At 48.0% G+C, this 99,785-nt stretch carries 85 protein-coding genes and 4 tRNA genes; 58 read left to right on the plus strand and 31 right to left on the minus strand.

Annotated elements, in window-relative coordinates; genetic code table 11:
• From EXT46_RS17760 to EXT46_RS17810, 11 genes are all read left to right on the plus strand, one after another.
• Window positions 1-77 (plus strand) — tRNA-Arg (locus EXT46_RS17760).
• Between the two features lie 784 nt (window positions 78-861).
• Window positions 862-1,602: an NYN domain-containing protein gene (locus EXT46_RS17765; RefSeq protein WP_022943326.1), complete on the plus strand. Its 741-nt coding sequence runs from the start codon at window positions 862-864 to the stop codon at window positions 1,600-1,602.
• Between the two features lie 22 nt (window positions 1,603-1,624).
• Window positions 1,625-2,263 carry a hypothetical protein gene (locus EXT46_RS17770; RefSeq protein WP_022943325.1) on the plus strand — a complete coding sequence of 213 codons (639 nt, stop codon included), beginning with the start codon at window positions 1,625-1,627 and terminating at the stop codon, window positions 2,261-2,263.
• 678 nt (window positions 2,264-2,941) lie between these two features.
• Entirely contained in the window at window positions 2,942-4,372 is a 1,431-nt protein-coding gene (locus EXT46_RS17775) for an SH3 domain-containing protein (protein WP_130148911.1), read from the plus strand.
• On the plus strand, window positions 4,369-5,478 hold the full coding sequence (locus EXT46_RS17780) for a dipeptide epimerase (protein WP_130148913.1): 1,110 nt from the start codon (window positions 4,369-4,371) through the stop codon (window positions 5,476-5,478). The genes EXT46_RS17775 and EXT46_RS17780 overlap by 4 nt, the downstream gene beginning before the upstream one ends.
• Window positions 5,475-6,230: a L,D-transpeptidase family protein gene (locus EXT46_RS17785; protein ID WP_240701162.1), complete on the plus strand. Its 756-nt coding sequence runs from the start codon at window positions 5,475-5,477 to the stop codon at window positions 6,228-6,230. Before EXT46_RS17780 ends, EXT46_RS17785 begins: the two co-directional genes overlap by 4 nt.
• Window positions 6,231-6,242: 12 nt before the next feature.
• Window positions 6,243-7,814, plus strand: a complete 1,572-nt coding sequence (locus tag EXT46_RS17790; protein WP_130148917.1) for a sodium:solute symporter — start codon at window positions 6,243-6,245, stop codon at window positions 7,812-7,814.
• On the plus strand, window positions 7,807-8,676 hold the full coding sequence (locus EXT46_RS17795) for a BadF/BadG/BcrA/BcrD ATPase family protein (protein WP_130148919.1): 870 nt from the start codon (window positions 7,807-7,809) through the stop codon (window positions 8,674-8,676). The genes EXT46_RS17790 and EXT46_RS17795 overlap by 8 nt, the downstream gene beginning before the upstream one ends.
• Window positions 8,677-8,680: 4 nt before the next feature.
• Window positions 8,681-9,622 carry an N-acetylmuramic acid 6-phosphate etherase gene (gene murQ / locus EXT46_RS17800; RefSeq protein ID WP_130148921.1) on the plus strand — a complete coding sequence of 314 codons (942 nt, stop codon included), beginning with the start codon at window positions 8,681-8,683 and terminating at the stop codon, window positions 9,620-9,622.
• A 37-nt stretch (window positions 9,623-9,659) separates the two neighbouring features.
• On the plus strand, window positions 9,660-10,784 hold the full coding sequence (locus tag EXT46_RS17805) for a DUF1343 domain-containing protein (protein WP_240701168.1): 1,125 nt from the start codon (window positions 9,660-9,662) through the stop codon (window positions 10,782-10,784).
• A gap of 87 nt (window positions 10,785-10,871) precedes the next feature.
• Window positions 10,872-11,645 carry a delta-class carbonic anhydrase gene (locus tag EXT46_RS17810; RefSeq protein WP_130148925.1) on the plus strand — a complete coding sequence of 258 codons (774 nt, stop codon included), beginning with the start codon at window positions 10,872-10,874 and terminating at the stop codon, window positions 11,643-11,645.
• On the opposite strand, the gene EXT46_RS17815 is transcribed toward EXT46_RS17810, so the two are convergent.
• Window positions 11,642-12,487, minus strand: coding sequence for an SIS domain-containing protein (locus EXT46_RS17815; RefSeq protein WP_022946440.1), 846 nt, complete (start codon window positions 12,485-12,487; stop codon window positions 11,642-11,644). The genes EXT46_RS17810 and EXT46_RS17815 overlap by 4 nt on opposite strands.
• 409 nt (window positions 12,488-12,896) lie before the next feature.
• On the opposite strand from EXT46_RS17815, the gene pbp4b reads away from it, so the two are divergent.
• The 3 genes from pbp4b (at window position 12,897) to EXT46_RS17830 (ending at window position 16,907) form a co-directional block, all read left to right on the plus strand.
• Window positions 12,897-15,251 (plus strand): penicillin binding protein PBP4B, encoded by a 2,355-nt coding sequence (gene pbp4b / locus EXT46_RS17820; protein WP_240701163.1) that lies wholly within the window; start codon window positions 12,897-12,899, stop codon window positions 15,249-15,251.
• A gap of 232 nt (window positions 15,252-15,483) precedes the next feature.
• Entirely contained in the window at window positions 15,484-15,930 is a 447-nt protein-coding gene (locus EXT46_RS17825; RefSeq protein ID WP_130148929.1) for an FAD-binding oxidoreductase, read from the plus strand.
• Window positions 15,927-16,907, plus strand: a complete 981-nt coding sequence (locus EXT46_RS17830) for a hypothetical protein (RefSeq protein ID WP_130148931.1) — start codon at window positions 15,927-15,929, stop codon at window positions 16,905-16,907. The genes EXT46_RS17825 and EXT46_RS17830 overlap by 4 nt, the downstream gene beginning before the upstream one ends.
• Window positions 16,908-16,951: 44 nt before the next feature.
• Here the strand turns inward: EXT46_RS17830 and EXT46_RS17835 are convergent, their stop codons facing one another.
• Window positions 16,952-19,975, minus strand: coding sequence for a carboxypeptidase regulatory-like domain-containing protein (locus EXT46_RS17835; protein ID WP_130148933.1), 3,024 nt, complete (start codon window positions 19,973-19,975; stop codon window positions 16,952-16,954).
• A gap of 267 nt (window positions 19,976-20,242) precedes the next feature.
• The gene (gene lysA, locus EXT46_RS17840) at window positions 20,243-21,466 is read right to left on the minus strand and encodes a diaminopimelate decarboxylase (protein ID WP_240701164.1); all 1,224 of its coding nucleotides are present in this window, start codon (window positions 21,464-21,466) and stop codon (window positions 20,243-20,245) included.
• 130 nt (window positions 21,467-21,596) lie between these two features.
• Between lysA and EXT46_RS17845 the strand changes: the two genes are divergently transcribed.
• Together EXT46_RS17845 and EXT46_RS17850 are read left to right on the plus strand one after the other, a co-directional pair.
• The gene (locus EXT46_RS17845; RefSeq protein WP_045978496.1) at window positions 21,597-22,970 is read left to right on the plus strand and encodes a Na+/H+ antiporter NhaC family protein; all 1,374 of its coding nucleotides are present in this window, start codon (window positions 21,597-21,599) and stop codon (window positions 22,968-22,970) included.
• 110 nt (window positions 22,971-23,080) lie between these two features.
• Window positions 23,081-23,587, plus strand: coding sequence for a DUF3087 domain-containing protein (locus EXT46_RS17850; RefSeq protein WP_130148937.1), 507 nt, complete (start codon window positions 23,081-23,083; stop codon window positions 23,585-23,587).
• A gap of 6 nt (window positions 23,588-23,593) precedes the next feature.
• Here EXT46_RS17850 and EXT46_RS17855 read toward each other — a convergent pair whose 3' ends face one another.
• The 6 genes from EXT46_RS17855 to EXT46_RS17880 form a co-directional block, all read right to left on the minus strand.
• A complete protein-coding gene (locus EXT46_RS17855) occupies window positions 23,594-24,292 on the minus strand; it encodes a manganese efflux pump (RefSeq protein ID WP_130148939.1) in 699 nt (232 codons plus the stop codon).
• Window positions 24,292-25,995, minus strand: a complete 1,704-nt coding sequence (locus EXT46_RS17860) for a hypothetical protein (RefSeq protein WP_130149009.1) — start codon at window positions 25,993-25,995, stop codon at window positions 24,292-24,294. Before EXT46_RS17860 ends, EXT46_RS17855 begins: the two co-directional genes overlap by 1 nt.
• Window positions 25,996-26,061: 66 nt before the next feature.
• Window positions 26,062-27,921 (minus strand): alkaline phosphatase PhoX, encoded by a 1,860-nt coding sequence (locus EXT46_RS17865; protein WP_130148941.1) that lies wholly within the window; start codon window positions 27,919-27,921, stop codon window positions 26,062-26,064.
• Between the two features lie 241 nt (window positions 27,922-28,162).
• A complete protein-coding gene (locus tag EXT46_RS17870; RefSeq protein WP_130148943.1) occupies window positions 28,163-29,713 on the minus strand; it encodes a sensor domain-containing diguanylate cyclase in 1,551 nt (516 codons plus the stop codon).
• The gene (locus EXT46_RS17875; RefSeq protein WP_130148945.1) at window positions 29,703-30,131 is read right to left on the minus strand and encodes a hypothetical protein; all 429 of its coding nucleotides are present in this window, start codon (window positions 30,129-30,131) and stop codon (window positions 29,703-29,705) included. Before EXT46_RS17875 ends, EXT46_RS17870 begins: the two co-directional genes overlap by 11 nt.
• Before the next feature lies 1 nt (window position 30,132).
• On the minus strand, window positions 30,133-31,356 hold the full coding sequence (locus EXT46_RS17880) for a porin (RefSeq protein ID WP_130148947.1): 1,224 nt from the start codon (window positions 31,354-31,356) through the stop codon (window positions 30,133-30,135).
• A gap of 221 nt (window positions 31,357-31,577) precedes the next feature.
• On the opposite strand from EXT46_RS17880, the gene EXT46_RS17885 reads away from it, so the two are divergent.
• Window positions 31,578-32,819, plus strand: coding sequence for a divalent metal cation transporter (locus tag EXT46_RS17885; RefSeq protein ID WP_240701165.1), 1,242 nt, complete (start codon window positions 31,578-31,580; stop codon window positions 32,817-32,819).
• Window positions 32,820-32,823: 4 nt separating this feature from the next.
• Here EXT46_RS17885 and EXT46_RS17890 read toward each other — a convergent pair whose 3' ends face one another.
• From EXT46_RS17890 to EXT46_RS17900, 3 genes are all read right to left on the minus strand, one after another.
• Window positions 32,824-33,366 carry a hypothetical protein gene (locus tag EXT46_RS17890; RefSeq protein ID WP_130148949.1) on the minus strand — a complete coding sequence of 181 codons (543 nt, stop codon included), beginning with the start codon at window positions 33,364-33,366 and terminating at the stop codon, window positions 32,824-32,826.
• 151 nt (window positions 33,367-33,517) lie between these two features.
• Window positions 33,518-34,717, minus strand: a complete 1,200-nt coding sequence (locus tag EXT46_RS17895; RefSeq protein ID WP_130148951.1) for a VWA domain-containing protein — start codon at window positions 34,715-34,717, stop codon at window positions 33,518-33,520.
• Window positions 34,717-35,562: a MoxR family ATPase gene (locus EXT46_RS17900; protein WP_130148953.1), complete on the minus strand. Its 846-nt coding sequence runs from the start codon at window positions 35,560-35,562 to the stop codon at window positions 34,717-34,719. Before EXT46_RS17900 ends, EXT46_RS17895 begins: the two co-directional genes overlap by 1 nt.
• A gap of 143 nt (window positions 35,563-35,705) precedes the next feature.
• Here EXT46_RS17900 and EXT46_RS17905 point away from each other — a divergent pair, with 143 nt between their 5' ends.
• From EXT46_RS17905 to EXT46_RS17960, 12 genes are all read left to right on the plus strand, one after another.
• A complete protein-coding gene (locus EXT46_RS17905) occupies window positions 35,706-36,182 on the plus strand; it encodes a DUF2947 family protein (protein ID WP_045978503.1) in 477 nt (158 codons plus the stop codon).
• A 91-nt stretch (window positions 36,183-36,273) separates the two neighbouring features.
• A complete protein-coding gene (locus EXT46_RS17910) occupies window positions 36,274-36,927 on the plus strand; it encodes a hypothetical protein (RefSeq protein WP_045978504.1) in 654 nt (217 codons plus the stop codon).
• Window positions 36,927-37,220 (plus strand): cell division protein FtsB, encoded by a 294-nt coding sequence (ftsB, locus tag EXT46_RS17915; RefSeq protein WP_022946460.1) that lies wholly within the window; start codon window positions 36,927-36,929, stop codon window positions 37,218-37,220. Before EXT46_RS17910 ends, ftsB begins: the two co-directional genes overlap by 1 nt.
• 16 nt (window positions 37,221-37,236) lie before the next feature.
• Window positions 37,237-37,977, plus strand: a complete 741-nt coding sequence (gene ispD / locus EXT46_RS17920) for a 2-C-methyl-D-erythritol 4-phosphate cytidylyltransferase (RefSeq protein ID WP_130148955.1) — start codon at window positions 37,237-37,239, stop codon at window positions 37,975-37,977.
• Window positions 37,974-38,453 carry a 2-C-methyl-D-erythritol 2,4-cyclodiphosphate synthase gene (gene ispF, locus EXT46_RS17925; protein ID WP_053910677.1) on the plus strand — a complete coding sequence of 160 codons (480 nt, stop codon included), beginning with the start codon at window positions 37,974-37,976 and terminating at the stop codon, window positions 38,451-38,453. Before ispD ends, ispF begins: the two co-directional genes overlap by 4 nt.
• Entirely contained in the window at window positions 38,450-39,523 is a 1,074-nt protein-coding gene (locus EXT46_RS17930) for a tRNA pseudouridine(13) synthase TruD (RefSeq protein WP_053910678.1), read from the plus strand. The genes ispF and EXT46_RS17930 overlap by 4 nt, the downstream gene beginning before the upstream one ends.
• Window positions 39,504-40,262, plus strand: coding sequence for a 5'/3'-nucleotidase SurE (gene surE / locus EXT46_RS17935; RefSeq protein ID WP_053910679.1), 759 nt, complete (start codon window positions 39,504-39,506; stop codon window positions 40,260-40,262). The genes EXT46_RS17930 and surE overlap by 20 nt, the downstream gene beginning before the upstream one ends.
• On the plus strand, window positions 40,252-40,890 hold the full coding sequence (locus tag EXT46_RS17940) for a protein-L-isoaspartate(D-aspartate) O-methyltransferase (RefSeq protein ID WP_130148957.1): 639 nt from the start codon (window positions 40,252-40,254) through the stop codon (window positions 40,888-40,890). Before surE ends, EXT46_RS17940 begins: the two co-directional genes overlap by 11 nt.
• A gap of 10 nt (window positions 40,891-40,900) precedes the next feature.
• Window positions 40,901-41,479, plus strand: a complete 579-nt coding sequence (locus EXT46_RS17945) for a YqaA family protein (RefSeq protein ID WP_130148959.1) — start codon at window positions 40,901-40,903, stop codon at window positions 41,477-41,479.
• Between the two features lie 3 nt (window positions 41,480-41,482).
• Window positions 41,483-42,331 (plus strand): peptidoglycan DD-metalloendopeptidase family protein, encoded by an 849-nt coding sequence (locus tag EXT46_RS17950; protein ID WP_130148961.1) that lies wholly within the window; start codon window positions 41,483-41,485, stop codon window positions 42,329-42,331.
• A 67-nt stretch (window positions 42,332-42,398) separates the two neighbouring features.
• Entirely contained in the window at window positions 42,399-43,379 is a 981-nt protein-coding gene (gene rpoS / locus EXT46_RS17955; protein ID WP_022946468.1) for an RNA polymerase sigma factor RpoS, read from the plus strand.
• A gap of 284 nt (window positions 43,380-43,663) precedes the next feature.
• Complete coding sequence (locus EXT46_RS17960; RefSeq protein WP_130148963.1) at window positions 43,664-46,213, plus strand: Ig-like domain-containing protein; 2,550 nt, start codon at window positions 43,664-43,666, stop codon at window positions 46,211-46,213.
• A 45-nt stretch (window positions 46,214-46,258) separates the two neighbouring features.
• Here EXT46_RS17960 and mutS read toward each other — a convergent pair whose 3' ends face one another.
• Window positions 46,259-48,838: a DNA mismatch repair protein MutS gene (mutS, locus tag EXT46_RS17965; protein ID WP_130148965.1), complete on the minus strand. Its 2,580-nt coding sequence runs from the start codon at window positions 48,836-48,838 to the stop codon at window positions 46,259-46,261.
• Between the two features lie 24 nt (window positions 48,839-48,862).
• On the opposite strand from mutS, the gene EXT46_RS17970 reads away from it, so the two are divergent.
• Together EXT46_RS17970 and recA are read left to right on the plus strand one after the other, a co-directional pair.
• Window positions 48,863-49,369, plus strand: a complete 507-nt coding sequence (locus tag EXT46_RS17970) for a CinA family protein (RefSeq protein WP_130148967.1) — start codon at window positions 48,863-48,865, stop codon at window positions 49,367-49,369.
• Window positions 49,370-49,441: 72 nt separating this feature from the next.
• A complete protein-coding gene (gene recA, locus EXT46_RS17975; protein WP_130148969.1) occupies window positions 49,442-50,491 on the plus strand; it encodes a recombinase RecA in 1,050 nt (349 codons plus the stop codon).
• Between the two features lie 170 nt (window positions 50,492-50,661).
• On the opposite strand, the gene EXT46_RS17980 is transcribed toward recA, so the two are convergent.
• Together EXT46_RS17980 and EXT46_RS17985 are read right to left on the minus strand one after the other, a co-directional pair.
• Window positions 50,662-52,800, minus strand: coding sequence for a TonB-dependent siderophore receptor (locus EXT46_RS17980; protein ID WP_130148971.1), 2,139 nt, complete (start codon window positions 52,798-52,800; stop codon window positions 50,662-50,664).
• A 163-nt stretch (window positions 52,801-52,963) separates the two neighbouring features.
• A complete protein-coding gene (locus tag EXT46_RS17985; RefSeq protein WP_022946951.1) occupies window positions 52,964-54,094 on the minus strand; it encodes a DcaP family trimeric outer membrane transporter in 1,131 nt (376 codons plus the stop codon).
• Window positions 54,095-54,372: 278 nt separating this feature from the next.
• Between EXT46_RS17985 and acs the strand changes: the two genes are divergently transcribed.
• The 3 genes from acs (at window position 54,373) to EXT46_RS18000 (ending at window position 57,484) form a co-directional block, all read left to right on the plus strand.
• On the plus strand, window positions 54,373-56,313 hold the full coding sequence (gene acs, locus EXT46_RS17990; protein WP_130148973.1) for an acetate--CoA ligase: 1,941 nt from the start codon (window positions 54,373-54,375) through the stop codon (window positions 56,311-56,313).
• A gap of 92 nt (window positions 56,314-56,405) precedes the next feature.
• Window positions 56,406-57,062, plus strand: coding sequence for a response regulator transcription factor (locus EXT46_RS17995; RefSeq protein ID WP_045978517.1), 657 nt, complete (start codon window positions 56,406-56,408; stop codon window positions 57,060-57,062).
• 17 nt (window positions 57,063-57,079) lie between these two features.
• On the plus strand, window positions 57,080-57,484 hold the full coding sequence (locus EXT46_RS18000; protein WP_022946948.1) for an ACT domain-containing protein: 405 nt from the start codon (window positions 57,080-57,082) through the stop codon (window positions 57,482-57,484).
• A 3-nt stretch (window positions 57,485-57,487) separates the two neighbouring features.
• On the opposite strand, the gene purU is transcribed toward EXT46_RS18000, so the two are convergent.
• Entirely contained in the window at window positions 57,488-58,321 is an 834-nt protein-coding gene (gene purU, locus EXT46_RS18005; RefSeq protein ID WP_022946947.1) for a formyltetrahydrofolate deformylase, read from the minus strand.
• 39 nt (window positions 58,322-58,360) lie between these two features.
• The gene (locus EXT46_RS18010; RefSeq protein WP_130148975.1) at window positions 58,361-61,789 is read right to left on the minus strand and encodes a PAS domain-containing hybrid sensor histidine kinase/response regulator; all 3,429 of its coding nucleotides are present in this window, start codon (window positions 61,787-61,789) and stop codon (window positions 58,361-58,363) included.
• A 334-nt stretch (window positions 61,790-62,123) separates the two neighbouring features.
• On the opposite strand from EXT46_RS18010, the gene EXT46_RS18015 reads away from it, so the two are divergent.
• The 4 genes from EXT46_RS18015 (at window position 62,124) to EXT46_RS18030 (ending at window position 66,780) form a co-directional block, all read left to right on the plus strand.
• Window positions 62,124-62,387, plus strand: a complete 264-nt coding sequence (locus EXT46_RS18015) for a DUF4212 domain-containing protein (RefSeq protein ID WP_022946945.1) — start codon at window positions 62,124-62,126, stop codon at window positions 62,385-62,387.
• A gap of 11 nt (window positions 62,388-62,398) precedes the next feature.
• Window positions 62,399-64,123, plus strand: coding sequence for a sodium:solute symporter family protein (locus EXT46_RS18020; RefSeq protein ID WP_022946944.1), 1,725 nt, complete (start codon window positions 62,399-62,401; stop codon window positions 64,121-64,123).
• A 165-nt stretch (window positions 64,124-64,288) separates the two neighbouring features.
• On the plus strand, window positions 64,289-66,133 hold the full coding sequence (locus EXT46_RS18025) for a DUF294 nucleotidyltransferase-like domain-containing protein (protein WP_130148977.1): 1,845 nt from the start codon (window positions 64,289-64,291) through the stop codon (window positions 66,131-66,133).
• Between the two features lie 2 nt (window positions 66,134-66,135).
• Window positions 66,136-66,780 carry a 3'-5' exonuclease gene (locus EXT46_RS18030; RefSeq protein ID WP_130148979.1) on the plus strand — a complete coding sequence of 215 codons (645 nt, stop codon included), beginning with the start codon at window positions 66,136-66,138 and terminating at the stop codon, window positions 66,778-66,780.
• On the opposite strand, the gene EXT46_RS18035 is transcribed toward EXT46_RS18030, so the two are convergent.
• On the minus strand, window positions 66,767-67,183 hold the full coding sequence (locus EXT46_RS18035; RefSeq protein WP_053910692.1) for a rhodanese-like domain-containing protein: 417 nt from the start codon (window positions 67,181-67,183) through the stop codon (window positions 66,767-66,769). The genes EXT46_RS18030 and EXT46_RS18035 overlap by 14 nt on opposite strands.
• A 332-nt stretch (window positions 67,184-67,515) precedes the next feature.
• Between EXT46_RS18035 and ribA the strand changes: the two genes are divergently transcribed.
• The 6 genes from ribA to csrA all read left to right on the plus strand — a co-directional run bounded on the left by ribA (window position 67,516) and on the right by csrA (window position 73,570).
• Window positions 67,516-68,139, plus strand: a complete 624-nt coding sequence (gene ribA / locus EXT46_RS18040; RefSeq protein ID WP_022946939.1) for a GTP cyclohydrolase II — start codon at window positions 67,516-67,518, stop codon at window positions 68,137-68,139.
• A gap of 34 nt (window positions 68,140-68,173) precedes the next feature.
• On the plus strand, window positions 68,174-68,974 hold the full coding sequence (locus EXT46_RS18045) for a BPSS1780 family membrane protein (RefSeq protein WP_053910693.1): 801 nt from the start codon (window positions 68,174-68,176) through the stop codon (window positions 68,972-68,974).
• Complete coding sequence (locus EXT46_RS18050) at window positions 68,974-69,438, plus strand: regulatory protein RecX (protein ID WP_022946937.1); 465 nt, start codon at window positions 68,974-68,976, stop codon at window positions 69,436-69,438. Before EXT46_RS18045 ends, EXT46_RS18050 begins: the two co-directional genes overlap by 1 nt.
• Window positions 69,439-69,448: 10 nt before the next feature.
• Complete coding sequence (gene alaS, locus EXT46_RS18055) at window positions 69,449-72,049, plus strand: alanine--tRNA ligase (RefSeq protein ID WP_045978616.1); 2,601 nt, start codon at window positions 69,449-69,451, stop codon at window positions 72,047-72,049.
• A 21-nt stretch (window positions 72,050-72,070) separates the two neighbouring features.
• On the plus strand, window positions 72,071-73,285 hold the full coding sequence (locus EXT46_RS18060) for an aspartate kinase (RefSeq protein ID WP_130148981.1): 1,215 nt from the start codon (window positions 72,071-72,073) through the stop codon (window positions 73,283-73,285).
• 93 nt (window positions 73,286-73,378) lie between these two features.
• On the plus strand, window positions 73,379-73,570 hold the full coding sequence (gene csrA, locus EXT46_RS18065) for a carbon storage regulator CsrA (RefSeq protein WP_022946934.1): 192 nt from the start codon (window positions 73,379-73,381) through the stop codon (window positions 73,568-73,570).
• A gap of 25 nt (window positions 73,571-73,595) precedes the next feature.
• Here csrA and EXT46_RS18070 read toward each other — a convergent pair whose 3' ends face one another.
• A complete protein-coding gene (locus EXT46_RS18070) occupies window positions 73,596-74,069 on the minus strand; it encodes a YcxB family protein (protein ID WP_130148983.1) in 474 nt (157 codons plus the stop codon).
• A 39-nt stretch (window positions 74,070-74,108) separates the two neighbouring features.
• On the opposite strand from EXT46_RS18070, the gene EXT46_RS18075 reads away from it, so the two are divergent.
• A complete protein-coding gene (locus tag EXT46_RS18075; protein ID WP_130148985.1) occupies window positions 74,109-75,050 on the plus strand; it encodes a hypothetical protein in 942 nt (313 codons plus the stop codon).
• 61 nt (window positions 75,051-75,111) lie between these two features.
• Here the strand turns inward: EXT46_RS18075 and EXT46_RS18080 are convergent, their stop codons facing one another.
• Together EXT46_RS18080 and EXT46_RS19065 are read right to left on the minus strand one after the other, a co-directional pair.
• Complete coding sequence (locus tag EXT46_RS18080) at window positions 75,112-77,787, minus strand: TonB-dependent receptor (protein WP_240701166.1); 2,676 nt, start codon at window positions 77,785-77,787, stop codon at window positions 75,112-75,114.
• Window positions 77,784-78,089: a hypothetical protein gene (locus EXT46_RS19065; protein ID WP_240701167.1), complete on the minus strand. Its 306-nt coding sequence runs from the start codon at window positions 78,087-78,089 to the stop codon at window positions 77,784-77,786. The genes EXT46_RS18080 and EXT46_RS19065 overlap by 4 nt, the downstream gene beginning before the upstream one ends.
• A 440-nt stretch (window positions 78,090-78,529) precedes the next feature.
• On the opposite strand from EXT46_RS19065, the gene EXT46_RS18085 reads away from it, so the two are divergent.
• The 4 genes from EXT46_RS18085 (at window position 78,530) to EXT46_RS18920 (ending at window position 82,075) form a co-directional block, all read left to right on the plus strand.
• The gene (locus EXT46_RS18085; RefSeq protein ID WP_053910697.1) at window positions 78,530-78,766 is read left to right on the plus strand and encodes an OadG family transporter subunit; all 237 of its coding nucleotides are present in this window, start codon (window positions 78,530-78,532) and stop codon (window positions 78,764-78,766) included.
• A gap of 12 nt (window positions 78,767-78,778) precedes the next feature.
• A complete protein-coding gene (gene oadA / locus EXT46_RS18090; RefSeq protein WP_130148987.1) occupies window positions 78,779-80,560 on the plus strand; it encodes a sodium-extruding oxaloacetate decarboxylase subunit alpha in 1,782 nt (593 codons plus the stop codon).
• An 8-nt stretch (window positions 80,561-80,568) separates the two neighbouring features.
• Window positions 80,569-81,699 carry a sodium ion-translocating decarboxylase subunit beta gene (locus tag EXT46_RS18095; RefSeq protein WP_022946928.1) on the plus strand — a complete coding sequence of 377 codons (1,131 nt, stop codon included), beginning with the start codon at window positions 80,569-80,571 and terminating at the stop codon, window positions 81,697-81,699.
• A 199-nt stretch (window positions 81,700-81,898) separates the two neighbouring features.
• Window positions 81,899-82,075 (plus strand): hypothetical protein, encoded by a 177-nt coding sequence (locus tag EXT46_RS18920; protein ID WP_022946927.1) that lies wholly within the window; start codon window positions 81,899-81,901, stop codon window positions 82,073-82,075.
• Between the two features lie 60 nt (window positions 82,076-82,135).
• On the opposite strand, the gene EXT46_RS18100 is transcribed toward EXT46_RS18920, so the two are convergent.
• Complete coding sequence (locus tag EXT46_RS18100; protein WP_022944145.1) at window positions 82,136-83,449, minus strand: peptidoglycan DD-metalloendopeptidase family protein; 1,314 nt, start codon at window positions 83,447-83,449, stop codon at window positions 82,136-82,138.
• Between the two features lie 153 nt (window positions 83,450-83,602).
• Between EXT46_RS18100 and tyrS the strand changes: the two genes are divergently transcribed.
• A complete protein-coding gene (tyrS, locus tag EXT46_RS18105; protein WP_045978528.1) occupies window positions 83,603-84,805 on the plus strand; it encodes a tyrosine--tRNA ligase in 1,203 nt (400 codons plus the stop codon).
• A gap of 41 nt (window positions 84,806-84,846) precedes the next feature.
• On the opposite strand, the gene EXT46_RS18110 is transcribed toward tyrS, so the two are convergent.
• From EXT46_RS18110 to folE2, 4 genes are all read right to left on the minus strand, one after another.
• On the minus strand, window positions 84,847-85,788 hold the full coding sequence (locus EXT46_RS18110; protein ID WP_130148989.1) for a cobalamin biosynthesis protein: 942 nt from the start codon (window positions 85,786-85,788) through the stop codon (window positions 84,847-84,849).
• Window positions 85,789-86,496, minus strand: coding sequence for a 5'-methylthioadenosine/S-adenosylhomocysteine nucleosidase (gene mtnN, locus EXT46_RS18115; RefSeq protein WP_130148991.1), 708 nt, complete (start codon window positions 86,494-86,496; stop codon window positions 85,789-85,791).
• Between the two features lie 71 nt (window positions 86,497-86,567).
• Window positions 86,568-87,185: a DUF2726 domain-containing protein gene (locus tag EXT46_RS18120; RefSeq protein ID WP_022944141.1), complete on the minus strand. Its 618-nt coding sequence runs from the start codon at window positions 87,183-87,185 to the stop codon at window positions 86,568-86,570.
• Window positions 87,186-87,253: 68 nt separating this feature from the next.
• Window positions 87,254-88,177 (minus strand): GTP cyclohydrolase FolE2, encoded by a 924-nt coding sequence (gene folE2 / locus EXT46_RS18125; protein WP_130148993.1) that lies wholly within the window; start codon window positions 88,175-88,177, stop codon window positions 87,254-87,256.
• 237 nt (window positions 88,178-88,414) lie between these two features.
• Here folE2 and EXT46_RS18130 point away from each other — a divergent pair, with 237 nt between their 5' ends.
• On the plus strand, window positions 88,415-90,205 hold the full coding sequence (locus EXT46_RS18130) for a hypothetical protein (RefSeq protein WP_130148995.1): 1,791 nt from the start codon (window positions 88,415-88,417) through the stop codon (window positions 90,203-90,205).
• Window positions 90,206-90,247: 42 nt separating this feature from the next.
• On the plus strand, window positions 90,248-92,578 hold the full coding sequence (gene arcB, locus EXT46_RS18135; protein ID WP_130148997.1) for an aerobic respiration two-component sensor histidine kinase ArcB: 2,331 nt from the start codon (window positions 90,248-90,250) through the stop codon (window positions 92,576-92,578).
• On the opposite strand, the gene arcA is transcribed toward arcB, so the two are convergent.
• From arcA to EXT46_RS18150, 3 genes are all read right to left on the minus strand, one after another.
• Window positions 92,579-93,301: a two-component system response regulator ArcA gene (gene arcA / locus EXT46_RS18140; RefSeq protein WP_022944137.1), complete on the minus strand. Its 723-nt coding sequence runs from the start codon at window positions 93,299-93,301 to the stop codon at window positions 92,579-92,581. It lies immediately after the preceding gene.
• Window positions 93,302-93,408: 107 nt separating this feature from the next.
• Window positions 93,409-93,921, minus strand: a complete 513-nt coding sequence (locus tag EXT46_RS18145) for a YfiR family protein (protein ID WP_130148999.1) — start codon at window positions 93,919-93,921, stop codon at window positions 93,409-93,411.
• A 1-nt stretch (window position 93,922) separates the two neighbouring features.
• The gene (locus tag EXT46_RS18150) at window positions 93,923-95,542 is read right to left on the minus strand and encodes an ATP-binding protein (RefSeq protein WP_130149001.1); all 1,620 of its coding nucleotides are present in this window, start codon (window positions 95,540-95,542) and stop codon (window positions 93,923-93,925) included.
• 69 nt (window positions 95,543-95,611) lie between these two features.
• On the opposite strand from EXT46_RS18150, the gene EXT46_RS18155 reads away from it, so the two are divergent.
• Window positions 95,612-96,106 carry a DUF3293 domain-containing protein gene (locus EXT46_RS18155; RefSeq protein WP_130149003.1) on the plus strand — a complete coding sequence of 165 codons (495 nt, stop codon included), beginning with the start codon at window positions 95,612-95,614 and terminating at the stop codon, window positions 96,104-96,106.
• Here the strand turns inward: EXT46_RS18155 and EXT46_RS18160 are convergent.
• Together EXT46_RS18160 and trmB are read right to left on the minus strand one after the other, a co-directional pair.
• Window positions 96,069-97,115 (minus strand): methyltransferase, encoded by a 1,047-nt coding sequence (locus EXT46_RS18160; protein ID WP_130149005.1) that lies wholly within the window; start codon window positions 97,113-97,115, stop codon window positions 96,069-96,071. The genes EXT46_RS18155 and EXT46_RS18160 overlap by 38 nt on opposite strands.
• 1 nt (window position 97,116) lies before the next feature.
• Window positions 97,117-97,842 carry a tRNA (guanosine(46)-N7)-methyltransferase TrmB gene (gene trmB, locus EXT46_RS18165; protein WP_022944132.1) on the minus strand — a complete coding sequence of 242 codons (726 nt, stop codon included), beginning with the start codon at window positions 97,840-97,842 and terminating at the stop codon, window positions 97,117-97,119.
• 109 nt (window positions 97,843-97,951) lie between these two features.
• Here trmB and mutY point away from each other — a divergent pair, with 109 nt between their 5' ends.
• From mutY to EXT46_RS18190, 5 genes are all read left to right on the plus strand, one after another.
• A complete protein-coding gene (gene mutY, locus EXT46_RS18170; RefSeq protein ID WP_130149007.1) occupies window positions 97,952-99,049 on the plus strand; it encodes an A/G-specific adenine glycosylase in 1,098 nt (365 codons plus the stop codon).
• Between the two features lie 56 nt (window positions 99,050-99,105).
• Complete coding sequence (locus EXT46_RS18175) at window positions 99,106-99,378, plus strand: oxidative damage protection protein (RefSeq protein WP_022944130.1); 273 nt, start codon at window positions 99,106-99,108, stop codon at window positions 99,376-99,378.
• 117 nt (window positions 99,379-99,495) lie between these two features.
• Window positions 99,496-99,571 (plus strand) — tRNA-Phe (locus EXT46_RS18180).
• A 57-nt stretch (window positions 99,572-99,628) separates the two neighbouring features.
• Window positions 99,629-99,704: transfer RNA gene (locus EXT46_RS18185), tRNA-Thr, on the plus strand.
• 7 nt (window positions 99,705-99,711) lie between these two features.
• Window positions 99,712-99,784: transfer RNA gene (locus EXT46_RS18190), tRNA-Phe, on the plus strand.
• Window position 99,785 lies beyond the last annotated feature (1 nt).

Raw genomic sequence — 99,785 nt, forward strand, 5'->3', positions numbered from 1 at the left:
GGACGCATAGCTCAGCTGGATAGAGTACCTGGCTACGAACCAGGCGGTCGGAGGTTCGAATCCTCCTGCGTCCGCCACTTCCTTTAGAGAGAAGTGATAACAAACCAACGAAAGTTGGTTTTTTTATGTCTGAAATTTGATGTAAGCATACGGATGCGAACCTCTGAGGTTCGTTGATTACCAATTCTGGCCTGCACCCGCCACTTCCTTTAAAGAGAAGTGATAATAAACCAGCGAAAGTTGGTTTTTTTGTGCCTGAAATATAACCCTCTACTCTCTATTTGATAGTTAAACCGCTCAGCTATTTATCCATCGGTTTATCTCACGTTGTAGGTCAGACTTCAGTCTGAGGATTTCATCGTCTTGCACCCGCCACTTCCTTTAAAGAGAAGTGATAACAAACCAACGATAAGTTGGTTTTTTATGCCCGCAATATAACCCTCTACTCTTTAGTTGATAGTTAAGCCGCTCAGCTATTTATCCATCGGTTTATCTTACGTTTTAGGTCAGACTTCAGTCTGACTACTTCGTCGTCCTGCAGCCGCCACTTCCTTTAAAGAGAAGTGATAACAAACCAACGCAAGTTGGCTTTTTTATGCCTGAGGTATAACCTCTACTCTTTTTTGGATCCGAGAATCCAGCCATTTTTTAGTATGCATGTTATGGCCTACTTTTGTTTACAAAAAAACTTGCCCCCACACCAGCTATAAACTTGATAGCAAAATAGCCTTTATAACTAAATACCGTGTCATCAATTGCTAGCCATAGGAATGATTGATAACTTATTGATTGAGTATATAGAAATATTTAGTAGATAGTTATAGCCTCTAGCTGAACTGATACTAAGGCAAGGAGGCATTCTTGAACAATAAAGAAAAAATAGCGGTGTTCATTGATGCTGATAACGCACCGGCGAAAAAGATAAACAAAATTCTCTCCGAGTTAGCGCGTTACGGTGTTGTAAATATTCGCAAAGCTTACGGTAACTGGAAGAGCCAAAACCTAAAAGCATGGGAAGACGTTCTTCATGAATTTGCTATACAGCCAATTCAGCAGTTTGACTTAACTAAAGGTAAGAACGCAACTGACATGGCATTAGTTGTTGATGTTATGGATGTTTTATATACGAAGGATATTGATATTATTTGCCTAGTATCTTCAGATTGTGATTTTACGCCACTGGTTACGAGGGCGCTTGCTGATGGTAAGTTTTTAATCGGTTTTGGAGAGCGCAAGGCTCCGCTAGCATTTGTGAATAGTTGTTCTCGCTTTCTCTACTTAGATGGTGATAACGAAAAAGAAACTCCCGTTCAAAAACAGAAAAAAAATATTAAGAGCGATACAAAGCTAATCAATCTATTAAGGCAAGCAATAGAGGCCGTAGAAGAAGATAATGGTTGGGCTATGCTAGGGCCGATAGGAACTCACATATCAAATCATGCTTCTTTTGATCAAAGAAACTATGGTTTTTCAAAGCTAAGTGACTTATTTATGGCCATAGACCTGTTTGAAATGAAAAAGACAAATGGCTCAGTACTTTGGGTTAGAGATAAAAAAAGAGCGAAGCAAGTCAGCAAGTTACTGAAAGCGACTACAAGCTAAAGTGAGAATAGGAGGATATTTGATGCCCCTGCAAAATAAAGTAGATCCATGGGGAAACTTGGTGGCGGTTAAAGCTAGAGGGGAGTATTTGGGGAATCGAGGAATATTGCATGATAAAGAAAAGAATATTCTAAAGCCTTGGGCGCATAAAAAGTGGGTAATATGCGAACTTAGCTTTAAGGGTATTAAAAGACGTTTATTTAGCGATAACAAGTATTCCGAATTATTCTTTTTAGATGAAGCGACTGCTCTAGCGGCAGGGCATAAACCTTGTGCTCATTGCCGGAGAGCTCGTTACTCTGAATTTAAGAAATTTTGGCGGCAGGCCAATGGTTTAAGCGAGCTTGAATCACTCTCATCTGAACAAATGGATAGTCAGTTACATAAAGAAAGAGTCAGTTCAGAGCGAACAAAGAAGACATTTGAAGCGAGCTATGGAAGTCTCCCTGATGGGACATTTATCGAGTTGAATAACGGAGCACACCTTGTCTGGGAAAATAATATCTATAGATGGTCGTATCAGGGCTACTCCCGAGTAGAAGACAGCATAGCTAAGAATCAGTTAGTAAAAGTTATCACCCCAAAAACAATTGTTCGCATGTATTCATCTGGTTTTAAACCTTTCGTACATAAATCAATACGTGATGTACAGTTAGGTTAATTTTTTTGACTTTTGAATCGCAGTGGTGCGCTTGGTATCTGAGTACACTTAGACCTGCTACTGCTTATTCTTGAGATATAATCGGCAGAATGAAAAGTGACCTTTCAAGTGCTAGTGACAGAAGAAAACCTTACCTAGAAGAAAGGAGCTTTCGCACACTGAATTTAAGGAGGTGTACACTTTTGCTTGGAGGTCTGCATCTCCTTCACTTCTTTTGAAGAGGAGGTCATATGAAGTCACTTAGAATTCTAGATTGTACTTGCTTCTCTTTACTTAATAGTTAAACCGCTCAGCTATTTATCTATCGGCTTATCTCACGATGTAGGTCAGACTTCAGTCTGACAATTTCGCCGTCCTGCACTGTTTTCTTCCTTTATCTACCTTTTGTCTCAATGCGAAAATGGCGCGTCAGGTGGGATTGTGCTCTTGCTTGTTTGTCACCTACCTATGTCAATAAACTAAAGCTTCGATCCAAAGTTATTGCCTAGAGCAGGTTACAGCTCGTTAAGGCTAAATTGAAATCATGACCCATCGACGATGTATTGTTAAAAAGGAATAAAGTATTCCTTTTTGTTGTTTGTTTTTATAATATTTTGATAGGATGAATTTAAGCCATTTATTTAACCTGTGACGGTTGCGCCCAATCGGCGCGCTATCAAGGTGATGCGGAGCATAACAATGACAAAAACCCCGGTATCGATAGTGTGTGCGTTAGTTTTAGGTTGTACATTAGGTGCAGGGCACAGTGTTGCCCAGCAAAGTGTTGCCCAACAAAGCAATTACGCCCCTTTTGTAAGTGATGTGCCTTTAGTTCAGCAACCTATGCTTAATCCTGAATTTTGGTTGCAACGCCAAAGTGACAGTAAACCGCTGATGTCGCAGTCGCAAATCCAAGCCTTCAATCGCAGCCTCATCAATAATAACCCTTACATTATCGACCCCCTAGCAATGCCTGATACGCTCTCTGCTAAGGCGTTACGCAGTTATATCCGTAACACCAGTAGTACGCCTTCAAGTCCTCGCTTTTATGTTGATGGCAAGCAACTTGATCGGGCCGATTTTGCGCGTTATCACGCCAATACCAATATTGATGCTGTGACTGATAGTAACCCGGTGCGCTTTGGACTGATTGTTGAGCGCACCTCATTGCGTACCTTCCCAACCGCCGACAGGGTGTTAAACAGTGAAATGGATGCCGACTTAGATCGCTTTCAAGAAACCGGGGCGTTTCCGGCGGAGCCTGTCGCTGTATTGCATGAAAGTGCTGATGGTCAGTGGTATTTGGTGGCAGCCTATAACTATACCGCTTGGGTCAAGCGCTCCGCAGTGGCGGTAGGTGATAAGAACCGCATCCGTACCTTCACTCAAGCTGATGACTTTATTGTAGTGACCGGTGATAAAGTAGAAACCACCTATGTTCCTAATGAGCCGCGTGTTTCCGAGGTACAATTGGATATGGGTGTACGCTTGCCGCTAGCCCCAAAAGAGCAGGTTAAGCACCTAACTCATGGGCAAAATAGCTTTGCCAGTTATATTGTGACATTGCCTGTGCGCAATGACGATGGCACCTTGAGCTTTGCTCAAGGCTTAATACCGCGCAGTGCCGATGTGCATTTAGGTTATTTGCCGCTCACTGCGCACCATTTAATAGCCCAAGGGTTTAAGTTTTTAGGCGAGCGCTACGGCTGGGGACATGACTATAATGCCCGTGACTGTACCGGCTTTGTCGGTGAAATTTATAAGGCCTTTGGCGTGTGGATGCCGCGTAATTCATCGTGGCAGGGTAAAACCGATTACGGCTACAACTGGCGCTTTGATAAAGACAGTACTGAGGCACAAAAGCGCGAGGTTATCGCGCAAATGCAGGTGGGCGACCTTATTTACATCCCTGGCCATGTAATGATGTATATAGGTTCATACCAAGGCCAACCTTATGTCATTCACGATGTGAAAGGTCTAGGTTATATCAAGCAAAATGGCGAGTTTTACGATGGCGAGCTCAATGGCGTGTCGGTAACGCCCCTATTACCCTTGCACCTAAATAGCACCACTTCTTACCTTGAGCGCACCTATGCGATTAAGCGCATTGCTCAAGGAGCAGAGCAATGATCATTCAGTCTGTGCGTTTTGCACGCTTATCGGTGCCCTTGCATACGCCATTTAAAACGGCGCTGCGCACGGTGACGCATATTGATGACCTAGTGCTGATTATTGACACTCGATGTGGCCGCCGAGGTTATGGTAGTGCACCCTCAACGCCTGTTATCACCGGCGACACTCATCAATCGATACTAAGTGTTATCGAGCAGGTCCTTCAACATCAGCTTATTGGCCAGCACATACAAGATATCAATCGCTTATGTGATGACCTAGCGGCGGCAGTGGTGGGTAATTATTCCGCCAAAGCGGCGTGTGAAATCGCCCTCTATGATTTATGGAGCCAAAGTTTAGGTGTGCCGCTTTATCAGGCTCTGGGAGGGCACCAAAGTGAACTGAAAACCGATGTCACCATCAGCGTAGATAGCATAGATAAAATGCTCAGCGACTGTGATAAGGCACTGAGTAACGGTTTTGATGTGCTTAAAATTAAAATTGGCAACGAGCTTGAGCAAGACATTAAGCGGGTGCAGGCCATCGCTGCTCATGTCGATAGCAAAGCGTCTTTACGTTTAGATGTGAATCAAGGCTGGGATGCCAAGCAAAGCGTGCGTGCACTGCAAGCAATTGAAAGCCAAGGTATTGTACTGGAATTGGTTGAGCAACCCGTGCCAGCTCATGATATTGATGGCCTGTGCTACATCAGTGAGCGCGTGCAATCGAAGATTATGGCCGACGAAAGCGCCTTTTCTGCTAAACAAGTGCTTACCCTATTGGCGCGCGGTGCCGTTGATATCATTAATATTAAATTGATGAAAAGTGGCGGTTTAAGCCGTGCAATTCGCATTGGTGAGGTTGCGGCAACTTATGACTGCCCGTGCATGATTGGCTGCATGCTAGAGGGCAGTATTGCGGTATCGGCAGCGGCTCACCTGGCTGCAGCAAAGACACGGCAAATTAGTCTCATTGATTTAGATGGTCCGGCTCTGGGGCAATATGACCCCATCCAGGGTGGCACGAGGTTTTCGGGCCCTGTGATCAGCCTTAATCAAACCGCCGGGCTTGGTATAGCGGCGATAGACGGCCTTATCGAACTAGCTGATGGAGTATGGCAATGAATAACACATTATTAAGCTTGCTACTGCTAATAAGTATCTTAATGAGCGGTGGCGCCGCATCTAAGCCACAACCCATTACCCTGAACAACCAGCAATTGGTGGTGGTGGTAACTGACTCATGGACCGATATACAAGGCGACATGCTCTTATTTGAGCGCAGCGAACAAAAGCGCTGGCAGAGGGTGGGCGAGCCCAGTGCCGTGGTCATTGGTCGTACTGGATTAGCATGGGGCCTGGGTTTGCACCCCGCACAACCAGGTCAACAAAAAGTCGAAGGCGATGGTAAAGCACCCGCCGGGATATTTGCTTTAGGTGAGGCCTTTGGTTACTTACCGTCGCTGAAAACCGGGCTTGAATACCAGGCCATGGATGCCGGCGATTACTGTATAGACGTTAAAGGCTCGCCCTATTATAACCAGATGGTCAATACGCGGGAGGTGGGGAGCCAGGCCGTTGAAGGCTCATCTGAAGCCATGCGTCGAGATATACACAGCCAAGATGAGCTATACAAAAAAGGCGTTATCGTCGCGCATAACCCTGACAATATAGATGGTGCCGGCAGTTGTATCTTTATGCATTTATGGCGTGCCGCAGATAAGCCCACAGCAGGGTGCACGGCAATGGACGAGGCGAATATGGACCGTTTACTAGCCTGGCTCGATCAACGCAAACATCCGCTGATGGTGATTCTACCGCGTGTGGAATATGCTCTCAAACGTGCACACTGGCAGCTGCCAGCACTGCCACGATAGGCGTATACGGTTATGAATGCGCATTATCAACCTCTGGATTGGCTGGTCTTTGCCGCCTATGCCTTACTTATCGGCGCCACCGCTTGGTGGTTTAACCGCAAAAAAGCCACCACTAGCTCAGAGTATTTCCTCGGTGGTAATGCGATGCCCACGTGGATGGTGGCTGTCTCGGTGTTGGCCACCTCGCAGTCGGCGGCGACCTTTATCGGCGGTCCAGACCAAGGTTATCAGGGGGATTTATCTTATTTAGCGACCAACATTGGCGCCTTTATCGCCGCTATCATTGTTGCCAAGGTGCTGATCCCGCGCTTTTATCGCTACCGAGTGTACACCGTGTACGAGTTGCTGGAGCAGCAAATTGGCCCCAAAGCCAAACGCAGTGCGGGCTTAATGTATTTATTTGGGCGCGTGTTTGCCAGTGGCGCGCGGCTGTATATGGCGGCCATTGCCGTGGCGATGATTCTTTATGGCAATATTGCCGCTAGCAGTGTGATCATGGCCACCTTAGTGCTGGTTTTGGTGGGCTTGCTATACACAGTGTTTGGCGGCATCCGTACAGTGATCTACTCAGATGTGATCCAATGTGCCGTTTACACCGGCGCTGCCCTATGCGTCATTGTGAGTTTATGGCTGGCGATCCCAGCCGACTTCAGCACCGTGATTGAAGCGTTGCAAAACCCCGCCCCCGGGCAGCCTTCGAAGCTAGCACTGCTAAAGTTTGAACTCGATTTTAGTGCCAGCGGGGTATTTAATATATGGTCGGTGTTTACTGGCTTTGTGCTGCTCAATATTGCCGCCTTTGGTCTTGACCAAGATATGACCCAGCGGGTGCTCACCTGTAAAGACGCTAAATCAGGTAGCCGTGCGATGCTATTATCCATCGCCTTAGTAATCCCGGTGATGTTGCTGTTTATTATTATTGGTTTGCTGTTGTTTGTTTTCTACCAACGTCCAGACATTATGGCGCAAGGGGGGGCTAGCCAAGGCGTGGGGCAGTTCCAAGGTGAGAAAATCACGGTGTTTATGCACTATGTACTTAACGAGATCCCCGCAGGTGTGAGGGGGTTGGTTACCATAGGTATTATTGCGGCGGCTATTTCTACGTTGAACTCTGGGCTAAGCTCAATGGCATCGGTATTAGTGCAAGATTTATATAAACCTTGGCGGCAAAAACGCAAACCAGATCAACACGATAGTCACTATGTGGTGGCCGGACGCTGGGCCATGTTAGTGGTGTCTCTGGCGCTGGGAGGGATGGCGGTTATTTGCTATTTTTGGCAGCAATACTCGCAAATGCCGTTATTAAAATTTGCCCTCAGCGTCATGGTGTTCTCTTATTCCGGATTATTAGGGGTGTACATTAATTCGGTGTTTTTCCATCGCGGCAGCGAGTCATCGGTGTTAGCGGCACTGGTTATTGGCTTTGTCGCCACCTTATTGATGCAGCCTTATGTGCAAGCGGCGCTTTTGCCAAGCGCTTGGCACTTTAACCTCGGATTTACTTGGCAGTTGTGTTTAGGCACCTTACTTGCCACGTTAGTCTGTGCCTTGGGTCGCCCCAATAGGCGGAGCAGCCATGAATAATTATGTGTTAGCCGTTGATGGCGGCGGCAGTAAAACCGCCCTAGCAGTATTTAATCGCAATGGCGAAATGATTGCTTCTGAACAAGGTGCAGGGAGCTCATTGAGTTACGATTTACAGTTGAGCTGTGAGCGGATGACGCAGCAAGTGGCAAGCATTATGAACACTACAGCCATACCGGCGCACCATACCCAGTGTATAATAGGTGTTGCTGGCGCTGGGAATCCGTATAATCGAGCCGCATTGCTGCAGCGTTTAGAGACATTCGCTTTTGCTGATACCCGTGTGACCTCGGATGCCGTGACCGCTGCCCTGGGCGCTAATTTAGGTGCGCCGGTGGCTTGCGTGGCATTAGGGACCGGCTCGGTGGGCGCGCGTTTAGATAGCCATGGCCAGTTACAGCTCGTCGGCGGCTGGGGATTTACACTGGGCGATGGTGGCAGCGGAGCGCGATTAGGGGCCATGGCGGTACAAGCACTGATGCAGGCAGTAGACAGGCAGCAGCCGCTACATGGGCTGATAGCCACTATAGCTAAAGAGGTGGGGGAGACCCGGGCCGATATCAGTGCCTGGGTGCGCCAAGCCACAGCCAAGGAGTTTGCCACGCTCAGCGAGCGAGTATGGCCGCACGCTAATCATTGCTCCATTGCTACCCAGATCCTTGCTCGGCATAAAAGCGCGGTGCTGCAGCTTATTGCTGATACTCGCCAAGATACTGATCTTCCGGTGATGTTACTGGGTGGACTGGCAGACAAAAGCAAGCAGTTACTAAGCGACAGCGAACAACGAATTATTATGCCAGCACGCGGCAATGCCTTAGATGGCGCCTGGGTGCTGGCAACACAGAATATACAAGTGGAATAACTACATGAGTTTACTGGATGATCAACGATCGAAATTATTACATGAGCTAAATAGCATCGTGTCGGAAGGGCAAAACCCTGAGACCCTCGATATCGATTTATTAGCGACAGACGATATCTTGTATAAGCTCAATGATGAAGACCACAAGGTTGCTCCAGCAGTACGCGCCATTATCCCGGATATTGCTAAAGCCGTGGATGCGATTGTGCATGCCTTTAGCAAAGGGGCGCGGCTGATCTACATTGGTGCGGGCACCAGCGGTCGGTTAGGTATTCTTGATGCATCCGAATGTCCGCCGACATTCAGTGTTGACCCCAGCCAAGTGGTGGGCATTATTGCCGGTGGCGCTAAAGCGATTCAAACCGCTGTCGAAGGAGCTGAGGATAATGCCGAACAAGCTATCGCCGACCTTAAAGCGCATAACCTGTGCGCCGACGATGTGTTAGTGGGTATTGCCGCCAGTGGCCGTACCCCCTATGTGGTATCAGCACTGAATTATGCCCGGCAATTAGGGTGTGTGACAGCGGGGATCAGCTGCTCGCCCAATGCCCCAGTCCTGGAAGCCGCACAGATCCCATTGGGGGCAATCGTAGGCCCAGAAGCGCTTGCCGGTTCGACTCGATTGAAATCAGGCTCGGCCCAAAAGCTTATTCTTAACATGTTAACGACAGCAAGTATGATCCGCAGCGGCAAGGTGTATCGCAACCTAATGGTCGATGTTAATGCCAGTAATGACAAGCTTAAAGCGCGCGCGGTACGCATTGTCATGCAGGCGACAGAGTGCACCGCAGAGCAGGCGGCTGAAGCCTTGATGCGCAGCGAGCACAGCGCCAAACTCGCGATTTTGATGCTACTCAGCGGCGTTGATGCGCGCCAGGGTAAAAGCATGCTAGCCAAGCAACAAGGCTTTTTACGTGCCGCCGTACAAGGTAAAGATCATGATTAGAGCGTTGGCGCTGATACTGGCCTGTACCGTCGCGCTTATGGGCTGTGCGCAGACACACAAGGAGGACGGCGCAATTCGCGTGGGCGCTGAACAATTCGGCAAATATGCTCCCTTACTTGCAGGCAAGCGTGTTGGCCTGGTGGTGAATCAAACCTCGCGGGTACAAGGTAGCCACTTGGTTGACTTTTTGCTGGCGCAGCAGGTGAATGTAACCACTATTTTTGCGCCTGAGCACGGCTTTCGTGGCGATCATGATGCCGGAGCCCATGTTCAATCTGGCGTAGATGCACGCACCGGTATCCCCATCGTTTCCATTTATGGCGCCAACAAGCAGCCTGCTGCGCAAGAGATGGCAGACATCGATGTGGTGGTGTTTGATATTCAAGATGTCGGGGTGCGATTCTACACCTATATCAGCTCCATGCACTATATGATGCAGGCCAGTGCTGATGCGGGGGCTGAGTTTATTGTTTTAGACCGGCCGAATCCGAATATTGCCTATGTTGATGGGCCCATTCTCGACCCTGACTTTCGCTCCTTTGTAGGTATGCATCCCATTCCCATCTTACATGGTATGACTGTGGGCGAGTTGGCACAGATGATTTTAGGAGAGGGCTGGCTTAATAGTGATGCGCAGCTACAGCTTAGTGTGGTGCCGGTGGCGCACTATAATCGCACTATGAAGTATTCGTTGCCCCTCAAGCCGAGTCCTAATTTGCCTAACGACCAAGCCGTTGGTTTGTATCCATCATTGTGTTTTTTCGAGGCGACCCCGGTGAGCATCGGCCGAGGCACTGACCTCCCATTTCAAGTGATGGGCCATGACAGTGTCGCATTAGGCGATTTTGCTTTTCGCCCCCGCAGCATTGTTGGCGCAGCGGCATCACCGAAGTTACAGGGCAAGCTGGTCAAAGGAGTCGACTTGCGACAAAGCTCTGTGCGTGGTTTGGATTTGACGTGGTTGATTAGCGCTCAGCGGCAATTTGCGCAAGCGCAGCAGGTGCTATTTACCCGCCCTGACTTTATGGACAAACTTGCCGGTACCGATAAGTTACGTCAGGCCATTACTGAGGGGCACAGTAACGAACAAATAAAGCAAAGTTGGCAGCAACCCTTGCAGCAGTTTAAACGCCAGCGTGCTCCATACCTACTTTATCCTTGAATTTATTGCATATTCGCTGAGTTCTTGTACCTTTTTTAGGTTGGGCATGATACACAGTTGTTGGCAAACAATAACAAGGGATCAATCATGCCTAAACGCTTTCTATTGTCCATGGCCGCCGTTACCACGGCGCCCGTGTTCGCGGCGCAATGTGATTTGGCTGGGCCGCAGTCACCGCGCGATATTAACCTTCGCGAGGGGAGTAATCCGGTGCATTTTGCATCAGCTCCTAACTATAATGAGCTCAACCTTTGTAATATCCATTTCCATAAAAATGCTGAGCATCGCGCCGCAGCCTTTTCGGTGACCGCTCACTCCAGCCCAGCGAACACTGGCTATCAGTGCCAATTGAGTAAAGCGCTTGCTGAGCACGAAAAAAAGCCATTGCTTACGCCGGCCTGTGATAATCTACAAAGTGGCGATACCATTGAGGTGCATTGGGTGTATAGTTCGGCGCGGGTTTCACCAGGGCCAGGCTTGGGTAGTTGCGTCAGTACCGCTAGCGCGAACCCCGATTTGCGCGTTGAAGCCCAAGTATTCACCCTGGTGAATGACACCGGCGCCTTAAACTTTACCGAGATGACGCGCATCGTCCAGTGTCACGGCCGTTACCAGAGCAATGAAATTCCACACGACAGTGGCGAGCCGGTGCGCTACCTCGGGTCCACCACTGGGCCCAGTTATTCGCAACATCAATGCTCGCCTTATCAAGTAAGTTGGTCGGTGCGTCCGCATTGTCGCAAGCTTGATATTCATAGCTTGGCTAAGTGGTGTGAGGGCAACCCCTTTAACGAGCATCAGGCGCACGGGGTGCGCCAATTAGTGATTGATAGGCAGCAGTTATCAACGATTGATGATTAACTTTCGCGGAACGCTTTAACCACATCGTTAGAGTGTTCCAGCAACTTACGCCCTGGACGTGTGGCTTGCGTCAACGCGATAAAGACAATGTCGATGACAAAGTCTTGCGCGGTACGCGCCAAAATCGACGATAAGCGAATAGACTCTTCCTCAGCGACGGAGTAAAGATTAACGGTGGCGCAATCGGCCACTGGGTTGGCGCCAAACTTAGTGACGGCGATCACTGGGCAGCCATTGGCTTTGGCCTGACTGGCTGCTTCTGCCACTTCGCGGGTTTTCCCGGACTCACTGATAGCGACGACTAAATCGTCTTTGCCTAGGGTTGATACGTAGGCCAGCTGAGCATGACCATCGGCATCGGCGATAGCGGCAATGCCGAGCTTTTGCAATTTAAAAGCAAAGTCTTTGGCCACCAATGCCGAGCCACCGAGGCCACATAAAGCCACACGCTTCGCGTTTTTTAACAAGCTGACCGCTTGTTCAACCGCTTCAGCCTCATTGAGGTTTTTAGTTTCACTCAGGACCGCCATTTTACTGCTGAGCAGCTTTTCTGCTATTTGCTCTAGGCTATCATTTAAGGTGATTTTACCGTGCAGCTTAGGTGCGGGTGTCTCGGTGTTTAGGGCATCAATTACCGCGAGCTTAAAGGCCGGAAAGCCTTTATAGCCGAGCTTTTGAGCAAACTTCACAACGCTGGATTGGCTAACACCAACCACCTTGGCCAGCTCAATAGAGGAGAGGTCGCGAATGGCATTAGCAGAATTAAGGGTGAAGTCCGCTAATTTTGCTTCACTGCTAGAAAACGATTTACGCAGTGCTTTGATTTTTACAAATGTCGACATAAGAAGGTACTTTATTGTTAGATTATATTGGTGCTAATGAGCGCTTATGGGCTCATCGAATGCACACTTACAACGACGTTAATTACAGTGTAACCCGATATTCCTACACAAAGGAATAAATAATTTGATATACACTAGTACCTATATCTTTACTTTGGCAACCGTACAAACGGCCATAACCGAACATAATTTAAATCAATGAATATTGTTTTCGTCTATTTTTAATTGAGTGAAATAAAATATTATTATACTGTGGTCATTATTTGTATTAACCCAGTGCCTAGGAACAGGCGGGCAGCAAAACATAATGTAGGCTGATATGAATTTTCCATACTTTGATACGCCAATGCGAACGTGCTTAGTGCTGCTAATGTGCATGGCTTCCCTTAGTTGCGTTAACCACTACCCCATGAAGCCGTCACACAATTATTCAAAACGCATTAAGTTTTTGGTGATGCATTATACCGCCATTGATTATCAAAAGTCGGAGCGGGTATTGGTTGATGAAGGTGGGCTCAGTGCCCATTATCTGGTGCCACAAAGTGGCGATGCGAGTTATCAGCGCAGCGAGCTTGAGGTGGTGCAATTGGTGGCTGAGCAAGATAGAGCTTGGCATGCTGGTAACAGTTTTTGGCAAGGTCGCAGCGATTTAAACGATCATTCCATTGGTATTGAAGTGGTGAATGTACCGCGCTGTACTGCGGCTGAGCGCACCGCCAAGGCCGCAGCAGGGCAAGAGCAAAAGCTGTGCATGTACCCCGATTACGACCCACAACAGGTGCAGTTATTGATTGCCCTGAGCCAAGATATTCTTTCCCGTAACCCGGATATTGGACCAACACAAGTTGTCGGTCACTCCGATATTGCGCCTGGGCGCAAAAGCGATCCAGGCCCGCGCTTCCCTTGGTATCAATTATATAAAGCCGGCGTCGGCGCTTGGTACAAACAAGCGGATGTCGAGCATTATTGGCAGCACTTCAGTACCGCAGCGCCGACGACCGCCTTGATGCAGCAAGCACTGCGTGATTATGGCTATGGTGTTGACGTTAGCGGCCAGCTAGATAGAAAAACGGTAGCAGTTATCAAAGCCTTCCAGGCTCACTTTCTGCCGTGGCAGGTGCATGGCCAAGCAGATGGCAAAACGGCAGCGGTGCTGTTCGCCTTATTACACCGCTATAAGCCGGATAAAGCCCAAGCACGTTTTCGTGACTATCAGGCCTTGAATACAGCGCAGCCAGCAGCCAGTAAACGTTTGGGTCATGAGCAGCTGTTGGCGAGCTATCCCGCAAAGGCGCTGAGCTCGCGAAAAGATGTCAACAACAAGTACCGCTTTAAGGCGTACCAAGGCCGTGGCGAGATCATTATTGATAACGTGAATGCCGTTGCTGCTGAGCTTGTCGTCAATGGCCAAACTCTGAATATCGCAAAGCCACTAACGGCGGATACCCAATACCGTTATTCGCTTAGTAAGCGCACCCGCACCGGGGTGAATAGTTTGCATATTAAGTCGGTAACACCAGAAGATGCGCAACTGCATATTCGTATTCCTGCGCCGGTGTTAACGCAGCGCTCAACACCTAAACGTTTCGAACAGGTTGATGCGCTGATTAATGCTGAAATTGAGCAAGGGTTTCCCGGAGCCGTGTTGGCGGTCGTGCACCAAGGGGAATTGGTTAAGCTTTCGGCTTATGGTGATGCGCGTAAATATCATGATGGCGGCGAGATGATGGCCACACCGCAGCCCATGCAAACCGATACCTTGTTTGATATTGCCTCGAACACGAAAATGTTTGCCACCAACCTGGCGTTGATGCATTTGGTATCGCAAGGGCGCTTGGATGTCTCATTGCCGGTGAGTTTTTATTTGCCCGAATATCGCGGTCAAGGGCGGGAGTTACGGCTAGTCAGTGATTTACTCGAACACAGCGCTGGCTACCCTGCTGTGGTGGACTTTCATCGTCGTGATAACCAGCTTGGTGAGCAATTCTATTCCATTAGTAGCGACTGGACCAAGCAGCTTATTGTCCAAGGAGTGCCTTTTACGGCGATGCGCAAGCAACGCCACCTGTACAGTGATATTGACTATATGTTGTTAGGGTTGCTGGTGGAGCGCATCAGCGGTATGCCCTTAGATGCATATGTTGAAAGCCGGCTCTATGCGCCCCTTGGGATCACCTCAATGATGTTTAACCCGCTGCAAAAAGGGGTGTTAGCACAGCAAATTGCAGCCACCGAAATTCAGGGAAATACGCGGGGTGGGCGGGTGCACTTCGAGGGCGTGCGCGATTACGTATTACAAGGTGAGGTGCATGATGAAAAAGCTTTCTACTCACTTGCTGGGGTCGCAGGCCATGCTGGGCTATTCGCCGATGCCAAAAGCCTAGCGCAATTGTGTCAGCTACTGCTTAATCGCGGCACTTACGGTGAAAAACAGCTATTTACTGCGTCGGTGCTGGATCAGTTTACTAAACCGAGTAGGAGCGACGAAAGTTATGGCTTGGGTTGGCGCCGAGCGGGAAATGGCGCACGTAAATGGCACTTTGGCCCTTATGCCAGTGCGCAAGCGTATGGACACACAGGCTGGACAGGCACAGTTACGGTTATCGACCCAGAATATGATTTAGCCGTAGTGCTACTGACCAACGCCCGGCATAGCCCGGTGATGGGCACTGAGCAGCAGTATCAGTTTGTGGGTAAACAGTTTGAGACCGGCCAATATGGTTCGGTGGTCACTCGCGTTTACGAGGCTATACTTGGATTGTAGTGAACTTCAACGACTAACACAGGATGCCCCTGCCAGGGCACCTGACCCAAATGGCATCGTTTAGGTGCCATTTTCTTTTTCCTCCAGCGCCGCAGTCATTTGCTAATTCAATGCATTCGTTATTTAATAACTGGCTAATTATTTTACTTACCCAAGGAAGAGACATGCCGATTAGGATTGCATGTAAGTCCAGTCCGTTCGCTATTTATGAGCCGCGTGAGCTGGAGATAGGATGACTAAACTTTCACACTGGCTGTTATTAATGTTGCCGCTGTTCGCGCACGGCGCAGAGCTGCGCCCCTTTACCACTGATGGTTGTAGCTTGTTCCCCGATGGTACCCTAACAAACAGCGTTAAGTGGCAGCATTGTTGTATTAGCCATGACTTGGCCTATTGGCAGGGTGGAACTCAGACACAGCGCGATGCCGCCGATGCTGCATTAGCGCAGTGTGTGCGCGATTTAGATGAGCCTGTAATCGCTACTTTGATGCATATCGGTGTTCAGCTCGGTGGTGGGCCACTTTATCCAACTTGGTATCGCTGGGGCTATGGCTGGCCTTATGTTCGCAGCTATGGAGCATTGACGATTGACGAAAAACAGCAGGTGCAAAAGCGATTGGCAGAGTTAGTGCCTGACGGCTCACTACCTAAAGCTCCCTCCGATGAGGAGCGACCATGACAGAGAAATTTGCACGGCATTTGGGGATTGTTCTGGGCGCTCTGTATGGCCTCGGCTTTCGGCTGTTATGGGAAGTAGAAGCGCTACAATCACTGGGTAGTTTGGTGACCCTGTCGTTTATGTTCTTAGTCCCTTTTGTGATCGGGTTTATTCGTATTTATTGTCAATGTAGGGTCACTCCTTCGCTGTCTTATACAAAAATGATTACCCTAGCGTGGCAGCCTATTTTTGTATTTTTATTAGTCAGTGTCGTGACCTTATTGGAAGGCAGTATTTGCGTGGCCATGGCGTTACCCGCGTTTATGTTATGCGCGAGCCTAGGCGGATTGGCGGCAGGGTTATGTGTGCGCTTGATGCATCGTAAAAAGCGTGGCGCCTTATTCAGCATCGTCGTTTTACCTGTGATTGTTGCCCCGCTAGAGTTGCACTTTTTAACTAGTTCAGCCACCTATGTGATTGAAGACAGTATTGATATTAACGCTCCAGCGGCAGCGGTTTGGCGACAGCTGGCAACGGTATCAACGATTGAGAGTAATGAGTTACCCACCACCTTCGCATCACTCATTGGCGTACCTAAGCCCATCGCCGCTGATATGTCTGGCCAAGGTGTGGGCGCTGTGCGTACCAGTCACTGGCAAAAGCAGGTGCAATTTAATGAAGTGATCACTTCATGGATCGAAAATCAGCAAATGACCTATCGTTTTGATATTGACCCAGAGCGTATCCCTGATAACGCCTTGGATAAACATGTAAAACTTGGTGGCGAGTACTTTGCCCCACTTGATGGTGGTTATTTTATAGAAGTACTTGATAGTAAAAGAAGTCGTTTAACGTTACGAACTCGCGTTGAAGACAACACTCATTTTGGCCTGTATTCGCGCCTATGGGGAGAAGTCATTTTTCATGATTTTCATACTTCATTGCTACAGCTTATGAAAACCAGAGCGCAAGCTGATTTTGCTGAACATCAAAGCTAAAAAAAGCGCCGCAGGCGGCGCTTTAAGTGGTTGCTGGGGGGAGCTTAGAACTCGACTTTGACCGACAGTTGAACTCGGCGAGGGCTATAGTATTGGCGCGGCTCAGCGAAGTTTTCGTCATCAAAATAGGGATTGTTGTTATACCCAGTTTGACGGTCAAAAACATTGAAAATATCGGCGCGAAATTGCATCGCCACATCGTTATACACCGTGAATTCTTGAGTGTAGTTGAGGTCTAACTGCCAATGACTGGCGCTACGGCGACTGCCGGCGGGCTCGGCATAGCGGCTGGTATCGCTAGCATAGCCGTAGGGGGTGCCATGCCACTTTTCCCAAGGCTTACCGGATTGAAACACAAAGTAGGCACCGACGTTAGCATCCCAAGGGGTGGTGTAATAGCCATAGACTTTAAATAAGTGTGGCTTATCCCCGGCTAGGGTGCCATAGCGGTAATCCCAAGGGTAACGGCCGCGACCGTCACCATAAAATGACGAACCGACGAAGTTATTGGCATCGTTGGTCGCTGTGGTGTTGTCTTGGTCAAAATTACCGTAGTAATGACTCCACACATAGGAGGCGTTGACATAGGTGTTATCGCCCATGTATTCAGCTTCAAGACTGGCTTCCCAGTATTTGGTTTCGCCTCCCGGCACTTCGGCGATAACATAAGAAGAGCCACCAATTTCCTCGCGAATGGCATCGAGATTATCAATGAAGAGTCCTTGCTCGGCGATATCGGCAGGAATGCCTGGCACATCAAGGCCACTGTAATCGGTTAATCTGGCGTTATTGGGCATATCTTCCCAAAAGTGCATGCCTCGGCGGTGACGCACATGGGCGCGTACCACCAAGTCACTGCCAATGTATTTGGTTGTACCCACGGTGAACTCATTAATACGCCGTGGTTTTAAGCCTTTCTCGAACGCTTTACCTGATGAGCCACCGCGTGGCTCGGCATAAATAATATTGCCATTGCTATCGAATTCGATTTCTTGCTCGCCACGGGTATTACGGTCCCACGATGCAGCACGAGCCAGTGAGCTAGTATCGGGGTTATACATGGCAAAGTTGGCAAATACCGAGTCTTCGCCTGCATAATTCCAAGTGACGCCGAGGCGGGGTTGCACCATATCGGCCCAGTCGGTCTGGTACATTTGATATTTATTACCCGGGGCTAATTCATACCCAGAAACCGTTCCTGATTTTGCTCTTAACCCTTGGCCATAGTAGGTATCTTGGCTGAACATAACGCCAATGTTGTAGGTCCAATCGCCGATTTCAATGGTATCGTTAATTTCAAAGTTAAGGGTTTCGGTGCTCGAGATAATAGATGGCACCGTGTCGCCTTGGTTATCAACTAGGCTCATTTGCTCAACGAAGGCGCGGTAAATCACCGGTGTGCTACTGCCTTGCTCTAAGCTTTCGTCCAAGCCGCCAACGTATTCTATACGGCCCCAACCATTTGATAAGCGAGTGAGCACTTCCTCACCTTCAGACCATTGGCCACCGAAGTGTAGAGTGTGGTAGCTGTCGCCCCAACTAAATTCATGGTCGAGGGCGAGCTCGAAGGAGTCGCGGTAGAAGTCTTGGCTATCATAGCGATAATACGCACCAACACCGCCGCCGCCTTTTTTGACACCATTTTCGCTGTATCCATATTGTTCAATAAGCGTATTCGCAGCGCTATTAAAAGCGGCTATTTGCTCTGCGGTGTAGCCTGAGTCAGCATCCAATGGTGTGGGGACACTAAAGTAACCCATTTGCTTAAGGTTATTGATATCGAGTTGCGCCGATAGCGAAGGCTGTACGCTAAGCTCTGTATCAGGGCGTGAGCCGCTTTCTAGCTCAAACTTACTGTATTGGAACGAGAGTGTGGTGGCCGAGCCGACCAGCCACGAGCCATCAACAGTGAAAATATCTTGGTCGGTTTGCCCGCCCACCGAGACGCTGTCGGCTTCAAACTGACCGATGGAGTCGCCCTCAAGGGTTTTCTCTGACATCCGCTGCGAGATATTAAACAGCAAGTCGTCAGTAGGGGCCCAGGTCAGCTTACCAAAGTACTCATCGCGCACGCTCTTATAGTTCTTTACCTCGCCATAAGCAGTGCCCTTGTTGCTGCGCTCTTCCTCCGGGCGATAGTAAGAAGTGTAGAAATACAGCGTATCTTCAATCAGCGGGCCGCCTAGGCTGGCGGTCAGCCAGCTTTTATCGAGCTCATAACTTTCCTCACCAACAGGGCTCGCCACGAGGCTTTTAGGCTGCACTTTATATTCTACGCCGCCGCGAAATTCGTCGGTGCCAGATTTGGACACGGTATTGATAGCAAAGCCTCCGGAGCGGTTAAAATCCACAGCCTTAGCACCGCCGCGATCCATGGTTACGTACTCAATATCATGCGTCGAGGGCTCGGAGGCGAGGTTGCCGAACATCGGCAATGAGACATTGACGCCGTCGAAACCATAAGAGTTATCGACCCCAGATCCGCCAGCTGAGGGGCCAAGGATGGAGTTTTCAGAAAGCTCAACACCGGGGACCAATTTCAGTAGATCGCGATAATCTTGGCCGATGGGGACGCCTTCAATGGCGCTTTCTCCTAAGGAGTTGGTCAACGATGAATTACCCTGACGGTATAGCCGACTGCCAGTAACGGTGATCACTTCGGTGTTGCTGCCGGTCATGCTCAGCGCCACATCTATCTTTGAGGTTTGCTCCAAGAGCACTTGTACCGTCATACGCTGACTGGCACCGTCTTTATTGGTAAAGGTCAGCTCGTAAGTGCCCGGTTTGAGTTGCGGGAGGTCATAGCTACCATCTGCTCGGGTTACGGCTCGTCGCGGTTTCGGCATGACGTTACTGGTGGCGATGACCGTGACTCCGGCCATGGATTGGTCGGTTTGCTCGGCAATCACCTTGCCTTTGATGCCACCGGTGAGCGCCGCCAGCGCTGGGGCGCTAACAAAGGCTGCAGCGATTAAAGTGGAGGTGAGTGCCGTTTTTGGTGCGCGCAGCGCCAGGCCAGTAGCCTGTGTTAATGCGCTAAGGCTAAACCCGGATGTGATCTGTTTCATTGTATCCCCGTCCTTATAATAAATTATTTATCGGTTGGACTTTTACCCTGTGATGTTTAAGAGCAACGTCAAATGTTGCTTAACTATTAAACAAGTGTTGCCATCATTAATCAAGAATAAAATTTTCTAACTATTCTTTAAAGTAAAAATAAAATATATAAAAGGAGTCGCGCTTAAGCACCTGAGGTGCCCCTGGGCTTCTGTAGGTTATCTATATAAAAGTTATAAGTATGAATTGATTAGAGCCAAGTAGGCTTGGCTCTAGGATTATAACCAGGAGGGCAGGGTATCCATGGCAATAAGAGTATCGTAATCGATACGCTCGCGAATAATACTGTATTGATCATCCTTTACCAGTACTTCTGGAGCATTAAGGCGGGAATTGTAATGTGAGGCCATCACCGCACCATAGGCGCCTGCGCCCATAATCGCTACCAAATCGCCACTTTGGCACTGGCCAATAGTGCGGCCTTTGGCAAAAGTGTCCCCCGTTTCACACACCGGACCGACAATATCATAAGTGACCTTCTGCGTTTGCTCGGTGACCGTGACAATGTGATGATAGGCATCGTACATACTGGGGCGAATAAGGTCATTCATGGCCGCATCTAAGATTAAAAAGTGACGTTGTTGTCCGGTTTTCACATACTCAACACGTGACACCAACACCCCGGCATTGCCAAGTATTGAACGCCCCGGCTCGACGATAATTTTGCAACCAAGATGGCCTAAATGGGCTTTGGCAAAGCTAGCATAGGTGGTGATATCTGGCTCTTGGGGTTGCTCTCCATAGTTGATCCCGAGCCCGCCGCCAATATCGATGACCTGAATATCAATACCGTGATGCTGCAAGCTTGTCACCAGGTCAGCAACTTTACTAAAAGCCTGGTCAAACGGGGTCAGCTCGGTTAGCTGCGAGCCGATATGTACGTCAACACCACTCACCTCGATGCCCGGCAGGCTAGCGGCCCGTTTATACAGTGCAGGAGCTAAGTCTATGGCGATACCGAATTTATTCTCGGCCATTCCCGTGGTGATTTTGGCATGGGTCTTGGCTTCAACATCCGGGTTAACACGAATCGAGACCCGCGCGCGTTTGCCCATGCTTTGCGCTTGTTCGCTGATGCGCATCAGCTCCGGCTCGGATTCTACGTTGAACTGTAAAATGTCCTGCGCCAAAGCGTAGCGTATTTCGGCAACACTTTTGCCGACGCCGGCAAAGACGATTTTATCAGCGCTGATCCCGGCGGCTAGGGCACGCCGTATTTCGCCTTCAGAGACAGTGTCGGCACCGGCGCCTAAACGCGCTAAGGTCGCCAATATTGCCTGATTGGAGTTGGCTTTTACGGCATAACAAATTAAGCTATCCAACCCTGCAAATGCGTCACTGTAGCGCTGGTAATTGCTGGCAATCGCTTTACTGGAATAACAGTAAAAGGGCGTTGGCACCTGCTGAGCAAGCGCTTCTATAGCAAGGCCTTCGACTTGCATTTTCTGACCCACGTAGGGGAAGTAGGGAAGTGGATGCATAACTAAAAAATTACAGTAAATTTAAAATTAATTGAATAATCTATGCTCATTTGCAAGACTATTCAAGCTTTATAAGAACAAGGATAACAACATGTCTTGGTATTCCATTTTGCCGCCATTGATTGCCATTGCAATCGTATTCTGGCGCAAAGAGGTCATAATGGCGCTGTTAGTCGCGGTGGCCTCTTCGGAGTTTTTGCTTGCACTCCAGGGTGACGGTAACACACTTTTCTTCACTTTTATTAATACTATAGAACGTGTGGTGGCAACGGCGTCCTCTGCGGGGAATAGTCGCGTGCTGTTATTCAGTATTCTTATCGGTGCACTGCTTGCTTACATTCGCGAGTCTGGCGGGGTGGCGGCAACCGTAAACCTGTTAATAGGCAAAGGGGTGGCAAAGTCAAAGCGGCAGGTGGGCTTTTTGACCATGTTTTCCGGTATTGCCGTATTTATCGAGTCAAACCTCAGTGTCTTAACTGCGGGGATCCTCTCACGCGGCCTATTCGATAAATTTAAAATGAGTCGGGCGCGTCTGGCCTATATTATTGATAGCACCAGTGCCCCAGTGTGTATCTTAATCCTGCTTAATGGCTGGGGCGCTTATGTGCTGGGGCTGTTAGAAAACTATGAGCTGGAGCAGTCTGCGGTGTCTATTTTATGGGGCAGCATTGGTTATAACTTTTATGCCATTATCGCTCTATTGATCGTGGCCTACACTATCGCCTTCGATAAAGTACACGGACCAATGAAAGTGGCCGAGCAAAAGCTGGAGCGCCTAGAGGTTAACGAAACAGCTGACAAAGGCACCAAAGCACGCTTTATGTTGGTGCCCTTGGCGACATTGATTGTTTCTATGGTTGGCTTTATGTTCTGGACTGGTAATGGTGATATAGCCAGCGGCAGCGGCTCGAAATCGGTGTTGTATGCGACTATTTTAGCCTGTGTTGTTGCTTATTTCTTACTCAGTACAAGCCGCCAATTCAGCCATCATCAATTGGTGGACATGGGCTTTAAAGGCATGGGAGAGCTATTGCCATTGGTGGCCATTGTGTTGCTATCGATGACCTTGGGCGCGAGTTTAAAAGAGCTCGGTACAGGGGTGTTTGTTGCTTCACTGGTAGGCGATTACCTGCCGTTGGTATTGGTGGTGCCAATGCTGTTTGTAACCGGCGCGGTGATCTCCTTTACCACCGGCACCTCGTGGGGCACCTTTGCTATTTTAATACCCATAGGTGTACCGCTGATCCAAGCGTTAGGATTACCGCCTTCATTGGTGATAGCCGCTATTTTAGGGGGTGGCGTGTTCGGCGATCACTGCTCGCCAATTTCTGATACTAGTGCGGTGTCTGCTATTGCTTCGGGCTCCGATCTGCTCACTCACGTAAAAACGCAAATGCCTTACGCTTTATTCGGCGGCGCGTTAACCTTTATTGCTTACCTATTGGTGAGTTTCATCGTTATTTAACAACTAGGCCCATAGCCAATGACTGTGGGCCAGTGTTTATCCATAAGTGATAGTACTTTGCTCGCAGCGCTTGCTATAATCGCTGCGTTTTTATATCTGTGGTTGCCCTTATGAAGTTACAGCAAATCGATAAAGCGCGTTATAGAAAGCATTTAAACCGAGTTTTAGCTGCCTGTATTGGTGCCTTGGTCTTGGGGAGTCTCGGCATTGCGCGATTACTGATTATCGCTTTTCCCAGTGCATCCGGCAGTCATTTTCACTGGAATTTGCTCGGCGTGATTATCACCTGTGTGGCCATTGCCTTGGTACTTAAACGTGTGCAGCACCACCCGTATTTGCGAGAAGTGCTGTATGTATGGCACTTAAAGCAGGCGCTGAATCAGATCACGCGCCGCCTGCGTAAAATTAAGGCGGCGGCGGAGCAAGGCAATGTCGAGGCCATGCATGCCTTGCAATTCAGTTATTCTGGTTCGCGCCAGCTTTGGCAACTTGACGATAACACCATCACCATGGATGAATTAGCACTGGAGCAGGCCAAACTTGACACCTTAGCCGAACGTTACCAAGTTGAGCCCAGCGCGGAGCGTTATCACAGCAGCACCCTTAAGCAATTTTAAGCTTGGCTAAGCACACTTAGGTGTGCCCGCTTGGCCTACCTTGCGAAGCGCTAATAGCAGTGCGTTAATAACTGCACACAGTGCCCAAATAGCCCACCAAGGGGTATCCCAAACAAAGGTATAGCGCAGCAAAGCCAGTACCGCGAAATAGCTGATCACCGAATACTGTAACCACAGGCCAAACTGGTGGCTGAAATGCGTTGGCGCATAAAGCACAGCTTTGCGGCCAAGATGTAAGCTAGCAACTGCCAAGAGCGCGACCACCAGACCCACTATCACAAATGATAACCACACCATCCACTGCGCCCAGTCGATGACTAGTGCTGATTTAGCCGGCCCCGACCATAGTGCATCCCAACTAACAGTAATGATCAGTGCCGCACTCAGTAATTTGGGGTCTATACTAGGGGCGTGCTCGCTATTGCTGCGATACTCACTGAGCAAGTAATAACCTACAAATATGAATGCGATAATTCCGACAATTGGAGTGAGTACGGGGACTTGCTGCACGCTAAAATAAGCCGCGAGGTAACCAAGCATAGGAAATACCGTATGTGTTGGTGTGACCCCCGCTATCCAAGTGAATACGCTACGCCGACTCGTGAGCTGCTTGGCTTGGGTTAGGGTGGCGATGGCGACATCAGCACCAATTCCTAAGCCCATGAGCAGACTTGCTAATACAAAAGCTTCTATGGGTGTGCCCATCACTCACTCTCCTGAACAGTAGGCGTGCGGGCTTCATCGCGTCGCTGAGCATGCTCCCAGTCTAGGCGCATATCCCATACGTACCGATGTTGCTCTTCGAGTGGCGCCTGAGATTCATCTACTTGCTGTAATACGTTAGTGGCTTTGGCAATGGTTGCATCACGGCCAAATAAATAGCTCTGCTCAGCGACAATTGTGCGATACGCTTTATTTAGGTCCAGTGCTCGCCGTGGTGAGGGAGTGATCAACTCATAAATGCTGTCGATGGCTGTCACCTTAGCTTTATTCACACTGTCATCTGAGTTGAACCAACGTCGCAGCATTTCTTTGTTCTGTCGGAATTCATCGCCACCTCCCACTCGTTGAAGGTAAGTTAAAAACTCGCCTTGGGTTTCACCAATATTGGGTGCATCGTGCATACTTGCCAAGTTTATATAGCCCCAACCTTCTCGTCCTGTGACTTTGCGTGGAAAGGAAAAGGTTTGATCAAACGTCGCTCCCACGGTTTTATGGCAGCCGTTGCAAAATGCCATTTCCTGGATATCTTGGTGGCGTAGTTGTCCTTGCTCATCTTCGATATAGCCATTAATGGTCCACCCAAACATATTATTAATGCCTTTATCACCCAATGGTCGAGTGCGTGGCAGTTTCTCGAAGTGCTTCTCTTTCGCCTCACTGTAATAGAAAGAGGCCAAGCGTGCTTTTGATTTAAAGTTGTGTTTGCGCATGTAGCGTACTTCTTTCATGCGTGGTGCATTATAAATACGCCCTTGTGGGTCCACGCCAATGTAACGCACGGTGTGCAAAAACTCAGTATCTTGAGGGTAGAGCTGGTAAGCCAACTCGATATCTTGGGCATCGCCTAAGTAGTGACTGCGTTTGCTAATAGCGTGTATTTGCTTTTCGAGCCGGTTGTTGCCGTTAAGATCTACACCGATCGCTTGCTCGGAGATAGAAGGCGTACTCAATTGCTCTAAGCCCTTGATGGCCATCTCCACTAAGCTGAGGTTGGCAATGTATACATCTTGATTATATTGCCCGTTAAGTTCACGAAAGGGGGCACCGAGGCGGATCATCACATCACCGGTGGAGCCGTTGGTGGGCCAAAAGGTGCTAGGGAAGGGCTTGTAATTAAACGCAACCCAGTGGCTTTTGTCGCGAGCAAAACCTAGCTTATCAAAGGCTTGCTGCGGATAAGCAAGGTTTTGAATATGCGCTATTTCACCTTGCCACTCGCTGTCGGCCTGCAGTTTTTCAATAAATGGCGAATAGTTATCTTCGTTAATCCACTGCTTTATTTCTTCATCGGAAATAGATGCGATCATCTCACTGCGGTCAATAAATAAATTACGCCAATGATTCTTCATTCCCAAATCCGAGAACTGGTATTCACCTTGCAAATTACCATCATTCATTTGGTTCGGACGTTTGCTGTCTTGGCGGTCTGTCTGATGACAGGCGTAGCAAGGGTTATGTTTACCTTGTGTTTTAGTGTAGCACTGCGGCGGGATCACCGACTCAGGGTTATACACTGCGCCATGCTTTAAATAGGCGGTTGCCGGAATTTGCTCTGTGGGCTGGTAGGCAAAGTCTTCGCCCTCACTGGTAGTTGTGGTCGTTAATAATGGTTGCGTACGCTGTTGTTCCGAGCATGCACACAGCAAAACAGCCAGTGCAAGGGCCAGCGCCGAGTTAAATTTCATCATAATGGCACACCGATGGGAAGTTATAGGTAAATGAGGGGGTAGCCCCCTCATAGAGTGCGAGGATTAGTTGCCCGCTGGGTCGTACAACCAAAGGGTGTTGTTTTCTTGGAATCCATCCTCACCGATGATCACGCGACCATCGCGCATGACGATGGTGTTATCTGGTTGTGATAACTGCTCTACGTCACAACGTGCTGCGCCATCAAGGCTACGGCGATAGGTGGAACCCATTACCACAGGCTCAATACGGGTGAGGCTGTAGTTGCTATCTATGTGTGCACGATATAGGCCACCACAGTCTTCCACGCGATTGGATAATTGCATGTCTCCTTCATCGTCAATCATGGTGTTATCGATATCAGCGATACCAATATACATAAACGCTTCGGTGACGATTTCATCGGCAATCATATCTTGGCCAGTGATTGCTTCCATAACGCGGTCATGATTGATACTAATTCCTTCGAGCTTACGCCACTCTGCGGTGGCTCCTTTTAAGCGAGCTGCTTGGCGAGATTCTAAAAAGGCCGCGCGGTCATCCATAGGCTCACCAGCGGTAATAGGGCTTCCGCCTTGTGCTTCACTTGGGTAATGAGTGGCGCCATCAGCCCAGGCCTGTACGTCAGCCATGCTCATATAGCTGGTTTTACCTTCAACATAATCACTGGTATCAATGCCGTCATAATCAGCAATCCAAGCTGCAATTGTGGTGTTATCGCCACTGGCCAGAGCCACCCATTCAACATCAAATCCTGTGACCGCCGGGTCACTAAGGCCTTCATCCTGAGTCAATTTTGCCCCGTATAGTGTGCCAGCACTCAAATCCTCCGGGGTATCGGCGACAAATTTAAACAACACCCCACCGGTATCATCTTGTGACGAATACACGGTTTTTCTATCCGGCATGACCACTGAGTTTTCATGCTCATAGCGGCCAATAGTATAGTGTTTTACCACTTCTGGATTGGCGCTGGTGGGCGCGGTGATTTCGGCAATGTAGCCATAGCGGTAGGGGTTAGGGAAATCCGGTGCTGTAAGCATCTCAAGACCATCGGTACTGGTGTCTGCTGGATCATTCCAGCTGGCATCGGTGGTTGAGTCAACGCTTGAGCGCACAATCCACTCTTCTGAGGTTAATGGGGTGCCCCAAGGAGACACTGAGCCAAAGCAGTTAGCTGCGGTGCCCCAAACATTATCGAAATCAACCATCATGGCTTCAGCGATTGACCAAGTACCTTGATTATTTTTGCTTAGCTTTAAGCGGCTAACTCCCCCAGGATATGACTCCCAGTTAGTGAATAAGTAGCCCTCATTGTCGCTAGTCGGGATAAAACCATTAAAATCTGGGTTTTCATTCTCAATAATTTTCTCATTACCGACCATGGAGTAATGTACACCTAACCCACCGGGCAAGCCTTTATCACCTAAATCAGCAAAGGTATCACCGGTCTGGCCTAACACTTGGTATTGGCCTACCGCTGACACCACAGTTTGGCGCTCATAATCCGATTCTGGCACTGGTGAGCTGACGATATTTTTTGGCAGTTGGTTGAAGTTTACGCCCGCTAATACGCCTACGGTACCACGATTAATCGCGCGACCATTGAATTCATCCATGGCGGCATTGGTGTCATCAGGGTGCTGAACATTGAAAAACAAATCGCCCTGACGAGTTAAGAATGCACCGGTCACTTCAGCCCCAGCAGGTACTGTTGCCAAGCGTGTTAATTTACCACTTGCTTGTGCATTTGCGCCGTCTTCGCCATTTGCTCCATCTTGGCCGTCGGCGCCATCCTGTCCCGCTGGGCCTTGTTCACCAACCGGGCCTTGTGGACCTTGTTCACCGTCGTCGCCATCGCAGGCTGCCAACGCTAAGACCATGGAAGCAGTCAAAAAAGATAGTTTTAGCTTAGTATTAAGCATGTGAAACGCCCCTTCACTTATAGTTATTTAATCAGTGTTGCAGTCGATACTGCGACCTAAGGTCTCGCTGCAGCGATAATTGCCTGTTGAAAGCGGGGCTTATACTAGGGAGCAGTTATTGCAAAGTGATGGACAAAAGAAGACCTTTTTGTGGTACTTATAATACACTAATGTGACTTTATAACATTAGTGTAGAGGGGTATGCGCATCAGCTATATCAAAATATAGGTGTTGAGTCTTGCTAAATATCAGCCATAGCAACGGCATTTTTTTGCTGGTTTTTTACCTTGTACATGGCTTGATCGGCGGCAATCACTAGATCGTGCAAGGTGGTACCGTGTCCAGGGGAAGTGGCGATACCTACGCTGGCGCCGACACTTACTTGCTCGCCATTGTCCAATCGCGTGGCTTGGCTGAGCGCCTCTCGGAGTTTGTCGGCAAGGTGTAGCGCTGGTGTTTGTTCAAGCGCATCAAGAATGATGACAAACTCATCACCACCCCAACGAATACATACATCCTCTTTACGCACATGGTGTTGTAGTTGTGTTGCCACATGGCAAAGGATGTCGTCGCCTGCGTCGTGGCCATACACATCATTGATCGGTTTAAAGCCGTCAAGATCAATCAACATCAAAGTAATGTCTTGGTCGTTATCAAGGCGTTGTTGCGCCGCCTGTTCGCCTCCTAGGCGGTTAAATAAGCCTGTTAAACGGTCTGTGGTGGCTGCTTCGTTAAGCTCAGCGACCATTTTTTTGTGGCGAGTAATATCATTAATAAAAATCTGTAGGTAGGTATCTTGTTCCTTACCATAGCTGCGGGTTACAAGAATATGAGCCCAAATGCAATCTTTTTGGCAGTCAGTGCATAGCTGGTACTCACCGGTGGCAATATCATGCTGATCTAAGGAGTTGCGAATAGAGCGGATAATTTTTTCAGGCTCATTAAAAGTGCGCGCCACAAGCTGATACAAATCTTTTTCCAAAGGAATACCGAGGCGGTTAAACAGCCGCTCTGTGGACGCGTTATAAAGGATGATATTGCCTTCGCGGCGGGCGAGGATCATTGCTGACGCCGCATGCTCGAATAACAACCGTAGCCGACCTTCTAGCTTTTGTACCTCAGAACGCAGTGCCCGCTCTTGGTTAAAGAGCCGCTCTGTTTGCGCAAGCATAGCGTTAATACTGTGGGTAATTTCGCCTATTTCACTGGCGTTGTGCGCGAATGGGGTGTGCAAGCGATTATCGCCGCCGGGGGTGATGCCCTTAAGCTGAGTGTTAAGTCGCGCCATTGGCTTGGTAATTATAAAATAAGCCAAAATCGTAAAGGTGAGTAATACCGCGAGGGTTTGAAAGACCAATAGTTGCGCACTGGATTGCGCTATCGACCGTGCTCGCTGTTCTATCATGGACCAGGCCGGTAATAGACGCATTTGTCCGACCGCCTCATTGGCGAAAAAGGGATTATACAAGGTGAACGTTTTTGCTTGCTGCCAATCACCTTCTCCTTGACTGGCTAATGGCTGAGTGCCTTGGATTTGCGCGGCAAGAATACTGTCGTTCTTTAACAGGCCACTGATAACTTCGATTGCTAAGTCTTCGTCTTGCAAGTAAGCGGCAATAGAGGCAGTGCTCGAGACTGTCATATGCAGCTGAGCAATTGCAAGGTTGGCTTTCTCCACCTCCTGCTGGTAGACGCTACGGTAATAGTATTTCACTGCGATAACGCCAACGATTAACGAAGTGAGCACAAGCGCAATGGCTAAGCGCAGGATCAGGCTATGTTTATTGAACAAGAGTATAAACTACCTTCACGTCGTTAGTGACTTCTTTAAGCTTTACATAGCCGATGGCATTGTCAATTTCTCGGACCCTTTTTATTACCTCAGCGCTGCTTGGCATAGTTAAAGGCGGCTTTGCATGGCCACTGAACTTGACCCGTGACCAATAAGCATTAATGCTGCCAATCGGACGCTTAGTTAGACCTTGATAGAACTGCTCACGCAGCAGTGAATCCGGTTGCATGTCCAAAGGTGCGGCATGTTCCCCAGAGGGAAAAGCGATAAGTCGACCCATATACAAATCAACTAACTGCTTGGTGGTTAAACTTTGCGTAGGATTTGCCTTATTAACTATAACGGCTATTTTTTCTTGTCCGTATGCAACAGCGCTCAATAAAGCGTAAAGTGCGCAAGTGATGATGAAGGCTCTCATACTAGAACACCCAATCAATCGTAGCGCTTACAACGGTGAATGATTCCGGCGTAGAAAACACCTCGCGGCGCAGCATAAATTGGTTATCGCTGCTGTCTAAATCAATGTACTCGAGCTGCAGTTTAGCCGCCATATCAGCGCGAAAATCATAGCGAGTGCTGAGCGAGGTTGTTGACTGGTCGTTGACGTAATAGTTAAAGCCGCGCTCAAGCTGAAAATGCAGTTCATCAGCGAGAGGGTTTGTTTGTAGCGGTTTATCAATCTGCTGACGTTTGCCGTGCGTCACTGAATAACCCAGTTGCACCGTGAATTCTTGCCATCTTGTGCCGAAAACGACATAACCGTTGTGCAAATGTGAGAGAATGTCTGAATCAGCACTGACACGGGCAATTTCCGATTGCACATAGTACTGACCGTTATCGTACTTTGCGCCTAAGGTCACGTATTGCAACCGTGTATCCACTGTTTTTAAACGCTTGGCAATATCTCGTGCTTGCGGCCAGATTTGTTCAGGCACACTTTGCGCCAGCTCGCGCAGTTGGGCGTAATGGTCGGGCTCATTATCGATATAGGCTTGAGTATAATTGGCTCGCCAAAGCCAGTTACCTTGCTCTAGTGTGAGCGTAGCGCCGGCGATATCATCAAGAGCAATTCGCCATTGAAAATCGAAATTTGTAAGGTAATCCTTTGACTTGCCGTAATACCAGCGTGTGGAGAACATCCCCTGATCGGTGGCGTGGGCTGAAGACAGTTCGATACCATCAATGCTGCGATGGGGAATAAGGCCATAAAACTCAATGGGTGCGTGGGTCGCCGTATAGGCATAGCCTATGTTGCGATAAGGACTCATCATAAACAAATCAAACGCGGTACGCCCGGCTTTGATGGTCCAGTTTGGCTTTGGTGAGTAACTTAAAAATGCCAGTTGGGTAACATCGCCCAGGCTATAGTCGGGGTGGCTTTTGAGTACCCACTGGCCCGTAAAGCCCCACTGAGTATTAAACTGCTTGTGTAACTGAATGCCTAATCGCGACAACGAGGAAAAGTCTAATTCAGAGTTTGTTTTACCATCGGTTACCGATACATCAGTGCGAAACCCGTATTGCTCGGATTCATTATAGCTTACGCCGACAGTGGCAAAGCCGCTAAGTTGAGCGGGCTGTGCCAGTGCTGCCGCGCTACTAATAAGCAATGAAAAACCACAAAGTGAACGAAATAAGCCCATGATGCCTCTGAAATTTAGCCATAAAAAAAGGAGCCTGATGTGGGCTCCTTGCTTACGAATCGCGGCGAATTATAAGAAGGTTAGCTGCAACTGGCAACTAAGTGGTCAGTCCTGTTTGCTATTTGAGCACCTAAGTTGATTAAAAATAGTGCACTATGTACTTGAATTAAATGATGATTCCACCTAGCCTGAGAGCCTAGAAAAAAATATAAGAAAAACCCATGCAGTTAGTGAATTATGCGCAGTATGTAAAGGCTTTAGGGCCGGGAATATTAATGGCGACTGCCGCCATCGGCGGCTCACACCTGGTTGCTTCGACCCAAGCCGGTGCGTTATTTGGGTGGCCGCTGTTATGGCTGATCATCGCCGTGAATGCGCTTAAATACCCTTTTTTTCGTTTCGGCGTGCATTACACCTTGGCGACCAACGACAACCTAGTCGAGGGTTACAAAAAGCAGGGGCCTGGGTTTTTTTATAGCTTTGTGGCTTTGAATCTGATTGCAGCGGTTGTTAACACTGCTGGGGTACTGCTATTAACGGCGGCGCTGGCCCATTATATGCTCGGTGGAGTGCTTGGGTTAACGGCGTTATCAGCCCTGATACTGTTGTTTTGTCTGATATTGTTATTGTTAGGCCATTATCGCGCCTTAGACAGCGTGGCTAAAGTGATTATGGCGGTACTGGCGTTGAGCACGCTAGGTGCATTGGTTATTGCCTTGGTGCAAAGTGGCGGTGCACCGATGGCGATGAGTGCAGAGTTCCAAGCGCCCGACCTCTTTTCGCTGGCAGCACTGAGCTTTATTGTGGTGATGATGGGATGGATGCCCGCACCCATCGAAATCTCCGCGCTTAACTCACTGTGGCTGCAAGCAAAGCGGCGCAATACCACGATAACGACAAACACTGGTTTATTCGACTTTAACTTGGGGTATGTGATCACCGCGCTCTTGGCGGTGGTATTTTTTGCCTTAGGGGTGTTGATACAATACGGCAGCAGCAGTGAGATTGCTTTGGCTGGGGTCGCGTTTGCACAGCAGCTCATCGATATGTATACGCAAACCATAGGTGAGTGGTCGCGTTGGCTGATTGCCGCCGTGGCGTTCTTATGTATGTTGGGCACCACGCTTACGGTGCTCGATGGGTATGCCCGCACGCTGTTTACCAGTGCCAAGTTAATTAACCGTCGGTTGCTACCACGTCACCTCCACTCCTGGCTGATACTGCAAGCGGGCGCCGGGATGGCAGTGATCTTATTTTTTAAAAGCAACTTAAAAGAAATGCTTACCTTTGCCATGACCCTTGCCTTTTTAACCACGCCGGTATTTGCATGGCTTAATATGCGTTTGGTCAAACAGGCAAAGATCAATCAACCAACTTGGTTAAAAATATTAAGCTGGTTGGGCATGGCCTATTTAATTAGCTTTAGCCTGGGTTTTGTCGCCCTACAGTTTTGGCCGAGTTAAACACCTATTTAGCACGGTTTATTTGTAAAGTCCGGATGTCTTGCATCTCCTTGAAAGAGCCATAGGAAAGAACTTTCTTAACAATTTTATCTTCACACAATACTGTGTCTTTAACCCAAGCGGTGCGACCTGATTTATCGATTAGTAGCGTAAATGCAGGGCAAGGTTGATAGCCTAACGCCGTTGCTTTATCGCGCCAAAGCAGTTGGCTCGAAATAATAGTGGTGATGGCGACAACAGCAATAACTCCTAAAGCGATGATCACCTTTCGCTCCATGACCGGGATTTTCTCGCCTTGCTTCTTAAGACGATAATAGAACGTACCTAAAAGAAAGATATTTGCGGCTATAAATACCAAACATAGGCTGACATAACCGATAGCGTAAGGTTTTTCTACTACTAATGGGTAGCTGTGCTCCAGTAAGGTAAAACGCTGGATAAGATCAGGCACGGTACTTGTGAATGTCCACCAAATTGACCAAATCGTGAGTAAAGAAAACCCAAGTATGATTGCTATGTGGGTATGAAGTGGTGGCAGTGGTTTCATCTTTCGGTGCTAAATCCAATTCCATTTGATGTTCAACACTATCTATGTGCTGTCGTATTAGAGCTGTTTAGGATTCTAAATACAACATGTGGCGACACTTTCGCTATTAAGTCACAAAAACTAAGCGGATAAAGTTGTTTACAATGAGCGCTTAAGTTAGCGCTTTAATTGCTGCACTAATACCATCAAGGGTGAGAGGGAACATGCGGCTTTGCTCATTGCTTGCCATGAGTTGGTCTATCATCTCGATGGAGTGGTAATAACGCCAATGCGATTGTGGCTGTGGGTTAAGCCACACCACTTTGTCAAAATGCTGGGTAATACGTTGCAGCCATAACGCGCCAGGCTCTTCATTCCAGTGCTCAACACTGCCTCCCGGATAGGCTATCTCGTAAGGACCCATGGTGGCATCACCGACAAAGATGACTTTGTAATCGCTGCCAAAGCGCTGCATCAGGTTGTGAGTATCAATGACTTGGTCATGACGACGGTCATTGTCTTGCCATAGATGTTCATACACGCAGTTGTGGAAGTAAAAGAACTCCAGGTGTTTAAACTCACCATGAGCGGCGCTGAACAACTGTTCGCATAGGTGAATATGGTCATCCATGGAGCCGCCAATATCGAACAGTATAATGACATTTACGGCGTTGTGGCGCTCGGGGGCCATTTTTACATCCAACATGCCCCCTTGTTTTGCCGTTGCCCGAATAGTCTCAGGTAAATCTAAGGTATCGCTGGCTCCGGTACGGGCAAACTTACGCAGTTTTTTCAATGCCAGCTTCATGGTCCGAGAGCTGATATCTGCGCTACTATCGAGGTTACGATACTGGCGTTTATCCCACACTTTTACCGCGCGGCGCTGCCGTGACCCAGGTTGGCCAATGCGAATGCCCTCGGGGTTGTAGCCAAAGGCGCCAAAGGGCGAGGTGCCACCGGTACCTATCCATTTATTACCACCGGCATGGCGCTTTTGTTGTTCCTCAAAGCGTTTCTTTAATTCTTCCATGAGCTTATCTAAACCACCCATGGCCTCTATTTGTTCTTTTTCTGCAGCGCTTAAGTGCTTTTCAAACTCTTTGCGTAGCCACTCATCTGGAAGCGTATGCTGGGCTTTCAGCGCCTCGAGTAAATCGATATCTTCTATGCCTTCGAAATAGTCGGCAAAGGCTTTATCAAAACGGTCGAAATGAGTTTCATCTTTGACCATAACAGTGCGAGCAAGGTGATAGAAACCTTCGGTATCGGCAAATACTACGCCCGCTTTGAGGGCTGCTAACAAATCCAGCAACTCGCGCAGGCTGACAGGCAAGCGATACTTACGCAGGGTGAAGAAGAACTCAATTAACATTAGCGGCGGCTCATAAACGCAAGCTTTTCAATTAACGATACATCCTGCTCGTTTTTAAGCAGGGCACCAAATAATGGCATTAACCCGCCTTTATCTGCGCTTTGTTGTAGCACCTCGGGACTGATGTCTTCAGCCATTAACAATTTAAGCCAGTCGAGAAGCTCGCTGGTGGAGGGCTTTTTCTTTAAGCCATCAACTTGGCGCAAACCAAAAAATACCTCTAGCGCCTCACGCAATAGCGTTTGCTTAATGTCGGGGTAGTGAACATCGACAATTTGCTGCATTTCTTCTGGACTTGGGAAGTCGATGTAGTGGAAAAAGCAACGGCGTAAAAAGGCATCGGGAAGTTCTTTTTCATTGTTGGAGGTGATAATGACAATAGGGCGTTGTTTAGCGACTACGCGCTCACCGGTTTCATAGACAAAAAACTCCATCTTATCGAGCTCTAGCAGTAAATCGTTCGGAAACTCGATGTCGGCCTTGTCGATTTCATCAATTAACAGCACCGGACGCGGACCTTGTTCATCGCTCGCAAACGCTTGCCATAACTTCCCTTTAACTATGTAATTGCCGATATCATGGACACGCTCATCACCTAGTTGCGAGTCACGAAGGCGAGATACCGCATCATATTCGTAGAGCCCTTGCTGCGCTTTGGTGGTGGACTTTATATGCCACTGAATCAGTTCACTGCCTACACTTTTTGCAAGCTCTTCAGCCAATAAGGTTTTTCCTGTTCCGGGTTCGCCTTTGATCAGCAGCGGCTTTTGTAGGGCAATAGCTGCGTTAACCGCTTGTTTTAAGGCGCTACTGGCAATGTAGTGGTCGGTAGAATCGAAATGCACGGAATAATCCTATTACTGGTCTGACATCAATGTGCTTAGTCTGCCATAGTTCGATTTGTACACCAAGTCATGCTGTGACAGCGCTCGCTAACCCGGGTATAATGGCCGATATTGTTTCGCGCTGCGATAAGTTGCCATATTGAATGAATTATTTGTGTTTGGATGAATACGCAAAGGCTTGGGTGTTTAAGCACCAAGAGCTATTGATAGCCCCACAACAGTTGGCGCAGATAAAGCCGATGACGCCAACCCGTTCTGCGGTGCTGTGGTCGACCTTTATCAGCCGAGATAAAGACCACCCGGATTTCTTTAGCGAAGATGATTGGCTATGCCAAGCGCAGCACTGGCAAGCGCAAGAAGTGTTTTGGGAGCAGGCATTCGAAGATGAAACAGCAATCCCTGAGCCGATTCTTAGTCATTTAGATTGGCAAGACAACACCACAGTCTATTTTTGTAATAGCCGTGATGAGGTTATCGAAACTCGGTTTGATGTGTTTAAACAACATTGGCAAAACTTTATGTTTTTAGCTGATGGCAGCATTTTGATTGGCAAAAAACGCCCTCAAGTGGTGCAATTCATGGAAACAGGTTTTGCCCGCCTGGGTGAGCAACCGAAATAGCGCGAGTATCTTGAAGCATCGGACAGATATCATGCTTCTCAAATTTTGCACAACTATGGTATAAACTTAACCTCTACGACTAGGAGGTATTGTGCAGCAACCGTCATCGCAGCAGGCCGATTTATTTGCGCTGGATCAGCAGCGGGTGCTCTATGCTGAGTTGTGTAATGCCTTTTATGCTCGAGAACTACAGCGCTTAAGCCAGCACCTTGAACCTAGCGGTGATGCGGCTCGTGTGGCGCGTATGCTAGCCAGCTTACCTTATTATGTCGAGCGCGCGGCGTTTCACATCGTTCGTGGTCATAGTCCGTTAACCTTAGATGGGCAAAATGGCAGTTGGATTGCCAAGCAGGCCACTAAGGCGCCAGTACCAGATAGCGAGAAAAATCATGCGTTTTATAGCCGCTTTGCGCAAATTGGCATGTTAGTCCCGGTATTGGTGGCGCAGCAAGGGATGCAGTATGTAATGCTCGATACGCTTGATCAAGTCAGTAGTAACCGAGTGCATTGTAATCAAAGCGGATGGTTTGATTTGCAGGGTCAGTATCAAGATAGCCGCATACAACATCAAAAAGTGACGCTGTTATGGCCTGGCAAGAAGCATTTTACGCCGGCCTGCTGTGGCCATCGTTGGCAGCAATATAAGGTCACATCGCCGCGCACATTAAGCTTGCGGGAAATGCTGTTAACAACACGAATAAACTGGAAAAACTTCAGGCAACCATTGCCTGTAAAGGATACATAATGCGCCTATTTCAATTAGGCCTCGTGGCTTTGTTTTTTTACTTACAGTATCTGTTATGGTTTGGTCATAATGGCATTGAGGATTACACCCGACTGCGTAAAGCGGTCGCCAGCCATGAGCTTACTAATCAACAATTAAGTAAACGTAATAAACTGCTTGAGGCAGATATCCAGGACCTGAAGTTGGATTTGGAGGGGGTAGAAGAGCGGGCCCGCCACGAACTGGGGATGATCAAACCCGGTGAGGTGTTTTACCGCGTTTTACCGAGCAAGCAATCGCTTAGAAAAGAATAATAGTTACTGAATTTATATGACGACACAACCTCGCATTGTTGCCATCGTTCCCGCTGCGGGAGTGGGCTCCCGAATGCAATCAAGCACACCCAAGCAATATATCGAACTGCAGGGCAAAACAGTCTTAGAGCACACCCTGAATAAGCTTATGAAAGTTGGCGAGATCAGCGCCATTAAAGTGGCCATTAGTGCAGCTGATGATTACTTTTCCACGCTCGCCATCAATAAACAGGTTATTAGTACTGTCGCTGGAGGCCGTGAGCGCGCAGACTCAGTGTTGGCGGCGCTGGATGCCATAGAACAACAAAGCCCTGATTGGGTCTTGGTGCATGATGCGGCACGTCCTTTAGTGTGTGCACATGACATCGAGAATCTGATAGCGCAATGCTGCGCTGCAAAGCAAGGTGGTATTTTGGCCGCCAAGGTGCGCGATACGATAAAACGCGGGTGCAAGCGCGGCTGCAAGCGCGGCTGCAATAGTGAAGATGATGGCGAATTTATCGACATGACCATACCGCGAGAGCATTTATATCAAGCGTTGACGCCGCAATTCTTTCCTTATGAGCTCTTGCGCCAAGCGCTGCGCGATGCACTCGCCGCGGGTGCCAACATTACTGACGAAGCATCAGCCATGGAGTGGGCTGGACATCCGGTACGCTTAATCACCGGACGCAGTGATAATTTCAAAATAACCACGCCAGAAGACTTACAGTTAGCAAACTTTCTTTTGGCCCAACAAGTAACGGAGTTTGTATGATCCGCATTGGTCATGGCTATGATGTACACCGCTTTGGTGGTGAAGGGCCGCTAGTGATTGCCGGCGTGAGCATCGATTATGAGCAAGGCTTTATTGCCCACTCCGATGGCGATGTTGCTATTCATGCCTTATGTGATGCCCTACTCGGGGCGTTGGCATTGGGGGATATCGGCAAACATTTTCCTGATACCAGTGCCGAATTTGCTGGTATTGATAGCCGTATACTGCTGCGCCGAGTGATGCAGGAAGTGAATAATAAGGGTTATGCGGTGGGCAATGTTGATGTCACCATTGTCGCTCAAGCACCGAAAATGCGCCCTCATATTGATGCTATGCGCCAATGTTTAGCCGATGATTTACAGGTGCGCATGGATCAAGTCAATGTTAAGGCAACGACCACTGAAAAGCTCGGTTTCGCAGGGCGCAAAGAAGGAATAGCGAGTCATGCGGTGGCACTGTTGGTCGAATCGTCATGAGTGACGCAGTATCACCCTGGGAGCAGCCTTTAGCTGAGCTAAACTATTTATACGGCAAGCCAAGCGCAAAAGCGCTGTTTAAAGAGCACGCCGAAGACTTTATGGTCGACGAAGAGCTTGGATTTGAGCTCGATGGTGAAGGTGAGCATGTTTGTATTCATATAATCAAACGTGGTGTTAACACACAGGCGGTCGCCAAAGTCATTGCCAAGCTCGCACAAGTGGCTCCTAGAGAGGTGGCTTACGCCGGGCAAAAAGACCGCCAAGGTGTGTGTAGCCAGTGGTTTAGTGTTCCTGTTCCGATAAAGAAGCATATTGACTTCAGTGCCCTAAATGATGAGTCAATCTTTGTTACTGAGCAGCAACGCCATGGTCGCCGTTTGCGTCTCGGTTGCCATCGAGGGAATCACTTTAAAATACGCTTGCGTGAGGTAGATGAGCCACTAGCGGTGCTTAGTCGTATTAACGCCGTGCGTCAGGGAGTGCCCAATTACTTTGGAGAGCAACGTTTTGGTCATGGCGGGCATAATCTCACCATGGCGCAGCGGATGTTCCAAGGTGAGCGTATCCGCGATAAAAAGCTGCGATCGATGGTGATCTCCGCCGCCCGGTCTTACATTTTTAATCAGATCGTTAGTTTGCGAGTAGCCGAGCATGGCCTTGCCAAAACCCTGCAACATGAAGTGTTTATGCTCAGTGGCAGTAACGCCTTTTTCACTGATGCCATTACTCCTGAGAACATCACCCGCTTAGTACAAGGTGATATTGAGCTGTCTGCCCCCATGGTGGGTAAGGGGGATAAGGCACTGGTGGCGCAAGAGCGTCAATGGTTGGCACCATTTAATGATTGGTGCACGGGATTGGCACAATTAGGGCTTAAAGGGGAGCGTCGTATGCTGCGTCTTTACCCTGAAAACTTAACTGTCGCAGCGCCAAGCGAGAATGTGATAGAGCTGAGTTTTAGTCTAAAAAAAGGCTGTTTTGCTACGGCGTTACTCAGAGAGCTGGTTGACTATCGACAAAGTGAGAACAGTATTACAAGGAATCACGATGAGAATATTGCTAAGTAATGATGATGGTGTGCATGCCAAAGGAATAGCCGCTTTATATCAAGCGTTGCAGCAAATTGCTGAGGTTGATGTGGTGGCACCCGATCGAAACTGCAGTGGTGCCAGTAACTCATTGACGTTAATGAACCCACTGCGTGCCCACAAGCTAGACAATGGTTTTATCAGTATCAATGGCACGCCGACCGACTGTGTACACGTTGCTTTGAATGCATTATTGGCGCAACAACCGGACTTAGTTGTCGCGGGCGTAAACCATGGTGCTAATTTGGGTGATGACACCCTCTATTCTGGCACTGTGGCCGCCGCCACCGAAGGCCGACACATGGGCTTACCAGCCATTGCTGTGTCGCTTGTAGGACCAGAGTGTGAGCACTTTGAGACGGCAGCACAAGTGACGGTTGATATAATCAAAAAGCTCAAGAGCCACCCATTACCGAAAGACCAAATTATTAATATCAATGTTCCTGATGTGCCTTACCGTGAACTTAGAGGCATTAAAGTAACGCGATTGGGTGCTCGTCATAAAGCGGAAACCATGACCGCACAGCGTGACCCTTGGGGTCGGAAGGTGTATTGGTATGGCTCGCTTGGCCCTGAACTAGATGCGGGGGCGGGCACTGATTTTGATGCAATTCGTCAAGGTTATGCCGCAGTGACGCCAATGAGTGTGGATATGACCGCTCATGAAAGCATTACCCCCTTGCAGGAATGGCTGTTGGAGTCTGGTGATGATCGGTAATCTGCAACGCAGTGCAAGTTCATTGGCAGAGTTGTTGGCCAAAGAGGGAGTGACTGATCAGCGCGTGCTTGAGGTTATAGCACACACCCCTCGGCATGTATTTATAGATGAGGTGCTAAAACATAAAGCCTATCAGAATACCGCTTTACCAATCGGCCAAGGGCAAACGATCTCGCAACCCTTTATCGTCGCGCAGATGACCGCACTGCTGCGCCAGCATGGTGTGAACTCTAAGGTGTTGGAGATAGGTACAGGTTCTGGTTATCAAAGCGCTATATTGGCACAGCTGTTTGACAAGGTGTACTCGGTAGAGCGTATCAAGGCGTTGCAGTGGCAAGCAAAACGCCGCTTGCATCAACTTGATTTGTATAACGTCAGCATGAAGCATGGTGACGGTTGGCAAGGTTGGGCATCTCAAGCGCCATTTCAGGGTATTATAGTGACTGCCGCAGCATCCAGTGTTCCCGAGCAGCTACTCCAGCAGCTTGATGACGGTGGTGTGATGATTGTGCCAATAGGCGATGCTGAACAAAAGCTAATGGTATATACTCGCCATGGAAATCAATTTAATCAACAAGTTATGGCCGATGTGCGTTTCGTGCCCTTGATACCTGGCGACATAATATAAGGAAGTTTTCTTGCAGTTATTTACCCCTTTGTACGATGCCGCCTTGCGTTGGGCCGCTCACCGACATGCTGAGCGCTACTTAGCAGGGATGAGCTTTGCCGAATCGGTATTTTTCCCCGTTCCCCCTGACGTCATGCTGGCACCGATGTGCTTAGCGAAAACTTCACAAGCTTGGCGTTTCGCTATTTTGACCACCTTAGCCTCTGTTATTGGCGGAGTATTAGGTTATGTTCTTGGTTTTTGGTTATTTGAACCCTTAGTTGAACCATTTATCCATTCTATGGGTTGGCAAGATAAGTTTGCCCAAGCACTCGCTTGGTTTGAACATTATGGCGTGTGGGTGGTGTTTATAGCTGGCTTCTCGCCGATACCTTACAAGGTCTTTACCATAGGCGCTGGTTTATTGCAGATGGCCTTTTTACCTTTCTTGGTGGCATCGGCAGTAGGCCGAGGTGCACGCTTTTTTCTTGTCGCTGCATTGATGAAGTGGGGAGGAGCGCGTATGGAGCAAAAACTGCGACAATACGTGGAAGTGCTTGGTTGGCTTGTAGTTAGCTTGGCCATCGGTTTATATTTGGTTTACCGCTAAGCTATGCAAGGGCGCTTTATGCAAGTGAAATACACCAGTTTGATAGTACTGGTTTGCTTGTTATTGAGCGCTTGCTCGTCTCGAAATACACCCGCACCGGTTTCTGTCCTAGACACTGGTCGGGCCAAAGTGTCACGAAAAATTCATATCACCGGGGAGCACTATCGTGTGCAAAAAGGCGATACCCTCTACGCCATTGCTTTTAGTGCTAACAAAGATGTCCGGGAAATCGCGCAAATCAATGGTATTAAGCCGCCGTACACTATTTACCCAAAGCAGTTGATTTACATCGAGTCGCAATGGCTAAAAAAGAAAAAGCGAGAAAAATATCGTAACTCGAGTAAAAAGTCTACAAAATCAACACAAAAAAATAACAAAAAATTAAAGAAAGAGGTTGCGAAGCCGATACAACGGGAGTATGTTCGAAAACAACCTAGTAAAAAAACTGTTAGCAAAAAAGCACGTTCTGCTAACAAGTCAGCTCAAACTTTGAGCTGGCAATGGCCAGCACAGGGAAAGGTCACGCAGCGTTTCTCTAATAAAGAAAATGGCTATAAAGGGGTGCAGATAGCCAACCGAACAGGGACTTCTGTTCGCGCTGCCGCCGATGGTGTGGTCGTGTATGCGGGTGATGCGCTACGGGGATACGGTAATTTAATCATAGTGAAACATAACGATGATTATCTTAGTGCGTACGCACACAATTCGCGTTTACTAGTACAGGAAAAACAGGATGTCAAAGCTGGGCAAAAGATTGCCGAGATGGGCAGCTCTGAGTCCCCTGTTACCGCTCTTCGTTTTGAAATCCGGTATCGAGGCAAAGCAGTCAATCCGAGCAAGTACTTACCCTAGCTTTACAAGCACGAAACAGTAGTAAGGTGTTTGGGATTTTTACCGCGCTACACCGGAGGGTACTCTGATGGGTCACACTGCAAAACTTGAAACCACACAAGACAACGCCACTGATACAAATGTTATCGACGAACCAAAGGAAGAACTCCTAGAGCAAGTAGAGGAAAGTAATGCTGAGGAAGAGATCTTCGCCAAGGACGATAATGTTAAAAACCTCGATGCAACGCAACTTTACCTAAGTGAAATTGGCTTTTCGCCGCTGTTAAGCGCCGAGGAAGAAGTCTACTTTGCACGTAAAGCCTTACGCGGTTGCGAAGCGTCAAGAAAACGCATGATTGAGAGCAACCTACGCCTGGTTGTGAAAATTGCCCGACGTTACAATAATCGTGGTTTAGCGTTACTCGATCTGATTGAGGAAGGTAATCTGGGGCTGATCCGCGCCGTGGAGAAGTTTGATCCAGAGCGCGGTTTTCGCTTTTCAACTTATGCAACATGGTGGATACGACAAACCATAGAGCGTGCGATAATGAACCAGACACGCACTATTCGCCTACCGATTCACGTGGTAAAAGAGCTCAATGTTTACTTGCGTACGGCCCGTGAACTGACGCAGCAACTGGATCATGAACCAACTGCAGAAGAAATTGCAGAGCGTTTAGACCGACCAGTAGAAGACGTGACTAAAATGTTGCGTTTAAACGAAAAGATTTCCTCTGTTGATACCCCGATTGGTGGTGACAACGATAAAGCATTACTGGACATTATTGCTGATGAGAAGGGCAGTGGTCCCGAAGGGGAAGTGCAAAGTAAAGATATCAACGATCACATCGTGCATTGGCTTGATGAACTAAACCCTAAACAGCGGGAAGTTTTGGCTCGACGCTTTGGTTTATTAGGATACGAGCCATCCACCCTTGAGGATGTAGGCCGAGAAATTGGCCTTACCCGAGAGCGGGTAAGACAAATTCAAGTGGAGGCATTGCGCCGATTAAAAGATATGCTCCATCATGAAGGGCTTAACACCGAGAGTCTATTTGAACAAATGTAATGACTGATTACCCACAAGCCGCCTTTTTAAGGCGGCTTTTTTATGCACTTAATTAGCTGGGCAACATACAAAAGGCCTCGCAGCCCAAGAACTTTCCCAGATACTCCAACACTCATTGTTAACGTACCCTTTTGTGCTGAGATAAATTCAAGCTCACTCAAGTCCTTTCTTTTGATATTTGTCGATTGTTAATAATGGCTTTGGGTAAAACAAAAAATATACAATTGATTAACATGTTTGTTTTGGTTAGTCTGGACCTGATTAAAAAACAAACGAGGTGATTTATGAAATCCTATCGGCGATATATACCAGCTGTAGTGGCAACACTCATGGCGGCGCCCACTGTGTCTTGGGCCTTAGACTGCAGCACACTGACGCCATGGAATAGCGATGATGCCTATAACAGTGGTGCTCAGGTTGTATACCAAGACAAAGCATATGAAGCGAACTGGTGGACGCAAAATCAAGACCCAGCCACTCACTCAGGAGACTGGCAGCAATGGCGTTTACTGGGTCAATGCGATGATGCCAACCAAACGCCAATAGTCGAGCTTACTTCGCCTCTTAACAATAGTTCTTTTGGTGAAAATGACAGCGTTGTCCTTAAGGCGCAAGCAAGCGACAGTGATGGCAGTATCAGCGCCGTTGAGTTTTTCATCAATGGAGTTTCACTGGGTGTCGATAATGCCGCTCCTTTTGAGCTAAATTGGCAAGCCTTGGCTGGAGAGCATACTTTGCTCGCTCAGGCGCGAGATGATCAGCAAGGCGAGGGCGTCAGCGCTGAAGTACAAATTTCGGTGCTTCCCGCTGACGGGAATGCTGCGCCGACAGTGACGTTAACTGCACCCACAGCGCAAACCCAAGCGCGTAGCGGTGAGCAAATGACCTTGAGCGCGAATGCCGATGACAGTGATGGTGTTGTTACGGCGGTAGATTTTTATGTTGATCAAGTACAAGTTGGCAGCGATAGCAGTGCGCCCTATTCTATACAATGGCAGGCCGAGTCGGGGCTTCATCAGTTTCAAGCCAAAGCCACCGATGATGTCGGTGCCCAGAGTATGAGTGCCAGTGTGCAAGTCAACGTTGATGCGGCCGCAGCAGGCATCTGTCAGGGGACGCCTAGTTATGTTGCAGGCACCAGTTATAGCCAAGGGGATACCGTCGAAAATGTTAATCACGCCTATCGCTGTGACGTCGCTGGTTGGTGCTCTTCAAGTTCGGCTTGGGCATATGAACCTGGAGTCGGCCAGCACTGGCAGGATGCTTGGACCGACCTTGGGATTTGCGCAATTGCTCCGGATATCACCATTACCTCGCCCAGTGCTAATGCCACCTTATTGCAAGGGCAAAGTACGGTGATTAGCGCCGATGTTAGCGACAGTGACGGCAGTGTCAGTGCGGTTGAATTCTCTGTTGCAGGCAATGTTATCGCCACAGACACGAGCGCGCCTTACCAAGCTACATGGCAAGTGCAAGGGCTCGGTGAGACGGCGGTGACGGTTGCCGCGAGTGATAATGAAGGCAACCTTAGCGAGCAGTCGGTGCTGGTCACTGTCACTGATCAGCCCTTGGTGGTGAGTTTGACCTCTCCTGCCAGCGCAGAGCAGCTGCCCTTAGGGCAAAGCCTGACACTGGCTGCTGATGCAAGCTCAGCGCTCGGCAGTATTACCGAGGTGAGCTTTGCTGTGAATGGGCAAATCGTTGGCAGTGATAGCAGTGCCCCTTATACGCTGAATTATACCCCCGCGAGTTTAGGCCAGTATGCAGTTAGCGCCCTTGCCAATGACTCTCAAGGTAACAGCGCACAAAGCACGGCCGCGACAATTAATGTGATTGATACCCCAGCGGGGAAAAAACATAAGCTCATCGGTTATTGGCATAACTTCGTTAATCCGGCAGGCTGTCCTATCCCCTTGTCTGATATTTCCAGTGCTTGGGATATCATCGATATTGCCTTTGCTGAGAATGACCGCAATGCCACCGGTAAAGTTGTCTTTCACCCCTTTGAAGAGGATATTCGTTCCGATTGTCCGCCGATAGACCCGGTTAAATTTAAGCAAGACATAAAAGATTTACAAGCACAAGGAAAGGTCGTGGTATTGAGCCTTGGCGGCGCCGAAGGCACGATTACCCTAGAGACGGATAGTGATGAGGCGAACTTTGTCGCCAGTTTGACCAACATCATCAATGAATGGGGCTTTGATGGCCTAGATGTCGATTACGAGAGTGGTTCCAACCTGGTTCATGGCTCACAGATCCAAGCGCGTTTAGGACGTGCCCTAAAGCAAATTGAGCAAAACATGGGGGGCGATATGTATCTTACAATGGCTCCGGAGCACCCTTATGTTCACGGGGGCATGGTCGCTTATTCTGGCATTTGGGGGGCGTATATTCCGCTCATTGACGATGTGCGCGATACCCTGGATTTACTCCATGTGCAACTCTACAACAATGGTGGATTACCTAATCCTTATGAGCCGGGCTCGGCACCTGAAGGGTCGGTCAACATGATGGTCGCGCATGCGAAAATGTTGATAGAAGGATTTACCCTTGCTAATGGTCAACAATTTGCGCCGCTGCGTGATGATCAAGTCGCTATCGGTCTGCCGTCTGGGCCGCAATCGGCTAATTCAGGGCAAGCACCCACGCAAAACATTATTGATGCGTTGGGTTGCTTAACCAAGGGGCAAGCATGTGGCACCATTACACCCAGTAACCCATATCCACACTTTGGCGGGGTAATGACCTGGTCGATAAACTGGGATAAGTACGATGGTTACAATTTCTCTGGTCCCATTGGCGATAAACTCACCCAGATGAACAATGGTCAATAACCCTGAGATATAAAAAAGCCCGCTTAATTGCGGGCTTTATCGTTTCTATAGCAGCTCTTTTAACCGGTATAACAACTCATGAGCCTGACGCGGGCTTAGATCGTCGGGGTTAATATTACTGAGCTCATTTTCAACCTCACTGGGCTCGGGCTCCGCCAATAAATCCAGCTGCGCTTGTGTGCTCGAGGTGTTGGCGTTAATTGCTGGTTGTTGCTCTAATTGTTTGAGTTTGCGTTTAGCACTGTTGATCACCGCCTTAGGCACGCCCGCTAATGCCGCGACCTGTAAGCCAAAACTCTTACTTGCAGGGCCTTCTAAGACTTTATGCATAAAGGCAATGGTATCGTTGTGTTCAATGGCATCTAAGTGCACGTTTACTAACCCTGATTCATGCTCGGCAAGCTCTGTAAGCTCAAAGTAATGGGTGGCAAATAAGGTTTTGGCATTAATTTTGTGAGCCAGGTAATCTGCCGTGGCATAGGCGAGCGACAAACCGTCATAGGTACTGGTACCGCGACCAATCTCATCCATTAACACCAGCGAGTGGGCCGTGGCATTGTTTAAAATGGTGGCTGTTTCGGTCATCTCAACCATAAAGGTCGAGCGGCCAGAGGCGAGATCGTCGCTGGCACCGATACGGGTGAAAATACGATCGACCAAGCCGATTTGCGCCTGTGCCGCTGGCACAAAGCTGCCAATATGAGCCATTAACACAATCAGTGCCGTTTGGCGCATATAGGTTGATTTACCGCCCATATTCGGGCCGGTTATCATCAACATTCGGCGTTGATTATTGAGCTCCACCGGGTTGGCAATAAAGGGGTCTGTCATCACCTGCTCAACCACAGGGTGACGTCCTTCACTGATGGCGATGCCGTCGCCTTCATGCAGCTCAGGTTTCGCGTAGTTGAGCGTCTGCGCGCGTTCAGCTAGGTTATTCAGTACGTCTAATTCACTTAATGCCGTCGCCAATTGTTGCAATGCATCTATGTGCGGGGCAATGAGGGTGAATAGCTCATCATAGAGCTGCTTTTCCAGCGCCAGCGCTTTGGTTTGGCTACCTAGCACCTTATCTTCGTGCTCTTTGAGCTCGGGGATGATATAGCGCTCGTTATTTTTCAGGGTCTGACGACGAATATAGTGGCTTGGCACTAAGTGAGAGTTCGCGCGGCTAATATCAATATAAAAGCCATGCACCTTGTTGTAGCCAATTTTCAAAGTACTAATACCGGTGCTCTCGCGCTCTCGCTCTTCCATGGCGGTGAGCACATCGGTGGCCCCTTGCGAGAGGTTACGCCAATGATCAAGCTCATCGTTGTAACCCTCAGCAATCACCCCGCCATCGCGGATCAATACCGGTGGGTTATCAACAATGGCGCGTGTCAGTAACTGCAGTAGTTCATCATTGGGGTGACTGGCGGTGGCAATTTGCTTTATCCGCTGGCACTGACTGGTCGCTAACATGTTTTGTAGCTCAGGCAGTTGCTCCAGCGCTGCGCGCAAGCGAGATAGATCGCGAGGGCGCGCATTGCCTAGCGCTAATCGGGCAACGATACGCTCAACATCGCCCACAGCACGCAGCAGTGGCTGCAACTCCATATACCACGCTTGGTCGATGATGGTGCTAATGGCATTAAGACGAAGGTTGAGCTCCTTGCGACAGCGAATAGGGTTGTGAATGCGACGTTTCAATAACCGCGAGCCCATAGGCGTTGCTGTTTTGTCGAGTACGGCCGCGAGTGTGTTTTCCAGACCGCCACTGAGGTTTTGCGTAAGCTCAAGGTTTTTTCTGGTGGCGCTGTCGAGTACCACGGCCTGCGTATCTTGCTCGAGACTAATGCCTTTAATATGGGGCAGGGCGGTACGTTGCGTGTCTTTGACATACTGTAATAGGCAGCCAGCGGCAGTCAGTGCTAACTTTGCTTCATGAACACCAAAGCCAATCAAGTCTTGGGTGCCAAATTGCTGACATAGTGCGGTAACGGCGGTATCTAAATCGAATTCCCATTCCGGACGTCGACGAGTGCCTTTAATATGCTCTATAAGCGCCATATCAGCAAAGGTTTCTGGATAGAGCAGTTCGGCCGGGTTAAGGCGTTGCAAAGTGGATTTAAATGCGTCATTGTCAGCACATTCAACGACATTAAAGCGTCCGGAGTTGATATCTAAATAGGCAACGCCAAAACGGCCTTGTGGGTTTTTATACACGCTAACTAACAAGTTGTCTTGACGCTCTTTTAATAGCGCTTCGTCGGTGATGGTGCCCGGGGTGACGATACGTACGACTTTGCGCTCAACCGGGCCTTTGCTGGTTGCCGGATCGCCCACTTGTTCGCAAATGGCCACCGACTCACCGAGCTGTACTAGGCGAGCGAGGTAGTTTTCCACCGCATGGTAGGGGACACCGGCCATGGGAATAGGTTCGCCGCCGGCTTTGCCACGATAGGTCTGTGATATATCAAGTAACTCGGCGGAGCGAATGGCATCATCAAAAAACAGCTCATAAAAATCGCCCATACGATAAAACAGCAAAATATCGGGATGTTGCGCTTTTATTCGCAGGTATTGCTGCATCATCGGGGTTTGTTGTTTTATATTATCTTCACTGTAGAGATTTGCTGACATGCACGCACTCGAATAAGGATGGTTATGAATTTACAGCACCAGTCAACGAACAATACGAAAACCCTTGCTGCCCAGCTCGGCGCTATTCTAGCGGATAAGCAGATGATGATCACTACCGCTGAATCATGCACCGGGGGGGGCATTGCTTATGCCATTACCGATACCCCCGGCAGCTCGCGTTATTTTGCCGAAGCGATGGTGACTTATTCCAATGAAGCTAAGCACGAGCGCTTGGGCGTGAGCAAGCAAACATTGGCCGATTATGGCGCGGTAAGTGAACAAACCGTGCGTGAAATGGCTATTGGTGCAGCACAAGCCGCAGAGGCTGATGTGGCGGTGGTCACGTCAGGCATTGCCGGTCCCGACGGCGGCAGTGATGATAAACCGGTAGGACTGGTGTGGTTTGCGGTGTTCTTTAATCAGCAGGTGAGCGTGCAACAGCAGGTATTCAGCGGCGATCGCGCGTACGTGCGTGAGCAAGCAATAGCTCATGCTCTGGCGATGACGGTAAAAATTATAGAATCTGCTTGATACTGTAATTCCATACAGTATACTAAGACACATTAAGCCAGCGTGTGGCACAGAACGATTTTGGAGAACAGCATGAACGATAACAAATCAAAAGCCTTAAGTGCAGCGGTTTCGCAAATTGAGCGTCAATTCGGTAAAGGCTCAATTATGAAGCTCGGTGATAGCCAGGCTTTGGATATTGAAGCCATTTCTACCGGCTCACTGGGAATCGATATCGCTCTAGGTATAGGTGGTTTGCCGACCGGGCGTGTTGTTGAAATTTATGGCCCAGAATCGTCAGGTAAAACAACCCTTACATTACAAGTCATTGCTCAAGCCCAGCGCGATGGTAAAACCTGTGCCTTCGTCGATGCCGAGCATGCCCTAGACCCTGTCTACGCCGAAAAGCTAGGTGTTAACGTTGAAGAGCTACTGGTTTCGCAGCCGGATACTGGTGAGCAAGCGTTGGAAATTTGTGACATGCTAGTACGCTCAGGCGCGGTTGATGTGGTCATTGTTGACTCGGTCGCTGCACTGACACCAAAAGCTGAAATTGAAGGCGAAATGGGTGACAGCCACGTTGGCTTGCAAGCACGTTTAATGTCACAGGCGCTGCGTAAGTTAACGGCAAACATCAAACGCTCAAACACCTTGTGTGTGTTTATCAACCAAATCCGTATGAAGATTGGTGTGATGTTTGGTAATCCTGAAACCACTACCGGTGGTAATGCTCTGAAATTCTACTCGTCTGTACGTTTAGACATTCGCCGTATTGGTTCAGTGAAAGACGGTGATGAAGTGATCGGCAACGAGACCCGCGTCAAAGTAGTGAAAAACAAAGTGGCGCCGCCATTTAAGCAAGCCGAGTTTATCATCATGTATGGTGAAGGTATCTCCAAAGAAGGCGAGCTGATTGATTTAGGTGTGAAGCACAAGCTCATTGAAAAGTCCGGTGCTTGGTACAGCTACAACGGCTCTAAAGTCGGCCAAGGTAAATCTAACTCTATTAAGTTCTTAAAAGAGAATGTTGAGATTGCCAATGAGATTGAAGGTAAGCTACGGGAAATGTTGCTGCTTAAAGCAACCATTCAGCCTGAAGACGGTGAAACCAACCCGCTAGCTGCTGAAGCGCAGAGCGAGTAAGACAGAATAAGAGTAAGCGAAACCAGCCTAAGGGCTGGTTTTTTTATGGCTGGAGTTTCATCGCTGGCACGCCTGCCATAAGTTTTAGCTAGGCTTTAAGACTAATGACCAGACATAAAAAAACGCCAAACACAGAGTTTGGCGTTCTACTGTTTAACTAAGACAGGGAATTAAAGCTGCCAGTTAATAGAGAAGGCATAGTGACGTGGTGCACCGTAATAGCCCTGGGCCCAGTAAAGGCTGTGCAGGTACTTTTCATCGGTCACGTTGTTAACATTAAAGGTGGCACTGATGCGCTCAGTCACTTGGTAAGTGGCCACTAAATCAAGTAAGCCATACGCACCTTGTGTCGTCACCGTAGGAATAGTGCCATTGCTTTGCACTCGTGACGTTTTGGCTTGCCAGCGATAATTGGCACCCAAGCTTAAACCCTCAATTACAGGGACCTGATAATTCAGCGCCACTTTAACTTGGTCTTCTGGGGTGTAATCACGAACTAGCTTACCTTCATTGACGTCATCACCGGCTTCAATATCCACATGGCTGTAGCTGAAGCTAGCACTTAAGTCATCAGTGAGACGACCACTGAGTTCAAGCTCGTAGCCATCGCTATTGATCCCTTCAGCAGCGTAGTAAACCGTGTTGTCAGGAGTTGAAAGAGCGGTGTCAGGCAAGGCAATACCGTCTTGCAGAGCATCGAAAATAGCAAAAGTGGCAAACAACTGACCATCTAGCAACTGTGCTTTAATCCCCAGCTCTTTACTCTCACCGGTGATTGGGTCTAAAGCCATGCCGGTTTGATCTTGCTCTGATTGTGGCGCAAAGGTTTCAGTGTAGCTGGCATACACAGTGTAATTCTCTGCAAAGTCGTAGACAGCACCAATATAAGGAATAAACTCTTCTGAGCTGTTCACTTTGGAATTACCGTAAGATAGGCCCTCAGAATCCCACTCGGTATAACGACCACCAGCAAGAATGGCTAGAGGCTCAGTGATTTTGAAGCGTGCCGACGCGTAAGCAGATTTTTGGTCAGCCTCCACAGTCGAACCTCCTGGACGATTGAGAGGGTCATCTGTCAAAGTAGGAACAGGTGCGTTACCTTCAAAATCCTCCAGTGGTGGCATCGCCGGGAAGCCATTCCCGGTCAGGTAGTCGTAAAGTGAACTATCTTGGTAGTTCATATCGGCGCTACTGACACCAAACACTAAGTTATGAGTTTGTCCAAACAGCGAGAAATCACCTGTGGCGTATAAATCATAAAGGTTTTGCTGATCTTTATAGTCGTATTCACTGGCGTAGCCGGTTAATCCCAGCCCGGTTTCAGCACTTGGGGTGCCGTAGACATAAAATAACTCGGAGTCTTGCTCATTGGTCATGTGCGCGTAGCGAGCGCGTATAAACCAAGAGGTGCCCAAACTTTGCTCCAGTTCAACAAAAATATGTTCGTTGTCGTTATTCCAATAAGACCAATCAGCGGCCGTGCTTGTGGATACGTCGAAGTCAGTCGCAGTGCCATCATCATAAAACAATGGCAAGGCTCCCCAAAGAGGGCTATCGGCATCTTTTGACTGACGAATATAATTCACTGATACCTTAGTGCTGTCAGTGAGCTGACCTTCATAGGCGATGTAACCCAAGGTTAAATCTGTGGCGTAGCGGTCCAAGTATGAATCTGAACGCTGCTTAGTGACCACTGCGCGCATTGCGTGGTTATCAGTTAAGGCGCCAGAAACATCCACCTCTAAACGATTTTTATTCCACGAGCCAACAGATGCAGAGGCACTGGCTTGAGTCGTATAAGTGGGCTTTTTCAGTACCATGTTAACGGTCGCTGCAGGAGTACCCGCGCCAGTCATAATACCGTTGGCACCACGGACAATCTCAATGCGATCGTAAATAGAGGTATCAAGGGTACCATGCACATCACCACCATCTTGAGGGATACCTAAACCATCAACTTGGAAGTTAGTGATATCAAAACCACGGGCTTTAAAGTAAGTACGGTCTGTTTCGATTTGCTCAACAGTGACACCCGGTGTTGACTCTAATACAGCGTTAATGTCGTCCAGTGAAAAGTCATCCATTAATGCACGAGACACCACAGAGATAGACTGGGGCGTTTCTTTAATGGTGATGCCGAGTTTAGACGCCGAGTCCGCTTGTTCGGTGATGTAGTTTTTATGGTGCTGACCATACACGGAAACACGTTCAATATCTTTGTCTTTTGCTTGCTCAGCAAAAGCTGAAGTACTCAGGGCAACGGCGCAAAGCGTTGCTATTTTACTTAAAGTGAAGCTTTTCTTAGACATAATCTTTTAGCACAGAGAGTTAAAAATCGTGCATAGACTAATCTGAGTGAGAATGATTTGCAAACACACTTTTGTTGCGAAAAATAAAAAGCCGCTTTTAATAAGCGGCCAAAAATCATCCAACATCTGCAGAGCAAGGCTCTCGCTTAAAGCTTAAACCCTATTAAAACGCATATTTTGCGGAAAACTGTAAGCGGTCCAAGTCACCATCGGCGCCGCTTTCGGTTTCTCGCTCTGCGTGTTTAAACTCCACTCCGAAGGTGAGTTTCTTAACCGGCGAGTACAGTAAGTTGGCACTGTAACTGACGCTGCTTTCGGTAGGGTCGCCACTGAAGGCGAGTAAATCGGTATTGTTATCAGCGCTGAAGAAGGAATAAAGGAAAGTCGATCTGAAGTGATTATTCCAATGGTGCTGATAGCCAATAAACCCTGAGGTTGAGTCAATAGCATCAAGTTCATCGCCATCGAATACCGCACCGTGGGCGACGTTAAGGCCAACATAACGACCCAATCCTTTGCCTTGAGTTAGCATAAACTTAAGGTTGTCGGAGCCGAGATTCACGCGCCCTGAAACACTTACCCCAAACGAGGTTTCGTCTTCATCAAAGCCGTTTTGCTTGTATGTTAGCTGACGCGCCAACGCAGTAACAGCAATATGGCCCCAGTCCGCTTTGTGATTATAGCGGGCAGTGAAATCAGGCATGCTGGCATCGTCGGTTTCTACTCGAGCACCATTGACGGTAATAGAGCTTTCTGGGTTTTCGGCCGAAAATGCCCAATTACCAACGCTATAACGGACTTGTGCCTGACGGGCGAACACCGTGCCCTCCGCTGGGCCAACGAAATCAAGAGTTTCTGGCAACGCGCTGACGTTCTGGAAATTAGACCATGCTTGACCAAATAACCAGCCATCGTAGGTAATAAAGGCTTGGCGTAAACGCGGTGAGTAGGAGTTGGTGACACGTTCGTTGCCCCCGACAGATCCGATAAAATCTAGCTCGATTTTAGTTTTTACTGTTTTTCCGTTACTCACTTTGGTACTGGTACCAAAATTAAAACGAGATTGGCGGGCATGCATATCAAATACTGCATCGGTATCGGCGTCTGGCCCGACGGGGGTGGTACTGGGAACATAAAAGTCACGGCCAATACTGTCGCCAGAAATGGTGCCAGCGGAGTAATCACTCCACATGGCATCAACTTTGACGTAGCCGCCATAACTAATATCGGTGTCGCCAATGGTGGCCGCGTGAGCGCTACCGACTACCGAGCCAAGCGCAGCGCACACCGCCATAAATGTTTTTGTTAGTCGTTTTTGTGTTGTCATAATGAAGTTGTCCTGTTGCAAGCTAGCTATGAAAACATGGTCGTTGCCATGATTTTGAGCAATTACCTATTGGTCTTACGACTAAGGTATAGCCGAACTCTGAGTATGTGGTTAGTTAACTTGCTGAGTGTAGGCAGGTTTGTGGCCATTTTGTGGGATTTCATACTAAGGTCTAATACTGAAACATTCAGCCCTGAGTAATGCTGTGGGCAAGCCTACAGGCAACAAAAGATATGGAGACGGTTATGTCACAGAGCATTTATCCGGTTTTTGAAAACATCAAAAACAACGCACTAGTCGATAACGAAAAATACAAAGCACTATATCAGCAGTCCATAGATGACCCCGAGGGCTTCTGGGCCGAACATGGTAAGCGTTTGCACTGGTATACCCCCTATACAAAGGTAAAAAATACCTCTTTTGATAAAGGCCATATCAGCATTAAGTGGTTCGAAGACGGGCAACTCAATGCATCATATAATTGTATTGATCGTCATTTAGAACATAAAGCCAATAAGACAGCATTGATTTGGGAAGGAGATGACCCGAGCCAAAGCGAGCATATTAGCTACCAGCAATTGCATGATGAGGTGTGCAAACTGGCTAATGGCCTGCGCAAACTAGGCGTTAGTAAGGGCGATCGTGTGGCTATTTATATGCCGATGACGCCGCAAGCTGTCTACGCGATGCAAGCATGCGCGCGCATCGGTGCTGTGCACTCGGTGGTGTTCGGTGGTTTCTCGCCTTCTGCAATCGCCGATCGCATCAACGACAGTGGCGCTAAAGTGGTGATCACCTCAGATGAGGGTCGCCGTGGCGGTGGCACCGTGCCATTGAAGGCCAATGTCGATGAGGCCGTGAGCCAAGAGTCGGTGACTACGGTCGAGCATGTTATTGTGCATCAACTTACCGGTGGTGACGTGCAGTGGCACAGTCACGACCTGTGGTGGCATGATTTAGTCGCTGATCAGCCTAGCCACTGCGAGCCGGAGGTGATGGACGCTGAAGATCCTTTATTTATTCTTTATACCTCAGGCTCAACGGGCCAGCCTAAAGGGGTCGTGCACTCTACGGGCGGTTATTTGGTGTATACCTCCATGACTCATGAATATGTGTTCGATGTGCATGATGACGATGTCTACTGGTGTAGTGCTGATGTTGGCTGGATCACTGGTCACAGCTATATTGCTTATGGGCCTTTGGTTAATGGCTGTACACAAGTGATCTTTGAAGGTGTGCCGACCTACCCAAGTGCAGGGCGCATGGGGGAAGTAGTCGACAAGCATCAAGTGACGATTCTGTACACTGCGCCTACAGCCATTCGCGCGCTGATGGCAAAAGGTAATGAACCCACCGCCAGTTCAACACGCTCATCATTGCGAGTATTGGGTTCGGTGGGCGAGCCCATTAACCCAGAGGCCTGGGCATGGTATTACGAAAATATTGGTAACAGCCAGTGTCCTATTGTGGATACTTGGTGGCAAACCGAAACTGGCGGCATCATGATCACGCCGCTGCCGGGTGCAACCGACATGAAGCCTGGCTCAGCGACGCGACCTTTCTTTGGTATTGCCCCAGCACTTTACGATGCCGAGGGAAATAACCTTGAGGGTGCGGTTGACGGTAACCTTGTTATTCTCGATAGCTGGCCGTCGCAAGCACGTACTGTATACGGCGATCACGAGCGTTTTGAGCAAACCTACTTCTCAGCCTATCCAGGGGTGTACTTCACCGGTGATGGTTGTCGTCGTGATGAGGATGGCTATTATTGGATCACCGGTCGCGTAGATGATGTACTTAATGTGTCAGGTCACCGCTTAGGTACCGCAGAAATTGAAAGTGCCTTGGTGGCGCACGAGGCTGTCGCCGAGGCTGCCGTTGTTGGTTATCCACATGACATTAAAGGGCAGGGGATTTACGTTTATATTACCCCAAACGATGGCGTCCAGGTGAGTGATGAATTGACTAAGGAAGTGCGGAACTGGGTGCGTAAAGAGCTTAGCCCCATTGCCTCTCCGGATATGATTCAATGGTCACCGGGACTACCGAAAACCCGCTCAGGTAAAATTATGCGTCGTATTTTGCGTAAAATTGCAGCCAATGAGCACCAGCAATTAGGCGATACCTCGACGCTGGCGGATCCTGGTGTGGTGGACGATCTCATTGAAAACCGTCTAAATCGTTAATTAGGCGTTAAGAACTTGATTAACGAACGATTCTAAACGTAGACTATCGGCTGTCATCAAGCGATGACGGCCGATTTTTTTAGGAGCACAGCATGAGTCAGTTTTTAATCGCGGACGATCACCCATTATTTCGTGAAGCATTAAAAGGGGCACTGACAAAGCAGTTTACCCCCCTAGAAGTGTTTGAATCTGATACCTTCGACAGTACCTTGGCGGTACTCGATGCGCAGCCAGAGCTAGACATTTTATTGCTGGATTTGCACATGCCTGGTAATGGCGATTTGTATGGCTTGATCCGCATCCGTGAGGATTACCCTGACCTTCCTATCGCTGTGGTTTCTGGCAGTGAAGATTTACATATAGTATCAAAAGTGATGGGCTACGGTGCCATGGGCTTTATTCCCAAATCATCTTCGGCACAGCAAATTGCTGATGCTATATCGCACATGTTAGAGGGCGATACGTGGCTGCCTGAGGAGATCAAAGACAAGGTCGAGGCGATCAGCGGTGAGGATAAAGAACTGGCGGCTCAGGTCGCTTCATTGACACCGCAACAGTATAGGGTGTTAAGCTACTTGCACGAAGGTTTGTTGAATAAACAAATTGCTTATGAGTTGAATATTTCTGAGGCGACAGTGAAAGCGCACATTACGGCGATTTTCCGCAAGCTCGGTGTCTATAATCGTACCCAAGCGGTGTTAATTGCCTCAAAGCTACAGTTGGAGCCTCTTGAAAATCAAAGCGAATAATCGCCACTGGAGGAACTATGAGCGCAATTACGGATCTGCATACCCTGTTAGCTAATCTTGAACCACAATTACAGCCCCAAGAGTATGTTTTTTGTTGTGTACCGGGGTTGTTATCTGATTATACTCAGCTTAATCCCCTTGCTGCGTTTAGTGAAAAAGAAGGTATGACGCTGGTACTTGAGGCCAATGCGGCGCAACAAGCTGGTTTTGATAGTGCCACTACCTACCGGCAGATCACCCTGAATGTTCATTCTGCTTTAGATGCAGTGGGCCTCAGTGCTGCCGTTGCGGACACCTTAGCTGCGGCGGATATCAGTGCCAACATTATCGCTGCGTTTTATCATGATCACGTGTTTGTTCCCAGCAACAAGGCCGAGCAGGCATTATCGGCGCTGCAAGCGCTGAGCGCCGATAACCAGTAAAGCTTAGTCAAATACCACCGTTCGGTTACCATTTATGAAGAGCTTGTGCTCGGCGGCAAGCTCAAGCGCCTTACAAAATACCTGCTTCTCTACGTCGCGGCCTTTTTTAGCCATACTCAAGGCGCTGTCAGCGTGAGTCACCGGCGTGACCTGTTGCATAATAATGGGGCCTTCATCAAGTTCATCAGTAACAAAATGGGCTGTGGCGCCAATGATTTTAACGCCACGCTCAAATGCTTGATGGTATGGCTTAGCGCCAATGAAAGCAGGCAAGAAAGAGTGGTGAATATTGATTATTCGACCACTAAAACGGGCGACAAATTCGGGGCTGAGAATACGCATATATTTGGCAAGGCCAATCATGTCCGGGGCATACTCGGCGATTTTATCGCCAACTAAAGCATCATGCTCATCACGGCTTAGGCCTTCATGGCTAATACAGTGAAAAGGCACATTAAACCCAGCAGCTAAAGGCGCGAGGTCGGGGTAGTTGGCAATCACTGCCTGCACTTCAATATTTAATGCCTGCTCGAAGCACTTAAGTAACACTCCACCAAGGCAGTGCGCTTCTTTGGTGGCCAGCAGCACCACCTTGGTTGCTTCACCGCCATGCAAGGAAAGCGTAGAACCACTGGGTAGTGATGCCTGCAATTCGGCTAGTAAATCAAGGTTATCAAAGTTTCCGTCCAGCTCAGTGCGCATAAAGAAACGCCCATGCTGCTTATCAACAAATTCGTTGTTGCGGGTAATATTCAGGTTATGCTCAAAACACAGCCCGGTAATTTTCGCGATTAACCCCTCTTCGTCGGGGCATTGCGCCAATAGTACTTTTTTCATTCCTCATTCCTAATGTGTGAACACATTAGGCATTATGCCCTAAAGAGAATGATTTAACAGTGCCTTTAACTTTGCGGGTTTTACTGGCTTAGAAAGATAGTGAACACCCGCTTCTTTCGCTTTTTGTTTTACTTCGTCATCGCGTACTGCGGTAATTAAAATAGCCGGTATGGGGCCACGCAGGGCGCGTATTTTTTCGATAAGACTTAAGCCGTCTTCATCATGACCAAGTTGATAGTCCATTAGAATCACATCGATAGCCCCCCCGTTTTGCACCCATTCGAGTGCTTGCTCGCCACTGGAGCAACCGTGGCTGTTGGCACCCCACTTATGTAATAGGTGGGTCATGGCGGTGATGTTTTCAGCTTCGTCATCAACGACCAGTACATCATAATGAGCTTGTGCGCGGGCACCGGTGTGTTGCTCTGTAGGGCTGCTGATACGCTGCGCGTTGCCATAAGGAACTTCTACTTTAAAGCAGCTCCCCTGGCCTAAAGTAGAGCGCATTGTTAGCCGGTGTGAGAGCAGGTCTACCATGCGCTTGACAACGCCGAGGCCGAGCCCCACGCCTTTATTATCGCCAGATTCAACGCGATAAAAGTCGTCGAATATCTTTTGTTGTTCACGCTCGCCAATGCCCAGTCCGGTATCCCATACTTCAATACTTAAATGGTGTTTACGGCGACGACAAGCAATAAGCACCTTGCCGCGCTCGGTATATTTAACGGCATTAGAAAGTAGGTTTTGTAAAATTCGGCGCAAATAAGTGATATCGCTATGAACCACATCATTGCGCGAGCGCAAGGTAATTTCGAGGCCCTTATCGGCGCATAAAATGGCATACTCATTGACCAGCGGCGCTAATATATCGTCGATATGAAAATGCTTCGGACTGGGGGTCATCGCGCCTTGGTCGAGTTTGGCAATATCGAGCAGGGCTGACATCAAATGGACGGTGCTATCGAGGCTATCGCCGAGTTTATCTAAGCTGCTGGCGTTATGCGGGGTTAATGTTTGCTCATCAATTGCCGCAAGGTAGAGGCGCGCCGCATTCAGCGGCTGCAAAATGTCATGGCTGGCTAGAGCGAGAAAGCGGGTTTTACTGTCATTGGCGCGCTCGGCTTCTTGCTTGGCCGCTTTTAGGGCTTGCTCGGTTTGTTCTCGGCTGGCCATTTGTGCTTTGAGATCTTGGTTGATTGCACGGATCTCTTGCGTGCGCGCTTCAATGCGATTCTCCAAGTCCATGTTCACTTCCTCCAGCGCGTTTTGTGTCGCCATGTGTGCGGTAATATCCGAAAAACTGGTCACAAAACCACCGTCTGGGAGCGGGTTACCTATCATTTCATAGACCTGACCGCTGCGCCGATGGCGAATGAAGTGATGTGAGCTGCCATTACGCAGGTGGCGGACGCGCTTTTCCACATGATGCTCAATCTCCCCCGGGCCACACTCGCCACGTTGCGCATTGTAGCGAATCACTTCTTCAATCGGTTGGCCTTGTTGTAAAAAACCCTCGGGATAGTTAAACATTTCGGCATAACGTTTGTTCCACGCGACTAAATTTAAGTCTTTATCGACCACTGAGATGCCATGACTGAGGTTCTCTAATGAGGTAAAGAGTAAGTTTTGGTTAAATCGCAACGCCTGGGTGGTTTCATCAAAGAAGTTGACCACCTCCTCAAAGGCTAATTGCTTACCACTGGCCACCGTTTGTATCAATGCTTGCGCCGACGATGCCCCTAGTACCCCAGTAAGAGCGCGCTCACAATAAGCAATAAATTCATTCGAGGGTTGGGCATTATTGTCATTGAGCTCGTCGTTGGCTTGGTAGTGGCTCAATACTTGGCTACTGCGCTGGGCGCCTAAAAAGGTTTGCAGCAGTACCTTAAAGTCATAAACCGTGGCATTAACGTGTTTGTTTAGTCGCTTGGCGAAGTTAATCTGCTCTTTGGGGTTCACAAAAGCGGCGGCCTGAATACGGTCTATCAATCGCTCCTGAGCTCCAAGGGAGAAGCTGATATAACAACAAATGTTGGCGAATAGCGCGATCAATGTTCCTTGAGTAATCAATTCTTGCTGCGCGGTGCTATCTAACACTGTGGGGGTGTTCATAATGGGTAGCATTAAAAACAGCATCCAGCAGATCACTCCGGCAGTCAGTCCGGCATACACGCCATATGCATGGCCTCGGCGCCAGTATAAGCCGCCAACAATAGCCGGAAGCAACTGAGTTACTAACGAAAAAGCAACCAATCCCATAGACGCTAACGTTTCGCCGTGACCAAATACTTGTTGGTACAGGTAGGAAAGCAGCAGGATGGCGGCAATAGTAAAGCGCCTGACTAACAAGATGCGGGCTCGATAACTGCGGTTAATTTGGTTGCGGCGAAACTTACGCTTGAGTATCAGTGGCAGCACCACATCGTTAGACACCATGGTGCTTAGGGTCAGTGTCGCTACAACAATCATCGCGGTCGCGGCCGATAGTCCACCGATAAACACGAAGGTAGTGAGTAACCAGTGTCCAGTACTTAACGGAAAGGCGAGAACAAAGCTATCAGCACTGTGTCCGTGGCCGATTTGCGGCATGATGGCGGCGCTGGCGATGGGTAGGATCATGGCGCCAATAAGTAAAAGGTATAGAGGAAAAGCCCAGCGTGCGGTCTTTAAATGACGGATATCCTGATTATCAACCACGGTGACGTGGAACTGACGTGGCAAGCAAATAATTGCAGCGGCGGCCATCAAGGTTTGACCGATAAAGCCAAAGCTGAGCATATCGGAGCTTTGCCAATGCTGCCAGATTGCGTCAAGGGAGACAGAACCGGGCAACGAATAAAGGGTGTACACCGCAAGCCCTGCAACGAAAATGAGTGCTAGCAACTTTATCAAGGATTCAAAGGCCACCGCGAGCATCAGTCCCGAGCGATACTCGGTGACATCGACCTTGCGGGTACCAAAGAAAATGGCAAAAACGGCCATGATTAGCGCGCCACTAAGCGCCAGTATAGTGCCGGATACCTGAGCCCCGCCGGGGAGCAGTAAAAAGCTGCTGGAAAGCGCCTTAAGTTGCAACGCAATGTAAGGAATGGTGGCCATCAGCGCGATAAACGTGACTAAAATAGCGCTCAATTGGCGCTTGCCGTAGCGCGCAGAGATAAAATCGGCAATGGTGGTGATATTTTGTTTTTTACTGACCAATACCAGTTTGCGTAAAAAGCCCTGACAGAAAATAAACAGTAACGCCGGGCCCAGCAAAATAGGCAGATAGCTCCAACCGCTGCTCGCCGCTGTGCCCACTGAGCCATAATAAGTCCACGAGGTGCAATAAATCCCTAAAGACAGTGCGTACACAAAGGGATGGTGACTAATGTATTTGGCCCAAGGCGTGGTTTTGTCGCCCCAATTTGCCAACCAAAACAGCAAGGAGATGTACACCAAGGATACAAAGATAAGAGCGAGGGTCATAAGCCGCAGCGTTATTGTTATTAGTAGCAAATACCATAGCAAACCCGCAGCTTATTTAGCAGTGATTTTTAAGTGCTCAGCGCATGCGACTTAAGGTTATTAGACTAATGTATTAAGCCATTGTTCACCTTTGAGAAACGCCCTGATTTTATCTGTTTCGATCTCTAACCTTATGAAAGTTATATGTTTATTTGAAATGGTGTTCTCGGTGTTATTGACGTTAAGTTTTTGTTACGACTAAGGTCTGAATTTCCTCTGGCGCTGGCGTTGCTAGATTCAAAAGTGATGATAACAACCAGTCATACTTTTAGTGTGACGTGAAGGGGATACAAAAATGGCTTTTAAAGATGCAGATCACGCTAAAGCCTATTGGAACGAAAACCTCAGTCTAGTGTTTAAATTGCTAGTGGTGTGGTTCGTGGTTTCATTTGGCTGTGGCATTTTGCTAGTCGACGTACTCAACGAGGTGCGTTTCTTCGGGTTTAAACTGGGTTTTTGGTTCTCGCAACAGGGCGCCATTTATACCTTTGTGGTTCTTATTTTTGTCTACGCACACAAAATGAATGCGTTAGATAAAAAATACGGCGTAGACGAATAAGGAGCGCAGTGATGGATGTTCAAACGTTAACTTTTTTAATTGTTGGCCTTAGCTTTGCCATGTACATCGGTATTGCTATTTGGGCTCGAGCGGGCTCAACCAACGACTTCTATGTAGCTGGGGGTGGCGTACCACCTTTGGCAAACGGAATGGCAACTGCTGCAGATTGGATGAGTGCTGCGTCGTTTATCTCTATGGCGGGGATTATTTCTTTCGCCGGCTATGATGGTGGCGTGTATCTAATGGGCTGGACCGGCGGTTATGTGTTACTTGCGCTGTGCCTTGCGCCTTATCTTCGTAAGTTCGGTAAGTTTACCGTGCCGGACTTTATTGGCGATCGCTATTATTCTCAAGCGGCACGTATGGTGGCTATTTTCTGCGCCATCTTTATTTGCTTTACCTACATCGCAGGGCAAATGCGTGGTGTGGGCGTAGTGTTCTCGCGCTTCCTTGAAGTAGACATTGAAACCGGCGTCTACATTGGTATGGTGATTGTGTTCTTCTATGCCGTATTGGGCGGTATGAAAGGCATCACCTACACCCAAGTAGCGCAGTACTGTGTCCTTGTTTTTGCTTATTTGGTTCCGGCAATCTTTATCTCGTTGATGATGACCGGTCACTTGCTGCCACAAACTGGCTTTGGGGCGACACTGAGTGATGGCTCGGGCGCTTATATGCTCGATAAACTCGATGGCCTCAGTACCGAGCTCGGGTTTGCGCAATACACCGAAGGCTCCAAGAGCATGATTGATGTGTTCGCTATTACCGGCGCCTTAATGGTTGGTACTGCGGGCTTGCCTCATGTAATTGTTCGCTTCTTCACTGTACCTCGAGTGCGTGACACCCGTATTTCTGCGGCTTGGACTTTAGTGTTCATTGCCATCGTGTATACCACGGCACCGGCAGTTGCGTCTTTTGCGCGTGTTAATATGATTGACACTATCAATGGCAAAGATGGCAGCGGAACGCTCTACAGCGAAGCCCCAACCTGGATTAAAAACTGGGAAAAAACCGGCTTAATCACGTTCAATGACAAAAATGATGACGGCCGCATGTACTACTCAGCAGGGGATGTTAACGACCCAAGCAGTGCCAACGAGGTGAGTGTCGATCGCGATATTATGGTGCTTGCTAACCCAGAGATCGCTGATTTACCGGCCTGGGTTATCGCCTTGGTTGCAGCCGGTGGTATTGCTGCGGCATTGTCGACCACTGCGGGTTTATTATTGGTCATTTCAACTTCGGTGTCCCACGACTTGTTGAAGCGTACTTTGAAGCCAAATATCAGCGACAAGCAAGAGCTACTGGCAGCGCGGTTAGCGGCAATGGTGGCCATAGGCATCTCCGCTTACTTTGGCATCAACCCGCCCGGGTTCGTGGCATCGGTGGTGGCCTTCGCCTTCGGCTTGGCAGCGGCCAGCTTCTTCCCTGCGATTATCATGGGCATTTTCTCTAAGCGCATGAATAAAGAAGGGGCGATTGCCGGTATGGTAACGGGCATCGGCTTTACCGCTGCGTACATCATCTACTTCAAGTTTATCAGCCCCGACCTAAATAGTGCCGAGCACTGGTTGTTCGGTATCTCCCCTGAGGGCATTGGTTTGCTCGGTATGGTGGTAAACTTTGTGGTCGCCGTTGTGGTTCAGCGTATGACTGCTGAGACACCAGAAGAGATTCGTGAGATGGTCGAGGGGATCCGGAATCCGAAAGGATCAGGGACCGCACACGCACACTAATGTGTGAAACACACAGACAAGCCCGGCCTTAGACCAAGGTCGGGCTTTTTTTGTCGCTGCTTTCGGCCTAGATTTAAGCTATATGCAGGATGCGGTGTTTATCTATGGTTGGCTAACACGCTAACAAGTAGGTAGACACAGCAGTGATCAGTTGAGGTGTGGATAGTGAGCCCACAGCATCAAGATATTATCGATTTTGTCATTGAACAGGCCCCGTTTAATACGTTAGCGCGCTCTGCCTGTGAATACTTTTGTCATCACCTTGAAGTTATTTATGTCACGCGAGAGAACCAGCATCAGTGGCTTGATTCTGACGACCCAAAACTATTTCTTATTCGCAGCGGTAGCCTAGAAATCGTCGCACCAAGTGGAGAGGCGGTCGCGCGCTTAAGTGCGGGTGATTACTTCGGCTATCCGTCGCTACTCAGCGGTGAGGCCATTAAAAACCGTATCGAGATAAAGCAGGAAGCTCTGGTATATATTCTCAGTCAGTCCAGTTTTGATTATTTGCGCCACGAATATAAACCCTTTGAGCAGTACTTTGTTCGTGCACACTCGAATCGCCTATTGTCATCGAAATATCAACACCACAGTGATAGCTGGTCAGAACGTAAAATTGCCGAGCTGATGACTCGCCAAGCCGTTACTCTGGGCCCTGAGGCCAGTATTAGGCAGTGTGCACAACTGATGAGTGACCAGCGAGTGTCATCGATTATGGTAACCCACAGCGAAGACACCAAGTTGCTCGGGGTGGTCACCGACCGCGACTTGCGCACTCGAGTTCTGGCAGCGGGGGTGGACCCTGAGCAACCTTTGCAAGCCATTATGACCGCCCACCCGAAATACATTTTCGAAAATAACCGGGTATTTTCGGCTATGCATTTAATGCTCAAGCACAATATTCACCATTTGCCGGTGCTGAACGAGGCGCATCAGCCGGTGGGCATGGTGACCGCGACTGACTTGTTACGGCAGCAAAAAAGCGATCCCGTGCAGCTCATTGGTCGCATTTATAAGGCGGCGGGGGTTGCTGATTTAAAGCGCTATGCCAGTGAGGTGCCAAGTTTACTCGATAGCTTTGCTTATCATATCGAAGACACCACCTTGGTGGGTAAGCTACTCAGTGGTATTAGTGATGCGTTGACCACGCGATTGATTCAATTATACCAACAACGCCATGGCGATGCGCCTAAGCGTTTTAGCTGGATTTGCTTCGGTTCACAAGCGCGGGAAGAACAAACGCTGCACTCAGATCAAGATAATGGTTTGCTGTTGCCCGATCAATTGAGCGATGCTGAGGCTGATTATTTTCGTGGCATGGGCGAGTTTGTGTGCGAGCAGCTCGATGTTTGCGGCATTGTCCGCTGTCCAGGGAACATCATGGCCAGTAACCCGCAATGTCGGCTATCGATATCGGCCTGGTTAGATAAGTTTGCTGGCTGGCTTGGCAGTCCCACGCCCGAGGCTATGCTCAACTGTAAAATCTTCTTTGATATTCGCTTTATCACCGGCTCCAGTGATTTGTTTGCGGCATTTACAACGTCACTTGGTAAGCAAAACCGCGATCAGCTTTTTTACCGTGCCTTGGCCAGTGAGCTGAACCAAAATTCGGTGCCTATAGGCCTGTTCCATCAACTAAAAACGCAAACCGACGCCCAGCATCACAAGTTTATCGACCTGAAAAAGCGCGGTATTGTGATTATTAACGACATTGTTCGCCTGTATGCTCTGCAAGAGGGTATCCGCAGTGCCAATACCCTAGAGCGCTTGGATGCGCTGATAAAAACTCGGCAGTTATCGAAAAAAGACATTTTTGATTTAAAAGACTGCTGGCGCTATTTAACGCAATTGCGTCTTAAAGCTCAGCTGGATAAAGAGCCGGTGCCAAGTAACTGTATTAACCCCGATACTTTAACGTCGCTCGAGCGCCACCAACTTAAAGAGGCATTTTACTTGGTGCGCCAAGCCCAGCAGGCGGCGAGCTTTAAGTTCGCGCGAGGGAGCTTGTAATTATGACCTATGCGTGGTGGCAAAAGCTCAAAGCGGTGTTTGGCCAAGATCATTTTGGCTTTGCTGATAGTTGGCATCGTCATCGATATGTGGTGGTGGATTTAGAGCTAACAGGGTTAAACCCTAAGGAGCATGAAATTGTATCTATGGCGTGGGTGGTGATCGAAAATCAACGTATTTGCCCGCGCCAAAGTGCCCATATGTTGCATAGCGGGGTGTCGCAGCTAGCGCAATCGCCTATTTATCACGGTATCACCGCGTCGCGTTTAATCAGCGAGGGCGATTCCATGGCGGCGATACTGACCGCCTTTGATGCTGCCTGCGAAGACAGTATTTTAGTGTTCCATAATGCCTTGCTCGATGAGCGTTTTTTGCGCTGTGCTTACAAACAGCAGGGGCAAAAGTTTCGTTACTTGACGTTGGATACCCTGAAAATTGAGCAACGCCGTTTAGCGCGGCAGGGCACGGAAGTGGCGCTTGATGCATTGTCGCTCAGTGCCTGTCGGCGTCGCTACCAGTTGCCGGTTTATCGGGAACACAATGCGTTGAGCGATGCGTTGGCCACTGCGGAATTGTTTCTTGCCCAAGTTAATCACATGAGTCGGCAGCAAAGGCTGCCGCTCAGCGCGTTGATTACTGCTGGTTAATTAAAGGCAGTTCGGCTTGTTGCCATTTTAAGAAATCACCCTCTAAGTGGTATAGCTGGGTAAAGCCTTGCTCTTTAAGCGCCTCCAGAGCAATACCTGCGCGACGACCACTGCGACAATACACCACAATGGCTGTGTCTTTGTTGAGTGTGGCGCCATTTTCAACAATCTCGCTATGGGGGATGTTTACCGCACCTTTGATATGTCCTTGCTGATACTCTTGTTTTGAGCGCACATCAAGCAGCGTCATTGGCGTGGCACTGAACCTATCCGCCATCAGTTGTTGCTGCGTAACCGTCTGTGCTGACTCAGCGTGCAGTGCGGGTGCAAAAACGAGGGTGCACAGGACGAAGGCCAGCGATACCCCGAATGCAGTGAGTTGTGATGCGATTGTTTTTATCATAATAGCCCCTGTTGTTGGCGTGATTAGTCGTTTACGAAGCGATGACACCCAGTGTGTATGACCTATTCCACTTTGGCACAACGCGTAGCGTTAAGGGTGATCATAGTCGCGAGCATCCACTGGCTGCAAGGTTTTCAGCTCCCCGCCAGCACAATCACCATTTATGTATACGGCTACCACCACCGTGTTGAGCACATGTTTCCCTTGATTAGCCATCGCTTGGTATTGTTGTTTCGTGTTAATATAGCCCCATTTAAAAGCATATAGCGGCTGATTCTGAGCAGCGGCTTGTTATACTATCACAGTTGTTTTTTATAAAAGAGTGAGTCGTCGTGGCTGAAGTAAGAGCTAGGGTCCAATTAAATGTGGGCAAAAACAGTGATATCCCGGCAGAAATTGTCTCATTTTCTGGGCTAAAAGATGGCCAAGAGCATGTTGCACTAATTTTTAATGAGGCGGACAAGCATCAGCAGACACCGCTTATTCGCATGCACTCTGAGTGTTTAACCGGCGACGTTTTCCACTCCAGTCGTTGTGACTGCGGTGAGCAGCTCAATGAAAGTATCGAATTAATGCACCAACAGGGCGGAATATTGTTATACCTGCGTCAAGAGGGGCGAGGCATAGGGTTGTACAATAAGCTCGACGCCTATGTTTTACAGTCTCAAGGTATGAACACCTATGAAGCCAACAACCACTTGGGCTTTGCTGATGATTTGCGTGAGTTTTCCGATGCGGTACTCATGCTTAAGGCGTTGGCTGTGACGCAGGTCAAACTGATGACTAATAATCCTAAAAAACTCAGTGCGTTAGCTGATAATGGCATCGATGTGAAAGCTGTCGTGGGCACGTCGGCGCATATTAAGGTGGGCTTAACGGGAAACCAAGCATACTTAGAAACCAAAATTAAGCATGGCTCGCACATGCTCGATATCAAAAAAATACAAAAACCATAAAGCACGACGCAAAGAAAGAGGAAACGCAGTCATCATGGCTATAGAAATTCGCGTACATAGCGCCAAAGCCGGCGGGCGCTGGATAAAGCAGGGATTGGATATATTTGCCAAGCAGCCTTTCACCTTTATGTTTATGTACCTGCTCATTGCTGTTTTAGGGTTAGTTGGGCTGGTGGTACCGCTGTTGAAAATTCCAGCAGCACTGGCGACGCCTTTTCTAATGGCTGGTTTTTATCAGTCAGCACTTGCGCGCCAGCAGGGGAAAAACGTTGCCTTTGCCGACATCATCGATGTGTTTTCACAAAAAGGCCGACGTATGGGCTTGTTCCGGGTCGGCTTGTACCAAATGGGTGCGGGGATCTTACTAGGCTTGCTAGCTAGCGTGTTATTTGCGGATATGGCTGCGGTGGTGAGTGACCCGAACATGAACCCAGAGCAGGCGCTACAGCTATTAGCACAAAGCCTGTCATTTCCTTCGTTAGCCTTGTTCCTGGTAATAACCAGTATTTACCTGTGCGCCTTTGCATTTGCCATACCATTAGTGTTTTTTGGCGGCCACACGTCGATGTGGGCGGTGATGAAAGCCAGCTTGATGGCGTTTTATCATAATGCCGCAGCAATGACGGTGTATGGGCTTATTATGGGTGTTTTGATGCTGTTGTGTGCAGTATTGTCCTTTATTCCTCTTCTGGTTCTAATGCCGATTTGCTACATTAGCCTTCTGGTGGCGTTTCAGGCGATTTTTGCGCCGCAACTGGGCGAGCAGGATGCACCCACAGCGCAGCATGTTAATGCTATTAGCGACACCACCGACAATGGTCGATTTGACGCCTAATGGACGATAGCGAAAAGCAAAAGCAAAAAAATTACGTTCTGTGGCTGTTAGGACGACAGGACTACAGCCGCAAAGAATTAGAGCGCAAGTTAAGCCAGCGCCAAGTGCCGCAGGCGTTTAGCTGCGAATTACTGGACTGGTGTGAGCAACATGGGTTTTTAGATGACAACCGGTTTTGTGCCGGTTTTGTCCGTCGCGCAGCGGATAAGCGCCATGGTCCGCGACGCATTATGGCTGATGCGCAGCAAAAGGGGCTGGCAAAAGAGCAAGTTAGTGAAGCCATCGATGCCTTAGACATAGATTGGTTTGAACTCGCTTTAGAAGCTTATACCCGGAAGTTCCGGACAACAGATAAACAATTAGATTACAAAGAAAAAGCTAAGCGCATGCGTTATTTAACAGCGCGTGGGTTTGACTACCAACAGATAGAATTTGCACTTGCAAGTGAAGCGAATGACGAGTGAGAAAAACGCAATGCAGCATTTGACGACCGCACAGCTAAGACAAAAGTTCTTAGACTATTTTGCCAAGCACCAACACCAAATTGTGCCTTCGGCTTCATTAATTCCTGGTACTGATCCAACGTTGTTGTTTAACAACGCCGGTATGGTGCCTTTTAAAGACGTATTTTTGGGCGCGGAAAAGCGTCCCTATACGCGAGCGACCAGCGCCCAACGTTGTGTTCGCGCAGGTGGTAAACACAACGACTTAGAAAATGTTGGTTACACTGCCCGTCACCATACCTTTTTTGAAATGCTCGGTAACTTTAGCTTTGGCGATTATTTCAAAGAGCAAGCTATTCAATTTGCATGGACTTTTTTGACCGAAGAGCTCGGTTTGCCTAAAGAGAAACTTTGGGTGACGGTGTTTACCGAAGATGATGAAGCCGCCGATATTTGGATTAACAAAATTGGCGTGCCAGCCGATCGCGTCTCTCGCATTGGTGAAAAAGATAACTTTTGGTCCATGGGCGATACTGGTCCATGTGGTCCGTGCTCGGAAATTTTCTACGATCATGGTGAAGAAGTCTGGGGCGGTCCACCAGGGACGCCAGAAGAAGATGGCGACCGTTATATTGAGATTTGGAACTTGGTTTTCATGCAATATAACCGCCATGCCGATGGCACGATGGAAGCCTTACCTAACCCATCTATTGATACAGGCATGGGTCTTGAGCGTATCGCCGCCATCATGCAGGGCGTGCATTCAAACTATGAAATTGACCTATTCCAAGCGTTAATCCAAGCTGCAGCAAAAGTGACGAATGCGCAGGATTTAGAAGATAAGTCATTACGGGTTATTGCCGACCATATCCGTTCGTGTGCGTTTTTGGTGCTAGATGGTGTTATGCCTTCGAATGAAGGACGCGGTTACGTGTTGCGTCGTATTATTCGTCGCGCTGTGCGCCACGGCAACAAGCTGGGAGCAAAAGGCACCTTCTTCCACCAACTGGTTGGTGCGCTGATTGAACAGATGGGGGATGCATACCCTGAGCTTGCCAAACACCAGAGCATTATTGAAAAAGTACTGCGTATTGAAGAAGAGCAATTTGGCAAAACTCTAGAACGCGGCTTGGCTATTTTGGAAGAACACTTAAGCGCCCTAGAAGGCGATGTTATTCCCGGCGATGTGGTATTCAAGCTCTATGATACCTATGGCTTTCCAGCGGACTTAACCGCTGATGTCGCTCGTGAGCGTTTTATGACCATTGATGAGCGTGGTTTTCAGCAGTGTATGGATGTGCAACGTAAAAAAGCACAGCAAGCTGGCAAGTTTGGCGCTGATTACAACACGCAACTGCGCTCTGATAAGTCGAGCGACTTCAAGGGTTATGAAGCCGAGCATTATAGCGGCACTGTAGTCGAGTTGTTCGCTGCTGGTGATAAAGTATCGGTATTGGAAGACGGTCAAGAAGGTATCGTGATACTTGATCGTACGCCATTTTATGCTGAGTCAGGCGGTCAGGTGGGTGACACCGGCGTGCTGAAAGCCGGTAATGGAGAGTTTATTGTTACCGATACACAAAAACTCGGCAATGCTATTGCGCACTACGGCAAAGTAAGTGGGCAAATGGGGGTGAACGATAAAGTGGACGCGCGTATCGATGCTGAGCGCCGTGACCGCATTAAGAAAAACCACACTGCAACCCACCTTATTCACGAAGCATTGCGCCAAGAGTTGGGTGAGCATGTAAACCAAAAAGGCTCCTTGGTTGAGCCTGATCGTATGCGTTTTGACTTCTCCCATTTTGAGGGCGTCACGCGTGAGCAACTACAACGCATCGAACAACAAGTGAATATTGAAATTCGTCGTAACTTTGCTTTGCAAACTGAGCTGATGGCCATTGATGAGGCAAAAGCAAAGGGCGCTATGGCGTTATTCGGCGAGAAATATGACGATGAAGTACGCGTCGTGAGCATTGGTGACTACTCTATCGAGCTGTGTGGCGGTACCCACGTGCAGCGCACCGGCGACATCGGTTTATTTAAAATCGTCTCAGAGGCAGGTATTGCCGCTGGTGTGCGCCGTATTGAAGCGGTCACCGGTGATGATGCATTGAATTATGTTGCTGAGCAAGAGAACAAACTGGCGCAGATAGCGGCGTTGCTCAAAGCGGATAATGCCTCGGTGCTTGATAAAGTATCGGGTTTAATTGAGCGTAGTAAAGGCCTTGAGAAGCAGGTGGCGCAACTGAATGACAAGCTTGCCAGTGCAGCGGGCGCCTCGTTGCTTGATAGTGCCATTGATGTCAACGGCGTTAAGCTGCTTGTGGCGAATGTTGCTGGCACCGAGAGCAAAGCGCTGCGTGGTATGGTTGATGACCTGAAGAACAAGATGGGTTCAGGCATTATTGCTTTAGGCGTTGCGAACGGCGAAAAAGTCAGTTTAATTGCTGGTGTCACCAAAGATCTTACTGGTCAGTTTAAAGCCGGAGAGTTGGTTAACCATATGGCTGCACAAGTCGGTGGTAAAGGTGGCGGTCGCCCTGATATGGCACAAGCCGGTGGCTCGCAACCAGAGCACTTAGATAGCGCACTGGCCAGTGTTCAAGCATGGGTGAGTGAACGTGGATAAACAACAGGCGCGTATTTATTCGTGGCACTGTTAGTTCAAAAGTTTGGCGGCACCTCGGTAGGCTCGATTGAGCGTATTGAGGCCGTCGCCGATATCATTATTCGCCAACGTCAGCAGGGCCACCACATTGTGGCTGTGGTGTCAGCAATGTCAGGCGAAACTAATCGATTATTAGCGTTAGCTGAGCAAGTTGATAGCTCCCCCAGTCCTCGTGAACTTGATGCATTAGTCAGTACCGGAGAGCAAGTAAGTGCCAGTCTTCTAGCGATGGCACTGATCCGCCGAGGCTACCCTGCCATCAGCTTGCTAGGCGATCAACTGGGTATTCGCACCGACAACCTCTTTACCAAAGCACGTATCAATGACATCAACAGTGCCCGCTTACGTCAAGAAATTGAACATGGTCGCATTGTTATCGCAGCAGGATTTCAAGGCCGTGATTTGGAAGGAAATATTACCACTTTGGGGCGCGGCGGTAGCGACACTTCGGCAGTGGCCATTGCCGCTGCGATAAATGCTCAAGAATGTCAGATCTATACCGACGTTGACGGCGTATATACCACTGATCCTCGTATCGAACCTGGGGCATGGAAGCTGTCGAGCGTGTCAGTGCAGGTCATGCTAGAGATGGCTAGTTTAGGCGCGAAGGTATTGCATATTCGTGCAGTGGAAGCCGCTGCGCATTATAAAATGCCATTGCGGGTGTTATCCAGCTTTAATGTTGGGGAAGGGACGCGCGTTGATTACGAGGATGAAGGTATGCAACAACAGACTGTTTCGGGAATTGCCTCCAAGCGTGAGCAAGCGCTTATCTTTATAAATGATTGCTCAAATGATGGTTCTACTTTAGCAAATATAGTGGAACTCTTGGCTGAAAAAGGCATCGAAATAGACATGATTAACCAAGTTAATCAAAAAGTTGGAAAAGTAGACTATGCTATAAGTGTACCTAGCTTAGAGTTGCAACAAGCAATGAGTTTATTGCAAGAAAGTGGTGCTTTAAGCGGGGCCAAAATAGATAGTCGTGACGACCTCGCCATGTTGTCTATAGTTGGCGCAGGGATAAAAACGAACACGCCAATTACGGGGCGATTTTTTCGCGTGTTAGCCGATGAAAATATTGATGTAGTCGTCGCTAGCTCAGGAGAAATAAAGCTTTCAGTTCTTATTGAACGAAAGTACTTGGAATTGGGCGTACGTGCATTACATGCGGCTTTTTTAACGGCAAGTGAATAATCGCTTTTAAGTTTTACTTACTTTTAGAGTGATTATTCTTTAGAATGCCGGAGACGGAATTTTTTACTAATTTGGAACTATGGGAGCAAGCGAATGCTAATTCTTACTCGTCGAGTTGGTGAAACCTTAATGATTGGTGATGAAGTCACAGTGACTGTTTTAGGCGTTAAGGGTAACCAAGTGCGTATCGGTGTGAATGCACCAAAGGATGTGTCTGTTCACCGCGAAGAGATTTACATGCGAATCCAAGCCGAAAAATCGGACTCAAATCCGGGCAACGCATAAATAAACGAATTCATAAAAGCCACTATCAAGTGGCTTTATTTTTATCGAAAATAAATGCAATCACTTTCTCATTGAGCACTCGTGCGGGAAAATAGTGCCTAGCTCCCTTATCGGTGACAATAATTATTCCCTTCTGCGTACTCAATACCTCTTTAATCTGTGGCCATGAGTATTGCTTCTTATGGGCATTAATCTCGGTACTAATTCCTTGCTCATCAATCCGCAGCGTCACTTCATTTCCAGCAGCTCTTGTTAATCGCTGTCGTGCCACCCACCAAGGTTGCTGATATTTGTAGGCAACCACTTCTAAAATAGCTAAAGCAAACAAAAAATAACCAAGGTAGTTATTTTGCAACTTAAACATGCTAAAAAGAGCAAGTCCCACGAGCAAGAGCACCAGTGGATATTTGAGTTGGCGGCGATGGCTGAAGGGCAAAGACTGCTCAAAGCTTTCGTGGTAGTAGTCTTTATCTAAAATATAGCTAGTGTGGTAATTCATAGTACTCGTTATATGAACTTGATTAATATAGAGGCAGGTATGCGCACGATTTTTATGGCATTAACGGCCGCGCTTTTCAGCGCTACGGTTGGCGCCCAACACCAATTTTTGGTCTTTGGCGATATGCCATATTCTCCTATCGATGAAGCGCTGCTCACCCCACCTACAGGGCCATTATATCAAGGCGTGCGGCAAACCCCACATCATTTTATTGTCCACGTCGGCGATATTAAGGCTGGAGCTGTCGCTTGCACCGATCATGTTTTGCGCGGCAACTACCAGCTGTTAGCTAATCTTAGTGAGCGGCCCTTTGTCTACACACCGGGTGACAATGATTGGACCGACTGCGATAGGAAAGGGCTTAGCACACGCTTTGATGAGCTAGAGAGGCTAAGTTTTGTACGTAAAGAATTCGCTGTGCACACGGTCGCTTTGCCCGGCTATGAACGCCAGCCTGAGCTGCCAGAAAGCCAGGCTTGGCGTATAGAGCAAGTGCAGTACCTAACTGTGCATGTGGTTGGTACCAATAATGGTCGTGCGCAAATTCTTAAGTCTCATAAAAAACAAGCGCTGCAGGCTGTTAAAAAGCGAGATCAGCTCAATATTCAATGGCTAACACGCCATGCTGATAAAGACCTAACCGCCATGGTTGTCTTTTTTCAAGCGGATATCTTTCGCTCAAGTAGCGATAAGGGAGTGTGCAGTGACAATAACCGAACATGTGATGGCTTTGCTGTCTATCGTCAGTATTTAGATAAGCTCGCTCAACACAGTGATTATCCTATTTTAGTGGTGCATGGCGATACCAGTGAATTTTGTTTTTCACAGCGTCAGTCGCAGCTTTGGCATCTTAATGCACCTGGCGATTTTCAGGTTTTAGATATTGCTCATGTAACCGTTAATGTAGATTCAGCACAGCCTTTTCAGGTGTCTCCCTTGTTGACAAATAGCGCTGTTCCTCGCTGTGAAGATGACGGTTAGCTACTGCGTCAGGTAAGTATAAAAAAGCCGCGCTAGGCGCGGCTTTTGTTAACACTGCGAATTAGAACTGGAATCTTAGGCCCAGTTTAAATTTGCGACCAAGCACGTCATAGTTACTTGGGAACGTGTTACCCGAGTTAGAGCTGGTATCACCTGCCTCATTGCCCACAACCGGTGGATCTTTCTCGAACAGGTTATCTATACCCAAACTTGCGGTGATATTATCGGTAAGGTGATAATTGGCATACAAGTCAAAGTAATCGTAGGAATCGATACTTCTAAACTCTGGGAAGTAATCGTCGGCAACGACCGGCTCTGCGTCAATGCCATCAATGTGACGCCATTGCAATGACAGGGTAAAGTCGTCCATTGCCCACGTAGTACGCTGCACCCAGCGCATCTCTGCGAGGGGATCACAGCTGGCACTGTAATACCCTTTACAGTCGATAATTCGCGCTGTATCGGAGCTTTGCGATTCCTGAGTTAGATACTTGTTGATGGTTCCAGAGAACTGCAGCTCACCCATGTCTTCAAGTGGCACGAAGAAATTGAAGCCCAGTTCAACCCCCTCAGCGGTCAAGTTCTTGAGGTTGGTAGTGAATTGTTCAATCCCGGCACCAGCGACGGTTAAGTCGCCACCAACACGTTGTATTTTGGCACACTCTTGTGCATCACCTAACTTGTAACAGGCATCGAGGATTTCCTGTGCTGAAAACTCGCCGATGATGTCATCAATATCAATATCATAGTAATCTAAACTGATAGTGAAGTTTTGCAAGGTATCGAACTCAGGAGTCCAAACAATACCTGCTGTAAAGGTGCTTGCTTCTTCAGCGTCAGGTGGATTAAGTGGGTCGCTTCCAGAGATCACTTGTACTTGACCTGATATCACATCTTGCACGTTACCCACTTGCGCATCAGTCATGCCAGTGGAAATACACAGCTGGCGCAGTTCAGCACTGATGTTACCGGCGTTGGCAACCGAGCAAGGGTCGCTAGTCGCGTTATCAAGGCCAGTTACCACAGGAGAGGCAATTTCACCCACATTCGGAGCTCGTGTCGCTTGCTGTTGCATAACACGTACTAATACGCTGCTAACTGGGCGCCAGTTGAAACCAAGCTTCCAGGTTTCATTAGAGCCCACGGTATCGTAGTCAGCCCACCGGAAACCAAACTCCACATCAAGCGTATCAGCAAATGCCATACCGTCTAAGACAGGCAAGTAACCTTCCATGAACAGCTCATCAACACTGAAGCCACCTTCAATAGGTAACTGGTTACCTCCAGCACCGCCCTGACAGCTCGCTGGTGCAAGTTTCAAACATTCATCAGGCTCAAATAAGCCTTTTTCTTTGCGGTACTCGTAACCAAAGCTCATTGATAGCGGTGCGCCGGCGCCGGGCACTTCAATAAACTCAATCGGACCATTGATGGTCGCAGTTGCGATACGCTGGCTGTACTTTTGCTGCTGTAATGCAATCGCTGTAGCATAACCGGCCATTTCATCGGTAATGGTGCCAAAGCCACCAAACAGGTTGATGGGTACGCAAGTTGGGTCGCCGTTTAAGCAGGTGACGCCGTCTTCGGTTTCAAGGGCATTTTGGATGTTAGTTAGGTTGGTGTAGCCACCGCGTACGGTGGTACGGTTGGACTCACCATATTGGAAACTAACATCATACTCCCAGTCGTCAAACACATAACCTTTCACGCCAGTGACAAACTGGAACAACGAGGTGTCATAGCGCTCTGTACGGGGGCCGAGTTCGAGTGTACGCCGACGCAACTGCACAGTTAAATAGTCCTCAGAGTCGACGACGCCATTGCCGTTGACATCATTCCAGTTACTGTCACTTAAGAGACCATCAGCGAGCGCATTGTTGCCCGTATCAATCATAAATTGCTGTGCTTGATCGCTAATTAATGGGTTAAACAGTGGCAATTCGAAACTCGCACCAAATGTGCCTGATGGGGCAACCTGTGTATCTACCGAGATCGAGCTGTAAGTGAGTGATGAATAAACTTCATGATCGTCGGTAAGGTTGTAACGAGCGAGAGCCGTACCTGAATAGCGCTCGGACGGTGTTTGATAGAAGTTGTAGGGGTTGAAGTTGAACACGCTACAGGTATCGGCAGCAAGTGTGCCATCATTTCTAAATTGGCCTGCGGTCCCCGCTCCGACAATACCAAAGCGTGTGGGCATGGCCGTTGTAGAACCACCACTTTCTACTGAGTTAGGGGCCTCACACTCAGAGGGTGCTGGAACGGGCGGTTGACCATTTAGGAATTGCTCATAGTTGGCGCCTGATGCGGTTTCGATACCAAGTAAACCCAGCGGGCGATCGCCAAGGAGCACTTGGTCACGCTTCATCCAGTCCAATGAAAGTACGACGTTACCTCTGTCGTCAGCGAGGTTAGAACCGATGGTAAGCGATATATTACTTTTATCGCCGTCACTTTCGTCTGTTTGCTGGTGAGAGGTGTCTAAGGCTATCCCTTCAAAATTATCTTTAAGGACAAAGTTAACCGCCCCAGCAATGGCATCAGAGCCATAAACGGCCGAAGCACCACCAGTAACCACATCGATGCGCTCTACCAGCGCCGAAGGGATCACCGAGGTATCTACCGAACCGTTGTAGTTGTATGGGATCATTCGCCGGCCATTAACCAGTATCAATGAACGCTGAGATCCCAAGCCTCTTAAGTTGACCGTTGCTGCACCACCAGAGCCGTTGTTCACGTTGCTGCACCACCAGAGCCGTTGTTCACGTTACTGCCGTCACCGGGAATAGTGGATGGTAGAGTACGAAGAATTTGCTCTACTTCGGGTTCTTGTTGGAAGCGCAGCTCTTTCTCGCCAATGGACGTGATGGGGCTGGCTGAGACAGCGCCGGGCTGGCGAATACGACTACCTGTGATGGCAATGACCTCAATATCCTTGGCTTCTTCATCCCCCGCAGCGAGTGCTTGAGGCATAACGAATGAAGAAATACCTACGCCGAGCGCTACTTGTAGCGACAGCGCCAGTTTAGATTTTAACATTGTTTTTCTCCCTTGTTATTAGTAAGACTAATACTTCAGGGCCAATCAAACTGCGGTTGTTCCTATTTAGCGTCATAAGCTTAGTCCGATTTGTTCAAACCTGCCAATGACTTAGAGTCAAAAAATAGAGCAAAACCCTCAACGTAAACAATGTAAAATCAATCTTGGTATGACCAATTATCTTTTTTGATGTTATCACCATCATTGATGACTAATGAAGATGATTTTTTCTCGTATAGATTTTATTTATATCCGCTATTTTTATTATCTATAAAGTTGAATTAACGGCATTGTTGGCGGTTTTTAAGTCTCCTAACAAGAAATTCAAGGTTATAAGTATTGGTATTACCAATTTACACTTATGTGGACATTCTCTTTTTTTTTGATATGGTGTTGGTTAAATATCAATAAAAAGTAACTAAATTTGCACTGGGGTGAGCATGGATATTACAGCATTGTTAATTGAAGCCGCTTGGCTTATGGCGACCGGTATGGTGGTGGTCTTTGTATTTCTACTCATATTGATAGGCGCTTTACGCCTAATGTCATATATCTTTGCCGATACAGAACAAGCGAATCAACAAGCTAGCGCCACTACCACGCATCACAGTAAGCGCCCTTCAAAGGCGCATATTGCAGCTATTGCTGCGGCTGTGCATCAGTATAAGAAGCAATAATAAGGGTCAATTATGTCTAAATTAAAGCTTACCGAATTAGTACTGCGAGACGCGCATCAATCTTTATTAGCAACACGCATGCGCTTAGAGGATATGCTCCCGATCGCTGATAAGCTTGATCAGGTTGGGTTTTGGTCAATGGAATCATGGGGTGGGGCCACCTTTGACTCCTGTATCCGTTATTTAGGTGAAGACCCTTGGCATCGTATCCGTGCCCTGAAAGCGGCGATGCCTAATACTAAACAGCAGATGCTACTGCGTGGTCAGAATTTACTCGGCTATCGTCATTACAGTGACGATGTTGTGACTAAGTTTGTCGAGCGCGCTCACACCAATGGTGTTGATGTGTTTCGTATCTTTGATGCGATGAATGATGTACGTAATTTAGAGACGGCAATCAAAGCCGCTGTAAATATTGGCGCCCATGCGCAAGGCACTATCTCTTACACCGTCTCACCGGTCCACACGTTGGATATGTGGTTAGATCAGGCTAAGCGCCTTGAAGATATGGGTTGTCATTCTATTTGCATTAAAGATATGGCCGGGCTGTTAAAGCCCTATGATGCCGATAAGCTGATCCGTGGCTTAAAGGAAACCGTGTCTTTACCCATTGCTATGCAATGCCATGCGACCACAGGACTAAGCACAGCAACCTACCAAAAGGCCATTGATGCTGGCATTGATATGCTTGATACGGCAGTTTCTAGTATGAGTCAAACCTATGGTCACAGCGCCACCGAGACCTTGGTTGCTATTGTCGAGGATACCCCGCGTGATACCGGTTTGGACCAAACCTTACTCGAGGAAATTGCGGCTTATTTTAGGGAAGTACGTAAGAAGTATGCGCAATTTGAAGGTAGCTTAAAAGGTGTTGATGGCCGCATCCTATTAGCGCAAGTGCCCGGTGGCATGCTCACAAATATGGAAAACCAGTTAAAAGAGCAAAACGCAGGCGATAAGTTAGACGAGGTACTCAAAGAAATCCCCAAAGTCCGCAAAGACTTAGGTTACTTACCTTTGGTCACCCCCACCTCACAAATTGTTGGCACTCAAGCCGTGTTGAATGTGCTTACCGGTGAGCGCTACAAGTCTATTACTAAGGAAACCGCAGGCGTTCTTAAAGGTGAGTATGGAGCAACACCCGCACCGGTAGATAGCCAATTGCAACAGCGTGTTTTAGAAGGTGCAGAGGCAATTAGTTGCCGTCCAGCCGACCTCATTGAGCCTGAGCTAGACAAGCTGACGGAGGAACTAGATGCTCATGCGAAAGAGCAGAACCTCGAGTTAGTAGACGAGGTGGTTGATGACGTTTTAACCTATGCACTATTCCCGCAAATCGGTTTAAAATTCTTAGCGAATCGAAATAACCCTGATGCTTTCGAACCAGCGCCCAGCGCCGAGCCGGAGCAGCCAAAGGCTGTGGCCAAGGCGGCACCGACAAAGCAAGGGCCAGAGCGTTATAGCATTAGTGTCGATGGTCAGGCCTATGATGTTGTCGTCGCCCCCGGTGGTGAGTTGGAGAGTGTGCGTGCTGTTGAGGGTGAAGGTGAAAACCCACCGCAGTCGGCTGCGATTAGTGGCGGGGAAACACTGAATGCACCGTTAACGGGCAATGTCTTCAAGGTTTTAGTCAAACCTGGTCAGCACGTGAGTGAAGGTGATGTGGTTATGATCATGGAAGCGATGAAGATGGAAACTGAAGTGCGCGCATTGCACGGCGGTGAAGTCAGTGATGTGTTAGTGCGTGAAGGTGACTCCGTGAGCGCTGGCGATGCCTTAATTGCATTGGTTTAGGGGGGGGTATGGAAGGAGTATTAAATCTCTGGCATGCCACCGGCATTGCCAACTTTTCCGTCGCTCAACTGGTGATGATCTTAGTCGGTTGTGGGCTGTTATATTTGGCGATAGCGCGTAATTTTGAGCCATTACTATTGGTGCCTATTGGCTTCGGGGCAATATTAACAAATATCCCCGTGGCTGGCATGGCAGACCCTGGTGGCATACTGTATTACGTGTATTACATAGGCATTGACTCCGGGGTCTTTCCGCTACTTATCTTTATGGGAGTGGGGGCACTTACCGACTTTAGCGCGTTGATCGCGAACCCGCGCATGTTACTTCTAGGCGCTGCGGCGCAATTTGGTATTTTCGCGACCTTGTTTGGTGCTATTGCTTTGAATTTTGTGCCGGGCTTTGAATTCACACTCAAAGACGCATCTGCTATTGCCATCATTGGCGGTGCCGATGGCCCGACTGCTATTTTCTTAGCCTCAAAATTAGCCCCAGACTTGCTCGGTGCTATCGCAGTGGCGGCGTATTCTTATATGGCTTTGGTGCCCATTATCCAGCCACCCATCATGCGAGCATTAACCTCCGAGCAAGAGCGTAAAATTGAGATGCCGCAGTTACGAGCGGTTTCCAAAAAGGAAAAAATTATTTTTCCACTTATGGTTCTGGCGTTAACTGCGATGTTCTTACCAGCAGCAACGCCGTTGGTGGGAATGTTCTGTTTGGGTAACTTAATGCGTGAGTCAGGTGTCGTCGATAGGCTCAGTAGCACAGCGCAGAATGAGTTGATCAATATAACGACTATTTTCCTTGGCCTAGCGGTGGGCTCAAAGCTAGCTGCTGAGCAATTTCTGACGGTGGAAACCATTGGTATCCTAGCGTTAGGAGCCTTGGCATTTTCCATTGGCACGGCTTCAGGTGTATTCATGGCAAAAGGGCTGAATAGATTATCGTCATCACCTATTAACCCCTTAGTAGGGGCCGCTGGTGTATCTGCTGTGCCTATGGCTGCTCGCGTGGTCAATAAGGTTGGCCTGGAGAACAACCCACATAACTTTTTATTGATGCATGCCATGGGGCCAAACGTTGCTGGCGTTCTTGGTAGCGCTGTGGCTGCAGGTATTTTACTGGCCTTGGTGGGCTAACCTCTGCCGAGAAATTTATCTATTTAGGCACTTCCTAGCCATTTGCGCGTCCTATTCGAATTCGGTGGGGCGCGCTTTTTTATGGCTGAGGCCGGTTTCACAGTTTTGCGATTAAGTGTTATAAGTGCATGCTATAGCATGAGCTGGAACTGACAAAGCAGTCCATGGCTAGCCATAACAGTCAAAATAGGGAGCGGCTATGAACGCTATTATCATCATCATTGTATTATTTGTTTCGCTGGCTATTTTGGTGCCGTTACTAGAGCGCTACCAACATCAGTTAGGGCTCAATAAAATGATGCGCTTTCGCAAGTATATCTTGCCACTCGTTGGCATAAGCTTAGTGGTGCAATTGCTTTATATGTTATTTAGGTAAGGACTTGTGATATAGCAGACATAAAAAAAGCACCCTAAGGTGCTTTTTTTATGTCGATGATTAGTTCATCGCCAGCTGCATTTCTCGCTCTCTAACCAGCTGCGCAAGCAGTGTATCGGCTACTGGTTTGAACTTGGCTAATTCGCCAGCGGGAAGCGGCTCAGATTTTGGCAGTTCAACGGTACGAGGATTACGATGTACACCGTTTACAAGGAACTCATAGTGTAAGTGGGGGCCGGTAACGCGACCGGTGGCTCCGACAGTGCCAATAAGCTGACCTTGTTTCACTTTTTGGCCATTTTTCACTTTGCGTTTATTTAAGTGCAAATACTTAGTTACATAGGTATTGCCGTGTTTAATGAACACATAATTACCATTAAAACGGCTGTAACCTGCTTTAATAACTTTGCCGTTACCAGCGGCTACCACGGGCGTACCTGTGCGCGCGGCGTAATCAATACCACGGTGTGGCTTCACCGTTTTAGTTACTGGGTGGAGGCGACGCGGATTGAAGCTTGAACTGATGTATTTAAAATTAACTGGCGCTCGTAAGAAGGCTTTTTTCATACTTCGACCTTCAGGCGTGTAGAAGTTGCCATCAGTGTGGCGCACAGCGGCATAACGTTCGCCTTGGTTGATAAATTCAGCAGCGATGATTTTCCCTGTGCCAATATACTCGCCGTCAACGTGGTGTGTTTCATACAGCAAGCTAAACTGATCGCCTTTACGCAGATCATTGGCAAAATCCACGTCCCAGCCAAAGATGGTGGCAAAGTTCATAATTTGTTTCTCACTTAGCCCAGCCGAGATACCGGCTGTCCATAGACTGCCATTGACTGTACCAGACGCTGTTTTAGTGAGGGTTTCAATTTCTTTGGAATCGATAGAGGTGTCGTAGCGTCCCTCTTCGTTAAGCGTAACAAACAAGGTGTCGGTTTTGCTCAGTACGTATTTGAGCTGCTGCAACTCACCCTTGTCGTTTTTTGCAAAACTTAACACTTCACCTGGGTGAATTTTGGTTAGTTTTTTCGTTTCTTCATTGGTATTAACCAATTTATACAAGGTTTGCGCGGAGAAGCCCGCACGTTTAAAAATCAGGGCAAGGTTGTCACCGTTACGTACTTGGTAATCGGTGTGCTCATAGGTTGGTAAAGTCTGAGCTTGCTCGGGGGAGTTCAAATCGGTGATTTGTTCGTCTTCCTCAAGCTTAACTTGAAGCTCGTAACGCTTACCCACTTCCAATGGCTTTGCGTCGTTATCCTTTGATGCTGTGGCTCTTTCCGTAGGTATCAACATCAGGGCAATAATCGTGACAAGAAAGCCCACAATGAGCAATTTGTGTTTTTTGGGGAGCTTGTGAACCACGTTTACCATAACCTACCTTTTTCTGCTGTTAAGGAAAACAAATCTAACCAAAGGCTGAGCATATACGTTATAAAGGGCAAATACCAGTATTTTGTGCATTTAAACCCGGCGCGAATTGCGCTAGAATCGCGCGGTTAGCACATTTTTTTATCGGAGAAATAAATGACAGACTTGCAGACAGCGCTGGCAGAAATTAAACGCGGTGCTGAGGAAATTTTACTTGAGGAAGAACTCGCTGAACGCCTTAAGTCAGGGAAAAAGTTACGAATTAAAGCTGGGTTTGATCCTACAGCGCCAGATTTACATTTAGGTCATACGGTGCTTATTAATAAGCTAAAAACGTTTCAGGACCTTGGCCATGAAGTGATCTTTTTAATTGGCGACTTTACTGGAATGATAGGCGATCCAACGGGTAAAAACGTGACTCGTAAACCTTTGACCCGTGAAGATGTGTTAGCTAACGCCGAAACCTATAAAGAGCAAGTCTTTAAAATCCTCGATCCAGAAAAAACCACCATTGCATTTAACTCGCAATGGATGGAAAAGCTAGGCACCGCAGGAATGATAAAGTTAGCAGCTCGCCAAACCGTAGCACGCATGCTCGAGCGCGATGACTTTAAAAAACGTTATGCAAGTGGTCAATCCATCGCCATTCACGAGTTTTTGTATCCGTTAGTGCAGGGGTGGGATTCAGTCGCACTTGAGGCCGATGTTGAGCTTGGTGGCACCGATCAGCGTTTTAACCTGTTGATGGGCCGTGAACTGCAAAAAGACGAAGGGCAAAAGCCACAAACAGTGCTAATGATGCCGTTGCTTGAGGGCACTGATGGCGTGCAGAAAATGTCTAAGTCTCTGGGTAACTATATAGGAATTACTGACTCTGCTAACGATATGTTTGGCAAAATGATGTCTATCTCCGATGATCTTATGTGGCGTTACTATGAGTTGCTAAGTACCAAGTCACTTGAGCAAATTGCGGAGTTGAAGGAGCAAGTCAGCAACGGCGCGAATCCGCGTGATATCAAAATTGCCTTAGCGAAAGAGATCATTGCGCGTTTCCATGATGAGCAAGCGGCTGAGCAAGCTCACGCAGATTTTACCAAGCGTTTCTCTAAAAATGCGTTGCCTGATGATATCAACGAGCTAACCATTGAATGTGATGGCGACGAGATGATGATCACCGCCTTGCTTAAGGAAGCTCAGCTTGTGGCTAGCACTTCAGAAGCGATTCGCATGATTAAACAGGGTGCTGTGAAAATTAATGGCGAAACCAAGGTAACCGATAGCAAGCAAATGGTTGCTAAAGGCAGCACCGAAGTTTACCAGGTTGGTAAACGTCGCTTTGCAAAAGTGACTCTAGCCTAAGCCCTGATGCTACAGAAAAAGCCGCTTAAAGCGGCTTTTTTTTACGCCCACGCTATATGGCTAAGGGCTATAACCGCCAGCCAAAGCATGTTAACACCGTCAATATATTTCAATGTTGCTTTGATTGTTTTGTCATCAGGCAAGTGATCCACACCAATGCGCATGCGCTCAAAACGATGGCCTTGATAAAAGGCTGGCCCGCCCAGCTGTACTTGCAGTAATGCACTGAAAACACTGAGAGTAAACCCGCTAACGCGGTGATAAAAGTGCCGGCCATATATCCGCAAGTAACGCCATAGTTTACGCTGTTGGGTCATCATCGCCAGCGGTAGCAAGTACATTACTAGGGCCGCTACACAGCAAAGAGTTAGTAACCATTTACTGGCGTAGAGATAAGGACTCGATGGTAAAGCATGCTTGCGCATGGCTGTGTGCAGAGTCCACGTTAAACTGTAGGCGAGGGCAGCCATGCCACCAAATAAACAATACAGTAATAGTGGTGCAAAGTAGGTATGAAGCATGCGCAGCACCACACTCTCAATGCAAGCTTTGGCGACTCCCTGACTATTCAAACGCTCACAATCACGTACCACAATAGTTGCAAGTAGTGCCCGAGCGAGTGATTTACGTTGCTGCTTTAACGCCAAAGCAATACGCGTGCTTTTGCTGCGGATTGTGTGGGAGTCCAGGCTCAGGTAGAGCAAGAGCGCAGATAATGCCTCTGGGTAGTAAACTAAATGGGAGAACAGCGCGATTAATGTCAGCGGCAACAACACACACAGAGCCAGTGACAGTATGGCTATCAGTAGGTGGTAGCCAACACTATCTTGCGGATTGAAAGTGCGTTTAACTAAATTGTTGAAGCCCAGGCGCGCCAGGGTAAAAGGGTGATACCAAGGAGAGAGCGGCAGCCAACGCTCGCAAGCAATGGCTGCAAGTAATAACAGCAAACTAAGCTGAGCACTTAGCGCCTCAACCAGCATCTATAGGGTGACACCATCAAGTTTTGTTAGCATCGCCATCACCATAGCCGATGAATTCTTCGATGCGACTTCTAAGTATTCTTCGAATGAATGCGGCGACTCTTTGCCGGCGATATCAGACAGTGAGCGGATAACCACAAAGGCCGTATCAAGTAAGTGGCAGGCTTGAGCGATTGCGGCGCCTTCCATTTCCACGGCAAGCATCGCTGGAAATTGTTTGCGTGTTGCATCAATGCGTTTAGGATCACACATAAATGAATCGCCTGTACACACTAAGCCAACCAACGACTGACACTGTTGAAGCTGTGAAATTGATTGCTCGGCCACTTGTATCAATTGTGGGTGGGACTCATAAGCCGCTGGCATTTGTGGTACTTGGCCATACTCGTAACCAAATGCGGTAACATCGACGTCATGGTGGCGTAGCTCGCTGGCAATAGCTACATCACCCACTTCTAAACGCTGGTCAAAACCGCCCGCTGAACCTGTATTGATAACGCAATCAGGGTGAAAGTGGTCGATCAACAAGGTGGTTGCAACGGTGGCAGCGACTTTACCTATCCCTGATTGCACTAAAGTCACAGTCTGAGTATTGAGTTGCCCATGGTAAAAAGTAAAACCACCGTGTTGGTGAGTTTCTACGTCGCTCATGCGTTCACGCAAAATCGCGATTTCTGGCTCCATGGCGCCAATAATACCTACTTTCATAGCATCTCTGATTAATTAGCAAAAACAGCCCTTAGTATATCAAAGGCTGTTTTAATATGGCATTGGCTTAATTAGATCTCTGCAAGTTGGGTTGATGTAGCGATGGCTGAGCCGCTAGTCTGCGCTTTGGCTTGCGAAGGCGAGAGCACGGCAGGGCGCGTTGGCGTGCGCGTCGGTTTACGTTTTGTTGCTGTTTCTGGTTTGCCGATTTTAAATAAAATGGCGTTGCGTACGTCTTCAACACGGTAGCCGCTTTTTACTTTCATACGAATATGAGGAATACCGGCGGTTTCTAGGGCACCGCTAACAAACCAATCGCGCTGTGCCTTGTGGCCGTCTTTATTGGCATTATTAACCAGATCCACAGCGGCGACGATGGTCATTTTCTGTTTATCTAACAGTACGTAGTCGAGTTGCTTATTCTTAGTTTTAGTCATGGCAATACGCCGCGATTTGCTAGAAAGTCCGGCCTTGCAATCAATGACATCTGCTAATTTGACTCGGCTGACGATCCGGTAGTTATCGCCAACCGCTCGCTCTAGAAGCGATAGAAAGGCGCTCTCAACCTGCGTATAGATCTCTTTTTTACGAACGAAAGGGTAAGGGTTTTCGTTATTATCAGTGAACTTGGAAGCGACCACGGAAGCAACAACAACCAGCACCAATATAGATAAAAGCGCGAATTCCATTTTTTACTCCAAAACGAATTTTTGACACGCTTATATTAAAGCAATAAGCGTGCCTAAAATTGAATTGGTTAGGGTTGATAGCCCTGGGGTAAGCCTTTAGTGGTGATAGCTACGGCGTCATGGGCGTGAAGTGATTCATAGTGGTTAATGCGAACCCAAAAATCGAGCACATCTGCCCGCTCATCTAACGCTGCTTTCACCTTACGAGCGGCATCTTCGCAAAACATCAAATTGGCGCCATTTAATCGTGCAAACTCTTGCTCGTCTTCTCGTTTCACGGCGGTTTGCACGGGGGTTTTTAGTGTTTGCTCAATTTCATCGATGATGGCGACGAAGTCAAATTCGCCAAGTTGCGCATCCAATAACACCTTGGTTTGTGCGACGGAGCGTTGAGAATGGGGGGTGGCGCTGATCCCCTCTGTTGTGCCCAGCCACTTTAGCACTTGTTCAAAGTTCAGGTTCTCGGCGTCAAAGTCGCGTTTAAAGTTTTCTTGAATCAATTGCCTTGCAAGGGCGGCTGAACAAGGGCAAGTAGACGAGTAGGTTACTTCAACACCGGCTTCAACACGCAGCTGTCCTTGATTTAACTGCATGTCTAAGGTGATGGGATAGAATTTCCAGCCGCTGTTATCGCTTAGTAACGCGCTGCGACGCAATGGAAGCTCAAAACTGAGGCTGAGTCGCGCTCTATCGCTAATATCGTCATGGGAGCTGATAAACGCATCAAGGGTTGTTTTGAGTTGCGCAGGAGTCACACTGGGCTCATTAGAAAGTTGGTCCAGTGCCAAAAATAGGCGCGACATGTGAATGCCCTTGGCGTGCGTGTCAATTAAGTTCACAAAGGCTTGTGCTTTGGCATTAACAACGGTTGCTGCCAGGCCCTTAGTCGCAATTTTTAAAGGTATTTCAATGGCGCTCATACCCACCCAATCAAGCGTATGATGTACTGAAGACGCGCTGGTGTTGGCGATATCTGGCATTGGATGTGGCATAGCCTTCCTCATTATTGAAGCAACGAAAAGGCGACATTCTACCTGAAAATGCGCAAATGTGGAGCGGCCCAAATTTGCAGGATAAATTGCCAAAGAAGGGATATGTAAAGCAATGCTGGCAGCTAAGTGGCGACAACATGCTTCCTTTATTGTCCAGTAATTGTTAACATTGTGTGTTGCTGTTAAGACGCGCTATTTACACCCATAACTTGCAAAATAACAATAATGACCAGTCCGATGAAATCAATTCTAAAAAAAGCCGCCACTGTGGCGATGTTAAGTAGCTGTAGTGTTGCTGCGTTCGCCAAGCCTCAGCTGATGTTGTTTGCTGACGACCTGCAGGTGTGCTCCAGCGAAAGGCTGAGATATTGTAATTCTGAATCCCGCGAAAGCTTAAGTAAGGATACTTATAAACAACAGCCAATTTATCAAATTACAGAAGAAGGCCTGGGCCGTATTGCCGATATGGCGTGGACCGAGCAGCCCGATATTCGCGCCCAAGCAGTCGAATTATTAAATGCGGCGAAAAAGCACTTTAACGATGAAGCATTCGGTCAACGTGAATTCGAACGTTATCTGCGCCGCAGTGATTTCACCCTCACTGGCAGCGATATATCAGCACGTGAATTTTGGTTTAACTTATTTGATTTCGAACAGCGTAACTTTTTTGATTTACTCGAGCAAAAGCAAGCCAATGGTAAGCGTCGTCGCCAAGGCGAAGTTGATGTTCAGGGCACGCGTAATTGGGTAACCAAAGAGGCGTTTGCGCAGCTGCTTAGTGATGCGCAAAAGATTGCTGATGCCAAACGCAAACCTCGTGTTGCTTTTATCACCGGTGGCAGTCGCGACCCCTATCGCGATGTTGATTATTATCAGTCCTTATTTGAGCAGCTAGGCTTTGAAGCGCATTGGCTTGCTATCGATGGGGCTATGCAAACGGTAATGAGTGCTCAAGATACCAAGTTGTGTGATAGCTTGGCTGATTATCAGGTGTCGAAGTTAGCGAGCTTCCGCCGTGATGTGCTATACCCTGATCTTTATCAAAAACAGCAAAAACTGTGTCGCGACCCAGAGAAGCTATATAACCTTCTGCGTAAATCTGATGCGGTGTTTATAGCCGATTCAAGCCCGCTCTTGCTATATCATGCGTTTTATAAAAATGCTAACCAGCCCAGCGAGTTGCTAACAAAAATACAAGATATGGTGGCAAAAGGGCAATTAATGGTCGCCGCCCAGGGTGATGCGGTACATGCCTTGGTCGGTGGTAAAAACAATGCCACTGTACTCTCTGGTGATGGCGTGCAGGTGTTGACTGGGCGACCCACGGTTTACAGCAATGGTTTTGAAGCCTGTCGCTTGGGAGTGGACTGTATCTCAGTGGTTAACAGCCGTGAACTAAGTTACATGCAATCGGGTGTGCTTGGTTTGTTCAACTGGGGCACCTTGGATACTAAAGTAGCCAAGTATGGTAATCAGCCGCGCCTAATTAAAACCGGTTTTGATAACAGCAGTAATTTAATTTTTGGTCTCGATAGTGATAGTTATGCCCGAATCAGCAGTGAAAGTGATGACGGCGAGTACATGCAGATGCAAGTATTTGGCGAGGGTGGACTATGGCTTGGTGACTTGCGCCAAAGCAATGACTCTATGGCTACAGCAATGCAGTTTGGCCCTTTTGATAGTTACTTCTTGACTCATGAAGACAAAATCATGCTCCGAAATGACATGATTAACGTTGAATTAGCGCCATGGAAGCAAGCCATCAATACCACAACCGCCGGACCATTAGTGAATTCGTCCACACCATTTAGCCGCTCTAATTACCATAAGCTCGGACAAATGCAGTGCAACACTGGGGCTGCAACTGCCAGTGGTAGCACGGATATTGATTCACAGCGCTTTGAGTTAACCTTAAAAGCCAGTGGCGCCACGAACATGCGAAAAGGCGTGCTCGCAAAAGGCGGCAAACGCATCGGCGTATGCTCGTTTGCAAGAATCTCAACGCAGATACTGCCAAAGGCACTCTAAGTTGATTACAATAAAGGGGTTTGTAGCAAAACCCCTGTTTTTATGTTTGACTCTTCCCTGAGCCCTTGGGTTCGTGTATTAACTAATCTCCTTGCCCGATTTGGGATCTGGTACGCAGCCGCTATTGTTTATGGTGTGTTTATCGTCGCGGCCCTGATCCTTGGCTCAATGTATTATTACGTTGCCACCGGTGAAGTGACCCTACTGGATGTACTCGCAGTGGTTTTCTTCACGGCCATTACCGCGCCTGTGGTGATTATGGTGGTGTTGCAATCAGTGGCACAGCTGCAAGACTCGCAAAAGTTTTTGGAAACCGCCACTAAGCAAGAAAAGCTATTAAACCAGTCACTGAAAGATAACATTCGTCTGCTCAACACTGAGATTGATGAGCGTAAAATGGCGCTCAACGCTAAGCATCGGGCTATTGAAGAGTTACGTCGTGAGATTGCGGAGCGCAAGAAAACGCAGCTAGAGCTAGCTCAGCAAGGCATGCTATTGCGCTCAATTGTCGACTCGTCCCCTGACTTATTCTATTACCGCGATCAACAGGGGGTGTTTGCTGGCTGCAACAAAATGTTTGAAAAGGTGATGAACCGCAGTTCAGGCGACTTAATTGGCAAAACCGCCGAAGATATTTACCCACCGCAGTTGCTACCTGAGGTGTTACGCACCGACCATCAAGTAGAAACGACGCATGAGCCCATAACGTTAGACGTTCAGTATCCTGTGGATGGAGAACCCCATTGGTTTGAAATGCGCAAGCTCCCCTTTATTAATGACGACGGCGAATATATTGGTCTACTTGCTTTCGGCCGTGATATCACAAGCCGTAAGGAAGCCGAACAAGCGCTCGAGACTGCTTACAAAGACAAAGGTAAATTCATTGCTACTTTGTCTCATGAGTTGCGCACTCCTTTGAATGGCATTGTTGGTCTCACTCGTATGCTGCTTGATACTGAACTAACGAAACAACAACGCAGTTGGTGCAATACGGTCTTCTCAAGCGCTGAAACCTTAGGCAACATCTTTAACGACATTATCGATTTAGACAAGATAGACAGAGAGCAACTTGATATTGTCACTGAACCGGTCGGTGTCACAGATTTTATAAATGATGTGGTGAATTTTGGCTCTCTCATTGCCGAGCAAAAGTCACTGTCTTTCGATGTATCCCGTGAAGGCGACTTGGACGTTTACGCCGAAATAGACCCAACGCGTTTGCGTCAAGTGCTCTGGAACCTCATCAACAATGCGGTGAAATTCACCAAACACGGTGGTGTGACCTTGGGCTGTCGTCGCCACGACACCGGTAAACAAGTGTGGCTTGAGTTAAGTGTTACAGATACAGGAATAGGTATTCCACAAGAGCAGCTTCGGCATATTTTCGATATGTATTACAAAGCGCCGGATGCCAGCGGCGCCAACGCCATAGGTTCGGGGATTGGTCTTGCGGTTACTAAAGCCTTAGTTAAAGCGATGGGTGGGGATATTCAAGTCAGCTCTATGGCAGGAGAAGGAAGTAGCTTTAAAGTACATATTCCTCTTAAGCTGACGCAAGCTCCGCAATTAGAAACATATGATTGTGCCAGCCTAAATATTCTTCTGGTCGAGGATGTTCCTTTGAATGCCGAAATTGCTACCAACTTACTTGAGCAACGGGGGCACGAGGTCATTTGGGCTGAAACCGGTGAGGATGCGCTGTCTTTTGTGCAAACAGAGGATGATCTCGATTTAGTGTTACTCGATATGCAATTGCCAGATATTAATGGTGATGTGGTGGCTCGTGAAATTCGCGCCGATGAGCACTTCGATAATCTACCTATTGTGGTGTTAACCGCAAACGTGCGCAGTGCTGAGGAAGAGCTACGGGGCATTAAAGTGCAAGGCTCACTCGCCAAGCCGATTAATACCAATAAACTTGATAAGATGTTAGCGACGCTCTTTGGTATTGGAAAAGATTGTGCACAGCAGGCAGCAGCCAAACAACTAGTTGGTGCTGCCCCGCCGCAAGCACTCGATGTGGATGAGATGCACCTAGATAGAGAGATTATCTCTGAGTTCTTGGACTCTATGGGGGCGAAAGCCTTTGCCCGCAGCGTTGACTTGTTTGCAAAGTTGGCGCCAGGATATCAGCAACAAATGCAAGATAGCCTTGTCAGTGATGTGGATGAATACAAATCAGTCGCCCACAAATTGAAAGGAGCCGCAGGCTCAGTGGGGCTCAAAGCGGTGCAGTTGCAGGCCAAGGAAATGGAGAATAATTGTCAGCAGGTTGAACAAGAACAGCGCCAGCAATGGTTAACGCAGTTAGATGGGCAAATAAAAGAAGGGCTCAAGGCCCTTCAGTCATTCTTATCTCAGTTAGCTCAGTAATTACGAGTTGCTGTCGATTTTTCCGATAAAGCGATAACCTTCACCATGGATGGTGCTGATCAGCTCAGGCGTGCTGGCGTCGCTTTCAAAGTGTTTACGGATACGACGAATAGTCACATCAACAGTACGGTCGTTAGCACGAAGCTCACGGCCAGTCATATGTTTAATCAGCTGCTCGCGGCTAAAGATACGACCTGGTGAGTCTAACATTAGACGTAATGCACGATACTCACCTTTAGGTAAGCGCTTAGATTCACCCGCAGGAGACGTTAAACAACGGCTGTTTTCGTCTAATTCCCAACCGTTAAAGTTAAGCACACCATCAGACTCAAGTGCAGGGTCATCTTTGCTGGCTGCTGTGCGAGAAATAAGGTTGCGGGCACGAATAGTTAATTCGCGTGGGTTAAATGGCTTAGTGATGTAATCGTCCGCACCAATTTCAAGACCTAAAATACGATCGACATCGTTGTCACGGCCGGTCAAGAAAATCAAACCAACATTGCGTTTTTGACGCAATTCACGGGCGAGGATCAAGCCATTTTTACCTGGTAAGTTGATGTCCATAACAACCAGGTTAATTTCATCATTGGTGGTGAGCTTATCATGCATATCATCACCATCAATGGCTTCAACTACAGTGTAGCCTTCCGCTTCAAATAAGCTAACGAGGTTCAGGCGGGTTACGTCTTCATCCTCTACGATCAGAATGACTGGCGTTTGCATTGTTAATTAACCTTTTCGGAATATTTTATTTACAGAAAAACCGGAAAAACGAGAATTCCGCGAATACTTGCGATTATAGGAGTATATCTAAATGTTAACAAGTAAAATCAATTTGGATAAAACTTAGATACTGTCATCAGCCTGGCTTGTACTTTAAAGCTTACTTGCTCGAGCTGCTCCCTGTTGATATACAGTCGAATCTTCTTACCTTCCTGAATTAAGGCAGCCACACCGCCTTGCTCAAGGAACTCGAAATTACTGCCAACGGTGAATGTTGTTAAAGGCCGAGTTTTGATCCAAGGCAACAGTATATCATTCTCTATTTTTCCATCAAAGTATGTGATGTCACATTGCCGAGAAAGTTCATCATTTTGTGAACTTTTGCTGAGTTCGGTTATGGCAATTGGCTGTCCACGTATCAATAAGTTCTGTTGTTGCGCAAGAAATGCACCAGGCCCTTTGCTTAAGCTAGTAAAACAATAGCGCACTGAATCAGACTGAACATGAGTAAAGTCGATAAACTTGGCTATTTGAAAAAGCAGCGCCGAGCGCACTTGATCGGGTGTTCCTGCTTGCGCAGATAGGCTGCACATCAAGGCGACTAAACAGACTACACGCATACTACTGCACCCCACTTAATGGGATCTGAACTATGAAGTGACTGCCTTGTTTATGCTCAGGAGCAAGCAGCACCTTGCCGCCAAGTGCTTGAGTTACGAGGTTGTAGACTAGGTGTAAGCCTAGACCACTGCCGCCAGAGCCTCGCTTCGTGGTCACAAAAGGATCAAAGACCCTGGGCTTTAATGTTTCGCTGATGCCGCTACCATTGTCTCGGTAGTCAATCTGTAGCTGTCCGGAGTCGATTTGTACATCAATATCTATACGTGGATCAGGGTGATCTTTGAAGGCATGGATAAGAGAGTTACTGATAAGCTGCTGTAATATCTGTTGGATAGGCCCAGATTTTGATTGGATATGTAAATCTTCGGGGCAGTGCACGTTTATCTGCGGGCTAATGTCATCAAGGTCGGCACGCATACTTATCATGACTTCGCCAATGAGCGCGCTTAAATTAACGTCGGTGATGCTCTCACTATCTTGGGTCACAGCGACTTTTTTAAAGCTGGCGATAAGCTCGGCTGCGCGGTTAAGGTTGCGATAAATCAACGACAGATTTTCTTCACCATCTACCAAGAAGCGCCCTAGCTGTTGCGAGGTGAGTGTTTTTTCTTCAAATGAATGGCGAATATCACCGAGCTTGTCACGCATTAATGTCGATGCAGTAATCCCCAATCCCAAAGGGGTATTAACCTCGTGAGCGACACCCGCAACCATTTGCCCCAGTGACGCCATCTTTTCATTCTCAACAATTTGATTCTGATATTGGTGCATCCGCTCTAGCGTACTGAGTAGCTCTTGGTTAGCATCGCGCAGGGCATCGGTGCGCAGGTTCACTTTTTCCTCAAGGCTCTGGTTTAGGGCCTCTATTTCTTTTTTATCTGTCTCATTACGCTCGATTTGCTTTTCTGTGCGCCGCAGCATGGTGTTGACACTCAGCGCCAGCTGATTGAGTTCTGCTATATTGCTGCTCGGGGCGCGAACGGTATAGTTACGGTTTTTGGCAACGTCTTGCAGTAACTGGCTCAATGTATCAATAGGATTACCGATATGGCGCTGGAAAATACGCGCTATAACATAGGCAACAACCAGCACCGCTACGCTCAACATAATATCGATAATTATTTTGCGGTGCAGGTAATTCTCAATACTCTCTAAACTGGCTCGAACATACACATAACCTATGGTGTTGTCTTGGTTGGTGATGGCCTTAATGATTTCTAAATGGCCATCTTCGACTTCCCCCTTGCCGATACTCTCGAGACGTTTAGTTTTCACTGGCACTGGTGGCGTGCGGGGGGCGTTATAACTGGCAAAAAACTCAACTTCGTCATTGAATTCATCTATACGATAAATATGAATGTTTTTTATTGCCTCTACAGCCTGAAAGGCTTGTAGGCGCTGCTCTTCGGTTTTGCTGTCGTCAAAAAGAACCGTCACTTGAGCGTTAAAAGCGGTGAGCTCAGCAAAGGTTTCTACGCGCTCTTCCAGCTGTTCTCGCTGCTCTTGAATGTCAATGTAGGTAGAAATAGTAATAGACAAAATGAGCGACAATGACGCAACAGACATGACCGCGTAGATCAATGCCTTTCTTATACTAGTTGTTGAGCCTTGAATACTCATGAGTGTGCGCGGTTCACTAATAGCTGTGTTACAACATTAAACTAGTTTAGCAAATCATTGAATAGTCGAATGTTAAAATCAGAAAAATGCATAAATAAAAGCACTTTTGTCAGCATAGATAAGGACACCTTAGCGGCCTATCAAAACCCTTACTTCTGGTTTGCTCAAAAACCTAGTTATATCACGTCTGGGTTTATTATAACCGCTTGGAATCCACAGGGGCTGCGCCTTGGGCAAAGACAAAATCGCTTACATACGCAGCGCTTGGCTAAACGGCTCGCAGGCTTTGACCCGCACTGGGGTTTTGGCGGTAACCAAGAGATGACCTATCGCGAGCGCAGCGCCTTAGTGCGAGCACCTCGCAGCTATGGCAAGAAGCTAATGAGGGAATTTAGCCAAAATGCTATCTACCTAATAAAAGGTGGGCGGCTATATTTGTATTTCTATAATGCTCAAGAAACATCGGTCAACGGGGATTGGCAGCGCCGTGTAAGCCATCTAAGACAACTGCCACGGCGTAATTATGCTATTGGTTTTGATACACCGCAAAACGCTTCGTTTTAGCAATTGTTTGGTGAGTGTTAAATTGTTGCTGTAGTTGCTCTGGGTAGGCTAAGAAGCTATTAGCGACTAGAGTAAGCGCACCGCCTTTATTCAGGTGTGCTTTCGCGCTGGCAAAAAAGCGAGCGGTGATATCATAATCGGTCTTTAGCCCGGTATGAAAGGGCGGGTTACTGACGATGATGTCAAAGCGTTCGTTGATGTTGGTTAGGCCATCGCTGAGCACAATATTGCCGTGCAGGTCATTGGCGCGCAGGGTTTGCTCACTGGCATATGCGGCTAAGGCGTTTACATCCAAGGCATTGCCTTGAATGTGGGCAAAGCGCTTCAAGCAAAAGCTGATAATAACTCCGGCGCCGCAACCAAAATCAAGTAAGGATTGGGTGTTAGTTAAATCAGGTAAGTTATCCAGTAACAACGCCGTACCATCATCTAGTTGACCATGGTTGAATACACCCGGTAGGCTGACTATATCACAGCTCACTTGTTCACCAGCTATGCTGCGAGTAAGACAAAAGCGCTTTTCGTAGCGGCTGATATCGAACTCGGGCAGCGGGGTGATATCGCTGTATTGGTATAATTGACAATGTTTGGCAGAGTCAACCTTATGGCCATGAGCGAGGCCTTTAAGCTGTTTATCAATGGATTTTACGCCGCCTTTTTTCTCCCCCACCACCAGTAACTGCGCATCATCATTAATACAAGCACGAATATTATCTAAGGTCATTAAAGCTTCGGCTTTGGCCTTAGGATAATAGTAAATTACCAAGTCGAAGCGGTGTTTAGGAAGCTCATGAGACACCAGAGTTTGGGCCTGATGTTGCTGGGCTTGGCGTTGTGCAAAGTCGCCATTCGCTTGGTTATAAGAGAATAAATGAATATCAGCTGTTGGGTTCAGCTCACGCAGTTCGCTTGCAAACCCATCACAGTTAAAATTGACCACTAAAATGGTTTGTGCGACTAACAGCCCAGGGCTGCGCAGTAGGATCTGCGACGGGTTGCTCAGTACCATATTATTTCACGCGCTCAAACATTAAGTCCCAAACACCATGGCCAAGACGATGGCCACGTTGCTCAAACTTAGTGAGTGGGCGAAAATCTGGACGTGGTACATAGTCATTCGTGCTTGATTGGTTGCTAAAATGGCTATTGCCTTGCATTACTTCGAGCATGTGTTCAGCATAGTTTTGCCAATCTGTCGCCATATGAAAGACCCCGCCAATTTTTAGTTTGCTGCGCAGGTTTTCGACAAATTCAGGTTGCACAATGCGACGTTTGTGGTGACGTTTTTTATGCCATGGATCGGGGAAGAACAATTGCACTTTAGCTAGGCTTTCATCGCTGATACAGTCCGCTAACACTTCCACCGCATCGTGTTCAAAAACGCGCAAATTGGTAACGCCTTCGGCATCAGCGTCCATCAGGCAAGCACCTACTCCAGGGCGGTGAACTTCGATGCCGATAAAGTTTTGCTCTGGTGCGTTTTTAGCCATTTCTACAAGCGATTTACCCATGCCAAAACCGATCTCAAGAACAACATCATTGTCATTGCCAAACACTTGGCTGAAATCAAGTAAGCCATTTTGATGCTCAAGCCCCATTGTCGGCCAGCATTTCTCTAGTGCCGCTGCTTGACCTTTGGTCAGTCGGCCTTCGCGTTTTACGAAGCTGCGTACCTTACGGATATACTTTCCTTCGCGCTGTGCTTGCTCCAATGCTTGTTGCGTAGATTCACTCATGGTCTTGGCTGTCTCTGTAAAAATGGGTGCGTATTATCCCCAGTTGTAAGAGGAAGTACAAGTAAAGGGTATTGATATTTACCTGCACAATTATAGACTGAGCGCAAATATGTACAGGGGCGTTATAAAAGTAGTGGAAATAAGTAAAAGCACGCGTGATTGGTTTGCCACTCAAGTACTCGATTGGTACGACAAACATGGTCGCAAGACGCTGCCTTGGCAGCTAGAAAAAACACCCTATAAAGTTTGGGTATCAGAGATTATGCTGCAGCAAACGCAAGTTGCTACGGTGATCCCTTACTTCAACCGCTTTATGGCGCGTTTTGAGACTATTGAGGCGCTGGCTGAAGCGCCGCAAGATGAGGTTCTCCATTATTGGACAGGTTTGGGGTATTACGCTCGAGCACGTAATCTACATAAAACCGCACAGTTGATCTGTGAGCAGTATCAGGGTCAGTTTCCGCACACCTTGGAAGAAGTAATGGCTCTGCCTGGGATAGGGCGCTCTACTGCGGGTGCTATCTTAAGCCTATCGCGCGGCGAGCATCATGCGATTCTCGATGGCAATGTAAAGCGGGTATTAGCGCGGTTTTTTATGATTGAGGGCTGGTATGGTGTCAAAAAAGTGGAAAATCAACTTTGGCATCTAAGCGAGCAATTAACACCAAAGCATGGCGTCACTCAGTTTAATCAGGCGATGATGGACTTGGGAGCAAGCCTGTGCTCACGTAGTAAATATGACTGTCAGCCCTGCCCACTCAATGATAAGTGCCAAGCGCGAATCAATGACAAAGTAAACGAGTTCCCACATTCAAAACCCAAAAAGCAAGTGCCGAAGAAGCATTGCGTAATGTTTATTCCCGTTTATGAAGGGCACACCTACATGGAAAAGCGTCCCGATCAAGGTATTTGGGGAGGGCTACATTGCTTTATCGAGTTTGCCAGCCAGGACGGGGCCAAAGAGTTTATGGCAATCAATGGTATTAGCGGTAAAGAACATAGGTTAGAGCCATTTACTCATGTATTTTCACACTTTCAGTTAACTATAGAGCCTGTTGTTGTGCATTTGCACAAACCCATACAACAGCTTGCAGAGCGCGCAGTACTAACTTATTCACTAGCGCAGCAACCTGAGGTGGGGCTAGCAGCACCGACAAAGAAATTATTGAAACAGCTAAAGCAGCACCTTGCAGGTGCGAGTGTTTAAGCATTAGGTTACACTACAGAGCAATATGTATTAGATAATCGTAAATGAGGATAAACATGGCACGTACGGTATTTTGTCAGAAGCTGCAAAAAGAAGCTCCGGGACTTGCTTTTCAACTTTACCCTGGTGAAGTAGGCGAGAAGATCTTCAACAATATTTCTCAACAAGCATGGGATGAGTGGCAAAAAAAGCAGACCATGTTAATTAACGAAAAGCATCTAAATATGATGGATCCGGAGCATCGTACCTATTTAGAAGAGCAAATGGTTGGCTTTTTGTTTGAAGGTAAAGATGTAGAAATTGAAGGTTACAGACCACCTGAAAAGTAGCAACTTAGCCGGGATTTTCGCCAATAAATCTCGGTTTGCATGAAAACTGTGCAAACGGTTTGTTTATTTTAAAAAATGGTTGACTTGATACCCTAAAAACCGTTTAATACGCCGCACGCCCAGATAGCTCAGTCGGTAGAGCAGAGGATTGAAAATCCTCGTGTCGGTGGTTCGATTCCGCCTCTGGGCACCATTATTAAAGGTGTTTTTGACAATTCAGAAGCACGTGCTTTTGCACACAGTTTTGTGTGCCTGCTTAGCTCAGTTGGTAGAGCAACTGACTTGTAATCAGTAGGTCGCCAGTTCGACTCCGGCAGCAGGCACCATTCATTTGCCCAGATAGCTCAGTCGGTAGAGCAGAGGATTGAAAATCCTCGTGTCGGTGGTTCGATTCCGCCTCTGGGCAC

The sequence above is a fragment of the Pseudoalteromonas sp. CO325X genome (assembly GCF_004208955.1).
GTDB lineage: Bacteria > Pseudomonadota > Gammaproteobacteria > Enterobacterales > Alteromonadaceae > Pseudoalteromonas > Pseudoalteromonas ruthenica.

Coding starts and splice junctions, on each gene's coding strand:
- EXT46_RS17885 (WP_240701165.1), top strand. CDS start 31,578: ATGCAGTTAGTGAATTATGCGCAGTATGTAAAGGCTTTAGGGCCGGGA.
- EXT46_RS18075 (WP_130148985.1), top strand. CDS start 74,109: ATGCGCACGATTTTTATGGCATTAACGGCCGCGCTTTTCAGCGCTACG.
- EXT46_RS17855 (WP_130148939.1), bottom strand. CDS start 24,292: ATGGGCACACCCATAGAAGCTTTTGTATTAGCAAGTCTGCTCATGGGC.
- EXT46_RS17985 (WP_022946951.1), bottom strand. CDS start 54,094: ATGGCGGTGTGCGCTGCGCTTGGCTCGGTAGTCGGTAGCGCTCACGCG.
- oadA (WP_130148987.1), top strand. CDS start 78,779: ATGTCTAAATTAAAGCTTACCGAATTAGTACTGCGAGACGCGCATCAA.
- murQ (WP_130148921.1), top strand. CDS start 8,681: ATGAGTTTACTGGATGATCAACGATCGAAATTATTACATGAGCTAAAT.
- EXT46_RS17970 (WP_130148967.1), top strand. CDS start 48,863: ATGAATTTACAGCACCAGTCAACGAACAATACGAAAACCCTTGCTGCC.
- EXT46_RS18020 (WP_022946944.1), top strand. CDS start 62,399: ATGGATGTTCAAACGTTAACTTTTTTAATTGTTGGCCTTAGCTTTGCC.
- EXT46_RS17815 (WP_022946440.1), bottom strand. CDS start 12,487: ATGTCGACATTTGTAAAAATCAAAGCACTGCGTAAATCGTTTTCTAGC.
- EXT46_RS18120 (WP_022944141.1), bottom strand. CDS start 87,185: ATGGAATTCGCGCTTTTATCTATATTGGTGCTGGTTGTTGTTGCTTCC.
- ispD (WP_130148955.1), top strand. CDS start 37,237: ATGACGACACAACCTCGCATTGTTGCCATCGTTCCCGCTGCGGGAGTG.
- EXT46_RS18035 (WP_053910692.1), bottom strand. CDS start 67,183: ATGATAAAAACAATCGCATCACAACTCACTGCATTCGGGGTATCGCTG.
- trmB (WP_022944132.1), bottom strand. CDS start 97,842: ATGAGTGAATCTACGCAACAAGCATTGGAGCAAGCACAGCGCGAAGGA.
- acs (WP_130148973.1), top strand. CDS start 54,373: ATGTCACAGAGCATTTATCCGGTTTTTGAAAACATCAAAAACAACGCA.
- EXT46_RS19065 (WP_240701167.1), bottom strand. CDS start 78,089: ATGTTAAAATCTAAACTGGCGCTGTCGCTACAAGTAGCGCTCGGCGTA.
- EXT46_RS18085 (WP_053910697.1), top strand. CDS start 78,530: ATGGATATTACAGCATTGTTAATTGAAGCCGCTTGGCTTATGGCGACC.
- EXT46_RS17875 (WP_130148945.1), bottom strand. CDS start 30,131: ATGAGAGCCTTCATCATCACTTGCGCACTTTACGCTTTATTGAGCGCT.
- EXT46_RS18130 (WP_130148995.1), top strand. CDS start 88,415: ATGAAATCAATTCTAAAAAAAGCCGCCACTGTGGCGATGTTAAGTAGC.
- mutS (WP_130148965.1), bottom strand. CDS start 48,838: ATGTCAGCAAATCTCTACAGTGAAGATAATATAAAACAACAAACCCCG.
- EXT46_RS17825 (WP_130148929.1), top strand. CDS start 15,484: ATGACTAAACTTTCACACTGGCTGTTATTAATGTTGCCGCTGTTCGCG.
- EXT46_RS17960 (WP_130148963.1), top strand. CDS start 43,664: ATGAAATCCTATCGGCGATATATACCAGCTGTAGTGGCAACACTCATG.
- EXT46_RS18145 (WP_130148999.1), bottom strand. CDS start 93,921: ATGCGTGTAGTCTGTTTAGTCGCCTTGATGTGCAGCCTATCTGCGCAA.
- EXT46_RS18070 (WP_130148983.1), bottom strand. CDS start 74,069: ATGAATTACCACACTAGCTATATTTTAGATAAAGACTACTACCACGAA.
- EXT46_RS17895 (WP_130148951.1), bottom strand. CDS start 34,717: ATGTTAATTGAGTTCTTCTTCACCCTGCGTAAGTATCGCTTGCCTGTC.
- EXT46_RS18030 (WP_130148979.1), top strand. CDS start 66,136: ATGACCTATGCGTGGTGGCAAAAGCTCAAAGCGGTGTTTGGCCAAGAT.
- EXT46_RS18010 (WP_130148975.1), bottom strand. CDS start 61,789: ATGACCCTCGCTCTTATCTTTGTATCCTTGGTGTACATCTCCTTGCTG.
- folE2 (WP_130148993.1), bottom strand. CDS start 88,177: ATGCCACATCCAATGCCAGATATCGCCAACACCAGCGCGTCTTCAGTA.
- EXT46_RS17785 (WP_240701162.1), top strand. CDS start 5,475: ATGAATAACACATTATTAAGCTTGCTACTGCTAATAAGTATCTTAATG.
- EXT46_RS17795 (WP_130148919.1), top strand. CDS start 7,807: ATGAATAATTATGTGTTAGCCGTTGATGGCGGCGGCAGTAAAACCGCC.
- EXT46_RS18100 (WP_022944145.1), bottom strand. CDS start 83,449: ATGGTAAACGTGGTTCACAAGCTCCCCAAAAAACACAAATTGCTCATT.
- EXT46_RS17770 (WP_022943325.1), top strand. CDS start 1,625: ATGCCCCTGCAAAATAAAGTAGATCCATGGGGAAACTTGGTGGCGGTT.
- EXT46_RS18155 (WP_130149003.1), top strand. CDS start 95,612: ATGTTAAAATCAGAAAAATGCATAAATAAAAGCACTTTTGTCAGCATA.
- EXT46_RS17930 (WP_053910678.1), top strand. CDS start 38,450: ATGAGTGACGCAGTATCACCCTGGGAGCAGCCTTTAGCTGAGCTAAAC.
- EXT46_RS17905 (WP_045978503.1), top strand. CDS start 35,706: ATGAATTATTTGTGTTTGGATGAATACGCAAAGGCTTGGGTGTTTAAG.
- mtnN (WP_130148991.1), bottom strand. CDS start 86,496: ATGAAAGTAGGTATTATTGGCGCCATGGAGCCAGAAATCGCGATTTTG.
- purU (WP_022946947.1), bottom strand. CDS start 58,321: ATGAAAAAAGTACTATTGGCGCAATGCCCCGACGAAGAGGGGTTAATC.
- EXT46_RS17805 (WP_240701168.1), top strand. CDS start 9,660: ATGGGCTGTGCGCAGACACACAAGGAGGACGGCGCAATTCGCGTGGGC.
- alaS (WP_045978616.1), top strand. CDS start 69,449: ATGCAGCATTTGACGACCGCACAGCTAAGACAAAAGTTCTTAGACTAT.
- EXT46_RS17995 (WP_045978517.1), top strand. CDS start 56,406: ATGAGTCAGTTTTTAATCGCGGACGATCACCCATTATTTCGTGAAGCA.
- EXT46_RS18920 (WP_022946927.1), top strand. CDS start 81,899: ATGAACGCTATTATCATCATCATTGTATTATTTGTTTCGCTGGCTATT.
- EXT46_RS17780 (WP_130148913.1), top strand. CDS start 4,369: ATGATCATTCAGTCTGTGCGTTTTGCACGCTTATCGGTGCCCTTGCAT.
- pbp4b (WP_240701163.1), top strand. CDS start 12,897: ATGAAGCCGTCACACAATTATTCAAAACGCATTAAGTTTTTGGTGATG.
- EXT46_RS17865 (WP_130148941.1), bottom strand. CDS start 27,921: ATGCTTAATACTAAGCTAAAACTATCTTTTTTGACTGCTTCCATGGTC.
- EXT46_RS17775 (WP_130148911.1), top strand. CDS start 2,942: ATGACAAAAACCCCGGTATCGATAGTGTGTGCGTTAGTTTTAGGTTGT.
- EXT46_RS17835 (WP_130148933.1), bottom strand. CDS start 19,975: ATGAAACAGATCACATCCGGGTTTAGCCTTAGCGCATTAACACAGGCT.
- recA (WP_130148969.1), top strand. CDS start 49,442: ATGAACGATAACAAATCAAAAGCCTTAAGTGCAGCGGTTTCGCAAATT.
- EXT46_RS17850 (WP_130148937.1), top strand. CDS start 23,081: ATGAAGTTACAGCAAATCGATAAAGCGCGTTATAGAAAGCATTTAAAC.
- EXT46_RS17940 (WP_130148957.1), top strand. CDS start 40,252: ATGATCGGTAATCTGCAACGCAGTGCAAGTTCATTGGCAGAGTTGTTG.
- EXT46_RS18050 (WP_022946937.1), top strand. CDS start 68,974: ATGGACGATAGCGAAAAGCAAAAGCAAAAAAATTACGTTCTGTGGCTG.
- tyrS (WP_045978528.1), top strand. CDS start 83,603: ATGACAGACTTGCAGACAGCGCTGGCAGAAATTAAACGCGGTGCTGAG.
- EXT46_RS17790 (WP_130148917.1), top strand. CDS start 6,243: ATGAATGCGCATTATCAACCTCTGGATTGGCTGGTCTTTGCCGCCTAT.
- EXT46_RS18175 (WP_022944130.1), top strand. CDS start 99,106: ATGGCACGTACGGTATTTTGTCAGAAGCTGCAAAAAGAAGCTCCGGGA.
- ftsB (WP_022946460.1), top strand. CDS start 36,927: ATGCGCCTATTTCAATTAGGCCTCGTGGCTTTGTTTTTTTACTTACAG.
- EXT46_RS18000 (WP_022946948.1), top strand. CDS start 57,080: ATGAGCGCAATTACGGATCTGCATACCCTGTTAGCTAATCTTGAACCA.
- EXT46_RS18015 (WP_022946945.1), top strand. CDS start 62,124: ATGGCTTTTAAAGATGCAGATCACGCTAAAGCCTATTGGAACGAAAAC.
- EXT46_RS17845 (WP_045978496.1), top strand. CDS start 21,597: ATGTCTTGGTATTCCATTTTGCCGCCATTGATTGCCATTGCAATCGTA.
- EXT46_RS18160 (WP_130149005.1), bottom strand. CDS start 97,115: ATGGTACTGAGCAACCCGTCGCAGATCCTACTGCGCAGCCCTGGGCTG.
- EXT46_RS18150 (WP_130149001.1), bottom strand. CDS start 95,542: ATGAGTATTCAAGGCTCAACAACTAGTATAAGAAAGGCATTGATCTAC.
- EXT46_RS17860 (WP_130149009.1), bottom strand. CDS start 25,995: ATGAAATTTAACTCGGCGCTGGCCCTTGCACTGGCTGTTTTGCTGTGT.
- rpoS (WP_022946468.1), top strand. CDS start 42,399: ATGGGTCACACTGCAAAACTTGAAACCACACAAGACAACGCCACTGAT.
- EXT46_RS18110 (WP_130148989.1), bottom strand. CDS start 85,788: ATGCTGGTTGAGGCGCTAAGTGCTCAGCTTAGTTTGCTGTTATTACTT.
- ispF (WP_053910677.1), top strand. CDS start 37,974: ATGATCCGCATTGGTCATGGCTATGATGTACACCGCTTTGGTGGTGAA.
- arcB (WP_130148997.1), top strand. CDS start 90,248: ATGTTTGACTCTTCCCTGAGCCCTTGGGTTCGTGTATTAACTAATCTC.
- csrA (WP_022946934.1), top strand. CDS start 73,379: ATGCTAATTCTTACTCGTCGAGTTGGTGAAACCTTAATGATTGGTGAT.
- EXT46_RS17810 (WP_130148925.1), top strand. CDS start 10,872: ATGCCTAAACGCTTTCTATTGTCCATGGCCGCCGTTACCACGGCGCCC.
- EXT46_RS18045 (WP_053910693.1), top strand. CDS start 68,174: ATGGCTATAGAAATTCGCGTACATAGCGCCAAAGCCGGCGGGCGCTGG.
- EXT46_RS17950 (WP_130148961.1), top strand. CDS start 41,483: ATGCAAGGGCGCTTTATGCAAGTGAAATACACCAGTTTGATAGTACTG.
- EXT46_RS17890 (WP_130148949.1), bottom strand. CDS start 33,366: ATGAAACCACTGCCACCACTTCATACCCACATAGCAATCATACTTGGG.
- EXT46_RS17980 (WP_130148971.1), bottom strand. CDS start 52,800: ATGTCTAAGAAAAGCTTCACTTTAAGTAAAATAGCAACGCTTTGCGCC.
- mutY (WP_130149007.1), top strand. CDS start 97,952: ATGTACAGGGGCGTTATAAAAGTAGTGGAAATAAGTAAAAGCACGCGT.
- EXT46_RS17830 (WP_130148931.1), top strand. CDS start 15,927: ATGACAGAGAAATTTGCACGGCATTTGGGGATTGTTCTGGGCGCTCTG.
- lysA (WP_240701164.1), bottom strand. CDS start 21,466: ATGCAAGTCGAAGGCCTTGCTATAGAAGCGCTTGCTCAGCAGGTGCCA.
- arcA (WP_022944137.1), bottom strand. CDS start 93,301: ATGCAAACGCCAGTCATTCTGATCGTAGAGGATGAAGACGTAACCCGC.
- EXT46_RS17880 (WP_130148947.1), bottom strand. CDS start 31,356: ATGGGCTTATTTCGTTCACTTTGTGGTTTTTCATTGCTTATTAGTAGC.
- EXT46_RS18095 (WP_022946928.1), top strand. CDS start 80,569: ATGGAAGGAGTATTAAATCTCTGGCATGCCACCGGCATTGCCAACTTT.
- surE (WP_053910679.1), top strand. CDS start 39,504: ATGAGAATATTGCTAAGTAATGATGATGGTGTGCATGCCAAAGGAATA.